A 114,030-nucleotide genomic window follows, 5' to 3' on the forward strand; every position below is an offset into this window, starting at 1 on the left:
GCTCCGTGTCACTCTAGGGATGGCATGGGTCCCTCGCGAATGTGAGCGGGCTCTCAGCTCGCGACTTTGTGCGACCCCTACAAGCCAGATGCCCTCTGAGCAGTCAGATCGCCTGCATGCCGTCACGGTTCTGTTCAGGGGTACCAGGAAAACGGGCCGGAGACTGTACGGAGTCGACGGCCCGGTTTTCTTGTTCGACTTCGTATGGTCGCTACATGACCGTTTTGGATGAGGCCGCACCCTCAGGCGAACCCACGGACGCACGCGGGCGCGTGGCCGAACTGCACGCGATTCGTGCGGCGGCGCTGCGAGGACCCAGCGAGAAGGCGACCGAGGCGCAGCACGCCAAGGGCAAGCTGACCGCCCGGGAGCGCATCGAGCTGCTTCTCGACCCCGGGTCCTTCCAGGAGGTCGAGCAGCTGCGCCGGCACCGGGCGACCGGGTTCGGCCTGGAGGCCAAGAAGCCGTACACCGACGGAGTCGTCACCGGCTGGGGCACGGTGGAGGGCCGTACGGTCTTCGTCTACGCGCACGACTTCCGTATCTTCGGCGGCGCGCTGGGCGAGGCGCACGCCACGAAGATCCACAAGATCATGGACATGGCCATCGCGGCCGGTGCGCCGCTGGTCTCCCTCAACGACGGTGCGGGCGCCCGCATCCAGGAGGGTGTGAGCGCGCTCGCCGGCTACGGCGGCATCTTCCAGCGCAACACGAAGGCGTCCGGCGTCATCCCGCAGATCAGCGTGATGCTCGGCCCGTGCGCGGGCGGCGCCGCCTACAGCCCCGCGCTGACGGACTTCGTGTTCATGGTCCGTGAGACCTCGCAGATGTTCATCACCGGCCCCGACGTCGTCAAGGCGGTCACCGGCGAGGAGATCACCCAGAACGGGCTCGGCGGCGCCGACGTCCACGCGGAGACCTCCGGTGTCTGTCACTTCGCCTACGACGACGAGGAGACCTGCATCGCCGAGGTGCGTTACCTCCTGTCGATGCTCCCGCAGAACAACCGCGAGAACCCGCCGCACGCGACCTCGCAGGACCCCGCGGACCGCCGCTCGGACGTCCTCCTGGACCTGGTCCCGGCGGATGGCAACCGCCCCTACGACATGACGAAGGTCATCGAGGAACTCGTCGACGACGGCGACTACCTGGAGGTCCACGAGCGCTGGGCCCGCAACATCATCTGCGCGCTGGCCCGTCTGGACGGCCAGGTGGTGGGCATCGTCGCCAACCAGCCGCAGTCCCTCGCGGGCGTGCTGGACATCGAGGCGTCCGAAAAAGCTGCGCGCTTTGTCCAGATGTGTGACGCTTTTAATATTCCGATCGTCACCCTCCTGGACGTTCCCGGATTCCTGCCCGGGGTTGACCAGGAGCACGGCGGGATCATCCGGCACGGCGCCAAGCTGTTGTACGCGTACTGCAACGCGACGGTGCCGCGGATCTCGCTCATCCTGCGCAAGGCGTACGGAGGTGCCTACATCGTCATGGACAGCCAGTCCATCGGGGCCGACCTCACCTACGCCTGGCCCACCAACGAGATCGCCGTGATGGGTGCGGAAGGTGCGGCCAACGTCATCTTCCGCCGGCAGATCGCCGAGGCCGCCGACCCCGAGGCCATGCGCGTACGCATGGTCAAGGAGTACAAGGCCGAACTCATGCACCCCTACTACGCGGCCGAGCGGGGCCTGGTCGACGACGTCATCGACCCGGCGGAGACCCGCGAGGTGCTGATCCGCTCCCTGGCCATGCTGCAGTCGAAGCACGCGGACCTGCCCTCCCGCAAGCACGGCAACCCCCCGCAGTAACCCTGCGGATCCTCCGCGGTACCGCCGCGGAAACCTCTCTCACGGAGACTGAAACCTATGGACACCCCTGACATCCGCGTCGAGAAGGGCCACGCCGAGCCCGAGGAAGTCGCCGCCATCACGGCCATCCTCCTGGCCCGCGCCGCCGCCCAGCCGGACACCACCCCCACCCACCGTGGCCGTGCGAAGGCAGGCTGGCGCCGCCTGGAGCGCGAGCCCGGCTTCCGCGCCCCGCACAGCTGGCACGGCTAGCCCGAGGCACCTCAGCAACGGGGAAGGGCCCGCTCTGTGAAGAGCGGGCCCTTCCCTTTGTCTTTCTGTCCTTGTCCCGGAGCGAAGGAAGGGGCGCCCTCTCCACCGAGTGGAGAGGGCGCCCCTTCCGTTGCTCCGCCGCGCGGAGGCGCTACCGCAGACGTGCCATCAGGGCGTGCTCGACCAGCGTGATCAGCGCCGACTTCGCGTCGGCGCGGTGCCGGGCGTCCGTCGTGATGATCGGCGTGTCGGGGCCGATCTGAAGGGCTTCCCGGACCTCGTCCGGGTTGTAGGGCTGGTTGCCGTCGAAGCCGTTGAGGGCGATGACGAACGGCAGACCGCTGTTCTCGAAGTAGTCGACCGCGGGGAAGCAGTCGGCGAGACGGCGGGTGTCGACCAGGACGATCGCGCCGATGGCGCCGCGGACCAGGTCGTCCCACATGAACCAGAAGCGGTCCTGACCGGGAGTACCGAACAGGTACAGGATCAGGTCCTGGTCCAGGGTGATGCGGCCGAAGTCCATGGCGACGGTGGTCGTCGTCTTGTCTCCGGTGTGCGTGAGGTCGTCGATGCCCGCGGACGCGGACGTCATGACGGCCTCGGTACGCAGCGGGTTGATCTCCGAGACGGCCCCGACGAACGTGGTCTTGCCCACGCCGAAGCCGCCCGCCACCACGATCTTCGCGGACGTGGTGGAGCGGGAAGGCCCTCCGCTAGAGCTTGCGAAGTCCACTGAGCACCCTTTCGAGCAAAGTCACGTCTGGCTGGCCGCCGGCGTTCTCGTCGCCGCCGGGCTGATGGATGGCGACCAGGCCCGCCTCCGCCAAGTCGGCGACGAGAATCCTGGCCACACCGAGAGGGATCGTCAGCAGCGCCGAGATTTCGGCCACCGACTTGATCTCGCGGCAGAGGTTGCAGATCCGCTGATGTTCGGGCAACTGGCCCTGCATCTGGTGCGGTTGTGCGGTGGTGTGCACCAGTGCCTCGATGGCGAGCTGGTAGCGGGGCCTGGTGCGGCCGCCCGTCATCGCGTACGGACGCACCAGAGGGTTGTTCGACGATCCCGCGGGCGCCGCCTCGGGGGTGCGTCGCTGAGGCTGCACAGGCTGAATACGCGGTGCCGGCGGCTGGTCGTACGGCGAGGGGCCGGGGCCCTGCGGTGCGTACGGCTGCTGGCGTCGGTGACTTGGCGCGGAGGGGAAGTTGTATCGGTTCGGGTTCTGTGAACCGTCACCCTGGCCCTGCCCCTGGCCGGGGCCGTACGACCAGTTGCCCGAAGACGAACCGCCTGGGGGTGTTGCCACTTTCTCCTCCTCCGACTGTGCCGGGCACCCATCACTGTGGGACCGCGTCCCGAAACCTTACGGCCCCGGGACGCCAAAACGCACGGTCTGTCTGTTAGTTGAGAAGGCTCCCTTGGAGCTCCGCTCGAAGATCCGGGGTCAGAACCGTACCGGCACGGTCCACCAGAAGGGCCATCTCGTACCCGATGAGACCGATGTCCGCTTCGGGATGTGCAAGGACCGCGAGCGAGGAACCATCAGAAATGGACATGAGGAAGAGGAATCCTCGCTCCATCTCCACAACTGTCTGGTTCACGCTGCCGCCCTCGAAGATGCGGGACGCGCCCGCGGTCAACGAGGTCAGCCCGGACGCGACGGCCGCGAGCTGGTCGGCGCGGTCACGGGGAAAGCCTTCGGACATCGCCAGAAGGAGTCCGTCGGCGGAGACCACCACCGTGTGGGACACCCCGGGGGTGTTGTCCACGAAGTTGGTGATCAACCAGTTGAGGTTCTGCGCCGCCTGGCTCATCGGGCTCACACTAACGCTCCTGGTTGTAGGTGCTGTCAGGACCGAAGCCCTGGCCGTTCGTGTCACTACCTGCATTGCGTCCCTGCTGGACGCCGCGGCGCAGGTTGCTCAGCCTGCCCCGGATGTCCTCGGGAGCGCGGGAGACCTGGGGGCCGCCCTGTGGGGTCGTTTCCGCGGTTCCCTCGACCAGATTGGCCTTGGGCACCCGCCGGGGAAGGCCGGACGAGGTGACCCCGCCCGCCTTGGGCTTCTTGAGCTGCTCGGCGCGCTGCCAGCGGTTGTCGTTGGACGTACGCCAGTCGCCGTCGCCGTTGCTCGCGGTGGCCGCAGGCGGTGCCTGAACCCCCTGGGTGCCCTGGTCCACGGGCCGCTGGCCGTTGGTGCCGCTCGCGGCGGATCCGCGGCGCGGCAGCCCGGCGTCGGTCAGCGCATGGGGGGCGGAGGTGGTCGGTCCCGGACGGCTGAAGCCTACGCGGTCCTGCTCACTCACGTCAGCGGCCTGCGAAGATTCCGCTTCGGGAGCGTACTCGGACGGGTAGCCGTTGCGGTACGAGTCCTGCTGCGGCCAGTCGTCCTGGTAGGACGGCTCGTCGAAGGTCGAGAAGGTGTCCGAAGCGGAACTCCGGGCTCCCGTGTGCTCCTCCTGGACCGGCTCCGCATACGCGGGTTCCGGGTAGCCGCCGTTCGACGGGAAGTACGTCTCGTCGTACGTCCCCTGCTGCGGTTCCTCGTACCCCGTCTGCTGGTCGTACGAGGCCTGCTGCTCCTCGTAGGCACCCTGCCCGTTGCCGTAGGCGGCCTGAGCGTCGTCGTACGCGGGCTGGGGAGCCTCGAAACCCTCCGGGTACCTCGGCGGCTCGATGGCCTCCGGCTGGCCCTGCGCCTGGGCCTCCAGGGCCGCACGGCGCTCCTCACGCATCAGCGAGCGCCCCACGGGGTCCAGCTCGCGGATGTCGTCGGGGACCTCCGTGTAGCGGCTGTCGTCGAAACCGAGTTCGGCGGCGGTGCGCATCGGCTGGGCCTGGGACTGGAAGGCCTGCTCCGGCTGGAAGCCCTGCGGCTCCGGGATGATCTGCGAGACCGTGAACTCGTCGCGCTGGAGCTGCTGTTCGCCGCCGCCACCACCGTGGGTGATCGCGTCGGGGAGCATGACGAGCGAGGTCGTACCGGCCTGCTCGCCGGAGGGGCGCAGCTGGACGCGGATGCCGTGCCGGTCGGACAGGCGGCCGACCACGAACAGGCCCATGCGCTGCGAGATCGCGGCGTCCACGGTCGGCGGGTTGGCCAGCTTGTGGTTGATGTCCGCGAAGTCCTCGGCGGTGAGGCCGATGCCCTTGTCGTGGATCTCGACCATGATGCGGCCGTCGGGCAGCCGGGTCGCGGTGACGCGGACCTTGGTCTGCGGGGAGGAGAACGTGGTGGCGTTCTCCAGGAGCTCGGCGAGCAGGTGCACGAGGTCGGTCACGGCACGGCCGTGGATCTCGGCCTCCGGGACGCCGGAGAGCTCGATGCGCTCGTACTGCTCCACCTCGGAGGAGGCGGCGCGCAGGACGTCCACGAGGGGCACCGGCTGGTCCCAGCGGCGGCCGGGCTCCTCGCCCGCGAGGACGAGGAGGTTCTCGCCGTTGCGGCGCATACGGGTCGCGAGGTGGTCCAGGCGGAAGAGGTTCTCCAGCTGGTCCGGGTCGGCCTCGTTGTTCTCCAGGTCGGTGATGAGGGTCAGCTGGCCCTCGATCAGGGACTGGTTGCGGCGCGACAGGTTGGTGAAGATCGCGTTGATGTTGCCCCGCAGGAGGGCCTGCTCGGCGGCGAGCCGGACGGCCTCGCGGTGGACCTGGTCGAAGGCGCGGGCGACTTCGCCGATCTCGTCCGTGGTGGTGATCGGGATCGGTTGGACGCGGGTGTCCACGCGGCCCGGGTCGGTGCGCGAGAGCTGGTCGACCAGCATCGGCAGACGCTGCTCGGCGACCCCGAAGGCCGCGTTGCGCAGCTGGCGCATCGCACGGCTCATCTGGCGGGCCATGAGCCCGGCCAGGATGAAGGCGGCGAGCAGGGCGATCACGACGATGGCGCCGTTGAGGTAGGCCCGGCGCTGGGCGTCGGAGGCGATGCTTCCGGCGTCGTTGACGGCCCGGTCGATGAGTTCCTTCTCGACCTGGCTGTAGCCCTGGAACTTGAGGGTGGCGGCGGCCATCCACGTCTCGGGAGTGATGCCCTGAGCGGCGAGCTGGGTGGGCGTGGCGCCGCTGGCGATCGCCTGGATCATCTTGTCCATGGCGGGCGGCGCCACGAAGGTCCCGCCCGCGGCCTCGGTCCTGCTCTTGGCCGTGGCCAGCTGGCTCTTGCCCTCGGCGGTCTTCTGCTCCATCACCGTGGTGAGCCGGGCGGCGTCCGCCTCGGTACCACCGGAGACGTACTCCTGAAGAGCGATGTTCTCCAGGTACGCGTACGAGGTGAAGGAGGTGACCTGCAGCGCGTGGTTCTTCGTGTCGGTGCTGGGCTTGACCAGCAGGTGGGTGCCGATCGAGCGCTGCAGCGACTCGGCGCCCTTGGCGAGCGCGATGGCGTACACCGAACGGCCGTAGCTCGTGATGTTGCCCGTGCCGAGGCCGAGTTCGTTCGAGAACTCCATCAGCAGGTGCTCGACGGTGACGTAGCCCTCTTCGGTCTGCACCGGCTCCATGGACTTGGTGAAGGCGGTCTTGCGGATCTGGTCCAGCTGGGGCTCGGCCTTCACCACCAGGCTCAGCCGGCGCTCAAGACCCTGCTTGGCCGGCATGCCGATGACTTCCTTGTGGAAGGCGTCGGCCATCTGGTCGGTGGTCGCGCGGACCTGCTTGACCGTGGCGTTGTTCCGGTTGCCCTTGAGCAGTGGCTCGGCGGACACGTCGCGCTCGTTGAGCAGAGCCTCGGCGTAGTCGCTGGCGGCCGCCACGATCTTCGCGACCTTCTCGGCGTCGCGGGCCTCCTGCCAGGTGTCGATCGAGTTCTTCACCTGGAAGCCGCCCATGATGAGGCCGACGATCACGGGTATGAGCAGGATCGCGTTCAGCCTGGTGGGTACGCGCCAGTTACGGGGGGACAGACGACCGCCGCTCGGCGCGGGCGCCGGAGTGGGCTCCGGGACGGGCGCCTGTGCGGGCGCCGCGCCGCGCGGCGGCGGGGTGAAGTTGCCCCGTGCCGACGGCTCGGGACCGTTCTTGCTTCGCCTCACTCGACCAACAACCTCTCGGCGTCGGCACCTACGTTGTGCCGCGGTGTCTCCAGCGCCCTTGACTACTGGGCAGTTCAGCGCATTCCAGCACGTCAGGCAGCGCCCTTCCAAACACTCGGAACCGCTGGTTCCGGGTGACGTATCCCCTAGATAAAACGGTCATAAAGAGCGAGCCCCGTCAAAAGACGGGGCTTTTGTGAGCGCAGCGACACCGACTGACCGCGATGCGTGTCGGTGTCCACCGAATTCCATGTCGAAACGTTATGAACACTGTGGCCGACCGTGTCAAACGACACAGCCGGCTCCAATGTCCCTACGACAACTGTCTTATGAAGCTGTCGACTTGAGTGCTACCGCAGACGTGCCATGAGCGCGTGCTCGACCAGCGTGATGAGTGCGCTCTTCGCATCCGCACGGTGCCGGGCGTCCGTCGTGATGATCGGGGCGTCCGGTCCGATCTGGAGCGCCTCGCGCACCTCTTCGGGGTTGTACGGCTGATGTCCGTCGAAGCCGTTGAGGGCGATGACGAACGGCAGGCCGCTGTTCTCGAAGTAGTCGACCGCGGGGAAGCAGTCGGCGAGACGGCGGGTGTCGACCAGGACGACGGCACCGATGGCGCCGCGGACCAGGTCGTCCCACATGAACCAGAAGCGGTCCTGACCCGGCGTACCGAAGAGGTACAGGATCAGGTCCTGGTCCAGGGTGATGCGGCCGAAGTCCATGGCGACGGTGGTCGTCGTCTTGTCTCCGGTGTGGGTCAGGTCGTCGATGCCGGCGGACGCGGACGTCATGACGGCCTCGGTGCGCAGCGGGTTGATCTCCGAGACGGCGCCGACGAACGTGGTCTTGCCCACGCCGAATCCGCCCGCCACCACGATCTTCGCGGAGGTGGTCGTCCGACCTCCGTCAGAGCTTGCGAAGTCCACTGAGCACCCTTTCGAGCAAAGTCACGTCCGGCGCGCCGCCGTTGTTCTCATCGCCGCCAGGCTGGTGAATGGCGACGAGTCCGGCCTCCGCGAGGTCCGCGACGAGGATCCTGGCCACGCCCAACGGCATGGACAGGAGGGCCGACACCTCGGCCACCGACTTGACCTCACGGCAGAGGTGGCAGATCCGCTGGTGCTCGGGGAGCAGCCCCATCAACTGCGCGGGGTCGGCCGTAGTGCTGATCAGTGCCTCGATGGCGAGTTGGTACCGCGGCCGGGTCCGGCCGCCGGTCATCGCGTACGGACGTACCAGCGGCTGGTCGCCCTCATCCCCGTACGGCTGTGCGTACGGATCATGAGAGGCGGTGGGCGGGGTCATGAATCCTCCGGGCGGGACAGCAAGTCGGTCATTCGTGCCGTCTGTTGGGGCCGGTGGGGGGATTGTGGCGGCCGGACGGTGATTTCGTGCAGTCTCTAGAACCAGGGCCCTTTAGTGGAGCAGACTTCCCTGGAGTTCAGCGCGCAGGTCCGGCGTGAGTACGGCACCCGCCCGGTCGACGAGCAGCGCCATCTCGTAACCGACAAGGCCGATGTCGCACTCCGGGTGGGAGAGGACCGCCAGGGACGAGCCGTCCGAGACGGACATGAGGAAGAGAAAGCCGCGCTCCATTTCGACGACCGTCTGGGCCACCGTGCCGCCCTCGAAGATCCGGGAGGCCCCGGCGGTCAGCGAGGTCAGGCCGGAGGCGACGGCCGCAAGCTGGTCGGCGCGGTCGCGTGGGAATCCTTCGGACATGGCCAGAAGGAGCCCGTCGGCGGACACGACGACGGTGTGGGACACCCCGGGGGTGTTGTCCACAAAGTTGGTGATCAACCAGTTCAGGTTCTGTGCCGCCTGGCTCATCGGGCTCAACTAACGCTCCTGCTGGTGAGTGGGGCTGGGGAAGCTGCCGGTCTGGCCGGTACCGGCCTGTCGACCCTGCTGAATGCCCCTACGGAGATTGGTCAGCCGGCCGCGTACGTCATCAGGCGCACGGGAGACCTGCGGACCGGTTTGGTGCTGTTGCTGCTGTGCCGTGCCCGCGACGAGGTTGGCTCGCGGGACGCGGCGCGGCAGGCCTGAGGTGGTGACCCCGCCCGCCGACGGTTGACGGACGCGTTCTGCCTGCCGGACGAGGTCGTCGTTCGGCGAGGTGCGCCAGTTGGCGGAGGCCGGTGCGGCGGCCGGCCGTTGCGGTGGTGCTGTGGGGGTCTGGGGCGGCTGCTGCGAGCCGTTGGTGTGGACGCCGTTGTTCTGGGCCCCGTTGTTCTGGGCGCCGTTGTGAGCTCCGTTGGGGGAGCCGTTCTGAGAGCCGTTCGCCTGACCGTGGAACCAGTTGGTCTCCAGCGTGTCGTACAGCGGCGTACGTCCGTCACCCGGCCCCGTCGCCGGCGGCAGCGCCTCGGGCTCCTGCGGACGCGTGGGCCGCTGCTGCGGGGGCGCGGGGCGCTCGAACTGGCCGGTGGACGAGGGGTCCTGGCGGTTGCCGTAGCCCGGCGTCGCGAACTGGCCCGTCGACGAGGGGTCCTGGCCGTTGCCGTAACCCGGCCGGGTGAACTGGCCGGTGGACGACGGGTCCTGGGAACCGCCGTAACCGGGCGTCGCGAACTGGCCCGTGGACGACGGGTCCTGGGAGGCGCCGTAGCCCGGGGTCGCGTACTGGCCCGTGGTGGACGGGTTCGGGGCGGCCGGAGCCGTGCCCGAGGAGCCGTACACGTCGGGACGGACGAACTGACCGTTGTTCTGCCCGTTGTTCTGCGGCGTGTTCATGCCGGGGCGCGGGGCGTCGAAGTCGGGACGGGGGAACCCCGAGGTGGCTGCGGGACCCTGGCGGTCGTCGATCCGCGGCATCTCCGAGGTCGCGGCCGGGTCCTGCCGGTCGTCGATCCGGGGCATGCGCGAAGTGGAGTCGGGTTCCTCGTGACCGCGCGGGGTGTCGAGGGACGCGCGCGGCACCGGCGGCTGTGCGTTGTCGTCGCTCCAGCTCGGCCGCGACTGCTGCGGGCTGCCACCGGGCAGCTCGGCACGCGGACCACCGCGTCCGGGCAGCTGCGGCCTGCGACGGCCGCCGCCCTTGTTGCCCGCGGGCTGCTGCGGAGGAGTGGCCGCGGGGCCGCTGTTGTCACCGAAGTCGAAGCCCTGGCGGGGCGCGGGTCCGTCGCCGAAGCCCTGGGGGGCACCGGTTCCGGCGGCCTGCAGGCCCTGCGGGCCCTGTCCGAAGGCACCCGCACCGGCCGGGGCCGGCCGGCCCTGGTTGCCGGGACCCTGCGGTCCACGCGCCGCACCCGGGGCACCCGGGCGACCGCCCTGGTTGCTGCCGGGGAGCGCGGCCCGCGGACCCTGACCGGCGCCGACCTGTCCGCGCTGCGGCGGGGCACCGAGCAGACCGCCACCACCGGCGGGGGCACCCGCCCCGAGGGACGGACCGCCGCCCTGGCCGCCGCGGCGGGCCGCCGCGACACCGGCCGAGGCCTGTGCGGCGGCCGGACCACCGGAACCGCCCGGACCCGGCTTGCCCGGAGCCTTCTTGCCGCCCTGGGCGACATCGACGGGGAGCATGACGAGCGCGGTGGTGCCACCGGAGTCGGACGGACGCAGCTGGATGCGGATGCCGTGCCGCTGCGACAGACGACCGACCACGAACAGACCCATGCGGCGCGAGACGGAGACGTCCACGGTGGGCGGCGAGGCGAGCCGCTCGTTGATCGCGGCCAGGTCCTCGGGGGAGAGGCCGATACCGGTGTCGTGGATCTCGATCAGCACGCGGCCGTCGGGCAGCGCGTGACCGGTGACCTTGACCTTGGTCTGCGGGGAGGAGAACGAGGTGGCGTTCTCGAGGAGCTCGGCGAGCAGGTGCACGAGGTCGTTGACGACCCGGCCGGCGACCTGCGTCGTCGGGACCGAGGACAGCTCGATGCGCTCGTACTGCTCCACCTCGGAGGCGGCGGCGCGGAGCACGTCGACCAGCGGGACCGGGCGGGTCCAGCGGCGGCCGGGCTCTTCACCGGCGAGAACGAGGAGGTTCTCACCGTTACGGCGCATGCGGGTCGCGAGGTGGTCGAGCTTGAAGAGGGAGGACAGCTGGTCCGGGTCGGCCTCGCGGGACTCCAGCTCGGAGATGAGCGAGAGCTGACGCTGGATGAGGCCCTGGGAGCGGCGCGAGAGGTTGGTGAACATCGCGTTGACGTTGCCTCGCAGGAGGGCCTGCTCGGCGGCCAGTCGTACGGCCTCGCGGTGCACGTCGTCGAAGGCCGCGGCCACCTGGCCGATCTCGTCCCGGGAGTGCACACCGACGGACTCGACGGAGGTGTCGACGTCCTGCGGGTCGGACTCGGAGAGCTGCTTGACCAGCTCGGGCAGGCGGTCCTGGGCGACCTTGGTCGCGGTGTCCTGGAGCCGGCGCAGCGAGCGGATCATGGAGCGGGCCACGACGAAGGCGCCGACCAGCGAGACGCCGAGGACCAGCAGGATCAGCGCACCGGAGATGATCGCTTCCTGCTGGGAGGCGTTCTTCAGCTCACGGGCCTTCTGCTCCATCTGGTTGAGCAGCGTCAGCTCGATCTTCGACATCTGCTCGATCTTGGCCGTGTCGTCGTCGACCCAGTCCTTGTACGAGCGCTGGTCCTGGGTCCTCAGACCGCCCGTCGAGCCGAGCACGCGGTTGGCGTACGCGTCGGCCGACTGGATGGTCGGGTTGCCCTGGTCGATCGGCTTGGTGAGGTCTTCCGCTCCGGAGCCGTAGATGCTCGCGAAGCTGGTGCGCTCGGAGGCCTCGCTGTCCTGCGCGGAGTTCGCGTACAGCCGGTCGTTCTCGGAGAGGGTGCCGAAGGTGGTGTTGTTCGCGGGCAGCGCGGCGGCGATGACGGCGCGCTGGACGGAGGCGTACTCCTTGGCGGAGGAGAAGGCCGACAGGGCGCGGGTGCGCGAGATCATCTCCGGGTTGCTGGTCGCCTCGGCCATGTCCTGGGAGAGGCCGATCAGCTGGGTGATGAGGCGGTGGTACCCGTCGACCGTCTGCGAGGAGTTCTTGGCGTCGCTGTAGGCGCCGTTGCGGATGGTGCTCAGCTTGTTCAGCTCGCCGGCGATGGCCACGAGGCTGTCACGGACACCGGTGAGCTGTCCGTTCGCGCTGGCGGTGTCGATCTCCTGCGTGCCCTGGATGAACTGCTGCTTGGCGACGTCCGTCGCGTCGCGGACGCCCTTGACCGTGATGTCGTTGGGCTTCGCGCCGTGCGCGAGCGGGCCGGCCGACTGGTCGCGCTCCTTCTGGAGGGCGGCGGCGAGCTCGGTCGCCTGCTGGGTCATGTCGGTCAGCAGCTTCATGTTGTCGAGCTGCTGGATGTCGTCCATCGACTGGTTGATGCGCAGGGCACCCAGCGTGGTCGCGGCGACCACGGGGAGCGCGAGCAGCGACACCAGACGCGTGGAGATGCGCCAGTTGCGCAGAGCTATTCGGGGGCCGGGGCCGGGGGGACCCTGCGGCTTCGCGGGTGGTTGGTCGGGAGTCGTCGCGCCGGGGCGCGCGGAGCGCTCACCGCCGCCGAGCTCTGATTGTCCCGGGTTCTGGGCGTGCTGGGGCGAGGAACCGCGGTCGGTCCCGCCGTGCGGCTCCGGCTCCGCCGAAGCGCTGCCATCCCTCTTGAAACGTCCCTGCACTAGCGTCGCAACCTCTGGACCAGGCGCCCCTCCGCGAAAACGGCGGGACGGTGTCGGCGTCGTTCAGGGGCGCAGATACGCCCCCAGGTGTGGTCGTGAGTGACCGGCGCTGCTCCCCCTTCCCGCCGCCACCCGGCGCTGAGTCGCGCCCTCTGTGCGCCGGTTGGATCCCGCGGCGGTCCGTGGAATTCCAGCACAGTGCAGGATCTCCAACAAGGCCCATGTACCAGGCTGTGACCACCGTGACACCTTGTGAGGGATGCGTTACGAGACGTAGAAAGTGATCTCGTACATAAGGGGCGTATACCCACGAGCCATGGGTGCGCGAGGGGTGTCCCAGTCGCGATGATCAGGAGCGGAATATTGGGTTCAGTGGGGCAATGTCCGTTTCGTCGCGGCGAGTTGGCGGCCTGAATTGACCGCTTTGCCTGCTAGTAAGTGAGCAAACTCACATGGCGATCATGCGGTCTTCGCGGCTCCGACCGGGAATTGCATGTTTAGCCTGACGCTTTACAGGGATGGCAAATCCGACAACCCGCGCCGACCAGGCGGTCCTTGACCTCCCGCGGCGCCCACCACCACGAGGTCTAGGACAACAGTGAAGACGACGATGATGTTCCGCAACATAGCCAACCCGCGACGCACCACGCTGGCGCACCTCGAGGACGCCGACGCGCTGCAGACGCCGGAGCAGCCGGAGCACTCGGTCGACCTCCCCGCCCAGACCGCCAACCCCCGCCGCACCATCCTGATGGAAGCCCCGGTCACGGCCGCCGCCGAGTAGTACGCACACGGAGCGCCGCCGACTCACCGTGCCGGGGGTCGGCCGCCGCACATGGCCGAGGGTCGCGCGACGAAGGTGGCTGATGGGCCGCCCGGCGCCGACGGCCGGCGGACGGCACGCATGGTCGACGGTCGCCCCGCGCACCTGGTCGGCGGCCGACCGCCCCATACGGCCGATGGCCGGCGGGGCATGTGGATGATGGCCCCCCGGCGCCGGTGCCCGACGACGGCCACACGCGGCGGACAGCCAACCGGCACACATGGCGGACAGCCGCCCGGCACACGGCGGACAGCCGCCCGGCGCACGGCGGACAGCCGCCCGGCACACGGCGGACAGCCGCCCGGCGCACACGGCTTGCGGCCCACCGGCGGATATACGCGAGGCTCGCCCCCTTCCCCGCGTTAGCCTGGAGCGTCAGACTCCAGCCAGCTCAGTGAGGGGCGCAAGGATCCCGTGCGCATCGCCAGGTTCTCCATCGACGGCAACGTCGCTTTCGGCGCGGTCGAGGGCGACAAGCCGGACGAGCTCGTCCTCGACATCATCAAGGGCATTCCGTTCGCGGACTTCGAGCTCTCCGGTACGAAGGTCCCGCTGAGCAAGGTGCGGCTGCTGCCGCCGGTGCTCCCCAACAAGGTCGTGGCCTTCGGCCGCAACTACGCGGAGCACGCGAAGGAACTCGGCAACGAGGTGCCCGACGCCCCGTTCGCCTTCTTCAAGCCGTCGACCTCGGTGATCGGCCCCGGCGACGAGATCCAGTACCCCTCCTTCTCCAGCGAGCTGCACCACGAGGCCGAGCTCGCCGTGGTCATCGGCCGCATGTGCCGCGAGGTCCCGCGCGAGCGCGTCAAGGACGTCATCCTCGGTTACACCTGCGCCAACGACGTCACCGCGCGCGACGTCCAGAAGCGCGAGAAGCAGTGGGCCCGGGCCAAGGGCTTCGACAACTCCTGCCCGCTCGGTCCCTGGGTGGAGACGGACCTCGACCTCGCCGCGATCGCCGAGGGCATCACGATCCAGTGCACGGTCAACGGCGCGCAGCGCCAGCTCGGCCGCACCAGCGAGATGATCCACTCTGTCGAGGACCTGATCGTCAACATCACCGAGGCCATGACGCTGCTCCCCGGCGACGTGATCCTCACCGGCACCCCGGCTGGGGTCGGCCCCCTGAACGTCGGCGACGAGGTCGCCGTCACCATCGAAGGCATCGGCACTCTCACCAACAAGGTGATCAAGCGTGGCTAACGCGAACTCCCCCAAGTCCTCGACTCCGCTCGGACAGGGGGTGCCCCCACGCGTACGTTTCTGTCCGTCCCCGACCGGCAACCCCCACGTGGGCCTGGTCCGCACCGCCCTGTTCAACTGGGCGTTCGCCCGGCACAACGAAGGCACCCTGGTCTTCCGCATCGAGGACACCGACGCGGCCCGCGACTCCGAGGAGTCGTACAACCAGCTGCTCGACTCGATGCGCTGGCTGGGCTTCGACTGGGACGAGGGCCCCGAGATCGGCGGCCCGCACGCGCCGTACCGCCAGTCGCAGCGCATGGACATCTACAAGGATGTCGCCCAGAAGCTGCTGGACGCCGGCCACGCGTACCACTGCTACTGCTCCACCGAGGAGCTGGACGCCCGCCGCGAGGCCGCCCGCGCCGCCGGCAAGCCCTCCGGCTACGACGGCCACTGCCGCGACCTCACCGACGAGCAGAAGGCCGCCTACGTGGCCGAGGGCCGCACGCCCATCGTCCGCTTCCGGATGCCCGACGAGGCGATCACCTTCACGGACCTGGTCCGCGGCGAGATCACCTACCTCCCGGAGAACGTTCCGGACTACGGCATCGTCCGGGCGAACGGCGCACCGCTCTACACGCTGGTCAACCCGGTCGACGACGCCCTGATGGAGATCACCCACGTCCTGCGCGGTGAGGATCTGCTCTCCTCCACCCCGCGGCAGATCGCCCTCTACAAGGCGCTGATCGAGCTGGGCGTGGCCAAGGAGACCCCCGCCTTCGGTCACCTGCCGTACGTCATGGGCGAGGGCAACAAGAAGCTCTCCAAGCGCGACCCGGAGTCCTCGCTCAACCTCTACAGGGAGCGCGGTTTCCTCCCCGAGGGCCTGCTGAACTACCTCTCCCTGCTCGGCTGGTCGCTCTCGGCGGACCGCGACATCTTCTCCATCGACGAGATGGTCGCCGCCTTCGACGTCACGGACGTGAACCCGAACCCGGCCCGCTTCGACCTGAAGAAGTGCGAGGCGATCAACGCCGACCACATCCGCCTGCTCGACGTGAAGGACTTCACCGAGCGCTGCGCCCCCTGGCTGCGAGCCCCGTTCGCCCCCTGGGCGCCGGAGGACTTCGACGAGGCGAAGTGGCAGGCGATCGCCCCGCACGCCCAGTCGCGGATGAAGGTCCTCTCCGAGATCACGGACAACGTCGACTTCCTGTTCCTGCCGGAGCCGGCCGTCGACGAGGCCTCCTGGACGAAGGCCATGAAGGAGGGCAGCGACGCCCTGCTCCGCACGGCCCGCGAGAAGCTGGACGCCGCCGACTGGTCCTCCCCGGAGTCCCTCAAGGAGGCCGTCCTGGCCGCCGGTGAGGAGCACGGCCTCAAGCTCGGCAAGGCCCAGGCACCGGTCCGCGTCGCCGTCACCGGCCGCACCGTAGGCCTGCCGCTCTTCGAGTCCCTGGAGATCCTGGGCAAGGAGAAGACCCTGGCCCGCGTCGACGCCGCACTGGAGCGGCTCACCGCGTAGGCACATGGTGTACGCACAGGGGGGCGGTGTCCGGTTCGGACGCCGCCCCCCTGGTGTGTGCCGACCCGTCACCCGGAGTTCACCACTTCCGTCAACTCCCGCTCTGGCGGAGCAGTTGTATGTCCCCGTGCTCATGACGCGTCTGTGCACCATGTTTCAGGGGAGGGGAACGTGACCCGTTCACGAAGACTTGCCGCAGTGGCCCTCAGCGGGGCCGTGGCCCTGTCGTGCGCCGTGCTCACCACGCCCGCGCACGCCACGCCGAGCGTCGACACACCCGTGACCACCGTGCAACTGAGCAGCACGCTGCCGACCGAGATCGACTACACCTGGGCGGGATCCTCCGGGTTCCGCTACCGGCTGCCCGAGAGCTCGGGAACGCTCCAGTGGGCCGACTACCCGGGTGTCACGCCGCCCGCACACGCGGGCCCGGACGACCTGACCACCGGCACCGACGTCATCACCAGCGTCTCCGGCGCCACCGTGACCCAGCAGCACCGCTCCACCGGCGTGACCGCCACGGTCACCGTCCCGTCCGGCCAGACGTACCGGGCCGCCTCCGGCTGGAGCGTGCTCACCCAGGACGCCGCGGGCGCGCCGCACGTGCTGCGTGCCGCCGCCGACGGAACCACCACCGATCTTCCGGTGACCGGGCTCCCCGACGGTGCCCAGCTCACCGGCACCTTCGTCACCGGCGGCTCGGTGCGCCGCCTCGCCGTCGTCTACACCCTCGACGGCGCCACCGACGCGGGACTCGTGGACCTCGCGGACGGGAACTTCCGTACGTACCTCACCGGCGTCGGCAACGTGCCTCGGATCGTCTTCAACGACCGCTGGGTGGTCAACGGCACCAAGGCGATCCGCGTGGACTCCGCCCCCGGCACCGCCCCCAGCACCATCACGGCGTCCTTCCTGGGCGAGGCGCAGGCCGTGGTCGGCGACCAACTTCTTACTGGCAACGCGATGTTCCTGCCCGGCGGCGCCACCCCCGAACTCACGGCCGTCTCGCTCACCGACAACACGTCCCACACACTGCTCGCCAACTCCAAGGGCTCCTTCCTGGCGACCCCGGACGGCGGCGCCCTTGCCACGGCGGGACCGTCGAGCGTCGACTGGCACGTGTACCGGGTCACCCCCGACGCGGACGGCTCCGCCACCACTGGGAAGGTGCTCGACCTGCCCGCCGCGCAGGCCGCGCTGGACGGCATGACGCTCGCCGGGGGCGAGCTGCTGATGTACGGCAACACGACGCACACCGGCGGCATCTACGGCTTCTACGGCATCCCGCTGGACACCGTCGGCAGGCCCACCGGCCTGCAGTCCCGTCACGGCCCGACGCTCCAGGGCTCGACCTGCCCGGGCGGCGACGCCGCGTGCCCGCAGCTCGAAGCACTGGGCGACGGCCGGGTGGCCTACCTCTGGACCGACGCCCAGGGCGAGGAGCATGTCCTGGCCGTCGGGCTCGACGCGACGACCATCGCCGACGAGCCCACCGGCGACGCGGGCGGCCGTATCGGCACCGGCACCGGGCGCTACGTCCTCTACAACGGCGGCACCCCCGGCAGCCAGCGGGTCGCCGACTTCCCGCGCGGCGCCACCGTCGGCGGGACCGCGCTCGACCGCACCCGCACCGCCGCCGCGGTCTGGGGCCAGCGCCTGTGGACCCCCGGCAGCACTCAGGGCACCGTCGTGGCGTACGACCTCAAGGCCAAGAAGAACGTCGCCACCGTCGACACCGGCGCCTCCTGCACGCCCAGCGAGATCCAGGCCGTCAACGCCTGGCTGTACTGGAGCTGCGGCTCGACCGGCCCCGCGGGCGTCTACGACCGTGCCGCGAACCGCGCCATCACCGTTCCGTCCGGGCAGGCCCGTCTCGCCGACGGCTATCTCGTCCGCGAGAACCGCACCACGCACGAGCTGCTGCTCACCGACTTCCACACCGGAACGGCGACCACCCGGACCGTGGCCGTGCTGCCCACCGCGGACCAGAACACCGGCGGCAGCACCGGCCGCTGGGCGGTCGACCGGTTCGGCGGCAACGTCGCCTACCTCACGGACAGGCGTCAGGTGGCGATCGTCACGGCGGGCGTGCCGACCTCGGCGCTCGCCCAGATGGAGGCACAGACCGATCCGCAGCCGGGCGGCCCCACCACCGCGAACCCCTGGCGCCCCGTGTGGCAGCTGAACAAGCCCTCGACATGGCGGCTGACCCTGAGCAACGCCTCCGGCACCGTCGTACGCACCCTTGCCGGCGCCTCCACCGCCGCCGCGGTCCGCCCCGCCTGGGACGCCCGTACGGACTCCGGCACGTCCGTTCCGACCGGCACCTACACCTGGAAGCTGACCGCCGAGCCGCGCGACGGCCAGGGGCCGGCCCTCGTCCTGACCGGTACGACCACCGCCGGCTGAGGGACAGCCGCCCGCGCCCGGGATACGGTCGGTGCATGAGCATCGAGGCGGTGGTCTGGGACATCGACGACACGATCTTCGATTACACGGCCGCGGACCGGGCGGGCATGCGGAACCATCTGGCGGCCGAGGGCCTGCCCGGCGGCGCGTCCGTCGAGCAGGCCCTCGCGCGCTGGCGCGAGGTCACCGACGCGCAGTGGGCGCGGTTCTCGGCGGGTGAGACGGACTGGCAGGGCCAGCGCAGGGAACGCGTCAGGGTGTTCCTGGAGGAGCCGCTGAGCGACACCGAGGCCGACGCCTGGTTCGACCGTTACATCACACACTACGAGTCCGCCTGGAGCCTTTTCCCGGACGTCCTGCCCGTCCTGGACAGCCTCGTCGCCAGCCACCGGCACGCGGTCCTGTCCAACTCCAGCCTCCTCGTGCAGGACCGCAAGCTGCGGGTCCTCGGTGTGCACGACCGCTTCGAGGCGATCCTGTGCGCCGCCGAGCTCGGCGTCTCCAAGCCCGCCGCGGCCGCCTTCCACGCGGCCTGCGAAGCCCTGGAACTGCCGCCGCACCGGGTCGCCTACGTCGGTGACCACCCGGAGATCGACGGACGGGGCGCCGCCGAGGCCGGCCTGCTCTCCGTCTGGATCGACCGGGACGGTACTCACACCGCCGCAGGCGGTCCGCCCACGGGTCCGCACCGGATCGCCTCGCTGGCCGAACTCCCCGCGATCCTCGGCGCCGATACCCGTTTTGGAGCGCCGTCCACCTTCAGGTAATGTTCTTCCTGCGCCACCGAGAGCGGGCCGAAAGGTCGGGACTCGGAGGCGCTAGCTAAAACAAGATCCCCCCAAGGGATTGAGTTTCAGTGGCCTATGGTGTAATTGGCAGCACGACGGTTTCTGGTTCCGTTAGTCTAGGTTCGAGTCCTGGTAGGCCAGCTCGCAGAGCTCATCTGCAAACGCGGAGATCAACTCCGCAACGCCCCCGTTGTGTAGCGGCCTAGCACGCTGCCCTCTCACGGCAGTAGCGCCGGTTCGAATCCGGTCGGGGGTACAGATCCTTCCCAGGGGGACAGTCCGGGTCGCACCCGCTGTCTCTCATGCAGGATCGCTAGGGCCCCCGTTGTGTAGCGGCCTAGCACGCTGCCCTCTCACGGCAGTAGCGCCGGTTCGAATCCGGTCGGGGGTACTGGTCTAAACCATTTAATGGTCTAAACCACCATGGGCTATGGTGTAATTGGCAACACTCCGGTTTCTGGTACCGTCATTCTAGGTTCGAGTCCTGGTAGCCCAGCTCGGATCTGCGGAAACGCAAGATCCAAGGCCCCCGTTGTGTAGCGGCCTAGCACGCCGCCCTCTCAAGGCGGTAGCGCCGGTTCGAATCCGGTCGGGGGTACAGAGTCCTACGGGCCTCCACTTCGGTGGGGGCCCGTAGGCGTTTCCGGGCCGCCCCGCGCTCCGAGGTACGGGCCCGACGCGCCCGGCCCGTACGACCGCTCACTCGATGCCGTACCGCCGCGCCGACTCCTGCTCCTGCGCCAGCCGGTGCAGCGCTCGCAGCACCGGCTCGAAGAGCACGGCCGAGGCGACCGCGGTCTCCACCCGCTCCGCGTCGGACGTGTGCGTCTCCAGGTAGTCCAGGTCCCGCATCGCCACCTGGTGCATCAACTCCGCGTACGGCGCGAGGAGTTCGGCGTCCCAGGAATAACCGAGCCGGATCAGCGTGGCCACCGCCGCCACCAGCGAACGGTGCACGGGGGAGAGGGGCGCGAGCTCTCGCGCGGTCTCCCAGCCCAGGTCCGCCAGCAGTTGGTCCACCTCGCGGCGCGCGGACCGGACGGCCGGGTCCTGATCGTCCGGTTCGGGCTCCTGCGGCAGCGCCCACAGGGCCGCGCCCAGCCGGATCGTCCGGCCCAGGGACTCGTCGTCGACGTGTCCGAGGATCTCCCGGGCCGTGGCCACCGGCACCCGGCCCACCTGGATCAGCGCCCGCACCAGCCGCAGCCGGCGCAGATGGCTCTCGTCGTAGTCCGCCGTCGTCGTGTTGACCTGGCGCCCGGGAGCCAACAGCCCTTCCCGCAGGTAGTACTTGATCGTCGCGGTGGACACCCCGCTCCGCTCGCTCAACTCCGACAGCCGCATCTCTTGCGCCCTTCCTTGGGTGGCGCCACTATCCAAGCATGGCGCCATCGGATAGCGCCGCTCGCCAACGGAGGGGGACGAGATGTCCGGTACCCGGGTGACCGCAGGCCGTACCACCGCAGCAGCCCAGGGGGACGTGGTCGTCCTGCTGATCGGCATGCGCGTCAACCACTTCTGGGCGGTGCACCAGTGGGTACCTGTGGTCTTCGCCATGCTGCGCATGGTGCGGGACCTGGAGAAGGACGGCAGCCGAGGTCTGCTCGGCCGCGTTCTGCTGACGGCGTCACCACGGACGTACTACGTCGTCCAGTACTGGGAGTCCAAGGAGAAGCTGTACGCGTACGCGTCGGCGCCCGACATGTTCCATCACAAGGTGTGGGCGATCATCAACCGCAAGGAACGGGCGGGGAAGGTGCGGCAGCACGTGGGGATCTGGCACGAGACGTATGTGGTGCCGGAAGGGTCGTACGAGTCGATCTACGCGGACATGCCGCCCTTCGGGCTCGCGGCCGCGTACGGGGCGTTGCCCGTGGAGAAGCGTGGGCGGCGGGCGGCGGACCGGTTCGCTCATCGGTCGCCCAAGGCGGGAGCGGAGGCCGGGGGAGTGGCGGGTTGACCGGATGGTGCGGGCCGGCTGCGGCTGATTGCGCAGTGCCCGGTGCCCCTGGGGCGGGGCGGGGGGGTGTTCGGGGGATGAGCCTGCCGCGGCGTTGAGGCCGGCTCGTCCCCCGGTGTCGTACTGGACCGCTGTCGTACGGGAGGTGTCGCTCAGCCGCCCGTGCGGCGGAGGGCCTCGGAGAGGCGGGCGGCGGCGTCGATGACCGCCTGGGCGTGCATACGGCCAGGGTGCCTGGTCAGGCGCTCGATCGGACCGGAGACCGAGACGGCGGCGACCACCCGGTTCGAGGGTCCGCGCACCGGCGCGGAGACCGACGCGACACCCGGCTCGCGCTCGCCGATCGACTGGGCCCAGCCCCGGCGCCGTACGCCCGAGAGCGCCGTGGCGGTGAAGCGGGCGCCCTGGAGACCGCGGTGCAGACGCTCCGGCTCCTCCCAGGCCATCAGGATCTGCGCCGAGGAACCGGCCTTCATCGTGAGCGTCGAGCCGACCGGGACCGTGTCCCGAAGGCCGGACAGGCGCTCGGCCGCGGCGACGCAGATGCGCATGTCGCCCTGGCGGCGGTAGAGCTGGGCGCTCTCGCCCGTGACGTCGCGCAGGTGCGTGAGCACCGGGCCGGCCGTCGCGAGGAGACGGTCCTCGCCCGCGGCCGCGGCCAGCTCGGCGAGGCGGGGGCCGAGAATGAAACGGCCCTGCATGTCACGCGCCACCATGCGGTGGTGTTCAAGTGCCACGGCGAGGCGATGTGCCGTGGGTCGTGCCAGTCCGGTCGCCGCGACCAGTCCCGCGAGGGTGGCCGGACCGGACTCCAGAGCGCTCAGGACAAGGGCTGCCTTGTCCAGAACGCCGACGCCGCTACTGTTGTCCATGCAACGATACTCGCGTCTCACTCTGTGAAACGCAAGTTCAATTTTCGGTGGAACGCGCCACCCTTGTAGACACAGCGGCCCGCGGACCAACGGGCCCGGTGGAGGGCGTCCGGACGAGGGGTGCGGACGCCGCCGCCCCGGAAATCTCTAGTTGGGCCGGCGCCACACAGGCCGGCCGGAGGGAAAGCGATGGGTAGGACACTCGCGGAGAAGGTCTGGGACGACCATGTCGTCCGGCGCGCCGAGGGCGAGCCCGACCTCCTCTTCATCGATCTGCACCTGCTGCACGAGGTGACCAGCCCGCAGGCCTTCGACGGCCTCCGCCAGGCGGGGCGTCCCGTGCGCCGTCTCGACCTCACCATCGCCACCGAGGATCACAACACCCCGACCCTCGACATCGACAAGCCCATCGCGGACCCGGTCTCCCGGGCCCAGCTGGAGACCCTGCGCAAGAACTGCGCCGAGTTCGGTGTACGGCTGCACTCGCTGGGTGACGTAGAGCAGGGCGTCGTCCACGTGGTGGGACCGCAGCTGGGTCTGACCCAGCCCGGCACGACCGTGGTCTGTGGCGACTCCCACACCTCCACGCACGGCGCCTTCGGCGCGCTGGCGTTCGGCATCGGCACCTCGCAGGTCGAGCACGTGCTGGCCACCCAGACGCTGCCGCTGGCCCGCCCCAGGACCATGGCCATCACGGTCGACGGCGAGCTGCCCGACGGCGTCACCGCCAAGGACCTGATCCTGGCGATCATCGCCAAGATCGGTACGGGTGGCGGCCAGGGCTACATCCTGGAATACCGCGGCTCCGCCATCGAGAAGCTCTCGATGGAAGCCCGGATGACCATCTGCAACATGTCGATCGAGGCCGGCGCCCGCGCGGGCATGATCGCCCCCGACGAGACCACCTTCGAGTACCTCAAGGGCCGTGCGCACGCCCCCGAGGGCGAGGAGTGGGACGCCGCGGTCGCGTACTGGAAGACCCTGAAGACGGACGAGGACGCGGTCTTCGACGCCGAGGTGGTCATCGACGGCCCGTCGCTGGCGCCGTTCGTCACCTGGGGCACCAACCCCGGCCAGGGAGCGCCGCTTTCGGCGTCCGTCCCCGACCCGGCTTCGTACGAAGACGCTTCGGAGCGCATGGCCGCCGAAAAGGCCCTGGAGTACATGGGGTTGACCGCGGGACAGCCGCTGCGCGACATCAAGGTCGACACCGTCTTCGTAGGTTCCTGCACCAACGGCCGCATCGAGGACCTGCGCGCGGCAGCCGCGATCGTCGGGGGCCGCAAAGTCGCCGACGGCGTACGGATGCTGGTGGTCCCCGGCTCCGCGCGGGTCGGTCTGCAGGCCGTCTCCGAGGGCCTGGACGTGGTCTTCAAGGAGGCCGGCGCCGAGTGGCGGCACGCGGGCTGCTCGATGTGCCTGGGCATGAACCCCGACCAGCTGGCCCCCGGTGAGCGCTCCGCGTCCACCTCGAACCGCAACTTCGAGGGCAGGCAGGGCAAGGGCGGCCGTACGCACCTGGTGTCGCCGCAGGTCGCCGCCGCCACCGCCGTACTCGGCCACCTGGCCTCCCCGGCCGATCTCGCCGACTCGTCTGCCGCCCGCACGCCCGCTGGAGTCTGAGAAGTCATGGAAGCATTCACCACGCACACCGGCCGGGCCGTTCCGCTGCGCCGCAGCAACGTCGACACCGACCAGATCATCCCTGCCCACTGGCTCAAGAAGGTGACCAGGGACGGTTTCGAGGACGGGCTGTTCGAGGCCTGGCGCAAGGACTCGTCCTTCATCCTCAACCAGCCCGAGCGCAAGGGCGCCACGGTCCTGGTCGCGGGCCCCGACTTCGGCACCGGCTCCTCCCGCGAGCACGCCGTCTGGGCGCTGCAGAACTACGGCTTCAAGGCCGTCATCTCGTCCCGTTTCGCGGACATCTTCCGGGGCAACTCGCTCAAGAACGGCCTGCTCACGGTGGTTCTGGAGCAGAAGATCGTGGACGCGCTGCAGGAGCTGACGGAGAAGGACCCCGAGGCCGAGATCACGGTCGACCTGGAGGCCCGCGAGGTGCGCGCCGAGGGCATCACCGCCGCCTTCGAGCTCGACGAGAACGCCCGCTGGCGGCTGCTGAACGGGCTGGACGACATCTCCATCACCCTCCAGAACGAGGGCGACATCGCGGAGTACGAGGCCAAGCGGCCGTCGTACAAGCCGAAGACGCTCCAGGTCTGACGCCCGGGCCGCTTCGCGGCTGAGACAGGGCTGATTTCAGCCACCGCAACACCCCTCTGTACCCCCAATCGTGGACGGTTGGGGGTACAGCTGTGTCTGCCCCCGGACGCCTCCGGATCGCCCCTTCAGAGGGCTTCAACTCCCCTAGTTACAAGGGAGATTGCCTGGGTAGGCGCCACTTGGGGACGCGGTGCTCCGGGGCGCTCAGGACCCTCTCCAGGGGCGGCAGTTACCCCCTGCGCAGGCGACAACTCGCCCCAGATGGCACAATCTGTGCATGGAACACGACGGCCAACTCGAGCTCTATGCGGCAGTCGCGGCCCAACTGAAGGAAGCGCACACAAGAGTGCGCGCACTGCAAGTCCCGGAGGGCGTACGGATGGCGCTGACCCGGAAGCTGCTGGTCATTACGGCCGTGGCCAAGCACGATCTCGCCGACGCGACAAGGCGGCTGGAGCGGTTCACCACCGACCTCGACGAGGGTCGATTCCTCGAAGGGGATCGCTGAGGAACTCCGCGACAGCCCGAGTTCGTTGCGGCACAAGGGTGATTAGCCCGTTTCGTGTTTGATTTGCGGTATATATCTGCCTAACGTGCGAAAAAGCTTGAACGCATTCGTTCGGGCAATGTCTCCGAAGGGGAAGACGTGAACAAGGCGCAGCTCGTAGAAGCGATTGCCGACAAGGTCGGCGGGCGTCAGCAGGCCGCCGACGCGGTCGACGCCGTACTGGACGCGATCGTCCGTGCAGTTGTCGGCGGGGACCGGGTCTCGGTCACCGGCTTCGGTTCCTTCGAGAAGGTCGACCGTCCGGCTCGTTACGCCCGTAACCCGCAGACCGGTGAGCGTGTTCGGGTCAAGAAGACCTCTGTGCCGCGCTTCCGCGCCGGTCAGGGCTTCAAGGACCTGGTGAGCGGCTCGAAGAAGCTCCCGCGTGGTGGCGAGGTCGCGGTCAAGAAGGCGCCCAAGGGCAGCCTGACCGGCGGCGCCGCGGCGACCGTGAAGAAGGCCGCGGCCAAGAAGGCCACGACCGCCAAGAGGGCGACGGCCGCGAAGAAGACCACCGCCGCCGTGAAGAAGACGGCCGCGAAGAAGACCACGACCGCGGCGAAGAAGACCACCGCGACCGCCAAGAAGACGACCGCCAAGAAGACCACGGCGACCGCCAAGAAGACCGCGGCGAAGAAGACCACCGCCAAGAAGGCGACGGCCAAGAAGGCCCCGGCGAAGAAGGCGACCGCCAAGAAGGCCCCCGCCAAGAAGTCGACGGCTCGCAAGACCACCGCCAAGAAGGCCACCGCCCGCTAGAAGCAGGGGCGCAGGGCAACCCACGCGCCGGGCCGGACTCCCACGGGGAGCCCGGCCCGCGGCGTGTCCGGGACCTGGCGCGAAGGCCTGGTCAGAAGGTCTGGAGCGTCACCAGGGTGATCCGGCGGGCCGCGCCGTCGCCCTCGGTCTCGATGCGCACGCGCTGTCCCGGGCGCAGCAGCCTGAGGCCGCCGGCGTCGAACGCCGCGCCGTCGAAGGGCACCGGCGTGCCGTCGTCGAGCAGCACCTGTCCGCTACGGGTGTCGGGGTCGTACGTGTACGCGGTCGCCTGCATGCCGAAAGCCTATCCAGCGCCGGTGCGCGCCGCCGGTGGGCCCGGCGGACCGGGCTTCGGTGAACGCCGGTTCACGCGGCCGGGGGGCGTTCAGGCGCCCGGTTGGCCCGGGATCAGGAGTTTCGCCGCCAGTGTGGCCGTGCGCGGGCCCACTCCCAGGGCGAGCGCCGCGCGCAGATCGTCGCCGGTGTCCACGTCCTGGCGTACGGAATCCACCGCGGTGAGGAGGAGTTCCGCGGCTCCCGAGGCGCGATGACGGGCTCGGGAATCGGTGCCGAAGGCGGGACGCAATTCCCGGCCGGGAGATGCGGCCAGCAGAGTGGTGCCGATTGCGGCCGCATCGGAGAGAAAAGCACGCGGGAATTCGGCGGCGGCATCGAGTACCCGGGCCAATTCCAGGGGACGCAACGCGGGCAGATCGGCGTTCAGGGCGGCCACGGCGCATTCGGGACTCCGGGTGCGTACGGCCGCCGTCCCGTGCGCCAGCGCGGCGTTCAGACCGCCGCCCGGCTCGTCCGGCACGATCCACGCACCCAGCGCGGCCAGCTCCCGCCCGGCCAGCGCGTCGTCCGTGACGACCGCCACATCATCGACCGCCGCGCAGGCCAGCGCAGCCGCCACGGTGTCCTGTGCGAAGGCGAGGGCGAGTCCGGGGCGCACCGCGTCGGCGGCGGTGTCCGAGAGCCTGCTCTTGGCCCGCGCCAAGGCTTTGACGGGGATGACCAAGGTCCACTGCACGAGCGCTCCGTTCCTCCCTTGTCGCGCCCATTGTGACCCGGCACCCCTGGCGGTCCGGACGTCGGGGCGTACGGTGTTCTCGACAGACAGGCGGCCTGGGGCGACACTTGTGCGGCCCCCCAGGCCCTAAGAGGAAGGTGTCCGCGTGCCCCGCCGCAGAATCGGCTTCTGGTACCGCTTCGCAGCGGTCCTCTGCAAACCACCACTGGTGGTTCTGATCAAGCGGGACTGGCGCGGAATGGAGAACATTCCGGCTGAGGGCGGATTTATCACCGCGGTGAACCACAATTCGCATGTGGACCCGTTGGCGTATGCCCACTATCAGTACAACACCGGGCGTGTTCCGCGTTTCCTGGCCAAGGCCGGGCTTTTCAGGAAGGGATTCGTGGGGGCCGCGATGCGCGGCACCGGACAGATCCCCGTGTACCGCGAGAGCACCGACGCGCTGAGCGCGTTCCGGGCCGCGATCGACGCCGTGGAGCGCGGCGAGTGCGTCGCGTTCTACCCCGAGGGCACCCTCACCCGCGACCCCGACGGCTGGCCGATGACCGGCAAGACCGGTGCCGCCCGGGTCGCCCTGCAGACCAAGTGCCCGGTGATTCCGGTCGCCCAGTGGGGTGCCAACGAACTGCTGCCGCCGTACGCCAAGAAGCCCAACCTCCTTCCGCGCAAGACCCACCACGTTCTCGCGGGCCCTCCGGTGGACCTGTCGCGTTTCTACGACAAGGAGATGAGCCCGGACCTCCTGAAGGAGGCCACCGAGGTCATCATGGCCGCCATCACCGCGCAGCTGGAGGAGCTCCGCGGCGAGAAGGCCCCTGAGACGCCCTACGACCCGCGCCAGGTACGGATCGAACAGCGCAGGCGTACCAGGGCCCAGGAGCAGGCTCAGGAGCGGGCACAGGCCCAGCAGCAGGCGCAGGCACAGCAGGAAGAGGGGCAGAGCACGTGAGCAAGCCGGTCAAGGCGGCCGTCTTCGGGACCGGATCGTGGGGTACGGCCTTCGGCATGGTGCTCGCCGACGCGGGGTGCGAGGTCACCCTGTGGGCGCGGCGCGCCGAGCTCGCCGAGGCGGTCAACTCCACGCGTACGAACCCGGACTACCTGCCGGGAGTCGAACTCCCCGAGAACCTGCGGGCGACGACCGACGCCGCCGAGGCCGCGCGTGACGCCGACTTCACCGTGCTCGCCGTGCCCTCGCAGACCCTGCGCGGGAATCTCGCCGAGTGGACGCCGCTGCTGGCGCCCGACACGGTCCTGGTCTCCCTCATGAAGGGCGTCGAACTCGGTTCCGCGATGCGGATGAGCGAGGTGATCGAGGATGTCGCCAAGGTCGGCGCCGACCGTATCGCCGTGGTCACCGGACCGAACCTGGCCCGTGAGATCGCCGCCCGGATGCCGGCCGCCGCCGTGGTCGCCTGCACCTCCGAAGCGGTCGCCCAGCGCCTCCAGGCCGCCAGTCACAACCCGTACTTCCGCCCGTACACCAACACCGACGTGGTGGGCTGCGAGCTGGGCGGCGCGGTGAAGAACGTGATCGGTCTCGCCGTCGGCATCGCGGACGGCATGGGCCTGGGCGACAACGCCAAGGGCTCGCTGATCACGCGCGGACTCGCCGAGACCACCCGGCTCGGCGTCGTCATGGGCGCCGACCCGCTGACCTTCTCCGGACTCGCGGGCCTCGGCGACCTGGTGGCCACCTGCTCCTCGCCGCTGTCGCGCAACCACACCTTCGGCACCAACCTCGGCAGGGGCATGACCCTCCAGGAGACCATCGCGGTCACCAAGCAGACCGCCGAGGGCGTCAAGTCCTGTGAGTCGGTGCTGGATCTGGCCCGCAGGCACGGCGTCGACATGCCCATCACCGAGACGGTCGTCGGCATCGTCCACGAGGGCAAGTCGCCGGTCGTCGCGGTCAAGGAGCTCATGGGGCGCAGCGCCAAGGCCGAGCGCCACTGAGGAGCCACGCCGCGGCGTGCGGGAATCTACGCTCCGCAACGGCTCGTACGACGCTGAGCGACCACCCGTGCGACGTCGGACAACGGCCGCGGTGGGGCGCTGACTCAGCGCCGTACCAACGGGTACTCTCAACGCGATATGAGCACCGAGAACCTCTCCCAGAGCCCTGAGCAGCCGCCTCGCAAGCCGCGCGTGGCCGTCGTCTTCGGCGGCCGCAGCTCCGAACACGGGATCTCCGTGGTCACGGCCGGCGCCGTCCTGCGCGCCATCGACCGGACGAAGTACGACGTCCTGCCGATCGGCATCACCCGGGACGGCCGTTGGGCGCTCACCGCCGACGAACCGGACCGGATGGCCATCGTCGACCGGCGCCAGCCGGACGTGGAGCAGCTCGCCGAGTCGAACGAGGGCGGCGTGATCCTCCCCGTCGACCCGGCCAACCGCGAAGTCGTCTACAGCGAGCCCGGATCGGTCCCCAAGGCCCTGGGCGAGGTCGACGTCGTCTTCCCCGTGCTGCACGGCCCCTACGGCGAGGACGGCACCCTCCAGGGCCTCCTGGAGCTCTCCGGAGTCCCGTACGTCGGTGCGGGTGTGCTCGCCTCGGCCGTCGGCCAGGACAAGGAGTACATGAAGCGGGTGTTCACCTCCTTCGGGCTGGCCGTCGGCCCGTACGTGGTGATCCGGCCCCGTGAGTGGGAGCGCGACGAGTCCGCCGCCCGCAAGAAGATCGTCGACTTCGCGGGCGAGCACGGCTGGCCGCTGTTCATCAAGCCCGCGCGCGCGGGCTCCTCGATCGGCATCACCAAGGTCGACTCCCTCGAAGGCATCGACGAGGCGATCGAGGAGGCCCAGCGCCACGACCCGAAGATCATTGTGGAGGCGCTGCTGCGCGGCCGCGAGATCGAGTGCGGGGTGCTGGAGTTCGAGGACGGTCCGCGCGCCAGCGTGCCCGCCGAGATCCCGCCCGTGCAGTCGCACGCGTACTACGACTTCGAGGCGAAGTACATCGACTCGACGCCCGGTCTCGTGCCCGCCCCGCTGACCCCCGAGCAGACCGCCGAGGTCCAGCGGCTCGCGGTCGACGCGTTCGAGGCCGCCTCCTGCGAGGGCCTGGTGCGCGCGGACTTCTTCCTCACCGAGGACGGCGAGTTCGTGATCAACGAGATCAACACCATGCCGGGCTTCACGCCCATCTCCATGTACCCGAAGATGTGGGAGGCGAGCGGCGTGGCCTACCCGGAGCTGGTGGACCGCCTGATCGGGGCGGCACTGCGCCGCCCGACGGGGCTTCGGTAGACCTGGGGCACCGGGGCTCCGCTCCAAGGCACACGCCCCCGCGCGCACGTGTGTACGTCAGTCGGCGATCCCTTCGGGGATCGCCTTCTTGATGGGCGCGGCCAGGTCGACGAGCGCGTTCGACCCGTCCCGTTGGACCCACTTCTTGGGCACGCTGACCTCGACGTACGCGCGCCGCAGGCTCGTGGTGAAGCGGTACGACCCGTCGTCCTGCTTCTCCATGAGCCAGCCGACGCCGTTCACCTCGCCGCTGAGCGCGTTCTGGTCGCTCATCTTCGCGGGTCGTTCGACACCGCAGCGCAGTATGATCGCCGGGCTTCCCCAGCCCGCGGTCAGCGCGGACCGGGGCTCGGGATCGTTCCGGTCGAGGCCGTCGATCTTCTTCGGCAGCACCTTGTCCAGGTTCTGGCACAGCCCGGTGACCTTCGCCCCCGGGCTGGGAACCGCGGCCGATCCGCCGTCGTCTGCTGAGGAGCAGCCTGTGGCGGCGATCAACAGGGCGAGAACGGGCAGCCCGAAGTGAGCGGTGTGCCGGTGACGGGAGAAGTTCACCGGCCAAGGGTAGACGGGGGCTAGAGGTGCACCACCGGACAGGTCAGCGTACGGGTGATGCCGTCCACTTGCTGGACTTTCGCGACCACCATGCGGCCGAGTTCGTCGACCGTGTCGGCCTGGGCGCGCACGATCACGTCGTACGGTCCTGTCACGTCCTCGGCCTGGATCACCCCCGGGATCTTGCTGATCGTCTCGGCGACGGTCGACGCTTTGCCGACCTCCGTCTGGATCAGGATGTACGCCTGTACCACGGAACCTCCAGGGCGGCCACGAGGATCATGTGGGGAAAAGGAACGCCACGGTATCGCGTCGCCGCTCGCCACGGGGAGACCCGCGGTGGCTGGGGCTTGCGCGCCGGGGTGCACGGACTGCACAAGTTGACGGTCAACTCGACCGTACCGAGTACAGAGACGGCTCGCGACCGGGCACGGGTAGCGGCAGAGGGAGCAGTACGATCATGAAGGGCACCGTGGGCGAGTTGGGGGAGTTCGGGCTCATCAAGGAGCTCACCTCGCGTCTCACCACCACCCCGGCGGTCCGGGTCGGCCCCGGCGACGACGCCGCGGTGGTGGCCGCGCCCGACCGCAGGGTGGTGGCGAGCACCGACATCCTCCTGGAGGGGCGGCACTTCCGCCGCGACTGGTCCACGGCGTACGACGTCGGGCGCAAGGCGGCCGCGCAGAACCTCGCGGACATCGCCGCGATGGGTGCCGTACCGACCGCGCTGCTGCTCGGTCTGGTCGTCCCGGCCGAACTCCCGGCCACCTGGCCCTCCGAGATGATGGACGGGCTGCGCGACGAGTGCCAGGTCGCGGGCGCGTCCGTGGTCGGCGGCGATGTCGTGCGCGGCGACACCATCATGATCTCGATCACCGCGCTCGGCGATCTGCGCAACCACGAGCCGGTCACCCGGGGCGGTGCCCAGCCCGGTGACGTGATCGCCGTGACCGGCTGGCTGGGCTGGTCCGCGGCCGGGCACGCGGTGCTCTCCCGCGGCTTCCGCTCACCGCGCGCCTTCGTCGAGGCCCACCGTCGCCCCGAGCCGCCGTACCACGCGGGCCCCGCCGCCGCCGGGCTCGGCGCGACGGCGATGTGCGACGTGAGTGACGGGCTGATCGCCGACCTGGGCCACATCGCCGAGGCGAGCAAGGTGCGCATCGACATCCGTTCGGGCGCGATCGACATCCCCTCCCAGATGAACGACATCGGCCAGGCCGTCGGCGTCGATCCCATCCAGTGGGTGCTGACCGGCGGGGAGGACCACGCGATCGTGGCGGCCTTCCCACCGGACGTGAAGCTGCCCGCGCGCTGGAAGGTGATCGGCGAGGTCCTCAACCCCTCGGCGCTGCCCCAGGTCACGGTGGACGGCGCGCCCTGGACCAGCAAGGGCGGCTGGGACCACTTCGGGGACATCGAGTCGTAGCCGCCCACCCCGTCAGGCGGGGTATGTGCGGAGTTTGATGCCGGTGGCCGCCTTCTCGGTGAGCTTCTTGAAGAAGCCCGCCAGGAGGCGGGAGCTCAGCAGCCGGTACGCGCGGTCCCGGCTGCGGATCCGCCGCTCGGTCGGCGGCGCGAAGAACGGTCCCGCGTTGCCCGAGATCTTCTGGCAGCCCTTGGCGAAGTCCCGGACGCGGGTCTCGTACTCGGCGAAGGCGGTGCGGTGGTCGCCGCCCGCGAGGGCCAGCTCGCCGGCCAGGACGTACGCCCCCACGATCGCCACTCCGGTGCCCATGCCGCCCATCGTGGCCCCGTATCCGGCGTCCCCGAGCAGCACCACGCGCCCTTGGGTGAGCCGTTCGACATGGATCTGGGCGATCGCGTCGAAGTACAGGTCGTCGGCCCGCTCCAGGGCCTTGAGGACCCCCGGGGTCTCCCAGCCCATCCCCGCGAACCGTTCCGCCAGGATCCGCTTCTGCGCGGCCACGTCACGGCGGTCGAACTCCAGCTTCTCGGACCGGAAGACGAGCAGCGCGCCCGCCCGGTCCGGGTCGCCGTCGTAGTTGCCGACGACCACCGCCCGTCCCGGTTCGCTGTACAGCCGCCCGGTGCGGTCGAGCCCCAGGTCGTTGGGGACGCCGAAGGCCGCCACGTAGTGGTCGAGGAAGCGCAGGTGGCGGGACTCCTCTCCGAAGACGAGCCGACGGGTGAGGGAGTGCAGTCCGTCGGCGCCCACGACGAGGTCGAAACGGCGCGGGGCGCCGCGCTCGAAGGTCACGTCGACGCCTTCCGGGGTCTCGGTGATCCGCCGGGCCGCAGGTCAGGTGCCTTCTCGACGACGGTGACGCGGGCGCCGTACCGGATCAGGTTGAGAGCGAGGGCGGGACCCGCGACGCTGGCTCCGGAGACGAGGACGTGGAGGTGGGCGAGTTTCCCGGCCGGGCCCTCCGCTGGGCTCTCCGCCATGTTCTGTGTCGGCTGTGCCGGGTTCTGTGCCGGGTTCTGTGCCGGGTTCTGTGTCGGGTTCGTTGTCATGGGCAGGAGCTTCGCGGGAGGCGCTGACCGTGCTCCTACCGTTCGCTGACCGTGCGCCGGGCCGCTGGTCGGCGCCTTTGCCTAGTCGGCGGTGAGCGCCGCCGCCCCGAGCACTCGTCCCCGCTCAAAGGCCCTTTCGTACGCTTCGGGGGACAGCTTTTCGCAGATGTCCCGCTCATTGCGTACGGCTTCGGGGTCGCCCCGCAGTGCCGCCCCGCGCAGGCCGACGGCGGCGCCCAGCAGGACAGCGGCGCGCTCCGGGGAGTCGGCGAGGACCGCCAACGCCTCCGCGGACTCGGCGAGTTCCAGTACCCCGGGACTCTCGACGGCGAGGCCGGCCGCCTGGCGGGTCCAGTCACGCGCCTCGTCGAGGCGCCCCTCCGTGGCCGCGGAGCGGCCGAGACCGATGAGGATGCGCACGGTCTCGCCGATGCTGAACCAGTTGGCGGCGCAGGCCTCCAGGGCGCTCTCGTAGCGCACGCGCGCGTGGCCGATGTCTCCCGCGAGCCGGGCGGCGTCGCCCAGGCCCCGCAGGGCACCCGCCACCTTGTCGGTGAGGCCCACGGTGCGGGCCAGCGTCAGGGCCTGGCTGAAGTGCTCCCTCGCCTCCACCAGTTCCCCCTGGTGCAGCAGCACGGTCGCACGGGTGCGCAGGAGGTCCGAGGTCTCCTCGGGAGCGGCCAACTCCCTGACGTACGAGAGCCCTTCGTCGAGCAGTTCGAGAGCACGCCGGTGATCCCCGTGCCAGTCGGCGAACATGCCCAGCGGGTCGAGGCAGTTCGCCATGCCCCAGCGGTCTCCGGTCGCGCGAAAACCCGCCAGAGACCGTGCGAACGACTCCTCGGACGCCGTCGGACGCCCGGCGAACTGTTCCTGGAAGCCGAGGCCGACATCAAGAAGAGCCCGCCCCCACGCGTCGCCCCCGACCTGCACGCGCACCCGGTCGTTCGCGGCGGGGCGCGGCCCACCCGCCACCGACCACAGCACCACGGTGAACGGCAGCCGCAGGGGTCGGCTCAGCCCGGCCAGTACGTCCTCGACACGGGCCAGGCGCAGCTGGTCGGCCGGATCGCCGCTCTCACCCGAGAGCGCGTTGATCTCGCACAGGACGTACTCCTCCGCGAGACCCGCGGGCGGCTCGGCGCCCACGGCCGCGAGCAGCTCCCGGGCCGTGGCCGCCTGCTCTCCGTAGAGACCGCGCAACCGCCAGAACCAGGAGAGCTCGGCCATCAGCCGCAGGGCCTTCTCCCGGTCGGCGCGCACGAGATGACGCAAGGCCGCGTCCAGGTTGCCGTGCTCGGCGGTCAGCCGGTCCAGCCAGAGCAACTGGCCATCGCCGCGCAGGAGCGGCTCCGCCCGTTCGGCCAGCCGCAGGAAGTACGCGGCGTGGGCGTCCCGCAGCCGCTGCCGCTCGCCCGCGCGGACCAGGTGCTCGGCGCCGAACGCGCGGATGGTCTGCAGCATCCGGTAGCGACCCTCGCTGACCTCCAGGAACGACTTCTCCGCAAGCGAGGCCAGCAGGTCCTCCGGAAAAGGCGTCCCGCACACCGCCTCGACCGTCGCGCCCCCGGAGAACACGGTCAGCCGTCGCGCCAGCTCCCGTTCCTCCTCGTCCAGCAGTTCCCAGCTCCACTCCACGACGGCACGAAGGGTGCGGTGCCGGGGTGCCTTGGTGCGGTCACCCCGGGACAGCAGCCGGAAGCGGTCGTCCCCGACGTGCTCGGTGAGACGGTCGGCCAGTTCGTCCGGGGTCAGCGTCCGCAGCCGCGCCGCCGCAAGCTCGATCGCCAGCGGCAGCCCGTCCAGGGCGGCGCAGATGTCCGGCACGCGCGCGTGCCCCGCGAAACCGGGACGCACAGCGGCCGCCCGGTCCAGGAACAGTCGCGCGGCCGGCTCCGCCGACAGCGGTGGCACCGGGCACAGCACCTCACCGGTGATCCCCAGCGACTCACGGCTCGTGGCGAGGATCCGCACACCCGGGCAGGCTCCGAGGAGCAGCCCCGTGATCCGTGCCACGTCCTCGATCAGATGTTCGCAGTTGTCCAGGACGAGCAGCAGCTCGCGGTTCTCCAGGGCGGCGAAGAGGCGGTCGGTGGTGTCCCCCGAGGGGGTGCGGAGACCTTCGCGCAGACCGAGGGCGGTGAGCAGGGCGTAGGGGAGCTGGGAGGGGTCGGTGAGAGAGGCGAGCTCGACGAGGCAAACGGGTGCGTAATCGTTTACGTAATCGTTTACGTAATCGTTTACGCGAGCGTTTGCGCTGGCGCGCGCGTCCGCGTTCGCATGGGCGAGCTCGATCGCCAGGCGGGTCTTGCCCGCTCCGCCCGGCCCGGTGAGTGTGATCAGGCGCTCCTGGGTGAGCAGAGCGCCGATGCGCGCGAGTTCGTCGTCGCGCCCGATGAAGCGGGTCAGCTGGGCGGGCAGCCGACGATGGGCGGGGCCCGCGCCCTGGAGCAGTTCCAGGTGGAGGGCGGACAGGTGGGGCGAGGGGTCGGCGCCCAGTTCCTCGGCGAGGGTGCGTCGCGCCTCCTCGTACACCGTCAGTGCCTCGGCGGCCCGGCCGCTCGCGTGCAGGGCCCGCATCAGCTGTCCGTGCAGCCGCTCGCTGAGGGGATGCGCGGCGCGTAGTTCCCGCAGCTCCGGGACGAGCGCCGGGCCGCCGCCGAGCGCGAGGTCCGCGTCGATCCGGTCCTGTAAGGCACCGAGCCTCAGCTCTTCGAGGCGGGTCACCTGGGCGTGTGCGCCGGGGAGGTCGGCCAGGGCCGGGCCGCGCCACAGAGTGAGCGCCTCCCGGAGCAAGGCTGCGGCTCGGGAGTGGTCGCCCTCGGCGAGGGCCGCGGTTCCGTCGCGGGAGAGCCGCTCGAAGCGGTGGGCGTCGACGGCGTCGGGGGAGACGGCGATGCGGTAACCGGTGGGGTCGGCGTCGATCCCGGTGCCGGGGCCGAGGCGCCTGCGCAGCCGGGAGACCTGGGACTGGAGGGCGTTGGCGGCCCCGGCCGGCGGATCGGCGCCGTACACACCGTCGGTCAGCCGCTCCGTGGAGACGGTCCGGCCCGCGTTCAGGAGGAGCAGGGTGAGCAGCGCGCGGGGGCGGGGGCCGCCGGGGTCCAGGGGGCTGCCGTCCGTGGTGCGGATCTCGAGGGGGCCCAGGATGCCGAAGCGCATTCGGCAGATTCTGGCAGGTCCGCTAGCCGGGGGCTACGCGCGCGTGGGACACCGACCATGAAGACAACAAAAAACCGGCCCACCGTGAGGTGGACCGGTTTTTAAGCGAACCAGCAGTGGCCGCGCGCTGGCGTTGCGTCAGCGCGAGACCTTGCCGGCCTTGATGCACGAGGTGCAAGCGTTCACGCGCTTCGGCGTCCCGCCCACCACGGTACGGACGCGCTGGATGTTGGGGTTCCAGCGACGGGACGTACGGCGGTGCGAGTGCGAGATGTTGTTGCCGAAGCCCGGCCCCTTGCCGCAGACGTCGCAGTTGGCAGCCACGGGTCACTCCAAAGACTTCAGATGCTCTTACGGTTGATCCCGGCATGCCGGAATCGAGATCTAGGATCTGAGTGGCGGTGCCAGGGGGAAGACCCGATCGAATCGGGCAACTGGAGCAGCATACAACGACTGCGTCCGGAGAACGAAACTACCATGGCTGCCCCGGGGCTCACCCCGGCCCTCCTTGGGGTCCCCTACCGCCAGTAACCCATTCTGGGACTACGCTGCGTGCCACGTCCAGATGCTCAAGGAGGCGCAGGTGCCGCAGGTGCCGCAGACATTGGATGCTCTCGCGGTGCGCACCTGGTGCGGCCTCGCGCTGGAGGCGCTGGGGCGGGCGCGCGAGGAGATCGACGCCATCAATGTCTACCCCGTCGCGGACGGGGACACCGGGACGAATCTGTATCTGACGGTGGAGTCGGCGACAGCGGCGGTGGAGGCGGTTTTCGAGGGCTACGAGACGGTGGCGGGGGTCGGTCCCACGGGGTCCGCTGCCTCCGGCGCCGTTTCCACGGCGGTGACGGGGGCCGGTCTGCCCACTCTCGCCGACGCCGTGCGGGCGATGGCGCACGGGGCGCTGATCGGGGCCCGCGGGAACTCCGGGACCATCCTCGCGCAGCTGCTGCGCGGCATGGCGCAGGTACTTGCCGCCGACGGTGAGGCCGGTGGTGAGACCGACCGTGCGACCGGTGGTGAGGCCGACGGTGCGACCGGTGGTGAGAGCGCTCACACCGACGGACAGGCCCTCCGGCTGGCCCTGCGACAGGCCGCCGACTCCGCACGCGAAGCCGTCGCGCACCCCGTGGAGGGCACGGTCCTCACGGTCGCCACGGCCGCCGCCGAGGCGGCCACCGGCACGGAGGGCGACTGCGGCACGGTCGCGTGCGCGGCGTACGAGGGAGCACGGGCGGCCCTCATGGCGACCCCCGGCCAGCTGGCCGTGCTGGAGCGCGCGGGTGTGGTCGACGCGGGTGGGCGGGGGCTGCTGGCGGTGCTGGCGGCACTGGCGGAGACGTTCACGGGGGAGTCCCCGGGCGCCGGACGGGTGGCGGGCGAGGTCCACACGCGCGTGAATGGCGTGGACGGGGGAGTGGACCGTGTGGATGGCGTGGGCCCTGTGGATGTGAACGTGTGCGTGGACGGCGGGCCTGGGGAAGAAGGCCCGGCCTTCGAGGTGACCTACCTCTTGGAGGCGCAGGACACGGACGTGGCGCGGCTGCGGGCCCGGCTCGACCGCCTCGGCAACTCGCTCGTCGTGGTCGGCGGGGACGGGCTGTGGAACGTCCATGTGCACGCGGACGACGCCGGTGCCGCCGTGGAGGCGGGGGTCGAGGCCGGGCGGCCGTACCGGATCCGGATCACGCACTTCGGGCTGGGCGACGCCCACACGGCGGGCGCGGCCGGGCGGCCGCCCCGGGAACGGGCGCAGCGGGCCGTGGTGGCGGTCGTGCCCGGCGAAGGGCTGGCCGGGCTGTACGCCGAGGCCGGGGCGACCACCGTGCTCGCGCGGCCCGGGGAACCGCCCGCGAGCGGGGAACTCGTCGAGGCCGTACGCCGGGCCCACGCGCGCGAGGTGGTGCTGCTGCCCAATGACGCCGACCTGCGTCACACCGCGGCGGCCGCCGCCGAGCAGGCGCGTACGGAGGGCGTCCGGGTCGCGCTGATCCCGACCCGCTCCGCGGTCCAGGGCATCGCCGCGCTCGCCGTCCACGAGCCCGAACGCCGCTTCGACGAGGACGTCGTCGCCATGACCTCGGCGGCGGGCGCCACGCGTTACGCCGAGGTCGCCGTCGCCGAGCGTCAGTCCTGGACCATGGCCGGCATCTGTCAGGCGGGCGACGTCCTCGGGCTCATCGACGGCGATGTCGCGGTGATCGGCTCCGACATCACCGCCACCGCCGAGACTGTCCTCGACCGCATGCTCGCCGCCGGCGGGGAGATGGTCACCCTCGTCCTGGGCGACGAGGCTCCCGGCTCCATCGCCGCCCACCTCGAAGCACGGGTCCGGGAGTCGTACTTGGCCGTGGACACGGTGGCGTACCGGGGCGGTCGACAGGGCGCGTTGCTGCTGATCGGGGTGGAGTAGCCGAACGGCCTCGTCCTCAAACGCCGGACGGGGCTGGAGGCTTTGAGGGGCGCGGGGAACTGCGCGACCAACCCCCACCCACCCGCAGACAGAAAACCACCCCGGGGTCTGGGGCGGAGCCCCCTCACGCCTTCTCCGTCACGCCCAGCATGTTCTCCGCCTCGGCCCGACGCGCCTGGGCGGCCTCCCCGTCCACACCCACGTACGCGGAAAGCACCGCACGCGCGCGTGCGGCCGCCGCCGCGGGCCGGAGCAGATCGGCCTCCAGCCACCCCGCCGCGAGTTCGGCCCCGGTGCGCGCGTCGAGGGCATCGTCTCCGAGGGACGCGAAGACGGAGACGGCCCGCGTGTACTGGGCGAGAGCCTCCTCCGCGTCCTCCGGAACGGAACGGGCGATCAGGTCACCGAACTGCCGATGGGTGTGAGCGAGTTCGGCGACAAGGCGATGACGGGCCTCCGCGGTATCGGAGTTCTCCGTGGCGTCGGTGACTGCCACGGCCTCCGAGACCTCCACAGCCTCCGCCCCGACGGAGGACGACACCGCCCGAAGCCCCTCCTCGCACTCCCGCACCGCCGTCGCCATCGACTCCCGCGCCCCGTCCAGCCCCGAGTCCGTACGCAACGCGACCCACGCACGGGCCCGCAGCGACCGGATCAGACCGTGGACGTTGCCGAGGCCACGCCACAGGTCACCGGCACGCGCGTACGCCTGCTCGGCCTGCGCGGGCAGTTCGGCGTGGCCGAGCGCCTCGGCGGCGAGATGGGCGAGCATCGCGTGGTCACGCTGCTCGGGCCAGTGCCGGGCGATGTCCGCGGCCCGCAACCAGTGCTCGGCCGCCGCACGGTGCTCGCCGAGCTCGGTGAGACAGTCGCCGAGCCACCACCGCGTCTGCACGATCGCACCGTCGCCGTGCATGTCGGTGGTCAGGTCGGGCAGCGCCGACTCCAGGATCTCCGCGGCCTCGGCCCACCGCCCCTCACGGAGCAGGAACCCGCCGAGCTGGTGCCGGGCCCAGGCGCCGAGTGTGGGCCCCTCGCCCGCCTCGTCGGCCCAGTGCGCGGCCTCCAGGGCGTGTTCCGAAGCGGGCCCGGACTGCCCGGTGGCGCCCAGGACCTCGGCGAGCTGCAGGTGCAACTGCGCGTGCCCCATCGGCTCCAGGCGAGGCCCTCCGTGCTCCAGCGCCGCGCGTGCGGCCCGCTCGGCCTCCTCCGCGTCGCCCAGGTGCCGGGCGATCCCGGCGAGCCGGGACTCGTACTCGACGGCGAACCACGGCAGCCCCGCCGCCACGAACGCCGCCGCGGCCTGCCCGAGCAGCTCCGCGGCGGCCTCGGCGTCCCCGGCGTGCGCCGCGAGCTCCCCGAGCATCGCCCGCGCCTCCGCGGCCCGCGAGGCCATCCGCACGTCCGAGAGGTGCGGCTCGGCCAGCGCCAGCAGTTCCCGCACGGCCGCCTCGGCGGCAGCCACGACCTCGTCCACGGCGGTCCCGGAACCGGCGGTCCCGGAAGCGGCCGTCCCGGAAGCCGTCCCCTCGGAGGCCGCCGCCCCCGACTCGCCCTCGCCCGCGTCCGCGTCCTCCTGCACCAACAGCATCAATATCCGCGCCCGTCCCACCAGCACGGACGCCGCCTGGGACACCCCCGTCCCGCCGTCCGCGAGGAGGGCGAGCACCCCCTCGTACAGCTCCGAGACGGTCGCGAGCGCTTCCTCGGGCCCGCCGGTGAGGGCGAGGACGTACGCGGCACGGGCACGGGCCGCGAGCGCCTCGCCGGGGTCGCCCGCCTCGGCGTAGAGCCCGGCCGCCTCATGGAAGAGCTCGATGCCCTCGGGACCGCGTTCCATCGCCGCGTGGTCGGCGATCTCCGCGCGGTCGCGGACGTCCAGTTCCGGGCCCTCGGCGGCCCGTGAGACCGCCGCCCAGGCCTCGACGGCGTCCGGGCTCCGGGTCGCGGACAGCCGCCGGGCCTCGGTGAGCAGCGCCGAGAGGGAGGACGGGTCCGAGCCGGCGTCCGACTCCACGACGGCGGCCGACGATCGGGCCGAAGCCGAAGCCGAAGCCGAAGCCGCACCCCCCGTGGAACCCGAAGGCGAGAAATGTCGCGCGGACCGGGACCGCACCCCGAGCGGCAAGCGCTCGACCAACGGCGGCTGATCCATCCGCCCGCGAGCCCGCTCACTGACGTACGACGTGCCGTTGCGCCCGTCGAAGAGCGCCGCCAGGGAAAGGGCCTGCCCGCGCGCGTGGACAGCGAGCCCGCTCGCGGTCCACTCCCGGCCGGCCGGTCCCGGCACCGGCTGGTCGCCGAGACCGAGCCCGGTCAGGCGGTCCATGAGGAGGGCGGTCACGGCCATGAAGTCGAGCTTGCTGCGCGGGTCCCCGGAGTCGGTGAAGTAGGCGGGCCGCTCCGCGAGCAGCTCCAGGGCGCGCGCCTCGTTGCCGGACAGCGCGCAGAATTCCACGTGGTCCGCGTACGCGCCGCGCATGCTCTCCATGGGGCGCACCAGCCGGAAGCCCCGCAGGTGATGGGCACGGGCCTCGTCCAGGCGGCCCAGACGCAGCAGGGGGACCAGGGAGGACGCGAGGACGGTGTGCGGCTCGTGGGCGCACGTGTACTCGCCGTCCAGAACCGGGCGCCACAGTTCCAGTGCCTCCTCGCCGGCGTCGCGCTCCGCCCGCCACCACCCCTGGCTGTGGAGTTCGCACGCGTGGCAGTCGGCCATGGTGTCCCGGTCGGCGGCCAGCCAGGCGGTGTACGCCCGCTCGGCGCGCCCCAGGTCGCCCAGATGCGCGGCAACGCTGAACTCGGCCCCGCGCACGGCCCGTTCGGAGTGTCCGGCCAGCCGGTAGCGGTGCTCCATCTCGCCGAGCCACTTCTCTATGGAGGCGAGCGGGATGTGCGGCTGGTCGAGCATGCCGGCCGACATCCACTTGAAGACCCAGTGCAGGGAGTGGGTCTCGTACTCGTCGAAGTCCTCGGGGCGCTCGTCCCACATGCGCAGCAGACGCGCGAAGGGGACGAACATCTTGTCCTTCTCGGAGCTGTAGTTGTAGACCTTCAGCTGGTGTCCGAGCGCCTCGATCACGGCGAGCGGGATGTTCAGCTTCTCGGCCTCGACGAGCAGTTGCTCCGCGCGCGCGTTGCGTGCGGGACCCTCCGGCTGCTCCTGGTTGTCCGCCATCGCCTGGCGCAGGGTGTCGAAGTCCATGCCCATGGCCTGGCTCATCGGGGGTCGTCCTTCCCGGGCTCGGTGTGGGTGGCCCACTCCAGGAGGCCGATGAACGCGCGGTTGAGGAGCGCGGAGTCGGCGGGCCGCAGGGGGCGCTGCGCCATGAGGAGGGCCTGTCCGTAGAGGGACTCCGTGGCGGTGCCTATCAGCTCCGGGTCGCGCAGTGAACTGATCCTTCGGATCAATGGGTTGAGGTGGTTGAGGACCAGACGGGCGCGGGGCGCGCTGCCGCGCAGCGAGCCGAGAATGCCCGCCCACAGGTCGTCGGCCTGCTCCTCGGCCTCCGCGCGGGCCTGCTCGTGGCGGGCCGCCCGGTCGTCCAGGTGCAGGGCGGGCACGGAGAGCGGGTGGAAGGCGCGCAGCACCACGTCGCAGCCCAGCGGGTCGAGCTTGGCCCGGGCGGCCATCAGGAAGCCCGAGAGGGCCAGTTCCTCGGCCGGGTCGACGGCGTCCAGGTGCGCCGTCACGGTGTCGGCGTCCAACTCCGAGACGACCGTCCCCGGACGCACCGACGGCAGCGCCTCCACCAGCTCGCTGTCGTACGTGTAGCCGCCGTTGATCACCCCGATGCCCTGTGCGGAGGCGATGGGCGCGACCTGCCGGTACTCCTCCACGGTCCGCGTGAAGTGCACCACCGGGTGGCGCAGCGCGAACTCCTCCAGGGACAGCCGTCCGTCGGTCGTCTCGAAGGGCAGCCACGGCAGCATCGTGCGCAGCATCTCGGTGTCGTGCCGCGCCAGGGACTTCACGCCCAGGTGGTGGACCGACAAGAAGGCCGCCAGACGCTCCGGGTCGCCCGCCGCGAGCCCCGTCAGCCACGACCGGATGCGCTCGCCCAGGGCCTCGCGTACGGCCGCCAGGGTCTCGTCCTCGTACAGCGACTCGCGCGAGGCGGTGGGCCGCAGGCTGTCCGTGTCCAGGACGCAGCGCACGAAGAACGCCCAGTCGGGCAACAGCTGTTCGGCGCGCTCGGTGAGCAGCATGCCCTTCAGGTGCACCCGGTGGCTCGCGCGCTGGGCGGGGCTGACCGCCGACGGCAGGACGTACGCCACGCCGCGGACTCCGGCGAGCGGCACGTTCAGGTCGATCGTGTCCAGCGGTGTGAAGCCGAACAGGTCGTGGCAGTGACGGGCCAGGGCCACCCTGCGGGTGGCGGGGCTCGGATGGGTGCGGTCCCAGGGCGCAGGAAGCTCCGCGATCGCCTCGTCGCCGACGCGTACGTCGTACGGCAGCAGCGAGCCGAAGTCCCGGGCCAGGGAGCGGACCCGCTCCTCGGTGAGCCATTCGCCCGCTCCGGCGCGCGCCACCAGGTGCACGGTGGTACCCGGTTCGGGACGGGCCTCGTGCGGCAGCGTGCGCACGGTGTACGAGCCGTCGTCGGTCGCCGTCCACTCCACGGGCGCCGCGTCGGGCGTACGCGCACTGCGGCTGACGACGCGGATGCGTTCGGCGACCACGAAACACGCCAGCAACCCGATGCCGAACTGCCCCAGGAAGTCGGAGCGCGCCGCCTGCAGGCCGTCCTCCCGCTTGGAACTGCGGCCGATCGTGGCCAGGAGGCTGTGCACGTCGGACTCGGTGAGCCCGACGCCGGAGTCCTCCACCCGCAGGGTGCCGCCCTCGGCGTACAGGCGCACGGCGGCCGGGGCCTGCGGCTGCTCCGCCCGCCGGGCGGTGATCGCGTCCACGGCGTTCTGCAGCAGTTCGCGCAGGTAGACCTTGGGACTGGAGTAGAGGTGATGGGAGAGCAGGTCCACCAGACCACGCAGGTCGACCTGGAAGGTGTGAGGTGACTGGGATGCCTGTGATGACTGTGAGGTCTGGGAGTCCATCGTCGCTGCGCCGAGGGTGGGGGGACGTGCGACGGCGCGGGGTCGGGCGGTCCCGGGGGACGGTGACCGCGAAGAGGGCCGGAGCGCGTCATCCTAGGCCCGGAACGAGCCGTCTGACCAGCGGATTTCCGGGACGTATACGGCAATGTCAGTGGTGTGGTGTGCAATGGATCTCGTGCCCGCGCTCGATGAACCACTGAAGAAGGTGCTCGGTCCCCCCACCGCGAAGGTGATGGCCGAGCACCTCGGCCTGCACACCGTCGGCGACCTGCTGCACCACTACCCGCGCAGATACGAGGAGCGCGGGCAGCTCACCCACCTCGCCGACCTGCCCATGGACGAGCACGTCACGGTGGTCGCCCAGGTCGCGGACGCGCGCCTGCTCACCTTCGCCTCCGCCAGGGCGCCCCGCGGCAAGGGCCAGCGCCTCGAAGTGACCATCACCGACGGCAGCGGCCGCCTCCAGCTGGTCTTCTTCGGCAACGGGGTGCACAAACCCCACAAGGACCTGCTGCCCGGCACCCGCGCGATGTTCTCGGGCAAGGTCTCCGTCTTCAACCACCGCCTCCAGCTGGCCCATCCGGCGTACGAGCCGCTGCGCGCCGACAGCGACGACGCCGCCGAGACCGTCGACTCCTGGGCGGGCGCGCTCATCCCGATCTACCCGGCCACCGCCAAGCTGGAGTCCTGGAAGATCGCCAAGTCCGTGCAGACGGTGCTGCTCAGCGCCCAGGAGGCCGTCGACCCGCTGCCGGACTCCCTCCGGGACGGCCGCGGCCTGGTCCCCCTCCCCGAGGCCCTTCTGAAGATCCACCGCCCGCACACCAAGGCGGACATCCACGATGCCCGCGCCCGTCTCAAGTGGGACGAGGCCTTCGTCCTCCAGGTCGCCCTGGCCCGCCGCCGCCACGCCGACGCCCAGCTCCCCGCCGTGGCCCGTCTCCCCAAGCCGGACGGGCTGCTGACCGCCTTCGACGCCAAGCTGCCCTTCACCCTCACCGAAGGCCAGCAGAAGGTCTCCAAGGAGATCTTCGACGACCTCGCCACCGAGCACCCGATGCACCGGCTGCTCCAGGGAGAGGTCGGTTCCGGGAAGGCTCAACCTCTCGATTCCCTGGTGCTGACCCCGAGCGGATACCGGCCCATGGGTGAGATGACTGTTGGCGACATCGTCGTTGTGCCTTCGGGTGAACTTGCGCCAGTGGACGGAGTCTTCCCGCAAGGCGAGCGCGACGTGTGGCGAATCGTGCTGTCCGACGGCAGCTCTGTCGAGTGCGACGACGAGCACCTGTGGATCGTTGGTACCAGCTGTGCCTGGGACCGAGGACAGCCGCCCGAAGTGATGTCGACACGGCAGATCAGACTGGATACGTATAAGGCGAACGGATCTTCAAAATGGTACATTCCGCCGGCTACTCCGGTCGACCTCTGGAGTGACGCCGAGCCGCCGCTGGATCCCTATCTTTTCGGTCTTCTTCTTGGCGACGGCTCATTCCGGCACAATCTGCGGCTGTCAACGGCGGACGATGAAATCAGGGAGGCAGTCGATGCCGCGCTAGCCCCTGATTGCACGCTCGTGCCCGTGCCCGGTTCCAGGTACGACTACACCGTTCATCTGGCATCGCCCAAGGGCGGAGGGCGAAGGAATCCGGTGATCAGTACCCTTCGCTCACTCGGGCTCTGGGGCGTCACATCGCACGACAAGTTCGTCCCCTCGGAGTTCAAGAACACGACGATCAAGAATCGGTTGTCTCTTCTGCAGGGCCTCATGGACACCGATGGGACTGTCAAGCCCAGCGGCCTCGACGCGTCATTCTGCTCTGCTTCCAGGCAATTGGCCGAAGATGTCGCCTGGCTGGTGCGGTCCCTCGGCGGCCGGGCGCGGGTAGTGCCAAGGATGGCGGCTTACACCGTCTCGGTCGCGCTGCCTGACGAGTACGTGCCCTTCAGGCTGTCACGCAAGGCGGCGTTTATGCGACCGCGACCGAAATACAACACCTTCCGGCGAGGAATCCGGACCGTGGAATATGTCGGCAGGAAGCCGGTGCAGTGCATCAGCGTGGCTCATCCTGATCACGCATATGTGACAGACCACTTCACAGTGACGCACAACACGATGGTCGCCCTGCGCGCCATGCTCGCCGTCGTCGACGCGGGCGGGCAGGCCGTGATGCTCGCGCCGACCGAGGTGCTCGCCCAGCAGCACCACCGGTCGATCACCGAGATGATGGGCGAGCTGGCCGAGGGCGGCATGCTCGGCGGCTCCGAGCACTCGACCAAGGTCGTGCTGCTCACCGGTTCCATGGGGGCGGCGGGGCGGCGGCAGGCGCTGCTCGACCTGGTCACGGGTGAGGCCGGGATCGTGATCGGCACCCACGCGCTGATCGAGGACAAGGTGCAGTTCCACGACCTGGGCCTGGTCGTGGTGGACGAGCAGCACCGCTTCGGTGTCGAGCAGCGCGACGCCCTGCGCGGCAAGGGCAAGCAGCCGCCGCACCTCCTGGTGATGACCGCCACGCCCATTCCGCGCACGGTCGCGATGACCGTCTTCGGCGACCTGGAGACCTCGGTCCTCGACCAGCTCCCCGCCGGGCGTTCGCCGATCGCCAGCCATGTCGTCCCCGCCGCCGACAAGCCGCACTTCCTCACGCGCGCGTGGGAGCGCGTGCGCGAAGAAGTGGAGAACGGCCATCAGGCGTACGTGGTCTGCCCGCGCATCGGCGACGACGTCGACGAACCCGCCGACGCGAAGAAGGCCAAGAAGAAGTCCCCCGAGGACGAGGCCGAGAAGCGCCCGCCCCTCGCCGTCCTCGACATCGCCGACCAGCTCGCCGGGGGACCCCTCCAAGGACTCAAGGTCGAGGTCCTGCACGGCCGTATGCAGCCCGACGACAAGGACGCCGTGATGCGTCGCTTCGCCGCGGGCGAGACGGACGTCCTGGTCGCCACGACAGTGATCGAGGTCGGGGTGAACGTACCGAACGCCACGGCCATGGTGATCATGGATGCCGACCGGTTCGGCGTGTCCCAGCTCCACCAGCTGCGCGGCCGTGTCGGTCGTGGTTCCGCCGCCGGACTCTGCCTCCTGGTCACCGAGATGCCGGAGGCGAGCCCCGCCCGCCAGCGGCTGACGGCGGTGGCGTCCACGCTCGACGGCTTCGAGCTCTCCCGCATCGACCTCGAACAACGCCGTGAGGGCGACGTGCTGGGCCAGGCCCAGTCCGGCGTCCGTTCCTCACTGCGCATGCTTGCCGTCATCGAGGACGAGGAGATCATCGCCGAGGCCCGCGAGGAGGCCGCCGCGGTCGTCGCCGCCGACCCCGAGCTCACCGCCCTCCCCGGCCTGCGCACGGCCCTGGAGGCCCTCCTCGACGAGGAGCGCGAGCAGTTCCTGGACAAGGGCTGAGAGACTGGCCCCGACACACTTCCAGCGCAAAGGACCCTCATGACCCGCGTGATCGCCGGCCGGGCCGGCGGACGCCGTCTGGCCGTCCCGCCGGGCACCGGCACCCGCCCCACCTCCGACCGGGCGCGCGAGGGCCTCTTCTCCACCTGGCAGTCCCTGCTCGGCGGCCCGCTGGAGGGCGAGCGGGTCCTCGACCTGTACGCGGGCTCGGGCGCCGTCGGCCTGGAGGCGCTCAGCCGCGGCGCCGGGCACGCCCTCCTCGTCGAGGCCGACGCCCGCGCGGCCCGGATCATCCGCGAGAACGTGAAAACGCTGGGCCTGCCCGGCGCCGAGGTCAGATCGGGCAAAGCGGAGCAGATCGTCCAGGGATCGGCGCCGACGGATGCGTACGACCTGGTCTTCCTCGACCCGCCGTACGCCGTGTCCGACGACGATCTTCGCGAGATTCTGCTCACACTCCGGGCGCAGGGCTGGCTCGCGGCCGAAGCGCTCGTCACCGTGGAGCGCAGCACCAGGGGCGGCGAATTCAGCTGGCCGGACGGTTTCGACGCGATCCGGGCCCGTCGTTACGGCGAGGGGACGTTTTGGTACGGTCGCGCCGCCTCTACGTGCGAAGACGCACGATGACCGGACCGGAGAGCGAGGGACCACAGTTGCGCCGCGCCGTCTGTCCGGGGTCATTCGACCCCATCACCAATGGACACCTCGACATCATCGCCCGCGCTTCCAGGCTCTACGACGTCGTGCACGTCGTGGTGATGATCAATCAATCGAAGCAGGGCCTGTTCACCGTCGACGAGCGGATCGAGCTGATCCGCGAGGTCACCGCCGAGTACGGCAACATCCAGGTCGAGGCCTACCACGGTCTCCTCGTCGACTTCTGCAAGCAGCGCGACATCCCCGCCATCGTGAAGGGTCTGCGGGCGGTCAGCGACTTCGACTACGAGCTCCAGATGGCCCAGATGAACAACGGCCTTTCGGGTGTCGAGACGCTGTTCATCCCGACCAGCCCCACCTACAGTTTCCTGTCCTCCTCGCTCGTGAAGGAGGTCGCCCAGTGGGGCGGCGACATCTCCCACCTGGTGCCGGAGGTCGTCCTGGAGGCACTCACGGGACGGCTCGGAAAGAGCTGAGTGCCTGACAGTGCGTCACCAGGTGTCGGGCGGGGCGGGAGTGGTCGTACAGTCGACCCGTCCGTCTCCATCACAGCTGTAGAGAGTGGCGAGCACACGGTGGACGTGCAGAAGAAGCTCGATGAGATCGTCGCGGCGGTCGGCAGCGCCCGTTCGATGCCCATGTCGGCCTCGTGCGTGGTCAACCGCGCCGAGCTGCTCTCGATGCTCGAAGAGGTGCGCCAGGCGCTGCCCGGCTCCCTGGCGCAGGCCGAGGAGTTGATCGGCGGCCGAGAGCAGATGGTCGAGCAGGCCCGCCAGGAGGCCGAGCGGATCATCGAGTCGGCGCACGCCCAGCGCGGCTCTCTGATCTCCGACACCGAGGTCGCCCGCCGCTCCCAGAACGAGGCGGACCGCATCCTCGCCGAGGCCCGCCAGGAGGCCGAGGAGGTCCGCGCGGAGGCCGACGACTACGTCGACTCCAAGCTCGCCAACTTCGAGGTCGTCCTCACCAAGACCCTCGGCTCCGTCGGCCGTGGCCGCGAGAAGCTCCTCGGCACCGGCCCCGGCACCGACGAGCAGGGCTACGAGGACGAGGACGCTCCCGAGCGCAGCCACGACCCGGAGACCCTGCGCCGGGACGCCGACACGTACGTGGACGTCAAGCTCGGCGCCTTCGAGGCGGTCCTCGCCAAGACCCTGGAGGCCGTCGGCAAGGGCCGCCAGAAGCTGCACGGCCGTATCGCCAGCGACGACCTGGGCGAGCTGGGCACCTTCGCGGAGGACGGGACGCCCGGCCACCACACCAGCGACTCCGACTACCTGGCCGGCCTCGCCGAGCTCTCGGAGGCCCCCGAGCGGCCCGCGCAGACCCCCGAGGTGCCGGCCCAGCCGAACTACGGACAGCAGCAGGACGCCTACGCGTACCAGCAGCAGCCCGACCCCTACGGCTATCAGCAGCAGTACGCCCAGCAGGACGCGTACGGCTACCAGCAGGCCGACCCGTACGCCGCCTATCCGCAGCAGCAGGGCTACGACCGGCAGACGGCGTACGACCAGAGCGGGCAGCAGGCCTATCCGCAGCAGCAGCCGGGGGCCCTGGACCCGATGGCGAACGCCCTGGACGAGACCAGCCTCTTCGACACCACCATGATCAGCGCCGAGCAGCTGCGGGCGTACGAACAGGGCCGCTGAACCCGGACGGGCACCGGGCGGACACTGACCGGGTATACCGGCTGGGCACCGGATTGGGCCGAGAGCGAAAGGTCCAGTATCCTGGCTCTTCGGTCGCGTGTACGCCCGCGATCAAAGCTGCCCACGGAACTCCAGGGGTGGCATCCCCCTTGAGCTTCGAAGATCGAAAGCAGGAATGGCTCTGAACACCCACCTCGACCACCGCAACCCTCTCGTGTTCGACACACACGAGCTGGGGCGGCGTCCTGGTGCGCTGCAGCGCTTGACCCGCACGATCGACGCTCCCAAGGATCTCGGGATCCAGGGAGTCATCGGAGTGCCGGAAGGCGCCCCGATGGAGCTCGAACTCCGGCTCGAGTCGGTCATGGAAGGTGTGCTTGTCACAGGCACCGCCCGTGCACGGGCCGAGGGGGAGTGCGTAAGGTGTCTGGAGCCGCTCGAGCTGGAGCTCGCCGCGGACTTCCAGGAGATGTTCTCGTACCCTGACGCCGACGACCGGGGCCGTGTCAAAGCGGAGCCGGCCGACGACGCCGAGGAAGACGAGGACAGGCTCTTCATCGAGGACGGACTGTTCGACCTCGAACCCGTGCTGCGTGATGCGGTGGTGCTCGCACTGCCGATGCAGCCGGTGTGCCAGGACGACTGCCTGGGCCTGTGCTCCCAATGTGGAGTCCGGCTCGCGGACGACCCGGACCACCACCACGACGCCGTCGACATCCGTTGGGCGGCACTGCAGGGACTCGCTGGTTCATCCGGAGACGGCGAGAAGGACGAGTTGAGCGGCGGCGCGCTTCCATCAGCGCACGTCGACGAGAAGCAGGAGAAGTAGCCGTGGCTGTTCCGAAGCGGAAGATGTCGCGCAGCAACACGCGCCACCGCCGGTCGCAGTGGAAGGCTGCGGTCCCCACCCTGGTTGCGTGCGAGCGCTGCCACGAGCCCAAGCTGCAGCACATCGCGTGCCCGGCTTGCGGCACTTACAACAAGCGCCAGGTCCTCGAGGTCTGAGCGGCTGGTGAGAGGTCTGATGTCTGACGCCAAGGCGGACCCAAACGCCAAGAAAAAGGCGGACAACACAGCCTCGTCCCACACGCTTCTGGAAGGGCGGCTCGGGTACAAGCTCGAGTCCGCCCTTCTGGTGCGTGCGCTGACCCACCGTTCCTACGCGTACGAGAACGGCGGTCTGCCGACCAACGAGCGTCTGGAGTTCCTCGGGGACTCCGTGCTCGGCCTCGTGGTCACGGACACGCTGTACCGCACCCACCCCGACCTGCCCGAAGGCCAGCTGGCCAAGTTGCGGGCCGCGGTGGTCAACTCGCGTGCGCTGGCGGAAGTGGGCCGCGGCCTCGAACTCGGCCTCTTCATCCGGCTCGGCCGGGGCGAGGAAGGCACGGGAGGCCGGGACAAGGCATCCATCCTCGCCGACACCCTTGAAGCGGTGATCGGCGCGGTCTATCTCGACCAGGGTCTGGACGCGGCGGGCGAACTCGTCCACCGGCTCTTCGACCCACTGATCGAGAAGTCCTCGAATCTGGGAGCGGGCCTGGACTGGAAGACCAGTCTCCAGGAACTCACCGCGACCGAGGGGCTCGGCGTTCCCGAGTACCTGGTCTCGGAGACCGGCCCGGACCACGAGAAGACCTTTACTGCTGCCGCCCGCGTCGGAGGCGTCTCGTACGGCACCGGCACCGGCCGCAGCAAGAAGGAAGCGGAGCAGCAGGCCGCGGAGTCCGCGTGGCGTGCCATCCGCGCCGCCGCGGACGAACGCGCGAAGTCGGTCCAGGCCGCCGAGGAAGCGGCTCAGGCCGCCGAGCAGGCTGCCAAGGTCGCCGAGGGGACCAGCGACGCCCCCTCGGCTCCGACGAGCGACTCGGCCACGGCCTGATTCCTTCGTAGCACCTTCGAAAGCACCTTCGTAAGCATCAGGCCCCTGCCGTAGCGTCCGCGCCGCGACAGGGGCCTGATGCGTCTCGTGTCCGCGCGTCCTGGGCCCCCGTCCGGGTGACGCGAGCACGAGGTAACCTTCGGGCGTCGTTCCCGTGCCCGCCCCTCCGGAGGAGTCCCGTGCCCGAGTTGCCCGAGGTCGAAGTCGTGCGGCGCGGCCTGGCGCGGTGGGTCAGCGGGCGGACCGTGACCTCGGTCGAGGTACGGCACCCGCGTGCCGTACGGCGGCATCTCGCCGGACCCGAGGGGTTCGCGAAGACGCTCACGGGCCACCGCGTAGGACCGGCCATGCGCCGCGGCAAGTACCTCTGGCTGCCCCTCGACGACTCCCCGTTCTCCGTCCTCGCGCACCTCGGCATGAGCGGTCAGCTCCTGGTGCAGCCGGAGGACACCCCGGACGAGAAACACCTGCGCATCCGCATCCGCTTCGACGACACCCGGACGCCCGCCCCCGCCGGGGCGGAGGGCACCGAGCTGCGCTTCGTCGACCAGCGCACCTTCGGCGGGCTCTCCCTCCACGAGAACACCCCGGACGGCCTGCCCGACGTCATCGCGCACATCGCCCGCGACCCGCTGGACCCCCTCTTCGACGACGCGGCCTTCCACACGGCCCTGCGCGTCCGGCGTACGACGATCAAGCGCGCCCTGCTCGACCAGTCGCTGATCAGCGGGGTCGGCAACATCTACGCGGACGAGGCGCTCTGGCGCGCCAAACTGCACTACGAACGCCCCGTGGCCGGCTTCACCCGACCGCGCACCGCCGAACTCCTCGGACATATCCGCGACGTCATGAACGAGGCCCTCGCCGTCGGCGGCACCAGCTTCGACAGCCTGTACGTCAACGTCAACGGCGAGTCCGGCTACTTCGACCGCTCGCTCGACGCGTACGGCCGCGAGGGCGAGCCCTGCCGCCGGTGCGGGACGCCGATGCGACGGCGTGCCTGGATGAACCGGTCCAGCTACTTCTGCCCGCGCTGCCAGCGCCCGCCGCGCGTCAGTCCGTAGCCGCGCGGGTCTCGTCGTAGCGCTCGCGGGCCTCCAGGACATCGTCCATGCGGCCCTCGACGAAGTGGATGAGGGCCAGCAGGCGCGTGGAGACCTCGTGACCGAGCGGGGTGAGGGTGTAGTCGACGCGCGGGGGGTTCGTGGGCTGTGCCTCGCGGTGCACCAGGCCGTCGCGCTCCAGCGCGTGCAGTGTCTGGGAGAGCATCTTCTCGCTGACACCGTCGACCCTGCGCCGCAGCTCGTTGAAGCGGAACGTGCCCTCGTGCAGCGCTCCGAGCGTGAGCGATCCCCAGCGTCCGGTGACGTGCTCCAGTGTGCCCCGGGACGGGCAGCTGCGTGCGAACACGTTGTACGGCAGGTCCTGACACTCACCGCGCTCGGCGGTCTGCACGCTGGGTTCCATACGCTCACCATACTCCGACGCAGCGCTAACCATCAGGTTGCACTAACTAGAAGTTAGTGCTTTCCTTTGGTTCGTTGTCACCACCTGGAGGAGTCCCCATCGTGAGCACCCCGAGTACCCCCCTCGTTTCCATCGCCTACCACTCCGGCTACGGCCACACCGCCGTCCTCGCCGAGGCCGTTCGCTCCGGTGCCGTCGAAGCCGGTGCCCAGGCGCACCTGATCAACGTCGACGAGATCACCGACGCTCAGTGGGAACTGCTCGACGCCTCGGACGCGATCGTCTTCGGCTCGCCCACCTATATGGGCACCGCTTCCGGCGCCTTCCACGTCTTCGCCGAGGCGTCCTCGAAGCGATGGTTCGGACAGGACTGGCGCGACAAGCTCGCCGCCGGATTCACCAACTCCGGCTCCAAGAGCGGCGACAAGCTGCACACCCTGCAGTTCTTCCAGATCCTGGCCGCCCAGCACGGCATGAACTGGGTCAACCTCGGTCTGCACCCGGGCTGGAACAGCTCCACGGCCTCCGAGCACGACCTCAACCGCCTCGGCGTCTTCGCCGGCGCCGCCGCCCAGACCAATGTCGACGAGGGTCCGGAGACGGTTCACAAGGCCGATATCGCCACGGCGGAGCACCTGGGGCGCCGGGTCGCGGAGGCGGCGCGGGTGGTCGCGCTGGGACGCGCGGCGGTGGCCGGGGTGGCCGCGTAAACGCTTGCGCAATCGTTTACGCAAACGCTCGCGTAAACGCTTACGCGGGGCTGTGCAAACGGTCTGCGAGGGCTTGCGGGTGAGCCCGCGTCAACGTTCGCGTAAAGGCTTGCGTAAGCGTTTGCGTAAACGCTTACGCGCCGCGCTCGCACCACGTTCCTGCGCACACGCGACGAAGCCACTCACGCCGGCACGCACCCACGGCGGCACGCACCCACGGCGGCACGTGCCCACGCCTGCGCGCGCCACGCACCCGCGTGCCCCACGCCCGCACGACAAAGCCGCGCCCCATCGTTCAGTGAGGGGCGCGGCTTCGTCGTGTCGTGAGGGGGGCCGTCGGCTAGTAGCCGAAGTCCTGCGTCCACCAGGGACCGCCGGTGCCGAGGTGCACACCCACGCCCAGGGTCTTGAAGTCGCAGTTGAGAATGTTGGCGCGGTGGCCGGGGCTGTTCATCCAGGCGTCCATGACGGCGGCGGCGTCGGCCTGTCCGCGGGCTATGTTCTCGCCGCCGAGGCTGGTGATCCCGGCCTTGGCCGCCCGGTCCCAGGGGCTGAGCCCGCTCGGGTCGGTGTGGTCGAAGAAGTCGCGCGCGGCCATGTCCGCGCTGAAGGCCTGGGCGAGGTCGGACAGGGCGCTGTTCGCCACCACCGGACTGCAGCCGACCTTGGCCCGCTCGTCGTTGACCAGCTTGAGCACCTCGGTCTCGGCCGCCGTCTGGGCGGAGACGTCGACCGGGGCGGTGGTCTTGGGCGCCTTCGTCTTCGAGGCCTGGCCGGGCGGAGTCGCGGGCTTGTTCGCGTTGGCGGACTTGCCCGGCTTGGTTTTGGTGGGCTCCGGGGCGGGCGCCGTCGTCGGCGCGGCCGGCGAGGTCGCGGGAGCGGTCGACGCCGACGCCGATGCCGAGGGCGACGCGGCGCGGTCGGCGTCACGGCTCGTCGACGTGCCCTCGCGGCCGTCCGCGCTCGCGCTGCCCGACGTACCGCCCTGCTGGGTCTCCTGGCTGGACGGGGACCCCACGGCCTGCACGCTGTCGGAGTTGTTGCTGCCGCCACCGAGCGAGTAGTTCTCGGTGCCGGGCAGCACGCCGGAGGCGACGGCCACGGTGCCCAGTGCCACGGCCGCGGAGACGCCGAGCAGACCCGTGCGAACCGGCGTCGCGGTCTTACGCTTGCGGTGCGAGCGGGCAGCGGCGGTCGGCGGGAGGTCGGCGACGGCGGCGTAGCCGTAGAGGTTCTCCGGGCCGTAACTTTCCGTAACGGGTCCGTGATTCTCAGTAACCCCGGTGGTGCGGCCCGTGGCGGCGCGGCCGACGGCGGAGCGTCCGTGGCGTCCCATCTCCTGGCCTTCCTCGTTCTTGGTCAGCGTCCCTCACTCGAAAGAGTGAGTTTCATATGAGACTCATTGGGTCGGGACGGTACCGCATGGCGGGAGGGGAGGAAGTGCTGCGAGAGACTTTGTCCGGTTAGCGTGCACCCATGAACGAGGTTGTACGGCTGGTCGTTTGGGTACGCGGACGTGTCCAAGGTGTGGGTTTCCGCTGGTTCACGAGGGCCAAGGCGCTGGAGATCGGCGGCCTGAGTGGCTTTGCTCTCAATTTGGACGACGGACGGGTCCAGGTGGTCGCGGAAGGAACCCGGGCCGGATGCCAGGGTCTGCTCGACTGGCTCCAGGGGGACGACACACCCGGGCGGGTGGACGGAGTCACTGAGATCTGGGACACGCCCCGGGGGATCTACGACGGCTTCGCGATCCGGTGACGGCGACGTGCGCAACGGCCCTGGCGGAAGCGGTATGGCATGCCACCGGCACCTGCCAGAAGCAGAAATGACCTGGTGGTTGCCAAGAACGGCTCCGCGTGGCAGGCTCCGCAGAGAAGGATGATCTCCACGCCCCCCGGGTCTCGCAGGAGTCGCAGCGCAGCCGTCCGAAGGGCCGCGCGACAGCGGGTTGCCCGCCAATACGGGGCGTGATCGTGTTGACCGTCAAACTTTTTGGTGAGACGCTGAAAGCCCCGCGCACCTTAGCTGTTTGGCATGTGGAACCGCAGCAAAAATTTAGTAAGTGTCAAGCATCGCGGGTGCGATCCCTCACGACCCACACCGCTTCGGTCGGTCACTCAGTGTGGAGGACCATCCATCATGGCAAAGGCGCTTCTCGGTTACGTCGGCGGTTCCGACCCGCGACTCATCGCCGAGATGCGACGGCTCCAGCAGCGTGTACAGGACCTCGAATCCGAGCTCGTACGGATTCAGGCCGAGAACGACGCGCTCGCGGCTGCCGCTTCTCACGACTCGCTTCTCGAGAGCATCGACGTACCCCAGGCGGAGCCTGCGCTCACCTGATCACTGCACCGCACTACGACAGCAGTGGTTGGGCTGCCCGTGTCAACCGCTAAGTTGTCAGCTGTCAGAATTGCAAGGGACGCCTCTTCGGCGTCCCTTCTTCTTTCCCCCGCGTGCCCTCCCCGCTCTCTTTAACGTCTGGTGTGCCCTGCACGTTCATGGGTGAAACCGTGGGTTCATGGAGTGAGACCGGCCCGAAAGGTAGAGTCCGGCGGCGTGCACCTCAAGGCCCTGACCCTGCGCGGGTTCAAGTCGTTCGCCTCGGCGACCACGCTGCGGTTCGAGCCGGGCATCACCTGTGTCGTGGGCCCCAATGGTTCGGGCAAGTCCAATGTCGTGGACGCCCTGAGCTGGGTCATGGGTGAGCAGGGGGCCAAGTCGCTGCGCGGCGGCAAGATGGAGGACGTCATCTTCGCGGGCACCACCGGGCGGCCGCCGCTCGGCCGGGCCGAGGTGTCCCTGACCATCGACAACTCCGACGGGGCGCTTCCCATCGAGTACGCCGAGGTCACCATCACGCGGATCATGTTCCGCAACGGCGGCAGCGAGTACCAGATCAACGGTGACACCTGCCGTCTCCTCGACATCCAGGAACTGCTGTCCGACTCCGGCATCGGCCGCGAGATGCACGTCATCGTCGGTCAGGGCCAGCTCGACTCCGTCCTGCACGCCGACCCGATGGGCCGCCGCGCGTTCATCGAGGAGGCGGCGGGCGTCCTCAAGCACCGCAAGCGCAAGGAGAAGGCGCTGCGGAAACTGGACGCGATGCAGGCGAACCTGGCCCGCGTCCAGGACCTCACCGACGAACTGCGCCGCCAGCTCAAGCCACTAGGCCGGCAGGCCGCCGTCGCCCGTCGCGCCGCCGTCATCCAGGCCGACCTGCGCGACGCCCGCCTGCGCCTCCTCGCCGACGATCTCGTACGGCTGCGGCAGGCGCTCCAGTCCGAGATCGCCGACGAGGCCGCGCTCAAGCAACGCAAGGAGAGCGCCGAGGCCGAACTGAAGAAGGCGCTCCAGCGGGAGGCGCTCCTGGAGGACGAGGTCCGGCAGCTCACGCCCCGGCTCCAGCGCGCCCAGCAGACCTGGTACGAGCTCTCGCAGCTCGCCGAGCGGGTGCGCGGCACGATCTCGCTGGCCGACGCGCGGGTGAAGAGCGCCACTTCGGCGCCCGCCGAGGAACGGCGCGGACGCGACCCCGAGGACATGGAGCGCGAGGCGGCGCGGATCCGTGAGCAGGAGGCCGAACTCGAAGCGGCCCTGGAGGCGGCCGAGCACGCCTTGGAGGACACGGTCGCGCACCGGGCCGAACTGGAGCGCGAGCTCGCCGTCGAGGAGCGCCGCCTCAAGGACGTGGCCCGCGCCATCGCCGACCGCCGTGAGGGCCTGGCCCGCCTCAACGGCCAGGTCAACGCCGCCCGTTCGCGGGCCGCCTCCGCCCAGGCCGAGATCGACCGGCTCGCCGTCGCCCGGGACGAGGCCCAGGAGCGGGCGTTCGCCGCGCAGGAGGAGTACGAGCAGCTGAAGGCCGAGGTCGACGGCCTGGACGCGGGCGACGCGGAACTGACGGAGCGGCACGAGGCGGCCAAACGGGCGCTGTCCGAGGCGGAGGCCGCGCTGAGCGCAGCCCGTGAGGCGGCCACAGCGGCCGAACGCAGGCGCGCCGCCACCCAGGCCCGCCACGAGGCCCTCGCCCTCGGTCTGCGCCGCAAGGACGGCACGGGGGCGCTCCTGGGGGCCAGGGACCGCCTCACGGGCCTCCTCGGCCCCGCGGCCGAGCTGCTGTCCCTCACCCCCGGCCACGAGGTCGCGCTCGCCGCCGCCTTCGGCGCCGCGGCGGACGCCATCGCGGTCACCACTCCCGCCTCGGCCGCCGAAGCCATCCGCCTGCTGCGCAAGCAGGACGCCGGCCGCGCGGCCCTGCTGCTGGCCGGGGCTCCGGAGGAGGCGGGGGCACCCGAGGCCAAGGGAATCGACGGCACCGGGCAGCACCGGGCGGCGGGTGACATCGCTTCCGGTGGGGTGCCCATCGGCGGTTACCGCGACGGACGTGACACATCCGGCGGCGCGAGCCCCTCCGCGGCCTCTCCGGGCGACGTAGCTGCGAGGGACGCCTCGGGGGCTCCGCCCGAGAACGGCGCCTCCGGTGACGCAGCGCCGCGGACGGCCCCCACCGGGCCGCCGTACGCCGCCGACCTCGTCCGTGGTCCCGCCGAGCTCATGCCCGCCGTACGGCGGCTGCTGCACGGGATCGTCGTGGTCGGCACCCTCGAGGACGCCGAGGATCTGGTCATCGCGCGGCCGGAGTTGACCGCGGTCACCGCGGAGGGGGACCTGCTCGGAGCGCACTTCGCGCACGGTGGGTCCGCCGGGGCGCCCAGCCTCCTCGAAGTGCAGGCGTCCGTCGACGAGGCGGCTGCCGAGCTCGAGGAGCTCGCCGTGCGGTGCGAGGAACTCGGCGCGGCGCAGCACCGGGCCGCCGAGGAGCGGGGGGAGCGGGCCGCGCTCGTCGAGGAGCTGGGGGAGCGGCGACGGGCCGCCGAGCGCGAGAAGTCGTCCGTGGCACAGCAGTTGGGACGGCTGGCCGGGCAGGCGCGCGGCGCGGCCGGGGAGGCCGAGCGGAGCACCGCCGCCGCGGCGCGGGCGCAGGAGGCGCTCGACCGGGCGGTGGAGGAGGCCGAGGAGCTGGCGGAGCGGCTCGCCGTGGCGGAGGAGATGCCCGTCGAGGAGGAGCCCGACACGGCCGTACGGGATCGGCTCGCCGCGGACGGCGCCAACGCGCGGCAGACCGAGATGGAGGCCCGGCTCCAGGTGCGCACGCACGAGGAGCGGGTGAAGGGGCTGGCGGGACGGGCCGACGGGCTCGACCGGGCCGCGCGGGCGGAACGTGAGGCACGCGCGCGTGCGGAGCAGCGGCGGGCCCGGCTGCGGCACGAGGCGGCGGTCGCCGAGGCCGTCGCTTCCGGAGCGCGGCAACTCCTGGCGCACGTCGAGGTGTCACTGCGCCGTGCCGAGGAGGAGCGCACCGCCGCCGACACGGCCAAGGCCCGCCGTGAGCAGGATCTTGTCGCCGCGCGCAACGAAGGCCGTGATCTCAAGGGGGAGCTCGACAAACTCACGGATTCGGTTCACCGCGGCGAGGTACTCGGTGCCGAGAAGCGGCTGCGGATAGAGCAGCTGGAGACGAAGGCGCTGGAGGAGCTCGGTGTCGAACCGGCGGGGTTGGTCGCGGACTACGGTCCGGGCCAGCTCGTGCCGCCCTCGCTCCCCGCCGAGGGCGAGGAACTGCCCGAGGACCCGGAGCACCCGCGCAACCAGCCCCGGCCCTTCCACCGTGCCGAGCAGGAGCGACGGCTCAAGTCGGCCGAGCGGGCCTACGCGCAGCTGGGGAAGGTCAATCCGCTGGCGTTGGAGGAGTTCGCCGCGCTGGAGGAGCGTCACAAGTTCCTCAGCGAGCAGCTGGAGGACCTCAAGAAGACGCGGGCCGATCTGCTGCAGGTGGTGAAGGAGGTCGACGAGCGCGTCGAACAGGTCTTCACGGAGGCGTACCGGGACACCGCTCGTGAGTTCGAGGGCGTCTTCAGCAGGCTGTTCCCGGGAGGGGACGGGCGACTGATCCTGACCGACCCCGACAACATGCTCACCACGGGCGTGGACGTCGAGGCACGGCCCCCCGGCAAGAAGGTGAAGCGGCTGTCCCTGCTGTCCGGTGGGGAGAGGTCTCTCACCGCCGTCGCGCTCCTTGTGTCGATCTTCAAGGCGCGGCCCAGCCCGTTCTATGTGATGGACGAGGTGGAGGCGGCACTCGACGACACCAACCTGCAGCGGCTGATCCGGATCATGCAGGAGCTGCAGGAGGCCTCGCAGCTGATCGTGATCACGCACCAGAAGCGGACGATGGAGGTCGCCGACGCGCTGTACGGCGTCTCCATGCAGGGCGACGGTGTGTCGAAGGTCATCAGCCAGCGGCTCCGCTAGATGCGTGTAGCGCACACTGGTCTTGACCTGGGCTTCTCGTTGGATTCAAGTAGTGAACGCGTGATGACCTCTCGGGCGCGAAAAATTCACAGCTAGCGAACTGTTGACTTCGATACTTGAAGGCATAGTCTCTGCAACGTTGCTTTTACCTTCAGGTGGTGGGGGCTGCGAAGTTGTGCGCCACTGGTACCACCACCGAAGGGCTTGCCCCCACACCCCCGGCAGCGAGGCCGGGTGGCCCGAGGAGTTACACGTGACCAGCACCGCGCAGGCGCCCCAACCAGGAGCCAGGACGGCTCACCCCGAACATCTCGGGCATGTCATCTTCATCGCGGCGGCGGCCGCAATGGGCGGCTTCCTGTTCGGTTACGACAGTGCCGTGATCAACGGTGCCGTCGAGGCGATCCGAAGCCGTTACGACATCGGCTCGGCGACCCTGGCTCAGGTCATCGCCATCGCGCTGACCGGCTGCGCCATCGGCGCGGCGACCGCGGGCCGCATAGCCGACCGCATCGGCCGCATCCGATGCATGCAGATCTCCGCCGTCCTCTTCACGGTCAGCGCCGTCGGTTCCGCGCTGCCGTTCGCGCTGTGGGACCTCGCCTTCTGGCGCATCATCGGCGGATTCGCCATCGGTATGGCCTCCGTCATCGGCCCCGCCTACATCGCCGAGGTCTCCCCGGCCGCGTACCGCGGACGCCTTGGCTCCTTCCAGCAGGCCGCGATCGTCATCGGCATCGCCATCTCGCAGCTGGTCAACTGGGGCATCCTGAACGCCGCCGGCGGCGACCAGCGCGGCAAGCTGATGGGCGTCGAGGCCTGGCAGGTCATGCTCGGTGTCATGGTCGTCCCGGCCGTCCTCTACGGTCTGCTCTCCTTCGCGATCCCCGAGTCGCCGCGCTTCCTGATCTCCGTGGGCAAGGAAGACCGCGCCCGTGAGGTGCTCAAGGAGGTCGAGGGCGACAAGATCGATCTGACGGCCCGCGTCGCCGAGATCGAGCACGCCATGAAGAGCGAGCACAAGTCGACCTTCAAGGACCTGCTCGGCGGCAGCTTCTTCTTCAAGCCGATCGTCTGGGTCGGCATCGGCCTCTCGGTCTTCCAGCAGTTCGTCGGCATCAACGTCGCGTTCTACTACTCCTCGACGCTGTGGCAGTCGGTCGGCGTCGACCCCTCGGAGTCGTTCTTCTACTCGTTCACGACGTCGATCATCAACATCATCGGCACCGTGATCGCGATGATCTTCGTGGACCGGATCGGCCGCAAGCCGCTGGCCCTCATCGGTTCCGTCGGTATGGTCATCGGTCTCGGACTCGAGGCCTGGGCCTTCTCGTACAACCTCGTGGACGGCAAGCTGCCGGCGACACAGGGCTGGGTCGCCCTCATCGCCGCGCATGTCTTCGTCCTCTTCTTCGCCCTGTCCTGGGGCGTCGTGGTCTGGGTCTTCCTCGGCGAGATGTTCCCGAACCGGATCCGCGCCGCCGCCCTCGGCGTCGCCGCCTCCGCGCAGTGGATCGCCAACTGGGCCATCACCGCGAGCTTCCCGTCGCTGGCCGACTGGAACCTCTCCGCGACCTACGTGATCTACACGATCTTCGCCGCGCTCTCCATCCCCTTCGTGCTCAAGTACGTGAAGGAGACCAAGGGCAAGACGCTGGAGGAAATGGGCTGAGCCTCCTGAAGAGGCCCCGAGACTCGAGGAGAAGGGCCAAGTCCCCGCTGCCCCTCTCCTCGTACCCGTAAGACGTACTGCCCCGGCTCAATCACCGAGCCGGGGCAGTACGTCTTCGCAGAACAGGTGCAGGCTGCGCCAGCCCTCGTCGATCGGCATCCCGCCGGACAGCGGGTGCAGCACGTGGTTGTCGAGACCCTGGGCCACGCACTGGTCGGGGGTCAGGATCCGGTACACGCCCTCCGCGCGCAGTTCCTCGACCGTCGTGGCAGCCGACTTCACCGCCGAGCGGATGTCACCGGACTGCCAGGAGGCGTACGTCCGTGCCTCGTGCAGGAAGTGCCCGCCGTACTCGGCCCACGCCCGGTCCGGGTCCTCGGCGATGTGCAGCAGCGGGGTCTCGGCGGCGGGCATCATGGTCCAGCCCTCGGTGCCGTACTCGACGAGCCGCTCCTTGTAGTACGCCTCCAGCTCGGGGAGGTGCGCGCTGGGAAAGAAGGGGAGCCCGAGCCGGGCGGCGCGCCGGGCCGCCGCCCTGGACGAGCCGCCGACCAGCAGCAGCGGGTGCGGGTCGGAGAACGGGCGCGGTGTGACCCGTACCGTACGGTCCCGGTAGGTGAACTCCTCGCCGGTCCACGCCTTCAGCACCGTCTCCAGGAGCTCGTCCTGGAGCGCACCGCGCCGCTTCCAGTCGACGTCGAAGAGGGCGTACTCCTCGGGCCGGTAGCCGATGCCCGCGACGGTGACGAGGCGGCCGCCGCTGAGCAGGTCGAGCACGGCGATGTCCTCGGCGAGGCGCAGTGGATCGTGCAGCGGGCCGATGACCGCGGAGACGGTGACCGCGAGGTGCCGGGTTGCTCCGAAGACCGCGCCCGCGAAGGCGAACGGCGAGGGCAGCCAGTTGTTGGCCACTCCGTGGTGTTCCTCGGTCTGCACGGTGGTGATGCCGCGGTCGTCGGCGTAGGCGGCCATCTCGATGGCCGCCTTGTAGCGGGCGCTCAGCGACGCCGGGGTGGCGGCGGGGTCGACGAGGTTGAAGCGCACGACGGTTACGGGCATGGAAGCCCCCCTTCGGTATGGAGGGGGACGGTAGCTGACGGTGCGTCAGACAGCCATAGTCGCGGACCCTTTCGCGGACCGCGCCACAGGCGCCACCGCGGGCTTCGGCAGCACGGCGTACAGCAGGAAGGAGACCGCGACGGCCGCCACCCAGCCGAGGCCGTACTCGCCGACGGGGTTGTTCGACGCCAGCGGTCCCGTGAACCAGTCGGACGTGCTGAACAGCAGGCCCGAGCCGAGCCCGAGCGCCCACGCGGCGACCGCGGCCGGGCTGAAGCCGCCCCGGTACCAGTAGGCGCTGGTGCGCGTGGTGTCGAGCAGGGCCCCGGCGTCGTACTCCGCGCGGCGCAGCATGTCCGCGCCGAAGACACCGACCCAGGCCGAGAACGCGACCGCGAGCAGCGAAAGGAACGCGATGAACGAGCCCATGAAGGAGGTCGCCACCAGCATCAGGACGCCGCCGAGGACCAGTGAGATCACGGCGTTGACCGCGACCGCCCGGTGCCGCGACACCTTGATGCCGAGGGTCTGCGCGGTGAAGCCCGCCGAGTACATCGACATCGCGTTGATCAGCAGCATGCCGACCAGAGCGATGAGCAGGTAGGGCACCGCGATCCACAGCGGCAGGATCGTGCCGACGAAGGAGACCGGGTCGGCGGCCGAGGCCAGGTCCGGCGTCGAGACCGCCATCACCGCGCCCATCAGGATCAGGGGGAGTACGACGACGCAGGCGCCGGCCACCGAATTGCGCACGATCGCCCCCGGCGAGGCCGTACGCGGCAGATAGCGCGTGAAGTCCGGCGCCGACGGCGCCCAGCTGATGCCGCCCGCCGCGATCAGTCCGACCCCCGTGATCATCAGGGGTGTCGGGCCGGCGTGCTGTCCGAAGACCCTGCCCCAGTCCGTGTCCGCGACCAGGTGGCCGAGGACGAGCACGGAGAAGCCGCCGAAGAGCCACGTCGCCCATGTGCTGCTCGTCCGGACGGCGCTGATGCCGAGGCCCGAGATCGCGAACGTCCCGACCACGAAGGCCAGCAGCGTCGCGACGATCAGGAACGTGTTGCTCCTGATGCCGAAGAGCACGTTCAGGATGGTCAGCAGGGCGTAGGAGCCCGTCACCGCGTTGATCGTCTCCCAGCCCCAGCGGGCGATCCAGATCAGCGCACCCGGCAGGAGATTTCCGCGCTGGCCGAAGACCGCGCGGGACAGGGTCAGGCCGGGAGCGCCGCCCCGCTTGCCCGCGATGCCGACCAGACCCACCAGGCCGTACGACACGACCGGCGCCGCGAGGCCGACGGCCAGCGCCTGCCAGAAATTGAGTCCGTAGGAGACGGCCAGCGCCGCGCCCATGGTCAGCAGCAGGACGGTGATGTTGGCGGCGATCCAGGTGGGAAGGAGTTCGCGGGTCTTCGCGTGCCGCTCGGCGTCGGGGACGGGCTCGATGCCCCGGGTTTCCAGAACGTGGTGCGCGGATGTGTCGAGGGCGCCATCGGAGCGATCGGTGGTCCTCATGGCAATTAAGCATACTTTGTGTAGTTTTTTACGCTTCTGCGAGGCGTGCCTGCGGTCGACGAGGCGCGTGTTCCCGGGGGAAGCCACAGAATCCCTCCGATGACACGGAGAGCCCCTCCCGGCAGGGGGATGACTGATACTGGGGAGCGTTATGGAAACCGTCATCCTTGCTGTAGTCATCGCCGTGGTCGTGATCGGCGCACTCGGCGGGCTCGTCATCGGCAGTCGCCGCAAGAAGTCGCTGCCCCCGGCGCCCCCCACCACGCCCGACATCACCGCCCCTCCGGCCGAGCCGCACATCGGCGACGAGGCCGAGATCCCGCACGACGAAGAGCGCCGGACGATAGAGGAGGTGGATCTCCCGGACGGCTCGGCCGCTCCGGTCGTCGTCGAGGAACCCGAACCCGTTGTCGAAGTTCCGGCGATCGAGATCCCGGAGCCGACCGCGGGGCGCCTGGTGCGGCTGCGCGCCCGCCTCTCGCGCTCGCAGAACGCGCTCGGCAAGGGGCTGCTCACGCTCCTCTCGCGCGAGCACCTCGACGAGGACACCTGGGAGGAGATCGAGGACACGCTGCTGACCGCCGACGTCGGCGTGCAGCCCACCCAGGAGCTGGTCGAGCGGCTGCGCGAGCGCGTGAAGGTGCTCGGCACGCGCACGCCCGACGAGCTGCGCACCCTGCTGCGCGAGGAGCTGCTGCAGCTTCTCGTCCCCGAGTTCGACCGTACGGTCAAGACCGACTCGAACCTCGACACCCCGGGCATCGTGATGGTCGTCGGTGTCAACGGCACCGGGAAGACCACCACCACCGGCAAGCTCGCCCGCGTCCTCGTCGCCGACGGCAAGAACGTGGTGCTCGGCGCCGCCGACACCTTCCGTGCCGCCGCCGCCGACCAGCTGCAGACCTGGGGCGAGCGCGTGGGTGCCCGTACCGTGCGGGGCCCCGAGGGTGGTGATCCCGCCTCGATCGCCTTCGACGCGGTCAAGGAGGGCATCGAGGAGGGCGCCGACGTCGTCCTCATCGACACGGCCGGACGACTTCACACCAAGACCGGGCTCATGGACGAGCTCGGCAAGGTCAAGCGTGTCGTCGAGAAGCACGCCCCGCTCGACGAGGTGCTGCTGGTCCTCGACGCCACGACCGGCCAGAACGGTCTGGTGCAGGCCCGCGTCTTCGCCGAGGTCGTCGACATCACCGGCATCGTGCTGACCAAGCTCGACGGCACCGCGAAGGGCGGCATCGTGATCGCGGTCCAGCGTGAGCTGGGGGTGCCGGTCAAGCTGGTGGGTCTGGGTGAGGGCGCGGACGATCTGGCGCCGTTCGAGCCGGAGGCGTTCGTTGACGCCCTTATCGGAGAGTGACCCCCACCTTCCGCAGTTGGTAGGTGGTTCTGGAAGCGTCCGCCCCCGAGGTGCAGTCCGGGGGGCGGGCGCTTTGCTGTGCAGGCCGGTGCCGGTGCCGTTACGCGCGCGACCGGTGCGCCGCGTACGCCAGCGTCCCCAGCAGCAACCGCGCCTGCGGCGGTTTCGTCGCCGAGTCCAGGGCGGGGGAGCGCAACCAGCGGACCGGACCGAGGCCGGCGCGGTCGGAGGGCGGGGCGGTGACGTACGTACCGGGGCCGAGGCCGTGCAGGTCGAGGGAGGCGTCGTCCCAGCCCATCCGGTAGAGCAGCTCGGGGAGCTCGGCCGCGGCGCCGGGGGCGACGAAGAAGTGGGCGCGGCCGTCCGGGGTCGCGGTGACCGGCCCGGTGGGCAGGCCCATCCGCTCCAGGCGGACGAGCGCGCGGCGCCCGGCGGCCTCGGCGACCTCGATGACGTCGAACGCGCGGCCGACCGGCAGCATCACCGCGGCACCCGGGAACTCGCCCCAGATCTCGGAGACCTCGTCGAGCGTGGCGCCCGCTTCGAGCACCGGCGCGAAGTCCAGCGGATGCGCCCCCGGCGTGCGGCAGCCGGCCTTGCCGCAGGAGCACACGCCCGCGGCGGCCCGGGCGCCGGGGACCACGTCCCAGCCCCACAGCCCGGTGAACTCGGCCACCGCGGTGCACTCCGACGAGCGGCCGCGGCGACGGGTGCCGGGCCGGCTTTCGCGCATTCCCCGACTGCTGCCGATCGTGAAGCCCATGCCCCCTCCAACGGGTCCAACGCGTCGACGGTTACGCCATGAACGCGGAACATCACTCAGTGTGTTCCCGTCCCCGGATGTCGCGTGGTTGGCGACGCGATCCCGGCAGCGCCCGGAAGCGTCCCGGGTGGTGTACCCGGCGGCGTGCGCCCCCGAATGCATCGTTTCGCCACTTCTGGCTGTCCTATGTCAAGTGAATCGCGTACAGGCGATCAGGAGTTCATTCGAAGGGGTGGCGAATGGTGGCGTTTCCGGGATCGCCATGGCTGGACGCGTGATCGTAGGATTACTTTGAGTGCACGGGTCCTGGGGACGTATGCACTCGTGGGTATGCCGGAGGCAAGTCGGCTTCCCGTTCGAAGGGTGAGAACTGCCGGACGTGCGGCCGTATTTACCGGCATTCTGATAGGGCTTGGCGCACGCAGCGTACAAGTGGTCTCAGGGATGGGGGCGTTCCAGTGGGCGGCAACGGCGGAAGCGGTACGAACGCTGACAAGCGCCCGAATGAGCTGTTGGGCTCGTGGTTCGTGCGCAGTGGCTGGTCGAAGGGCGAGCTGGCGCGGCAAGTGAACCGAAGGGCCCGCCAGTTGGGGGCCAATCACATCTCCACGGACACCTCACGGGTGCGCCGCTGGCTGGACGGCGAGAATCCGCGCGAGCCGATTCCGCGGATCCTGTCCGAGCTGTTCTCCGAGCGGTTCGGCTGTGTGGTCGCCGTCGAGGACCTCGGCCTGCGCGCCGCCCACCAGTCACCGTCCGTGTCGGGTGTCGACCTGCCCTGGACCGGCCCGCAGACCGTGGCGCTGATCAGCGAGTACTCGCGCAGTGACCTGATGCTGGCGCGGCGTGGCTTCCTCGGCAGCTCGCTGGCCCTCGCCGCGGGCCCCGCCCTCATCGAGCCCATGCAGCGCTGGCTGGTGCCCTCGCCCGCCGCGCCCCAGGAGGAGCCCGAGTCCCCGGCCGCCGCGCGCCGCCCCGGCCGGCTCTCCCAGCCCGAGCTGGACCTGCTGGAGTCCACCACGGTGATGTTCCGCCAGTGGGACGCCCAGTGCGGCGGCGGTCTGCGCCGCAAGGCCGTCGTCGGCCAGCTGCACGAGGTGACCGACCTGCTCCAGGAGCCGCAGCCCGGGGCGACCAGCAAACGCCTGTTCATGGTCGCCGCCGAGCTGGCCGAGCTGGCGGGCTGGATGAGCTATGACGTGGGGCTGCAACCCACCGCGCAGAAGTACTTCGTGCTCGCCCTGCACGCCGCCAAGGAGGCGGGCGACAAGCCGCTGGGCTCGTACATCCTCTCCAGCATGAGCCGCCAGATGATCCACCTCGGCCGGCCCGACGACGCGCTCGAACTCATCCATCTGGCGCAGTACGGAAGCCGTGACTGCGCGAGCCCGCGTACCCAGGCCATGCTGTATGCGATGGAGGCCCGCGCCTACGCGAACATGGGCCAGCCCGGAAAGTGCAAGCGGGCCGTCCGGATGGCCGAGGACAGCTTCGAGGACGTTCACGAGTGGGACGACCCGGACCCCGACTGGATCCGCTTCTTCTCGCTGGCCGAGCTGCACGGCGAGAACTCGCACTCCTACCGCGACCTGGCCTACGTCGCGGGCCGCAGCCCCACGTACGCCTCGCTCGCCGAGCCCCTGATGCAGCAGGCCGTCGACCTCTTCGCCAAGGACGGCGAGCACCAGCGTTCGTACGCGCTCAATCTCATCGGTATGGCCACCGTGCACCTGCTGCGGCGCGAGCCCGAGCAGAGTGCGGTATTGGCCAAGCACGCGATGGCGATCGCCAAGAAGGTGCGCTCCGAGCGCGTCAACACTCGTATCCGAAAGACGGTCGACACGGCCGTCCGCGACTTCGGTGACCTCGCCGAGGTCGTGGACCTCACCGAGCAGCTCGCCGTCGACCTTCCCGAGACCGCGGAAGCGGTCTGAGCCCGGGCCGCGGAAGCGGTCCGATCCCAGTACCCCGGCCACGGCCGGTCGTCCCGAACCGCCCGACTCGGCTCCCCCATGCCAGGTCATCGGACGACCAGCCGTGGCCGGTTCGTTTGCCTTCTGGGAAGGTTGCGCCACGATAACGATCGCTCCGCCCGGTATCAGCCAGTTCATGGAGGCGTAACACACGGGGTGCCTTCGTCACTGCGGCGAAACATCGAGGGGCGTCTACGGAAACCGCGCTGCGTCAATCTCATGGCGCATAACCGGCCCACCCCTCATGACCGCTCAGGCTTCGCCCGCACGGGGCCGTACCAACGACGAGGAGACGCCGATGGCACCAGCCATCACGCTAGCCGCAGAAGCTCCCAAGCTCTCGGCCGCCAACACCGGGTTCATGCTCATCGCTTCCGCCCTGGTGCTGATCATGACCCCCGGCCTCGCCTTCTTCTACGGAGGCATGGTCCGTGTCAAGAGCACCCTGAACATGCTGATGATGAGCTTCATCAGCATGGGGATCATCACGATCCTGTGGGTGCTGTACGGCTTCTCGCTCGCCTTCGGCACGGACAGGGGTTCGTTCATCGGCTGGACCTCGGACTGGGTCGGCCTGAGCAACATCGGCCTGACGGAGCTGTGGCCGGGCTACACCATCCCGATCTTCGTCTTCATGGTCTTCCAGCTGATGTTCGCCATCATCACGCCCGCGCTGATAAGCGGTGCGCTTGCGGACCGGGTGAAGTTCACGGCGTGGGCGCTGTTCATCACGCTGTGGGCCACGGTCGTCTACTTCCCGGTCGCGCACTGGGTCTGGGGCACCGGCGGCTGGGCGTTCGACCTCGGCGTGATCGACTTCGCCGGTGGTACGGCGGTCCACATCAACGCGGGTGCCGCGGCGCTCGGCGTGATCCTGGTCATCGGCAAGCGCGTCGGCTTCAAGAAGGACCCGATGCGTCCGCACAGCCTCCCGCTGGTGATGCTCGGCTCCGGTCTGCTGTGGTTCGGCTGGTTCGGATTCAACGCCGGTTCGTGGCTCGGCAACGACGACGGCGTCGGCGCGCTGATGTTCGTCAACACGCAGATCGCCACCGCGGCCGCCATGCTGGCCTGGCTCATCTACGAGAAGATCCGCCACGGCGCGTTCACCACATTGGGCGCCGCCTCCGGCGCGGTCGCCGGTCTGGTCGCCATCACCCCGTCGGGTGGCGCGGTCTCCCCGCTCGGCGCGATCGCCGTCGGTGCCATCGCCGGTGTCGTGTGCGCCATGGCCGTCGGCCTCAAGTACAAGTTCGGCTACGACGACTCCCTCGACGTGGTCGGCGTGCACCTCGTCGGCGGTGTCATCGGCTCGCTGCTGATCGGCTTCTTCGCCAGCGGCAAGGGCCAGTCCACCGTCGAGGGTCTCTTCTACGGCGGCGGTCTCACCCAGTTCTGGAAGCAGTGCGCCGGTGTCTTCGCGGTCCTCGGCTACTCCCTGGTCGTCTCCGCGATCCTCGCCTTCATCATCGACAAGACGATGGGCATGCGGGTCACCGAGGACGAGGAGATCGCCGGCATCGACCAGGCCGAGCACGCCGAGACCGCATACGACTTCAGTGGAGCGGGCGGCGGCATCGTCGGCGGCTCGGTTGCCGCCCTCGCGGGTACGCAGAGCAAGAAGGTGGACGCATGAAGCTCATCACCGCCGTCGTGAAGCCCCACCGGCTCGACGAGATCAAGGAGGCCCTCCAGGCCTTCGGGGTGCACGGTCTCACGGTCACGGAGGCCAGCGGCTACGGTCGGCAGCGGGGACACACCGAGGTCTACCGTGGTGCCGAGTACACCGTCGACCTGGTCCCCAAGATCCGCATCGAGGTGCTGGCCGAGGACGACGACGCCGAACAGCTGATCGATGTCGTGGTGAAGGCGGCCCGCACCGGCAAGATCGGTGACGGCAAGGTGTGGTCCATCCCGGTCGAGACGGCCGTCCGGGTCCGGACCGGCGAGCGCGGCCCGGACGCGCTCTAAACAGAAGATCAGAACAGGAGCCACTGGGTGACGAGTGCGGAGATGCGTACCGAAGCAGAGGACTCGGGACCCAGCGGCTACGCGGCGGCCCGGCTGCGCCTCCTCCAGGAGGGGGCGCAGTCCGGGCCGCCGCGCCGTGCCGCCCTCGCCGAACTCACGGACGAATGGCTGACCGGCCTGTTCGGCGCGGGTGCCGAGGGACTGCGCGGCGTCTCGCTCGTCGCCGTCGGCGGCTACGGCCGTGGAGAACTCTCGCCACGCAGCGATCTCGACCTGCTGCTCCTGCACGACGGCGCCGACGCCGGCACGGTCGCCGCGCTCGCCGACCGCATCTGGTACCCGATCTGGGACCTGGGCCTGGCCCTCGACCACTCGGTGCGTACGCCCGGGGAGGCACGCAAGACCGCGGGCGCGGACCTGAAGGTGCAGCTCGGCCTGCTGGACGCCCGCCACATCGCGGGCGACCTCGGCCTCACCGCCGGATTGCGTACGGCCGTCCTCGCCGACTGGCGCAACCAGGCGCCGAAACGCCTCCCCGAACTCCAGGAGCTGTGCGCCGAGCGCGCCGAGCGCCAGGGCGAGCTGCAGTACCTCCTGGAACCGGACCTGAAGGAGGCTCGCGGCGGCCTGCGCGACGCCACCGCCCTGCGTGCCGTCGCCGCCTCCTGGCTCGCGGACGCGCCCCGTGAGGGCCTCGCGGACGCCCGCCGCAGGCTCCTGGACGTCCGCGACGCCCTCCACCTCACCACCGGCCGCGCCACCGACCGCCTCGCGCTCCAGGAGCAGGACCAGGTCGCCGCCGAACTCGGACTCCTGGACGCCGACACCCTGCTGCGCCAGGTGTACGAGGCCGCGCGCGTCGTGTCGTACGCCAGTGACGTCACCTGGCGCGAAGTGGGACGCGTGCTCAAGTCGCGCGCTGTGCGGCCACGGCTGCGCGCCATGCTCGGCGGCGGTGCCAAGCCCGCCGTGGAGCGCTCACCGCTCGCCGAGGGCGTGGTCGAGATGGACGGCGAGGTGGTACTCGCCCGCGCCGCGCGCCCCGAGCGCGACCCCGTACTCCCGCTGCGTGCCGCGGCCGCCGCCGCACAGGCCGGGCTCCCGCTCTCCCTGCACGCCGTACGGCGCATGGCCGCCGTCGCACGCCCACTGCCCACGCCCTGGCCCGCCGAGGCCCGGGAACAGCTCGTCACGCTGCTCGGCTCGGGCCGCCCGACCATCGAGGTCTGGGAGGCACTGGAGGCCGAGGGCCTGATCACCCGGCTCCTGCCCGACTGGGAGCGGGTGCGCTGCCGCCCGCAGCGCAACGCCGTCCACATCTGGACCGTCGACCGCCACCTCATCGAGACGGCCGTCCGCGCCTCGGAACTCGCCCGCCGCGTGGGCCGTCCCGACCTCCTCCTCGTCTCCGCCCTGCTGCACGACATCGGCAAGGGCTGGCCCGGCGACCACTCCGTGGCCGGCGAGATCATCGCCCGGGACGTGGCCGCCCGCATCGGTTTCGACCGCGCCGACGTGGCGGTGCTCGCCACCCTCGTACGCCACCACCTGCTGCTCATCGACACCGCGACCCGACGCGACCTGGAGGACCCGGCGACCGTCCGCTCGGTCGCCGAGGCCGTCGGATCGCAGGGCACCCTCGAACTGCTGCACGCCCTCACCGAGGCGGACGCGCTGGCCACCGGGCCGGCGGCCTGGTCCTCCTGGCGCGGATCCCTCGTCGCCGACCTGGTCAAACGGGTCGCCGCCGTGCTCGCCGGAGGCGCCCCCGAGGAGCCCGAGGCCGCCGCGCCCACGGCCGAGCAGGAGCGGCTCGCCATCGAGGCGTTCCGCACCGGCGGCCCCGTACTGGCACTGCGCGCGCAGACCGAACCGCCCACCGAGGAGGAGCCCACCGGCGATCCCGAGCCCCTGGGCGTGGAACTGCTCATCGCCGTGCCCGACCAGCCCGGAGTGCTCCCCGCGGTCGCCGGCGTCCTCGCGATGCACCGCCTGACCGTGCGCACGGCCGAGCTGCGCGCCCTGGACCTGCCCGACGGCGTCGAGGGCTCGGTGCTGCTGCTCAACTGGCGGGTCGCCGCCGAGTACGGCTCCCTGCCGCAGGCCGCCCGGCTGCGTGCCGACCTCGTGCGCGCCCTGGACGGCTCCCTGGACATCGCGGCCCGGCTCGCCGAGCGCGACGCCGCCTATCCGCGCCGCCGGGGCACGATCGCGCCGCCGCCCCGGGTGACGGTCGCCTCCGCCGCCTCCCGCCACGCGACGGTCATCGAGGTCCGCGCCCACGATGCCCCCGGCCTGCTGCACCGCATCGGGCGGGCCCTGGAGGACGCGAGCGTATGGGTGCGCAGCATGCATGTCTCCACCCTCGGCGCCAACGCCGTGGACGCCTTCTACGTGACCGGACCCAAGGGCGCGCCCCTGCCGGCGGAGGAGGCGGTTTCGGTGGCGCGTGGGCTGGAGGAGATGCTGCGGGGATGACCCCGTGGCAGATGCGCGGGAGTGACCTCGCAGTCCTGTCTCCGTCCATCGAACGTGGTCCCCTGTCGGGTATTCACACCGGGCAGGGGACACCAACCCTTTTCGGGCAGATACCCTGGAGGGCAACCCAAACCGCCCCCGACTCCGAGGACCGACGCCACCGTGTTCGATACCCTCTCAGACCGCCTGAGCGCGACTTTCAAAAACCTCCGCGGGAAAGGCCGGCTCTCCGAGGCGGACATCGACGCCACGGCCCGCGAGATCCGTATCGCGCTCCTCGAAGCCGATGTGGCCCTGCCGGTCGTGCGGACCTTCATCAAGAACGTCAAGGAGCGCGCCCTCGGCTCCGAGGTCTCCAAGGCGCTGAACCCGGCCCAGCAGGTCCTGAAGATCGTGAACGACGAGCTCGTCACGATCCTCGGCGGCGAGACCCGCCGCCTGCGGTTCGCCAAGAACCCGCCCACGGTGATCATGCTCGCGGGTCTTCAGGGTGCCGGTAAGACCACGCTCGCCGGCAAGCTCGGCAAGCACCTCAAGGACCAGGGTCACTCCCCGCTCCTCGTGGCCGCCGACCTCCAGCGCCCGAACGCCGTGAACCAGCTCAGCGTCGTCGCCGAGCGCGCCGGTGTGGCCGTCTTCGCCCCCGAGCCGGGCAACGGCGTGGGCGACCCGGTCAAGGTCGCCAAGGACTCCATGGAGTTCGCGAAGACCAAGGTCCACGACATCGTGATCGTGGACACCGCCGGTCGCCTCGGCATCGACCAGGAGATGATGCAGCAGGCCGCGGACATCCGCGACGTCGTCTCGCCGGACGAGATCCTCTTCGTCGTCGACGCGATGATCGGCCAGGACGCGGTCAACACCGCCGAGGCCTTCCGCGACGGCGTCGGTTTCGACGGCGTCGTCCTGTCGAAGCTCGACGGCGACGCCCGCGGTGGTGCCGCGCTCTCCATCGCCTCGGTCACCGGCAAGCCGATCATGTTCGCGTCGAACGGCGAGAAGCTCGACGACTTCGACGCCTTCCACCCGGACCGGATGGCCTCTCGCATCCTCGACATGGGTGACCTGCTCACCCTGATCGAGCAGGCGGAGAAGACGTTCAGCCAAGAAGAGGCCGAGAAGATGGCCTCCAAGCTGGCGTCCAAGAAGGGCCAGGACTTCACCCTGGACGACTTCCTGGCTCAGATGGAGCAGGTCAGGAAGATGGGCAGCATCAGCAAGTTGCTCGGCATGCTCCCGGGCATGGGCCAGATCAAGGACCAGATCAACAACCTCGACGAGCGCGATGTCGACCGCACGGCCGCCATCATCAAGTCGATGACGCCGGGCGAGCGCCAGGAGCCGACGATCATCAACGGCTCACGCCGCGCCCGTATCGCCAAGGGCTCGGGTGTCGAGGTCAGTGCGGTCAAGAACCTGGTCGAGCGCTTCTTCGAGGCCCGCAAGATGATGTCCCGCATGGCCCAGGGCGGCGGCATGCCCGGAATGCCCGGGATCCCGGGCATGGGTGGCGGCCCCGGCCGGGCCAAGAAGAAGCAGAAGGTGGCCAAGGGCAAGCAGCGCTCCGGCAACCCGATGAAGCGCAAGCAGCAGGAGGAGGAGGCCGCGGCCCGCCGTGAGGCCGGCGCCCAGCCGGGCGGCGCCTTCGGTCTGCCGGCCGGGCAGCAGGCTGAGGACTTCGAGCTGCCGGACGAGTTCAAGAAGTTCATGGGCTGACGGTTCGTTTCCGTACGGGTTTTCCGTACGGGTCTCCGTGCGGGGTTCCCGTACAGGTTCTTCCGTACGGGGGTCGTTCTCGTACGTCACTGGGGGCACCCCTCGTCGGAGGGGTGCCCCCAGTGGCATTTTCTGCACGTGCTGGCGAGTATTTCGTGTCGTAACGTCCTGATATGAGCAACCCTGTGCCGCCGCGCAAGGACCCCGACCAGCCGTGGCGTACCGAGGGAACGCCACCGGACTCGACCGGTCCGCCCTCCGGGAGAAGGAAGATGCCCGGCGGCTGGATCGGCCTCGCCGTCGCCGTCCTGGTCGTGTTCGTGATCGCCCTCCTGGTGCTGTCCTTCTTCAACGAGGGCACCGAGCCGACGATCTCCTACACGGAGTTCAGCAAGCAGGTCGGCAATGACAACATCACCAAGATCTACTCCAAGGGCGACGCGATCCAGGGCCAGCTCAAGACCGCCCAGGCCAATCCGGACGGCGGGGGGAAGTACACCAAGTTCAAGACCCAGCGCCCGTCCTTCGCGGACGACAAGCTCTGGCAGAACCTGGAGACGCACCACGTCACGGTGACCGCCTCACCGGTGGTCCAGCAGCGCAGCTTCCTCTCCAACCTGCTGATCTCCCTGGCCCCGATCGTGCTCCTGGTACTGCTGTGGATGTTCTTCGCCCGGCGGCTGCGGACGGGCCTCGGCGGCCCGGGCGGCATGCTCGGCCGCAAGGCACCCCCGAAACCGGTCGAACTGCAGCCGGGCGCCCAGCGCACGACCTTCTCCGACGTGGCCGGAATCGACGAGGTCGAGGGCGAACTGAGCGACGTCGTCGACTTCCTCACGAATCCGGACGCGTACCGCAGGATGGGCGCGAAGATGCCGCGAGGTGTCCTCCTCGCGGGTGCGCCCGGCACCGGAAAGACCCTGCTCGCACGGGCCGTGGCGGGGGAGGCGGGCGTCCCGTTCTTCTCGGCCTCGGCATCCGAGTTCATCGAGATGATCGTGGGTGTGGGCGCGTCCCGGGTCCGCGAACTCTTCGCCGAGGCCCGAAAAGTGGCCCCTTCGATCATCTTCATCGACGAGATCGACACCATCGGACGGTCCCGGGCCGGCGGCTCGGCGATGGGCGGCCACGACGAGCGCGAACAGACCCTGAACCAGATCCTCACCGAGATGGACGGCTTCTCGGGCTCCGAGGGCGTCGTCGTCATCGCGGCGACGAATCGCGCGGACATCCTGGACGCGGCGCTGACCCGGCCCGGCCGCTTCGACCGGGTCGTCAACGTCTCGCCCCCCGACCGCCGTGGCCGTGAGGCGATCCTGCGGATCCACACCCGCGAGATCCCGCTGTCCCCGGAGGTGGACCTGGCCCGGGTGGCCCGTACGACGCCGGGCATGACCGGTGCGGATCTGGCCAACCTCGCCAACGAGGCGGCGCTGCTCGCCGTCAAGCGCAAGAAGGACCAGGTGACACCGTCGGACCTCTCCGAGGCGCTGGAGAAGGTCCAGCTGGGTGCGGAACGCTCCCTGGTGATGCCCTACGAGGAACGCCGCAGGACCGCCTACCACGAGAGCGGCCACGCCCTCCTCGGCATGCTGCAGCCGGGCGCCGACCCGGTCCGCAAGATCACCATCGTCCCGCGCGGGCGCGCGCTGGGCGTCACGCTCTCGACGCCGGACGCGGACCGGTACGCGTACACCGAGGAGTACCTGCGTGGTCGCATCATCGGCGCCCTGGGGGGCATGGCAGCCGAACACGTCGTCTACGGAGTCGTCACGACCGGCTCCGAGAACGACCTCGAACAGGTCACCAACGTCGTTCGCGGCATGGTCGCCCGCTGGGGCATGAGCGAACGGGTCGGCCGCCTGTCCGCCCTCCCGAACGACGCCCAGCAGGCCTACGGCCTCGCCGCCGCGCCGGCCACCCTCGACTCCATCGACCACGAGATGCGGCGCATCGTCGACGAGTGCTACGAGGAGGCGTGTCAGAAGCTCCGCGACCACCGGGACCAACTGGACGCCCTCGCGGAGGCCCTCCTCGCGAACGAGACGCTGGAGGAGGCACAGGCATACCGGATCGCGGGCGTGACACGCGTGAAGAAGGAGGAGGTGTGAGCCGGTTCCCCGCGCCCCTCTTCAGGGGCGCGGGGAACCGCGCGTGTCTTGACGGGGGTCTTCTGGCGGAGCCCCCAGGGATGGGGCGGGCAGGGGAGGCGGGGCGTGGACCCGGCGACCTCAGCCCGTGCGTGCGATCAGGTATCTGAAGACGTTCGGCATCCACACCGTGCCGTCCCCGCGCTGATACGGATGCAGCGCCTCCGTCAGCTCCTTGCCGACCTGCACCACATCCGTCGCGCCGACCGCCGCGTCGAACAGCCCGGTCGACAACAGCCCCCGCACCGCGCTCTCCACGTCCGCGTACCCGAAGGGACACGCCACCCGCCCGGACCCGTCCGGCCGGAGCCCGGCCCGCTGGGCCACCTCCTCCAGGTCGTCCCGGCGAGGAGCCTGCCCGCACCCCTCGCCCGGCAGCACCGCGGACGTGGCACACCGCTCCGGCGGCCCCCATCCGACCAGCACCACGGCCGCCCCCCGCTCGGCGAGCGGAGTCGCCGCCGACAGCAGCTCCCCGAGTTCCTCGGCGTCCCCCGGCGCGCACCCGATCGGCTCGAACGCGGTCACCAGCGTGTACGCGGCCGCCGTCGCGTCGACGAGGTCCGAGGGGGACCCCTCCACGATCCGGGCGTCGGCACGCGCGCGTGTGCCCCACCCGTCCGGCAGCAACCGCTCCCGCGCGAGCGTCACCCGTTCGGGCGAAGAGGAGTCGACGCCGGTCACCGCCGCTCCCCGGGAGGCCGCCATCAGAAGGGCCAGCCCCGTACCGCAGCGCAGGCCGAGGACCCGCGTCCCGGCGCCCACTTCGAGCCGCTCGTAGACGGCTTCGTAGAGCGGCACCAGCATCCGCTCCTGGATCTCGGCCCAGTCACGCGCGCGTGCACACGGATCCACCCGGGGCGGCGCAGCCGCGTGAGGTAGGTGATGCCGCACGAGCGTAGGTGTCATCGAAAGCGCCCCAATCCGCCGAGAGTTGCCGCTGCGCCCCGTTTCCCTTGCCCCCGTGCAGTGCGCTCGCTCTTCCCCCGTATGTCAGGTAACTCCGCACTCGTCGCGCCGTCCAGGGGTTGTGGCGCGCTGCTTGCGCGCTGTCCGCGCGCGGCACAAGAATTCACATGTCGGCAACGTGTGCCCGTACCATCGCGCCATGGCAAAGGCACCCGTTCTCACGCCCCGGGCGGACGACTTCCCGCGCTGGTACCAGGATCTGATCGCCAAGGCCGAACTGGCCGACAACGGACCGGTGCGCGGCTCCATGGTCATCCGACCGTACGGGTACGGGCTGTGGGAGCGGATGCAGGCGGAGATGGACGCCCGCATCAAGGAGACGGGAACCCAGAACGCGTACTTCCCGTTGCTGATCCCGCAGTCGTACCTCACCAAGGAGGCCGACCACGTCGAGGGCTTCGCACCGGAGCTCGCGGTGGTCACGCACGGCGGCGGCAAGGAACTCGAGGAGCCCGCGGTCGTCCGGCCCACCTCCGAGATGATCATCAACGACTACTTCTCGAAATGGGTGCAGAGCTACCGCGACCTGCCGCTCCTGATCAACCAGTGGGCGAACGTGGTCCGTTGGGAGCTGCGGCCGCGCCTCTTCCTGCGTACGTCCGAATTCCTCTGGCAGGAGGGCCACACCGCGCACGCCACGTACGAGGACGCCCGCGACTTCGCCGCGCACATCCACCGCCAGGTGTACGAGGACTTCATGCTGAACGTCCTCGGCATGGATGTCGTCCCCGGCCGCAAGACCGCCAAGGAGCGCTTCGCGGGTGCCATCAACACCCTCACGCTCGAAGGCATGATGGGCGACGGCAAGGCCCTCCAGATGGCCACCAGCCACGAGCTGGGCCAGAACTTCGCCAAGGCCTTCAACACCCAGTACCTGTCGAAGGAAGGCAAGCAGGAGCTGGTCTGGCAGACCTCCTGGGGCTCGACGACCCGCATGATCGGCGCCCTGGTGATGATGCACGGCGACGACAACGGACTGCGTGTCCCGCCGCGGCTCGCCCAGATCCAGGCCGTCGTCCTCGCGATCAAGGGCGACGATGCGGTTCTGGCCAAGGTCCGCGAAATCGGCGACCGGTTGAAGGCGGCGGGTGTACGCGTCCACGTGGACGACCGCACCGACGTCCCGTTCGGGCGGCGCGCCGTCGACTGGGAGCTCAAGGGAGTCCCCGTCCGCGTCGAGGTCGGTCCCCGTGACCTGGAGAACGGCACCGCGATGCTGGCCCGCCGTATCCCCGGCGGCAAGGAGCCGGTCGCCATCGACGCTCTGGTGGAACTGCTCCCCACCGTCCTCGAAGAGGACCAGGCGCTGCTTCTGAAGCAGTCGCGTGAGCGCAGGGAGTCGCGCACCGCGGAGGTGTCGACGATCCAGGAGGCCGTCGAGACGGCGGCAGCCGGCGGCTGGGCGCGCATTCCGTGGGCCGACCTCGGAGAAGAGGGCGAGGCCGAGCTCGCCGAGCACTCCGTGACCGTACGCTGTCTGGTCGCCGAGGACGGGTCGGTGCCCGACACCGACGACGCACCCGGTAACGTCGCGGTCGTCGCGCGCGCTTACTGAGTAGGCCCGCAGGGAGGCCGAAACGCCTCTTGCGCATCTGATGACCACAGGGGCCCCGGCGCGCGGATACCGCCTACGCGCCGGGGCGTACGCGTTACTACGTACCGGCTTGGTGTGAGCTGTGAGGCTTCTCCGCAGATCAGCGCACCCGCCCTCGTCCGGACGCATCAGTGGCAACTGACGGGTACGTGCAAATTATTTGGGATGGCCCGGAATAGGAACACAGAGACCCCCAGGCTCGTTGTCATTACGTGAGCACGACACCACCTGTTCTCGCCGCAGAGCTGGCAGGGGCGTGGGCCGACATTCAGCGGCACCACCCCGAACTGCCCGATCTTGCCGCGCCAGAGTCCCTGATCGGAGAGTCGTCGTCCGCCTGCGGGCACGAACTCTCCTTCGAACGACTGCTGCATGAGGCAGTCCATGGCATCGCCGCCGCCCGCGGAGTCCGCGACACTTCGCGCGCCGGCCGGTACCACAACCGCAGATTCCTCGCCATCGCCGAAGAGCTGGGCCTCGACCACCCGGAGGAGCCGCACCCCAGTAGTGGCTTCTCCCTGGTCACGCTCAACCCCGAGGCGAAGCGGCGCTACCGCCCGACGATCGAGCGGCTGCAACGCGCCCTGAAGGCACACACCGCCGCGACCGCCGCGGACACGGCCCGCTCGTTCCGGGGCCCGGCCGCCCGGCACGGCTCCTCCGGGGGAGGTGTCCGCGTCAAGGCGGTGTGCGACTGCGGCCGCAACGTACGGGTGGTTCCGTCCGTACTGGCGCAGGCACCGATCGTGTGCGGAGGATGCGGGAAGCCGTTCCGCATCCCCGAGGTCGTGGGCGCCGCGGCGAGCTGAGCGGACGGCTGCTCGTGGCAGCCGTACTCAGTCGCAGTCAGCCCCGCGCGGCGGCACCCGGTCCGAGCCGGGCGCGCTGCCGGCCTCGGCGATGACCCCCGGTGCCGGGCATCCGGCGCCGGGGGTCACCGCACGCTGCCCCGTGAAGGCGACCCGCCAGGGTGTGGCACAATGGCTAGCTGTACTCGACAGCCGCACAGGACCCCTCTCTCCTCCGGCTGACGCGTCCATCGGGCACTCGGGTACCGCAACCCCACGCGGCCATCTCGCCGTGCCCAACCACGTCAAGACCAGGAGACACCACTTCCGTGGCAGTCAAGATCAAGCTGAAGCGTCTGGGCAAGATCCGTTCGCCTCACTACCGCATCGTCGTCGCCGACTCCCGTACCCGCCGTGATGGTCGGGCCATCGAGGAGATCGGTCTGTACCACCCGGTGCAGAACCCCTCGCGCATCGAGGTCGACTCGGACCGCGCGCAGTACTGGCTGGGTGTCGGCGCGCAGCCGACCGAGCCCGTTCTCGCCATCCTGAAGCTGACCGGCGACTGGCAGAAGTTCAAGGGCGAGCCCGCCCCTGCGCCGCTGCTCGTGGCCGAGCCGAAGGCGACGCGCCCGTCGTTCGACGCCCTGGGCGGCGACGACGAGGGCAAGGGTGAGGCCATCACCCAGAAGAAGAAGGCTGAGAAGAAGGACGAGGCCCCGGCCGCGTCTTCTTCGTCTGAGTCGACCGAGGCCTGAGCATGCTCGAGGAGGCTCTCGAGCACCTCGTGAAGGGCATTGTCGACAACCCCGACGATGTGCAGGTCGCCTCGCGCGACCTGCGCCGTGGGCGCGTTCTCGAGGTCCGGGTGCACCCCGACGACCTCGGCAAGGTGATCGGCCGCAACGGCCGTACTGCCCGCGCTCTGCGGACCGTCGTGGGTGCCATCGGCGGCCGAGGTGTCCGCGTCGACCTCGTCGACGTGGACCACGTCCGCTGACGTAACAGGCAGCACCGGCTCGGGCCGGGGAGGGCTTTCGAGCCGTCCCCGGCCCGTAGTCGTCCCCGAACCCATGCCGTAGGCACATGGACAGGAGATCAAGCACAGTGCAGCTGGTAGTCGCTCGCGTCGGCCGCGCCCACGGCATCAAGGGCGAGGTCACCGTGGAGGTCCGTACGGACGAGCCGGAACTCAGGCTCGGGCCCGGCGCCGTCCTGCTCACCGATCCGGCCTCCGCCGGACCGCTGACCATCGAGACCGGCCGGGTGCACAGCGGCCGTCTGCTGCTGCGCTTCGCGGGCGTACGCGACCGGAACGCCGCCGAGGCGCTGCGCAACACCCTCCTGATCGCCGAGGTGGACCCGGACCAGCAGCCCGAGGACCCGGACGAGTACTACGACCACCAGCTGATGGACCTGGACGTGGTCACCAAGGACGGGACGGAGGTCGGACGGATCACGGAGATCTCCCATCTGCCCTCGCAGGACCTGTTCGTGGTCGAGCGGCCCGACGGGAGTGAGGTCATGATCCCGTTCGTCGAGGAGATCGTCACCGAGATCGACCTGGAGGAGCAGCGGGCCGTCATCGACCCGCCGCCGGGCCTGATCGACGACCAGGCGGAAATCGTCTCCTCCAGGGACACGGAAAACGCCTCCGCCAAGGACGACGAGGACTCCTCGGGGGCCGACGCCTGATGCGGCTCGACGTCGTCACGATCTTCCCCGAGTACCTGGAACCCCTCAACGTCTCGCTCGTCGGCAAGGCACGCGCGCGTGGGCAGCTGAATGTGCACGTGCACGACCTTCGGGAGTGGACGTACGACCGCCACAACACGGTCGACGACACCCCGTACGGCGGCGGCCCCGGCATGGTCATGAAGACCGGGCCCTGGGGCGACGCCCTGGACTCCGTCCTGGCCGACGGCTACGAGACCGGCTCCCACGGGCCCGTCCTGGTCGTGCCCACGCCGAGCGGACGCCCCTTCACCCAGGAACTCGCCGTCGAGCTCTCCGAGCGCCCCTGGCTGGTCTTCACGCCCGCCCGCTACGAGGGCATCGACCGCAGGGTCATCGACGAATACGCGACCCGGATGCCCGTCTACGAGGTGTCCATCGGCGACTACGTACTCGCCGGCGGAGAGGCGGCCGTCCTCGTCGTCACGGAGGCCGTGGCGCGGCTGCTGCCGGGTGTGCTCGGCAACGCCGAGTCCCACCGGGACGACTCGTTCGCCCCCGGCGCCATGGCCAACCTCCTGGAGGGGCCGGTCTACACCAAGCCCCCGGCGTGGCGCGGCCGCGAGATCCCCGACGTGCTGGTCAGTGGTCACCACGGGAAGATCGCCCGCTGGCGCCGCGACGAGGCCCTGCGCCGTACGGCGGCGAACAGGCCCGACCTCATCGAGCGCTGCGACCCTTCCGTCTTCGACAAGAAGGACCGCGAAATGCTCTCGATCCTGGGCTGGCAGCCAGAACCCGACGGTCGATTTTGGCGCAGACCAGAGGCCGTGGAAGAATAGGCCGCTGTTGTCTGCGTAGACCGGGCGCCCCTGCCACAGGGGGACACGACGCCCGTCCCGACGCGGCGGCACCCTCTTGGAAAACTAGCTCCCGTTGATGACCTGTGGCATCAGCGAAGAAAGCAGACGAAATGTCTCACCTGCTCGACTCCGTCGACAGCGCGTCGCTGCGCAGCGACATCCCGGCCTTCCGCCCGGGTGACACCGTCAACGTCCACGTCCGCGTCATCGAGGGCAACCGCTCCCGTGTGCAGCAGTTCAAGGGCGTAGTCATCCGCCGCCAGGGCGCCGGTGTCCGCGAGACCTTCACGGTCCGCAAGGTCTCCTTCTCGGTCGGCGTCGAGCGTACCTTCCCGGTGCACACCCCGATCGTCGAGAAGATCGAGCTCGTCACCCGTGGTGACGTGCGTCGCGCGAAGCTGTACTACCTGCGTGACCTGCGCGGCAAGGCCGCGAAGATCAAGGAGAAGCGCGACAACTGAGCTCGCGAAGGGGTTCACATGGACGCCGGATAACATCTGGCTCCGATGGACACCGAAGCACAGCACACGGAGCGCGACCGCTCCTCCCGCCCCACCGAATCCGAGGACATCTCGGACGTCGAGGGGCCGGAGGGACGGTCGCGTTTCGCGTTGGTGGACCGGGCCGCCGACTGGCTCCCAGGTGGGCGGATCACTCTGACCGTGCTGGTCTGTCTGCTGTTCCTGGTGCTGTTCAGCAACTTCGTGATGCAGCCGTTCGACATTCCCAGCAGCTCGATGGAGCGCGGATTGAGGATCGGAGACCGCGTTCTCGTAAATAAGTTGGCGTACCGTTTCGGTGCTGAGCCGCGGCGGGGCGATGTCGTCGTGTTCGACGGCACCGGGTATTTCGGGAACGCCGACTACGTCAAACGCGTCGTCGGTGTGGGGGGAGACCACGTGGTCTGCTGCGACAAGGAGGGGAGGCTCGAGGTGAACGGCCGGTCGGTCGACGAGTCGACGTTTCTGTACCCGGGGGACAGCCCGTCCGACGTCTCCTTCGACGTCGTGGTGCCCACCGGCAGCCTGTTCCTCCTCGGAGACCACCGCAGCGACTCCAGCGACTCCCGCGACCATCTGGGGTCTCCCGGCGGCGGCATGATCCCCGTCGGTGATGTGATCGGCAGAGCCGACTGGATCGCCTGGCCCGCGGGCCACTGGACCCGGCTGCAGCGTGCCGCCGCCTACGCGGGTGTGCCCACCGCGGACGGTGTCCATGGGTAACCGCGGCAGGCCACGTGGAGTCTCCGACCACGCCGCCGACAACCTGCTGCCCACCGGTACCCGGCGCGCCGCCGGTGGCGCCGTCAGGCCCGGCCGTGCCGAGCGCCGCAAGCTCCAGCGCAAGGTCAAGCGGCGCCGGCGGCGCTCCGCGATCAAGGAGATACCCCTCCTCGTGGGTGTCGCGGTGCTCATAGCCCTGGTCCTCAAGACCTTCCTCGTCCAGGCCTTCGTGATCCCGTCGGGCTCCATGGAGAACACGATCCAGATCGGCGACCGTGTGCTCGTCGACAAGTTCACGCCATGGTTCGGCTCCAAGCCCCAGCGCGGCGACGTCGTCGTCTTCAAGGACCCCGGTAACTGGCTGGACGGGGAGAAGACCACCAAGAAGAACGACCCTGTCGTCGTCAAGCAGGTCAAGGAGGGCCTGACGGCCATCGGTCTGCTGCCCTCCGACAACGACAAGGACCTCATCAAGCGGGTCGTCGCGGTCGGCGGCGACACCGTGAAGTGCTGCGACACCCAAGGGCGCGTGACCGTCAACGGCATGCCGCTCAACGAGCAGACGTACATCCAGGCCGGGAACAAGCCGTCGGAATTCCCCTTCGAAGAGACCGTGCCCAAGGGCCGTCTGTGGGTGATGGGCGACCATCGGGCCAACTCGGCCGATTCCCGCTACCACCGCACCGAGAAGTACGGCGGTACCGTCTCCGAGAGTTCGGTCGTCGGCAGAGCCATGGTCATCGCCTGGCCCTTCGGGCACTGGACCCGTCTGAAGGAACCGGACACGTTCGCGTCCGTACCGAGCGGGTCGGCAACCGCCCTCGGCCCGTCGCATAGGGTGGCGTCCGCGGATCTCAATCGATTGATCCTGCTCCCGAGCCCTGCGGAACTCCCGCTCGTTATGGGAGTGGTGGGCCTGCGCCGGATCCGGCGCAGGCGGCGGCACGGAGTGAGGAGTGGATGTGGGGGATTTGGCGGTCGGCGCACGATCCGGACACGATGGCCCCGAGGAGCAGCCGGAGCGACCCGACGGATCGGTCACCCCGGCCACGAACGACGTCGCGGGCTCCGGGAGTGACTCCGGGGACGGCGGCGGCGGTACGAAGGAGCAGGGCGAGCAGGAACCGAAGCCCAAGAAGCCACGTTCCTTCTGGAAGGAACTCCCGCTCCTCATCGGTATCGCGCTCGTTCTCGCGCTGCTGATCAAGACCTTCCTGGTCCAGGCGTTCTCGATTCCCTCGGACTCGATGCAGAACACCCTCCAGCAGGGCGACCGGGTCCTGGTCGACAAGCTCACCCCGTGGTTCGGTTCGGAGCCCTCGCGCGGCGAGGTCGTCGTCTTCCACGACCCCGACAACTGGCTGGAGGGCGAGCCCACGCCCAACCCGAACGCCGTGCAGACGTTCCTCAGCAAGATCGGCCTGATGCCGTCCGCCAACGAGAAGGACCTCATCAAGCGGGTCATCGGCGTCGCCGGTGACACGATCGAGTGCAAGGGCACCGGCCCGCTGACGGTCAACGGCAAGGCACTGAACGAGGACGCGTACGTCTACGCCGGGAACACCCCGTGCAGCGTCGACGACCAGGGTGGCCAGTTCAAGGTGACGGTACCCAAGGGCAAAATCTGGGTCATGGGTGACCACCGGCAGAACTCGCTGGACTCGCGTTATCACCAGCAGGACGATCACCAGGGCTTCGTGCCGGTGGGCAATGTCGTCGGCCGCGCCATCGTGATCGCCTGGCCGCCCACCCGCTGGGACACGCTGCCGATTCCCGACACCTTCGACCAGAACCTCAGCGCGGCCGCCCCGGGCGCGCTCGGGCTCGCCGGCGCGGTGCCGCTGGTGCTGTGGCGCAGGCGTCGCCTTACCGCCGGAAACCCGAGGGTTTCTGGTCGGGGTACCGCCGGGTAGGGTGCCGTCCCAGATCGCCGATCTTCCACGGCCCGCGGGTGGGGCCGTGGGATCGATTCTCCGAGTTGGGGAGCACTGGGATGAGCAAGACGACAGGTCGTACGGACGAGGGCCGCGGGCGGCTCGGCAGCGTGCTGTCGGGGTTGGCCGTGGCCCTCGGCTGTGTGCTCTTTCTCGGCGGTTTCGCCTGGGGTGCGATCGAATACCAGCCGTACACCGTGCCGACCGAGTCGATGGTGCCGACCATCAAGGCGGGCGACCGCATTCTGGCCCAGCGCATCGACGGCGGTGACATCAAGCGCGGCGACGTCATCGTCTTCAAGCAGAAGAGCTGGGGCGACATGCTCCTCGTCAAGCGGGTCGTCGCGGTCGGCGGTGACACGGTCGCGTGCTGCACGAACGGCAAGCTGACCGTCAACGGCAAGCAGATCGACGAGCCGTATCTCGCCAAGGGCCAGGCCGCGGAGTCGACCCAGATCCCGACCGTCGAGGTACCCAAGGACCGGCTCTTCCTGCTCGGCGACGAGCGCAGCGGCTCACTGGACTCCACGGCCCACCTCACCGAGGCCTTCAACGGCACCGTCGCGTGCAGCGCGGTGAAGGGCCGGGTGGACGCCATCGCCTGGCCGATGGACGGCATGCTGGCGCGCCCCACGGGCTTCGAGACGCTGGGCGGGATCTCCTCGCCCGGGCCGCTGCGGTTGGTCCTGACCGCCATCGTGGTCGGCGCGGTGCTGGTGCTGGGCGGAGCGGCGTACGGGCCGATCGCCACGCGGCTGAGCCGGCGCGGCCGGGCGCGTACGGAGCTCGCCGGTGCCGCCTGAGGCGCCGTACGGGGGTTCGGTCGAGGACTCCAGCGGCGGCGGGCCCCGGAAGGTGGCGCGGGTCGTGCTGCTCGACGAGCAGGACCGCATTCTGCTGCTGCACGGTCACGAGCCGGACGATCCGGCGGACGACTGGTGGTTCACGCCCGGTGGGGGCCTCGAGGGCGACGAGACGCGCGAGGAGGCCGCGCTGCGGGAACTCGTGGAGGAGACCGGCATCACCGAGGTCGAACTGGGCCCGGTGCTGTGGCAGCGCAGCTGTTCCTTCCCGTTCGCGGGGCGGCGCTGGGACCAGGACGAGTGGTACTTCCTGGCCCGTACGAGCCAGAAGGGAACCGTCGCCGCCGGGCTGACGGAGCTGGAACGGCGCAGTGTCGCCGGAGCGCGCTGGTGGACGTGCCGGGAACTGACCGAGGCACATGAGACGGTGTATCCGACCAGACTCGCCGGGCTGCTGCGCAGGCTGCTCGACGAGGGTCCTCCGGCCAGGCCCGAGATCCTCGACACCGAAATCGTCTAGAGGCTCGCGGGGCTGGCGCACAATAGGGGGACGCACGGCTGAAGGGGAACATGCCATGAGCGCCGAGGACCTCGAGAAGTACGAGACCGAGATGGAGCTCAAGCTCTATCGGGAGTACCGCGACGTCGTCGGTCTGTTCAAATATGTGATCGAGACCGAACGGCGCTTTTACCTCACCAACGACTACGAGATGCAGGTGCACTCGGTCCAGGGTGAGGTGTTCTTCGAGGTGTCCATGGCGGATGCCTGGGTGTGGGACATGTACCGACCTGCTCGTTTCGTGAAGCAGGTGCGTGTCCTCACGTTCAAGGACGTGAATATCGAGGAGCTGAACAAGAGCGATCTGGAACTGCCGGGCGGTTGATGACAACCCAAGAACCCTCGTGTGGGTGATGGAGTTGTCCACAGTCGGCCGTTTGTCCACCAAGATCCAATAGCCGGTCGAAGTGGCCTCAGTGTTGGCGCCGGAGGTGGTGCCGACATGAACACACCCGAGGCACGCAACGCACTGGGCAAGTACGGCGAGGATCTGGCCGCACGGCGGCTGACCGAGACCGGGATGACGGTCCTGGCGCGCAACTGGCGCGGCGGCAGGACCGGCGAGATCGACATCGTGGCCCGGGACGGAGACGCGCTCGTCGTCTGCGAGGTCAAGACGCGCAAGGCGGGGGCCTTCGAGCACCCGATGGCGGCCGTCACGCCGGCCAAGGCACAGCGCCTGCGCGGCTTGGCCGAACGCTGGCTCCAGGAACACGGCGGGGCACCACCCGGCGGCGTCCGCATCGATCTGATCGGCGTCGTCCTCCCCGATCGCGGCGCCCCCGTGGTCGAGCACGCGCGGGGGGTGGCCTGATGGGATTCGCGCGTACCTGTGCGGTGGCCCTCGTGGGCGTCGAGGGCGTGGTCGTCGAGGTCCAGGCGGACCTGGAGCCGGGCGTCGCGGCCTTCACCCTGGTCGGCCTGCCCGACAAGAGCCTGACCGAGAGCAAGGACCGGGTCCGGGCGGCGGTGGTGAACTCCGGCTCGGCGTGGCCCCAGAAGAAGCTCACGGTCGGTCTGAGCCCGGCATCCGTACCCAAGGGCGGCAGCGGTTTCGACCTGGCCGTCGCCTGCGCGGTGCTGGGAGCCGCCGAGCGCATCGATCCCAAGGTGCTCTCCGACATCGTGATGATCGGCGAGCTGGGCCTCGACGGACGCGTACGGCCCGTGCGGGGCGTGCTGCCGGCGGTCCTGGCCGCGGCGGACGCCGGGTACGAGCAGGTGGTGGTGCCCGAGTGCGCGGCGGCCGAGGCCTCGCTCGTACCGGGGATCTCGGTGCTCGGGGTGCGCAGTCTGCGCCAGCTGATCGCGGTGCTCACGGACGAGCCGGTGCCCGAGGAGGATCCGGACGAGCAGGGGCGACCGGATCCGCTGATGGCGGGACTGCGGATGCCGGGCACGGGCGCCGCCACCGGCATGCACGGCATGGGCGCGGCCGAGCACGACCACGGTCACGACCTCGCCGACGTCGTGGGCCAGCACTCGGCACGGACCGCCGTGGAGGTCGCGGCGGCGGGCGGCCACCACCTCTTCCTGGAAGGTCCCCCGGGAGCGGGCAAGACGATGCTCGCCGAGCGGTTGCCGGCCATTCTGCCGCGGCTCACCAAGGGCGAATCCCTGGAGGTCACCGCCGTCCACTCGGTCGCCGGACTGCTGCCACCGGGCAAACCTCTGGTCGACATCGCTCCCTACTGCGCCCCGCACCACTCGGCGACCATGCAGGCCCTCGTCGGCGGCGGCCAGGGGATCGCACGGCCGGGCGCGGTGTCCCTGGCTCACCGCGGGGTGCTTTTTCTGGATGAAACGCCCGAATTCGGGAGCCAGGTCCTCGACGCGCTGCGCCAGCCCCTGGAGGCGGGTCACGTGGTGATCGCGCGCAGTGCGGGGGTGGTGCGGTTTCCGGCGCGGTTCCTGATGGTGCTGGCGGCGAACCCCTGTCCCTGCGGCCGCTTCTCGCAGCGCGACGACCTGTGCGAGTGCCCGCCCTCCATGATCCGTCGCTACCAGGCCAGGCTCTCCGGGCCGCTGCTCGATCGCGTCGACCTGCGGGTCGAGGTGGACCGCGTCACCCGGTCCGAGCTGACCGAGCGCGGTGCGCGGGGCGAGTCCACCGAGACGGTCGCCGACCGGGTGCGGGCGGCCAGGGAGCGGGCCGCCGCGCGGCTGGCGGGCACGCCCTGGCGGACGAACAGCGAAGTCCCGGGCCGAGAGCTGCGCAGCCGCTGGTACGCGTCCCTGGGCGCGATGGCCGAGGCGGAGCGGAGCCTTGAGCGAGGTGCCCTGACCGCCCGCGGCCTCGACCGGGTGCTGCGCGTCGCCTGGACCGTCGCGGACCTGGTGGGACACGACCGGCCCGGCGCGACGGACGTCGCCCTCGCCCTGCAACTGCGCACCGGGGTCCCCCGTGGGGTACCGATGGCGATCGGCGCGCTGTCGTGAGCCAGGAGGACGAGAGGCTCCAGCGGGCCTTCCTCGCGCGGGTGATCGAACCGGGCGACGAGGTCTGCGGACGCTGGCTGCGGGCGGTCGGTGCCGCGGAGGCGGTCCGGCGGCTCGTCGCGGGCGGCGAGCAACCACGGGGAGTGACGGACAAGCGCTGGGCGGGACTGCGGGCCCGGGCGGAGCGGGCGGACCCGGAGCGGGACCTCGCGGTGGCGCGGGAGGCCGGGACCCGGTTCGTGTGTCCGGGGGACCCCGAGTGGCCGGCGCAACTCGACGACCTCGGCGACACACGCCCCACCGGTCTGTGGGTACGGGGGCGGCCCAGCCTGCGGATATGGGCGCTGCGCTCGGTCGCCGTGGTCGGAGCCCGGGCCTGTACCGAGTACGGCGCCCATATGGCGGTCACGCTCGCTGCCGGGCTCGCCGAGCGGGGCTGGGTGGTGGTGTCGGGCGGTGCCTACGGGGTGGACGGCGCCGCGCACCGGGGCGCCCTCGGGGCGGGCGGCGCCACCGTCGCCGTGCTGGCCTGCGGAGTCGACCGGCCCTATCCGCGCGGGCATACCGAATTGATCACCAGGATCGCCGAACAGGGCCTGGTCGTGGGGGAGTTGCCGCCGGGCGACCACCCCACGCCGAGCAGATTCATCCTCAGAAACCGGGTCATCGCCGCGCTCACCCGGGGGACCGTGGTCGTCGAGGCCCCGTACCGCAGTGGCGCGCTGGTCACGGCGCGGGCGGCGCAGCGGCTGGGGCGGTTCGCGATGGGGGTGCCGGGCCCCGTCACCAGCGGGCTGTCGGCCGGGGTGCACGAGCTGCTGCGCGGGGAAGGGGTCCTGGTCACCGACGCCGCGGACGTCGCCGAACTGGTGGGCGACATCGGTGAGCTGGCCCCGGACCGGCGCGGGCCCGTGCTGCCGCGTGACCTGCTGGATCCGGGTGCCGGACGTGTGCTGGCCGCGCTGCCGGCGCGCGGTCTGGCGGGAGCGGAGGACATCGCCCGGGGTGCGGGGACCACCACGGACGACGCGGTCGGGAGGCTGTACGAACTCCGATCACTTGGTTTCGTCGAACGACACGGCGACGGCTGGAAGTTGACACGCCAGGCAATGATCTCGGTCCGCGGTGATCGTCGCGGGTGTTGACCGAGCGTGTTCGGCCGTCCGGGCGAACGCCGACAGCCTTGGCAATTCCCGCAGTTGATGTCTCTCGGTGATCACGGAGGGCGACGAACGTGCCCCCGAGGGACGCACAGCGGAACGTATCTGCGCACGGTTGATCCGCTCCCCTTCGCTCACTGCGACGCTCCAGTCACGCTACGCTCACGTGGATTCCGACGCAGGACAGGCAACTCGACATCAGCGCGACAGCTCACTCAGGTACCCCAGTTCACGGCAGAACGGCACAAGGCGACGAATGCCCCAGCACACCTCCGGGTCCGATCGGGCGGCGATCCCCCCAGCCGCCCGCGACGGCGGTAGCGTGCGCCCGCCCGCTCCCTCGACGCTCGACGAGTTGTGGCGGTCGTACAAGGCGACGGGGGACGAGCGGCTGCGTGAGCAGTTGATCCTGCACTACTCGCCGCTGGTGAAGTACGTCGCCGGGCGGGTGAGCGTGGGTCTGCCGGCCAATGTGGAGCAGGCCGACTTCGTCTCGTCGGGGGTGTTCGGGCTGATCGACGCGATCGAGAAGTTCGACATCGAGCGGGAGATCAAGTTCGAGACGTACGCGATCACGCGTATCCGGGGCGCGATGATCGACGAGTTGCGGGCGCTGGACTGGATCCCCCGGTCGGTGCGGCAGAAGGCCCGCAATGTGGAGCGTGCGTACGCGACGCTCGAGGCTCGGCTGCGGCGCACGCCGTCGGAGGGTGAGGTGGCCTCCGAGATGGGGATCGGGGTGGAGGAACTCCACGCGGTCTTCAGCCAGTTGTCGCTGGCCAACGTGGTGGCGCTGGAGGAGCTGCTGCACGTCGGCGGTGAGGGCGGTGGCCGGCTGAGTCTGATGGACACGCTGGAGGACACCGCGGCGGACAATCCGGTGGAGGTCGCCGAGGACCGGGAGCTGCGGAGGTTTCTGGCACGGGCGATCAACACGTTGCCGGAGCGGGAGAAGACCGTGGTCACGCTCTACTACTACGAGGGCCTGACGCTCGCGGAGATCGGGAACGTGCTGGGAGTGACGGAGAGCCGGGTGAGCCAGATCCACACCAAGTCGGTGCTGCAGTTGCGCGCCAAGCTGGCGAGTTTCGGGCGCTGACCTCGAGCGGGGTGAGCTGCTGAATCGTCCCTGCCTGGTCGCTCCCCCTCGCTGGCGCGATCCTGCCGGGTGGTGGGAGTGACTGCCGTCCGGGGCGGTCCGTCCGTAAAGTGGAGGGCGTGCCAAGGATTCGAGCGGCCTCCGTGGCCGAGCACCGGTCGATGCAGCGAGCCGCCCTGCTGGACGCGGCCCGGTCCCTGCTGTCCGAGGGCGGGACGGAGGCGCTGACCTTCCCGGCCCTCGCCGAGCGCACGGGGCTCGCGCGGTCCTCCGTGTACGAGTACTTCCGGTCCCGGGCGGCCGTGGTCGAAGAGCTGTGCGAGGTGGACTTTCCCGTCTGGGCCGCGGAGGTCTCGGCGGCGATGGGCGCGGCGGACGAGCCCGAGGGCAAGGTCGAGGCCTACGTTCGGCAGCAGTTGGCTCTGGTCGGGGACCGGCGGCACCGGGCTGTCGTGGCCATCTCCGCGAGTGAGCTCGATGCCGGGGCCCGGGAGAAGATCCGCGCGGCGCACGGCGGGCTGGTGGCGATGATCGTCGACGCGCTGCGGCAGATGGGCCACGCCGAGCCCCGGCTGGCCGCGATGCTCCTTCAGGGCGTGGTCGACGCGGCGGTCCGGAGGATCGAGCTGGGGGCCGCGGAGGAGCCCGGCGTGATCACGGACGCCGCGGTGGGGATGGCACTACGGGGCGTACGCGGCTGAGCCCGTGCGCACCGGGTGCCCGGCGCCGGGCGACGGGCCACAGGGCACGGGGCAGACGGCGCGGGGAGGCCCGGCCTGGCCCGGCTTTGTGCGAAGGCGCCGCTCCCCGTTGCGGATGGAGATGCCTCTCCTGTCGCGGATGGATACGGGCTGTGTCCGCCCAAGGCGGGCAGTCAGGCCTGAACCACCGGCCGCGGCCAGTGCTTCTCCCGTTTCTCACCGCCGCGCGCTCGTCACCGGGAGCAGGCGGGACGGGTCCCTGTGCAGGAGCCAGGGTGGGAGCAGGGACAGGGGGTTCAAGTAGGTTCTGTCCCTTCGCAGGCCCCAGTGCAGGCACGGCGTACCGCAGTGGGCGTCGCCCGCTTCGAGCGTGCCGAGTACCTCGCCCGCGGCCACCTCGTCGCCCTGGTGCACCGTCGCCCGTACCGAGGTGAAGGTGGTGCGCAGGGGCGGAGTACCCGTGTCCGTCAGTTCGACGGCGACCACGCCACGCCCCGCGACCCGCCCCGCGAAGGAGACGCGGCCGGCCGCGACGGAGCGGACCGGGGCGCCCGGGGGAGCCGCGAGGTCCACCCCGCGATGGCCGCGGGCGTAGGGCGTCGCCGGCGGGTCCCAACCCCGCAGGACCGAGGGGCGCAGACCCACCGGCCAGAGGCGGGCGAGCGGCACAACCGTCGTGTCGGGAGCCGGTGGACCGGCGGGAGACGGCGGCGCCGGACCGTTCGCCCGGGCCAGGGCTGAGGGGGTCAGCGCACCCAGCACGGTCACCGTCATTCCCAACAGCAACCCCAGCCACGTGCGCACACATCGTTTCGCTCGCATGCGAGAACGGTCCCGCATCTGACGGATCATGGCCGGGATCTGTGGACCACCGGCCGGTTGTGGACAGCGGCGTCACCCTGCACCTTCCGGGTCCCGTACACTTCTCGTGGCGATCCGGGTCACCGGGTCGACTTCGCACGCCCCGACACCCGGCCATCAAAAGCCGGTGTCAGCGCCCCTCGGTCCCTCGTGGCAAGGCGCATCGCGGGCGTCAGGCGCGAGTGCCGTCCGGCACGCGCGGCACAACCGAGAACACCAAGGAGAACGGCCATGGCCGTCGTCACGATGCGGGAGCTGCTGGAAAGCGGCGTCCACTTCGGTCACCAGACCCGTCGCTGGAACCCGAAGATGAAGCGCTTCATCTTCACGGAGCGCAACGGCATCTACATCATCGACCTGCTCCAGTCGCTGTCGTACATCGACCGCGCCTACGAGTTCGTCAAGGAGACCGTCGCCCACGGCGGCACGGTCATGTTCGTCGGCACGAAGAAGCAGGCGCAGGAGGCCATCGCCGAGCAGGCCACCCGCGTCGGCATGCCCTACGTCAACCAGCGCTGGCTGGGCGGCATGCTCACCAACTTCTCCACCGTCTACAAGCGTCTGCAGCGCCTCAAGGAGCTCGAGCAGATCGACTTCGAGGACGTCGCCGCTTCCGGTCTGACCAAGAAGGAGCTTCTCGTGCTCTCGCGCGAGAAGGCCAAGCTGGAGAAGACCCTTGGTGGTATCCGCGAGATGCAGAAGGTGCCCAGCGCCGTCTGGATCGTGGACACCAAGAAGGAGCACATCGCGGTCGGTGAGGCCCGGAAGCTCAACATCCCGGTCGTCGCCATCCTCGACACCAACTGCGACCCCGACGAGGTCGACTACAAGATCCCGGGCAACGACGACGCGATCCGCTCCGTCACCCTGCTCACCCGCGTGATCGCCGACGCCGTCGCCGAGGGCCTCATCTCCCGCTCCGGTGCCGGCAAGGCCGAGGGTGACAAGGCCGCGGGCGAGCCGCTCGCCGCCTGGGAGCGCGACCTGCTCGAGGGCGAGAAGAAGGCCGACGACGCCGAGGTCCAGACCTCCGCCGAGACGGAGAAGGTCGCCGACGCCGAGCAGGCCGAGGTTGTCGCCGAGGCCGAGGCCGTTGTCGAGGCCCCGGCTGCCGAGGCCCCGGCCGCGGACGCCGAGCAGGCCTGACCCCTCACCCCTTCGGGTCACGAACGGCGGGGGCACACCGAGCCCCCGCCGTTCGGCCCGTAGATCTTCAGACTTCGAGAGAGATTCCAGGAATCATGGCGAACTACACCGCCGCCGACGTCAAGAAGCTCCGTGAGCTCACCGGCGCCGGCATGATGGACTGCAAGAAGGCGCTGGACGAGGCCGACGGCAACGTCGACAAGGCCGTCGAAGAGCTGCGCATCAAGGGCCAGAAGGGCGTCGCCAAGCGCGAAGGCCGCTCCGCCGAGAACGGCGCCGTGGTCTCCATCATCGCTGACGACAACACCTCCGGTGTCCTGGTCGAGCTGAAGTGCGAGACGGACTTCGTCGCCAAGGGTGAGAAGTTCCAGGCCGTCGCCAACGAGATCGCCCAGCACGTCGTCAAGACGTCGCCGGCCGACCTCGAGGCGCTGCTCGGCTCCGAGATCGTGCCCGGCAAGACGGTTCAGGCGTTCGTCGACGAGGCCAACGCCAACCTGGGCGAGAAGATCGTCCTGGACCGCTTCGCCCAGTTCTCCGGTGCCTACGTGACCGCGTACATGCACCGCACCATGCCCGACCTGCCCCCGCAGATCGGTGTCCTGGTCGAGCTGGACAAGGCCGATGCCGACCTCGCCAAGGGTGTCGCGCAGCACATCGCCGCCTTCGCGCCGAAGTACCTCTCCAAGGAGGACGTCCCGGCCGAGGTCGTCGAGTCCGAGCGCCGCGTCGCCGAGGAGACCACCCGCGCCGAGGGCAAGCCCGAGGCCGCCCTTCCGAAGATCGTCGAGGGTCGCGTCAACGGCTTCTTCAAGGAGGCCACCCTCCTCGGTCAGCCGTACGCGCTCGACAACAAGAAGTCCGTCCAGAAGGTCCTGGACGAGGCCGGTGTCACCCTGAAGCGCTTCGTGCGCATCAAGGTCGGCATCTGAGTCCGTACCGCGATCGACGCGCGACCCCTATAGGGTCGGCAGCAGTCGTCCGCGTACGCCGGCACGCGCGTGCGTGACGGACGACAGCAGATCTGACGAGGAGGCCATTGCCGCGTATGGGAGACAACACCCCACCGGCAATGGCCTTCTTCGTATGTGCACCATGAGGAGATCTCCATGACCACCACCCAGGCCGACAAGGGCGAGAAGACCGACGACGGCAAAGGCGCGGGCCGCTTTCTGCTGAAGCTTTCCGGTGAGGCGTTCGCCGGAGGCGGCGGACTGGGCGTCGACCCCGACGTGGTGCACAAGATCGCCCGCGAGATCGCGGCCGTCGTGCGCGGCGGCGCCCAGATCGCCGTCGTCATCGGCGGCGGCAACTTCTTCCGCGGCGCCGAGCTCCAGCAGCGCGGCATGGACCGGGCCCGGTCCGACTACATGGGCATGCTCGGCACGGTCATGAACTGCCTCGCCCTCCAGGACTTCCTGGAGAAGGAGGGCATCGACAGCCGCGTGCAGACCGCCATCACCATGGGCCAGGTCGCCGAGCCGTACATCCCGCTGCGCGCCGTACGGCACCTGGAGAAGGGCCGTGTGGTCATCTTCGGCGCCGGTATGGGCATGCCGTACTTCTCCACCGACACCACCGCCGCCCAGCGCGCCCTGGAGATCGACGCCGAGGCCCTGCTGATGGGTAAGAACGGCGTGGACGGGGTCTACGACTCCGACCCCAAGACCAACCCCGAGGCCGTCAAGTTCGACTCGCTCGGCTACGGCGAGGTCATCACGCGCGACCTCAAGGTCGCCGACATGACCGCCATCACGCTGTGCCGCGACAACAAGCTGCCGATCCTGGTCTTCGAGCTCCTGGCGGAGGGCAATATCGCTCGGGCCGTCAAGGGTGAGAAGATCGGCACACTCGTGGGTGACCAAAGCGGCCGGGCCTGACCGGGACCGACCTCGGCCGGGGACAAGCCCGGGCCGGGGATGGACCCTGACCGGGGGATGGACAATGTCCTGCCGGTCCGGAACCGTGCAGGAATAAGACGCGACGCAGCCGGCCGCCACCCCGACGAGGAGCAGCTGCCGGGCCTACTCAAGACACGCAGGAGCAAGTGGTGATCGAAGAGACCCTCCTCGAGGCCGAGGAGAAGATGGAGAAGGCCGTCGTGGTCGCCAAGGAGGACTTCGCCGCGATCCGCACCGGCCGTGCGCACCCGGCGATGTTCAACAAGATCGTGGCCGACTACTACGGCGCGCTGACGCCGATCAACCAGCTGGCCTCGTTCTCGGTGCCGGAGCCGCGCATGGCCGTGGTGACCCCGTTCGACAAGAGCGCGATGCGCAACATCGAGCAGGCGATCCGCGACTCCGACCTGGGCGTCAACCCGAGCAACGACGGCAACATCATCCGAGTGGTGTTCCCCGAGCTGACCGAAGAGCGCCGCAAGGACTACATCAAGGTCGCCAAGACCAAGGGCGAGGACGCCAAGGTGTCCATCCGCTCGGTCCGCCGCAAGGCCAAGGACGCCATCGACAAGCTGATCAAGGACGGCGAGGTCGGCGAGGACGAGGGCCGTCGCGCGGAGAAGGAGCTCGACGACACCACCGCGAAGTACGTCGCCCAGGTGGACGAGCTCCTGAAGCACAAGGAAGCGGAGCTGCTCGAGGTCTGATGAACGACTCTTCCTGGGGGGCGCCGCCACAAGCCGGGTACTGGGGGCCGTCCGAGCAGGGGCCTGTCCAGGGGGCAGCCCCGGCGGGTCCCGCATACGATGCGCATAACGCGCAGCAGACTCGCCCCATGCCCATCGTGCCCGGCGTACCCGCACACGGCGGAGACCAGGATGACGACCGGGGGGCCGCTCGGCTGAGTGGCCCCCTGTTCCGCGACGACACCCCGTCGGCGGGATCCCTCGGGACCCCGTCGCAGAAGCCGCAGGAGCCCATGCCCAGCCCCGTCCCACAACCCGTCCCCGCACCGCAGAAGAAGAGTGCGGGACGCGATCTGGGTGCCGCGATAGGGGTCGGCGTCGGGCTCGGTGCGGTGATCGTCGCGTCGTTGTTCGTCGTCAAGGCCGTGTTCGTCGGGGTCATAGCGGTCGCCGTGGTGGTGGGCCTGTGGGAGCTCACGTCACGGCTCGAGGAGCGCAAGGGCATCAAGGCGCCGCTCGTCCCGCTCGCGGTGGGCGGTGCGGCGATGGTCGTCTCCGGCTACGTCCGGGGCGCCGAGGGCGCATGGGTGGCGATGGCGCTCACCGCGCTGGCGGTCCTGGTCTGGCGGATGACGGAACCGCCCGAGGGCTATCTCAAGGACGTCACGGCGGGCGTCTTCGCGGCCTTCTACGTGCCGTTCCTGGCGACGTTCGTGGCCATGATGCTGACCGCCGACGACGGTCCGCGCCGCGTCCTGACGTTCCTGCTGCTGACGGTCGTCAGCGACACGGGCGCGTACGCGATCGGCTGGCGCTTCGGCAAGAACAAGCTGGCGCCGCGCATCAGCCCCGGCAAGACCCGTGAGGGCCTCTTCGGAGCAGTCACCTTCGCGATGGTCGGGGGCGCGCTGTGCATGCAGTACCTGATCGAGGACGGCACGTGGTGGCAGGGGCTGATCCTGGGCTTCGCGGTCGCGGCCACCGCCACGCTCGGCGACCTCGGCGAGTCCATGATCAAGCGGGACCTGGGCATCAAGGACATGGGCACCTTGTTGCCGGGCCACGGCGGCATCATGGACCGGCTGGACTCGCTCCTGCCGACGGCGCCGGTCGTCTGGCTGCTGCTGGTGCTCTTCGTGGGATCCGGCTGACCTGCGCGCATGTCAATGAGGGGCTCGTCGTCCACGGTGACGGCGGGCCCCTTTTCGTCGGGTGGCCGACGGCCAGGGGTCAGTGGTGACCCAGTCCACCGCTGCCGAACGAGCCGCTGCCGCCGTCGTGCCAGCGCTCTCGCTTCTGCGACGGGCTCGTACGGGTCGACATGTGGGTCAGCTCGTACGGGGTGAGAGCGTGCTGGCCCTTGGCCACCTTGGGTACCTCGGCGGGCTCCCGGACCTCCCGCATCTCGCGGACCGGGCCCCCCTGCGGCACTTGCGGCTGTTCCTCTGCGCGGGGCAGACGCGGTGCGCGGGTCCGCATACGGCAGCTCAGCCAGAAGCTGCCGCCCAGGAGTGTGATGAGTGCCACGGCGATCAAGAACAGCGCCAGGCTGATCAGTCCGCTGGGCTCCGCCAAATACATCGATGCAGTACTCATATAAGGCAAATACCCTCAAATTGCCCAACGAACCAGCCGCCCCGGCAACCACCCCGGCAACTGCCCCGACAGCCACCCCGACCACGCCGGACACCTGGCCGGACGCGTGATCGGGCGCGCGTCGGTCTCCCGCAGCATGGGTCTGTGAACATCGCGAACGACGCGGACAACCCACTCCGGCTGCCTAAGGCAAAGTGCTTGGTCAGCCAGAGAGCTATCGGGTGGACGCGAGCAGACTGTAAAGCTGCCGAGCTCTCAGCCCACCCGGATGTCAGCGCTCGCATCAGCGGAGACGCACGTCGAGGTCGCGAGGGCCAGACCGGGACGCGGTCACGGGCGGGCCCGGCGGGAGCCGCACGCCGCGGGGGCGACCTGGACGCTGTACCGCCTCCCGCCCGAGGATGTGGAGTTCTTCCAGGGCGATACGGCCCGCGGGCACGTACGTCTGGCCTACCGTCGCAAGAACGACTCGGAGGGGTGGTCGCGGCAACTGCTGTGGCCCTGACGGGGCAACCCCGAAGGTGGGTCGGAGGTCTGAATCGGCATGCGCATGTACCGGACCGGCGCCTTTCTCGGCGCACTGCTCGTCGCTCTGCTCACCGTCACCGCGTGCTCGCCCCGGGCGGGGAACGGGGGGAAGGCCCCGGACCGGCCCACGCCGTGGACCATGCCGACGGGGCCGGGCGGTTACGGCGGGCGACTCCTGGGCGCACGCTGGCGGGTCGACTGGGTCACGGTCGACGGGCGCGACATCGACGCACCGCCGGACGCCGGCGCGTGGGTCGAGTTCGGCTACGACAACACGGCCGTGGGCGACTACGGATGCACGCCGTTCAAGTCGTCGGCCACGGTCACCGCCACGACGCTCACCGTCGGTACGGAAACGTCGGGGGCGACGCCGGACGACGCGTGTCCGGCGAAGGAGCGCGCCTTCGAGCAGCGGATGCGGAAGATCTTCACCGGCGGCCCCCTGGCGGTGGCCGAGCGGGTCGACGAATTCTCGATGACCCTGAAGAACCAGAGGGGCGACTATGTCGCGCTGCAAATGCTGTGGCCTCAGGGGCTCTTCGGAGCGCCGTGGCGAATCGAATATCTGAACGTCGCCGACACCCCAGTCGACATGACGGCCGGCAAAGAGGTCTACTTCGTCTTCCACCAGGACGGCACGGTCACTGGAAAGGGAGGCTGCAACGGCTTCAAGGGCCGGGCCGCCTTCGCAGGCGAGCACGTCACGCTGTACCCGCTCACCCGCACCACGCACCGGACCTGCTCACGGAAGATCATGTCCCAGGAGGACGGCCTGCTCGACCAGGACCCGCGCACGTTCTCGGTCGTTGCCTCGCGCGGCATTACCTTCGTAGACCGCACCCCCGGCCTCGACGGCCTCGCCTACAACTTCATCCGGGTGAGGTGACCGGCACACCGCCGCGCCCAGGGGTCTAGATTCACAGTCGGCCCGGCTCGCCGGCCTGGCGGTCCGCACCCGACCCTGAGGGAGCCTCTGGGGCATCCATGGGGAACCAGGGCTTTTCGCGGCCGAAGACCCTGCTCACGTTCTGACTGCCGCGCGGTCTGTAAATCTGCCTACGGTTTGGCGGTGCGGTGTCGGCGATCGTTGCTTCGCCTGTTGCCGTGCGTCCCCTGGCCGTGCCTTAGGCGCGCCGGGGTAGGGGATGGCCGGCTCAGTCGAGGATCCCGAGTTCGCTGTCCGGCCGGCAATGAGAGCAGGCGTCGACTCCTCCGGTGATGGCCCGCAGGGCCTGGTCGCGCGGGATGCCGCGCACGCGCTTGCCGGCCATGTGGCAGCCGCCGACGTGAACCGCTACGGGGGGCCTGTCGCTGCCTATGCCCACTTCGAGCAGCCAGTCGGGTATCGGCGGCTGTACCTGCCGGTCGTGTCGCCGCTCGGCCTCCCGCTGTTCGATGTCGGCGATGCGTCGCTGTACCCGCGTAAGAGAGAGGATCAGCCACGTTTCCAACGTACGAAGCCTCGGTAGGTCCGGCGGCAGATCATCGTTCACATGTTCGATTCTATGGCTGCGGCCCTTGGTGGGCACCTGGCACCCTGAGGGCCCCTTCTTCCGGGCGGGCGCGCGAGTGGGAGACGGGGCGCTCACCTGCGCGGACGTGTGCCAGAAGGCGTGTGCGCCGGGCCGTCCCTGGGCCGTCCGAGGAGGGCCCAGGATGACCAGAGACGACCAATGACGACCACCCCGCACGGCTCGCGGCCCAGGTCACGCGATTCGATCTGCGACACTGGTGTGGCCATGCCTAAGCCCGGAGAACTCACATTCGTCGCCCCCCGCGGAGCCAAGAAGCCGCCGCGGCACCTCGCCGACCTCACGCCCGCCGAGCGCAAAGAGGCGGTTGCCGCGATCGGTGAGAAGCCGTTTCGCGCCAAGCAGCTCTCGCAGCACTACTTCGCGCGGTTCGCGCACGACCCCGCGGAGTGGACGGACATCCCGGCCGCCGCGCGCGGCAAGCTCCAGGAGGCGCTGCTTCCCGAGCTGATGACGGTCGTGCGGCATCTGTCGACCGACCAGGACACCACCCGCAAGACTCTGTGGCGCCTGTTCGACGGCACGCTCGTCGAGTCCGTGCTGATGCGCTACCCGGACCGGGTGACCATGTGCATCAGCTCGCAGGCGGGCTGCGGGATGAACTGCCCGTTCTGCGCCACCGGACAGGCCGGGCTGGACCGGAACCTGTCCACGGGCGAGATCGTGCACCAGATCGTGGACGGGATGCGGGCCCTCAGGGACGGCGAGATCCCGGGCGGCCCGGCGCGGCTGAGCAACATCGTCTTCATGGGCATGGGCGAGCCGCTCGCCAACTACAAGCGAGTGGTGGGCGCCATCCGCGCGCTCACCGACCCCGAGCCGGACGGGCTCGGGCTCTCGCAGCGCGGGATCACCGTGTCGACGGTCGGGCTGGTGCCCGCCATCCACCGGTTCTCCGACGAGGGCTTCAAGTGCCGCCTCGCCATCTCGCTGCACGCCCCGGACGACGAGCTGCGCGACACCCTCGTCCCCGTCAACACGCGGTGGAAGGTGCGCGAGGTGCTGGACGCCGGCTGGGAGTACGCGGCCAAGTCCGGGCGCCGGCTGTCCATCGAGTACGCCCTCATCCGGGACATCAACGACCAGGCATGGCGTGGTGACCGGCTCGGGCGGCTGCTCAGGGGCAAGCCCGTACACGTCAACCTCATCCCGCTGAACCCGACACCGGGTTCGAAGTGGACCGCCTCGCGGCCCGAGGACGAGAAGGCCTTCGTCGAGGCGATCGCGGCTCACGGGGTGCCGGTGACCGTCCGGGACACCCGGGGCCAGGAGATCGACGGAGCCTGTGGTCAGCTCGCCGCCACCGAGCGGTAACCTGGCGAGGTCCCATCACATCTTCATATTCCGACAGGGGAGCGCCACAGCGCTGAGAGTGCGGTAGCCGGAGCATCGGTGGGCCGCAGACCCTCTGAACCTTGCCCAGGTCATTCTGGGTAGGAAGTTCGGGCATCACTCAAGCTGTTGCGCCCTGCCCGGGAACCTTCCGAGGATCCCGGGCAGGGCCGCGTCTCTTCCTGGTCATCCCAGGAGGAATTCAGTGATCACCAAGAGGACGACCACGGCCGCCGTCATCGGGCTGGGCCTCGTCACGCTGTCCGCGTGCGGGTCCTCCGACAGCGGCGGTGCCGGGGACTCCAAGACCATCACGCTCGTCAGCCACGACTCGTGGGCCGTGTCGAAGAGCGTGCTGGAGGACTTCGAGAAGCAGTCCGGGTACAAGGTCAGGGTCCTCAAGGACGGTGACGCCGGGCAGGCCGTCAACAAGGCCATCCTCACCAAGGACAACCCGCAGGGCGACGTCTTCTTCGGCGTCGACAACACCCTGCTGTCCCGCGCGCTCGACAACGGGCTGTTCCAGTCGTACGAGGCCAAGGGCTCCGACCAGATCGTCCAGCAGTACCGGATCGACCAGGACAGGCACCGGGTCACGCCCATCGACTCCGGTGACATCTGCGTCAACTACGACAAGGCCTACTTCAGCAAGCACAAGCTGGCCCCGCCCGCCTCCTTCGACGACCTGATCAAGCCCGCGTACAAGAACCTCCTCGTCACCGAGAACGCGGGCACGTCCTCGCCCGGCCTCGGCTTCCTGCTCGGGACCGCCGCGAAGTACGGGGACGACGGCTGGCAGGACTACTGGAAGAAGCTCAAGGCCAACGGCGTGAAGGTGGTCGACGGCTGGGAGCAGGCCTACAACGACGAGTTCTCCGGGTCCGCGGGCGGCAAGAAGGCCAAGGCCGACCGGCCGCTGGTCGTCTCGTACGCCTCCTCCCCGCCCGCCGAGGTGATCTACGCCGACCCGAAGCCGAAGACCGCGCCGACCGGGGTCGCGAGCGGCACCTGCTTCCGCCAGGTCGAGTACGCGGGGCTGCTGAGCAACGCGAAGAACACCAAGGGTGGCAAGGCGCTTCTCGACTTCCTCATCAGCGTCGAATTCCAGGACGACATGCCGCTGAACATGTTCGTGTACCCGGTCCGCGAGACCGCCCAGGTGCCCGAGGAGTTCGTGAAGTTCGGCCCGCAGGCCAAGAACCCCGAGACCCTGGCCCCCGCCAAGATCGCCGACAACCGTGACCAGTGGGTCAAGTCGTGGACCTCGCTCGTACTGAAGTAGCGCCTCGAAGGAGCCGCAAGGAGAGCGCGACGCGGATCGGGCTGATGGCCCTGCCCGTCGCGTTCTTCGCCGTCTTCTTCGCCTATCCCGTCACAGCGATCGTCGCCCGGGGCCTCAGGATCGACGGGGCCTGGCGGTTCGGACGGATCGGTGAGGTGCTCGCGCAGTCCGACATCCGGCACGTCCTGTGGTTCACCACCTGGCAGGCGCTCGCCTCGACGGCGCTGACGCTGCTGATCGCGCTCCCCGGCGCGTATGTCTTCGCGCGCTTCGATTTCAGGGGCAAGCAGGTGCTGCGGGCGGTGGTGACCGTCCCGTTCGTACTGCCGACGGTCGTGGTCGGTACGGCGTTCCTGGCCCTGGTGGGCCGGGGCGGACTCCTCGACCAGCTGTGGGGTGTACGGCTGGACACCACCGTCTGGGCGATTCTGCTCGCGCACGTCTTCTTCAACTACGCGGTGGTCGTACGGACCGTCGGCGGGCTCTGGTCGCAGCTCGACCCGCGTCAGGAGGAGGCCGCGCGGATGCTGGGTGCCTCCCGGTTCGCGGCCTGGCGCAAGGTGACGCTGCCCGCGCTGAGCCCGGCCGTGGCCGCCGCCGCGCTGATGGTCTTCCTGTTCACCTTCACCTCGTTCGGTGTGGTGCAGATCCTCGGCGGGCCGACCTTCTCCACCCTCGAGGTCGAGATCTACCGGCAGACCTCGGAGATCTTCGACCTCGCGACCGCGGCGGTGCTGACGATCGTCCAGTTCGTGGCGGTCGGCGCGATCCTCGCCGTGCACGCCTGGACCGTACGCCGCCGGGAGACCGCCCTGCGCCTGGTGGCTCCGGAGGTGACCGTGCGCAGGCCGCGCGGGGCCGGCCAGTGGGCGCTGCTGGGCGGGGTCCTGGCGAGCATCCTCGTTCTTCTCGTCCTGCCGCTCGGGGTACTGGTCCAGCGGTCCCTGGACGCACCCGGCGGCTACGGATTCGCGTACTACAAGGCGTTGACCTCGGCCGACAGCGGCATCTTCCTGGTGGCGCCGATCGCGGCGATCGGCAACTCGCTGGAGTACGCGCTGGCCGCCACCGCCATCGCCGTCGTGATCGGCGGTCTCGCGGCCGCCGCCCTTACCCGGCGTACCGGGCGTCTCGTACGGGGTTTCGACGCGCTGCTGATGCTGCCGCTCGGCGTGTCCGCCGTGACCGTCGGCTTCGGCTTCCTGATCGCGCTCGACGAGCCGCCGCTGGATCTGCGCTCCTCCTGGATCCTGGTGCCGCTCGCGCAGGCCCTGGTGGGTGTCCCCTTCGTCGTACGCACCATGCTGCCGGTGCTGCGGGCGGTGGACGGCCGTCTCCGGGAGGCCGCCGCCGTCCTCGGAGCCTCGCCCTGGCGGGTGTGGCGGGAGGTCGATCTGCCGTTGGTGCGGCGGGCGCTGCTGATCGCGGCGGGGTTCGCCTTCGCCGTGTCGCTGGGCGAGTTCGGGGCGACGGTTTTCATCGCGCGACCCGACAACCCGACCCTGCCGGTCGCCGTGGCCCGGCTGCTCGGGCGCGCGGGTGACCTCAACTACGGCCAGGCGATGGCCCTTTCGACGATCTTGATGGTGGTGTGCGCGGTGGCCCTGCTGCTGTTGGAACGCATCCGCACCGACCGGACGGGGGAGTTCTGATGGCGCGACTCGCGAAGCAAGCGACGCAGGAGGCGCAGGGGGTGCAGGGGGTGCAGGGGGTGCAGGAGGCGCAGGGGGTGACGACGGAGAGTCCCCGGACCCGGACCCAGGCCCCTGACCGGACCCAGGACCGGACCCGGGCCCAGACGCGCGAGGCCCTGCTGCGGGTTGAGGCCGCGACCGTACGTTTCGGCGGTCGGCCGGTGCTCGACGCCGTCGGCCTCGACGTCGCCGAGCACGAGATCGTGTGTGTGCTCGGACCGAGCGGCAGCGGCAAGTCCACGCTGCTGCGGGCGGTGGCCGGACTGCAGTCGCTCGACACGGGCCGCGTGCTCCTGGCCGGACGCGACCAGGCAGGCGTGCCCGCGCACAAGCGGGGTGTCGGGCTGATGTTCCAGGACCATCAGCTCTTCCCGCAGCGGGACGTGGGCGGCAATGTCGCCTTCGGGCTGCGGATGCATGGCGCGTCGAAGGAGCAACAGGGCGCACGAGTCGAGGAGTTGCTGGAGCTGGTGGGGCTGCCCGGAGCCCGCGCACGCGCCGTCGCCGCGCTCTCCGGCGGTGAGCAGCAGCGGGTCGCGCTGGCCCGTGCGCTCGCCCCGCGCCCCCGGCTGCTGATGCTCGACGAGCCGCTCGGTCAGCTGGACCGTTCGCTGCGGGAACGGCTGGTCGTCGAACTCCGCCAGCTCTTCGGCGAGTTGGGCACGACGGTGCTCGCCGTCACCCACGACCAGGGCGAGGCCTTCGCGCTCGCCGACCGGGTCGTGGTGATGCGCGAGGGACGGATCGCCCAGTCCGGTACGCCACTTGAGGTCTGGCAGCACCCGGCGGACGAGTTCGTGGCCCGTTTCCTCGGCTTCGACAACGTGGTCGCGGCGACGGTGCGCGATCGGCTCGCGGACACCCCGTGGGGGACGGTCCCGGTGCCGGAGGGCACCGCGCAGGGCCCTGGCACGCTTCTCGTACGGCCCGCCGGGGTGCGGCTGGTCGACCCCGCGGACGGGCTGCGCTGCACCGTGGCCGCACGCACCTTCCGGGGCACCCACGTCGCCGTACAGCTGAAGCCGGAAGGCGCGCCGCCCATTGAAGCGGCGTGCGCGCTGCGGGAGGCGCCCGCGCCCGGTGACGAGGTCGGCGTGGCGTTCGAGGCCGCCGAAATCGTGGTGCTCGGGGAGCCGTCGGCGCCCTAGGGTGCGGATCATGACGCTACTCGCACATGACCGCTACTGCGACGCGATCGAGCTGGAGGTGCGGCGGCTGAGAGACGTGGTGACGTCCGGGGCCGACCTGTCCGCGACCGTGCCGACCTGCCCGGACTGGTCGCTGGAGCGGCTCGTGCGGCACACGGGCGGGGCGCTGCGCTGGGTCGAGCTCATCGTCCGCACGAAGGCGCAGGAGAATGTCCACGACGAGCAGGTGCCGCTCCTGGAGGGACCCGCCGCCGAGGGAGACCCCGCCGCGCTGGACGCCTGGCTCGCCGAGACCGGCGAGATGCTCGTCGCCGCGCTGCGCGAGGCGGGGCCCGACACCAAGGTGTGGGCCTGGGCCGGGGACCTCAGCTCCGCCTTCTGGGCCCGCCGGATGACGCACGAGCTGGTGATCCACCGTGCCGACGCGACGCTGGCGGCCGGGCTGCCGTACGAGGTGGCGCCCGATGTGGCCGCGGACGCGATCGACGAGTGGCTGGGGATCATCGAGTTCGTGCAGCGGACGCGGCCGCACGATGCCGCCGCGGCCGAACTGCGCGGCCCGGGCCGCAGCATCCACCTGCACGCCACCGACACCCCGCCCGAACTCGACGCCGAGTGGGTCATCGAGCTCACCGAGGAGGGTGTCGTCTGGCGCCGGGACCACGAGAAGGCGACCGTCGCGCTGCGCGGCCCGCTCACCGACATCCTGCTCGCCTTCTACCGCCGACTGCCGTTGGACGACGGGCGGTTGGAGGTGCTGGGAGAGCGGGAGCTGCTGGACTTCTGGCTGGAGCGGGCGACCTTCGGCTAGCCGGCGTACCCGGAAAGGCGTGTGGCCCGCCCCCTTCGAGAGGGACGGGCCACACGTTTCACACAGACGTACGGTGTGCGGTTCAGCTCGACTTCGAGGCGCCGCGGCGACGCATGCCGAAGAACACCGCTCCGCCGCCGACCACCACGAGGGCACCGGCGATACCGGCGATCATCGGGGTGTTGGAGTTCGCACCGGTCTCGGCGAGGTTGGAGCTACCGGCCGCGGGGGACGGGGCGTTGTCGCCCGGCGTTGCGGGCGCGGCGCTGCTCTCCGACTCCGACGGGTTCGCGGAAGGCGTCCCGGAGGAGGCGGGTGAGGACGGGGTCTGCGACGGCTTCGGAGTCTCCGAGGCCGACGGCGACGGCGACTCGGTCGCGCAGGCCGTGGACGGAGCGGTCACGTTGCCCTTGATGTCCTCGTCGACCAGGTTTCCGGCCTTGACGTGGACGCGGTACGTGGCGTTCGGCTTCCAGTCCTCGGCGAAGGTGATGGTGACACCCGCGCGCGAGCCCTTGACCTCCTGCTGGCCGACCTTCTGCACGTCGGCACCGTTGTTCTCGAGGAACACGGAGATGACCGCCGGAGTGCCGGAGGCATCCACGTCCGTGACGGAGATGATGCCCTTGGTGCCGTCGCACTTGGCTTCGGCGGAGAACTCACTGATGTTGCAGGCAAGGGCGTTGCCCGCGACGCCGAGCGCGAGCGCGGCCGTGGCGGAGGCAACACCGAGGATTCGCACGGAACGTGCGGTACGGCGAGATATGGACACGATTGCCCTTCACAGAATGCGCAACTGCGGGGGGTTTAAGGGGGGTTCTGCTGTGTCAACAGGGCCCCTCGGGCCCCACAGGTTTATAAGCGCCACCTAAGGGCTGTCAATGCATATGCCCAGCCGTGTCACCGGCTTTGCCTTGTCATTAACCGCCGAGGCGTTTGAGCGCGTCCGGTGCCTCCTCGATCCGGTCCACCAGGGCGATCCGGGACGCCATCGACCGTTCGTGGGCGAGGGATTGGAGAAGGGGCCAAGTGGGGTGTTTCTCGGTCCAATGCGCACGGTTCACGAGAACCATGGGGGTGGGCTCACCGCGCGACTCGTAGTAGTTCGGCGTCGCGTTGTCGAAGATCTCCTGTACGGTCCCGGCGGCGCCCGGCAGGAAGACGACCCCCGCGTTCGAGCGGGCCAACAACCCGTCCTCCCGGGTCGCGTTGGCGAAGTACTTGGCTATGTGGGCGGCGAAGGCGTTCGGCGGCTCGTGGCCGTAGAACCAGGTCGGGATGCCGACGGAGGGGCCGCCGTCCGGCCAGCGCTCGCGCACGGCGAAGGCGGCGCGCGCCCAGTCGCCGATGGAGGGGGTGAACGACGGTGCCTCGGCGAGGAGCCGGAGCGCCTCGGTGAGCATCTCGTCGTCGAACGGGGCGGCGTACGCGCCGAGGTTCGCCGCCTCCATCGCGCCGGGGCCGCCGCCGGTGGCGACCATGAGCCCGGCACGCGCCAGTTCGCGCCCCAGGCGCGCGGCGCCCTCGTACGCCTCCGTGCCGCGTGCCATCGCGTGACCGCCCATCACGCCCACGACTCGGGTGCCGACGAGGAGTTCGTCGAGCGCGTCCGACACCGAGTCGTCGTGGATCGCGCGCAGCATCGAAGCGAAGACGTCGCCGTCGGCCTTGGTCTGCTGGAACCAGGCGTAGGCGAGGGCATCCGGGGTCGCCTCGTAGCCCTCGTCGAGTGAAGCGAAGAGCTCGTCCGGGGAGTAGAGCAGCCCGCGGTAGGGGTCGAAGGGCAGCCCGGGTATGGGCGGGAAGACGAGCGCGCCGGTGGCCCGTACCCGTGCCGCCGCCGCGGGGTCCATCGGGCAGCCGAGGAAGACGGCGCCCGCGCTGTCCACGCCGAGCAGGGCGTCCGTACGGTCCGTCAGATCCACGGCCTGGACGCGGAACCGGGCGAGCGAGCCGTGCTCCGAGACGACCTTGTCGAACTCGGCGAGGGACTCGATCTCGCGGTCATGGGTGGCGTGAAGGGGAGTTGGCTGCACGCGGCCATGCTAGGGGTGGGTTCTTCGGCGGCGGGCGGCGGTCTCCCCTGTGAGGGGGACACGCGCGTGGGTGTCCCCCCCCCGGGGGGCTCAGCTCTGGACCGCGGCCGGGTCCATCCACATGACCTCCCACGTGTGGCCGTCCAGGTCGTCGAAGGTACGGCCGTACATGAAGCCGTGGTCCTGGGCCTCCCGGGTCCCCGTGCCGCCCGCCGCGAGGGCCTTGTCGCAGAGTTCGTCGACCTTCTCGCGGCTCTCGGCGCTCAGACACAGCAGCACCTCGCTGGTCCTCGTCGGGTCCGCGATCTCCTTCTTCGTGAAGTCCGCGTAGCGCTGCTTGCTCAGCAGCATCGCGACGATCGTGTCGCTGATGACGACACAGGCGCAGTCGTCCGTCGTGAACTGCGGATTGATCGTGTAGCCGAGCTCGGTGAAGAACTTCTTCGAGCTGTCGACGTCGTTCACGGCGAGGTTCACGAAGATCATCTGCTGGTACATGAGGGGTCTCTCCCGGTGCGGGTGAAGTGATGCGGTGCCGTTCGCAGAGGTAGACCGCCACTCCGCACGGAACTCATCGCCCGGCGGGAAAGAAGCAGGAAAGAGAGGCAGGAAACAAGCGCGTACGCGTGCTCAGCGCGCCAGTGGCAGCGCGGCCAGCTCCGCGACCGCCCAGGTCAGCGGCCCGAACGCGGCGAGCAGCGCGCCCGCGCGGAGCAGCGCGGCGCCCCGCAGCACTGTGGTCGGTGCCCCCAGGCACAGCAGCGCCGCCGTGGTGCCGGCGCGCGCGTGCTTGGCCTCGACCGCCGCGGTCAGCAGGGTCGCGAGGGTGCACCCGGCCACGAGCAGCGCCCCGAGTGTGCTCAGCGGACCGAACGAGGGCCGCGCCCCGGAGTACACCGTCGCCATGGCGTACGCGCCGGACGCGACCGCGCACACCACGCCGAGCGGGCGCCCGATGCGCCGGGCCTCCTCCTGAAGGACACGCCCGGCGAGCAGCCGCACCACACCGGGGCGTACGGCCTGGAGGAGCTGCCCGCACAGATGCGTGATCGCGGGGGCGGCGAGGATCAGCCCGAGGGCGGTCAGGGTCCAGCCACCGAGCACCCCGGCGGGGCCGCCGGCGAACCGGCCCGGCAGCGCCAGACCGGGTGCCGGTCCCGAACGGCTCGCGTACGTCTCCACGGCAAGGCCCGCCGCGAGGACGGCCGTGCCCCAGGGCAGTCCGCCGGGGGCGGGCAGCGGGGGGGCGGGCTGGTCCGGGTCCAGCGGGTGCCCCGGCTGGTCGGCGTGCGGGCCGGCCCCGGTGCGCGTACGGGACGCCTTGCGGGGCGAGGTGCCGTCGGCCCCCGTCCGTCGCGTGCGGGACGGCCCGGCACCCCGTGGCCGTAGCGCCACCGCGCTCGCGACGGAGGCGGCCAGCGGGACCAGGAGCAGCAGGGTCACGGCCGCGGGCAGCGGCAGCGGGTAGTCGGAGGCGAGGAAGGTCGTCGCGTCGCCGTCGAAGGACAGGCCGGGCAGGTCGCCGCGCAGGTGCAGGAAGACGAGCAGCGCGAGCGTCGAGCCGAGCGTGGTGGACAGGGCGGTGGTGACCGCCGAGATCGCCATCAGCCGGCCGGGGCCGAGTCCGATCGCCGACAGCCCGGGGCGTGGCCGGGTCCCCGGGTCCGTACGGGCGACCGCGACCGCGAAGTGCACGGTGGCGGCGGCGGGCGCCAGGCACCACAGGAGCCGGAGCGCCGCGCCGCCCGAGGGGTCCGGGTGCGCCATCGCGTACCCCAGCGTGCACAGCAGCAGGAAGCCGGTGCCCGCCGAGGCGGCGGCGACCAGCAGTCTGCGCAGCTGGACGAGGGGGTGTGCCCCGCGGGCTAGACGGAGAGCGAGCACGCGGCCCGGCCTTCCGTTTCCGCGACCGGGGGCAGGTGGACGGTGTTCACGCGCCGTCCGTCGAGCAGCGACACCGTGCGGTCGGCGAGGGCCGCGGTGTCCGTGTCGTGGGTGGCAAGGACGACCGTGATGCCGTGCGAGCGGGCCGCCGCGGTGAGCGTGCGCAGGACGTGCGCGCGGTCGGCGCGGTGCAGGGGTGCGGTCGGTTCGTCGGCGAAGAGCACCTTGGGGGCGGGGACGAGCGCACGGGCGATGGCGACGCGCTGGCGTTCGGCCTGGAGCAGGGCGTGCGGGCGCTTGCGGGCGCAGTGGCCGATGTCGAGGCGTTCCAGCCACTCGAGGGCGGCGGTCTTGGCCGCCCGGCGGCCGCAGCCACGCAGCATCAGGGGCAGCGCCGCGTTCTCCCAGGCGTTCAGCTCAGGTACGAGGACGGGCGCGGGGTCGATCCAGCCGAAGCGGTCGCGGCGCAGCCGTTCGCGGGTGACGGGGCCCATGGTGTGCACCGGGGCGCTGTTGAACCAGACCTCGCCCTGCTGGGGCAGCAGCTGCCCCGACAAGCAGCGGAGCAGGGTCGTCTTGCCGCTGCCGCGCGGGCCGCCGACGGCGAGGATCTCGCCCTCGCGGATGCCGAGCGAGACACCGCTGAGCGCGGGCGAGCCGTTGTGCTTGACGTGCAGGGCACGTGCCCAGAGCACGTCGTTGTCCGGCGGGGCCACCATCGCGTACACCTCGGTTCAGATCTGATTTGCGCTGCCAATCCCCCGGACGAGGGAACGAAGGCAGGGCCGATCGGTCACTGGGCACGCTAGGGAGTCGGGGGCGGGAGGCCGGACAGCACGCGGCCCCGGGGCGCCCATTCTCACTCGAACGGGCGGCACCGGGGCCGTTGTTGATCATCCAGGAGGGAGATCGGAGGAAGATCGGAGCGAGGAAGCTCAGAGCTTCGTCCACGCCTCCGTCAGCACCTGACGGACGATGCCCTCGATCTCGTCGAAGGTCGACTGGTCGGAGATCAGCGGCGGCGACAGCTGGATGACCGGGTCACCGCGGTCGTCGGCGCGGCAGTAGAGGCCGTACTCGAAGAGCTTCTTGGAGACGAAGCCGTAGAGCACGCGCTCCGACTCCTCGTCCGTGAAGGTCTCCTTGGTGGCCTTGTCCTTCACCAGCTCGATGCCGTAGAAGAAGCCGTTGCCGCGGACGTCGCCGACGATCGGCAGGTCGTGCAGCTTCTGGAGGGTCTGCAGGAAGTTGGCCTCGTTGTCGAGCACGTGCTGGTTGAGGCCCTCGCGCTCGAAGATGTCGAGGTTGGTGAGCGCCACGGCCGCGGAGACCGGGTGGCCGCCGAAGGTGTAGCCGTGCAGGAAGGTGTTGTCGCCCTTGTAGAACGGCTCGGCGATGCGGTCCGAGACGATGGCGGCACCGATGGGGGAGTAGCCCGAGGTCATGCCCTTGGCGCAGGTGATGATGTCCGGGATGTAGTCGAACTTGTCACAGGCGAACATCGTGCCGAGGCGGCCGAAGGCGCAGATGACCTCGTCGGAGACGAGCAGCACGTCGTACTTGTCGCAGATCTCGCGCACGCGCTGGAAGTAGCCGGGCGGCGGCGGGAAGCAGCCGCCGGCGTTCTGCACCGGCTCCAGGAAGACCGCCGCGACGGTCTCCGGGCCCTCGAAGAGGATCTCCTGCTCGATCTGGTCGGCGGCCCAGCGGCCGAAGGCCTCCGGGTCGTCGCCGTGGATCGGGGCGCGGTAGATGTTCGTGTTCGGCACCTTGTGCGCGCCCGGGACGAGCGGCTCGAAGGGGGCCTTCAGAGCCGGCAGGCCCGTGATGGACAGGGCGCCCTGCGGGGTGCCGTGGTAGGCGACCGCGCGCGAGATGACCTTGTACTTCGTGTGGTTGCCGGTGAGCTTGTGGTACTGCTTGGCGAGCTTCCACGCGGTCTCGACGGCCTCGCCGCCGCCGGTGGTGAAGAAGACCTTGTTCAGGTCGCCCGGAGCGTAGTGCGCGAGGCGCTCGGCCAGCTCGACGGCCTTGGGGTGGGCGTAGGACCACACCGGGAAGAACGCCAGCTCCTGCGCCTGCTTGAACGCCGTCTCCGCCAGCTCGGTGCGGCCGTGGCCCGCCTGGACCACGAACAGGCCCGCGAGACCGTCGAGGTAGCGCTTGCCCTTGTCGTCGTAGATGTAGGTGCCCTCACCACGGACGATGGTGGGAACGGGCGCGTTCTCGTACGAGGACATGCGGGTGAAGTGCATCCACAAGTGGTCGTACGCGGTCTTGCTCAGGTCCTGTGTGCTCACGGCTATCGGGTTCCCCACATGTAGGTCTGCTTCTTGAGCTTCAGATAGACGAAGCTCTCGGTGGAGCGCACCCCGGGCAGGGCCCGGATGCGTTTGTTGATGACGTCCAGCAGGTGGTCGTCGTCCTCGCAGACGATCTCGGCGAGGATGTCGAACGAGCCCGCGGTCATCACCACGTACTCGACTTCCGACATGGCAGTCAGCGCGTCGGCCACCGGATCGAGGTCGCCCTCGACATTGACGCCGACCATCGCCTGCCTGCGGAAGCCCACGGTGAGCGGGTCCGTGACGGCGACGATCTGCATCACGCCCTGGTCGAGCAGCTTCTGGACGCGCTGGCGCACGGCCGCCTCGGACAGGCCCACGGCCTTGCCTATCGCGGCGTACGGACGGCGTCCGTCCTGCTGGAGCTGCTCGATGATGGCGAGGGATACGGAGTCCAGCTGGGGACTGCCGTTCCTGGACTCGCGGGTGGAGTCCCTGGGGTCTGCGCTTCGACTGGCCACGAGCTCACTGTGCACGAGGTCTCGACGGTTCCGCAAGGCTGTAGCGATGAAATTCGTTGTTTACGAGGACGTAGCTTGCGGATTTCGCAGTCAAGGGGTGACCGGGGGTGTTGAAAACGTGGGCCCACGGATTAGGGTGGGTGTCTCAGCGATTGGACACCTGAACTTGGAGGGCCGGCAGTGAGCACCGAGCTGCGTCGTCTGCGCAATTACATCGACGGTGAGTTCCGGGACGCCGCCGACGGGCGGACCACCGAGGTCGTCAATCCCGCGACCGGCGAGGCGTACGCGACCGCGCCGCTGTCCGGTCAGGCCGATGTGGACGCCGCCATGGCGGCCGCCGCCGCGGCCTTCCCGGCCTGGCGCGACCAGACCCCGGCCGAGCGCCAGAAGGCCCTCCTGAAGATCGCGGACGCGTTCGAGGAGCGGGCCGAGGAACTGATCGCCGCCGAGGTCGAGAACACCGGCAAGCCGATCGGATTGACCCGGTCCGAGGA

At 70.1% G+C, this 114,030-nt stretch carries 102 protein-coding genes, 5 tRNA genes and 1 pseudogene (1 of these 108 cut by a window edge); 73 read left to right on the forward strand and 35 right to left on the reverse strand.

The features are described from left to right. Positions 1 to 215: 215 nt before the first annotated feature. Both ACZ69M_RS28200 and ACZ69M_RS28205 read left to right on the forward strand, forming a co-directional pair. Positions 216 to 1,805: an acyl-CoA carboxylase subunit beta gene (locus ACZ69M_RS28200; protein ID WP_099920491.1), complete on the forward strand. Its 1,590-nt coding sequence runs from the start codon at positions 216 to 218 to the stop codon at positions 1,803 to 1,805. Between the two features lie 57 nt (positions 1,806 to 1,862). Beyond that, positions 1,863 to 2,057, forward strand: a complete 195-nt coding sequence (locus tag ACZ69M_RS28205; RefSeq protein ID WP_067370986.1) for an acyl-CoA carboxylase subunit epsilon — start codon at positions 1,863 to 1,865, stop codon at positions 2,055 to 2,057. Between the two features lie 151 nt (positions 2,058 to 2,208). On the opposite strand, the gene ACZ69M_RS28210 is transcribed toward ACZ69M_RS28205, so the two are convergent. The 8 genes from ACZ69M_RS28210 to ACZ69M_RS28245 form a co-directional block, all read right to left on the reverse strand. After that, positions 2,209 to 2,790, reverse strand: coding sequence for a GTP-binding protein (locus ACZ69M_RS28210; protein ID WP_026248371.1), 582 nt, complete (start codon positions 2,788 to 2,790; stop codon positions 2,209 to 2,211). After that, positions 2,771 to 3,361, reverse strand: a complete 591-nt coding sequence (locus tag ACZ69M_RS28215; protein WP_054235413.1) for a DUF742 domain-containing protein — start codon at positions 3,359 to 3,361, stop codon at positions 2,771 to 2,773. Before ACZ69M_RS28215 ends, ACZ69M_RS28210 begins: the two co-directional genes overlap by 20 nt. A gap of 94 nt (positions 3,362 to 3,455) precedes the next feature. Next, entirely contained in the window at positions 3,456 to 3,869 is a 414-nt protein-coding gene (locus tag ACZ69M_RS28220; RefSeq protein WP_030948713.1) for a roadblock/LC7 domain-containing protein, read from the reverse strand. Between the two features lie 10 nt (positions 3,870 to 3,879). Continuing rightward, a complete protein-coding gene (locus ACZ69M_RS28225; RefSeq protein WP_470054115.1) occupies positions 3,880 to 7,083 on the reverse strand; it encodes a sensor histidine kinase in 3,204 nt (1,067 codons plus the stop codon). Positions 7,084 to 7,433: 350 nt separating this feature from the next. Further along, positions 7,434 to 8,009 (reverse strand): GTP-binding protein, encoded by a 576-nt coding sequence (locus ACZ69M_RS28230; RefSeq protein ID WP_054235412.1) that lies wholly within the window; start codon positions 8,007 to 8,009, stop codon positions 7,434 to 7,436. Beyond that, complete coding sequence (locus ACZ69M_RS28235; RefSeq protein ID WP_054235411.1) at positions 7,990 to 8,388, reverse strand: DUF742 domain-containing protein; 399 nt, start codon at positions 8,386 to 8,388, stop codon at positions 7,990 to 7,992. Before ACZ69M_RS28235 ends, ACZ69M_RS28230 begins: the two co-directional genes overlap by 20 nt. Positions 8,389 to 8,499: 111 nt before the next feature. Further along, a complete protein-coding gene (locus tag ACZ69M_RS28240; RefSeq protein WP_010984127.1) occupies positions 8,500 to 8,913 on the reverse strand; it encodes a roadblock/LC7 domain-containing protein in 414 nt (137 codons plus the stop codon). 9 nt (positions 8,914 to 8,922) lie between these two features. After that, the gene (locus tag ACZ69M_RS28245) at positions 8,923 to 12,705 is read right to left on the reverse strand and encodes a sensor histidine kinase (protein ID WP_470054118.1); all 3,783 of its coding nucleotides are present in this window, start codon (positions 12,703 to 12,705) and stop codon (positions 8,923 to 8,925) included. Positions 12,706 to 13,303: 598 nt separating this feature from the next. Here ACZ69M_RS28245 and ACZ69M_RS28250 point away from each other — a divergent pair. The 10 genes from ACZ69M_RS28250 to ACZ69M_RS28295 all read left to right on the forward strand — a co-directional run bounded on the left by ACZ69M_RS28250 (position 13,304) and on the right by ACZ69M_RS28295 (position 20,033). After that, on the forward strand, positions 13,304 to 13,489 hold the full coding sequence (locus tag ACZ69M_RS28250) for a hypothetical protein (protein ID WP_352047765.1): 186 nt from the start codon (positions 13,304 to 13,306) through the stop codon (positions 13,487 to 13,489). Between the two features lie 453 nt (positions 13,490 to 13,942). Beyond that, positions 13,943 to 14,731, forward strand: a complete 789-nt coding sequence (locus ACZ69M_RS28255; protein ID WP_067370995.1) for a fumarylacetoacetate hydrolase family protein — start codon at positions 13,943 to 13,945, stop codon at positions 14,729 to 14,731. Then, entirely contained in the window at positions 14,724 to 16,238 is a 1,515-nt protein-coding gene (gene gltX / locus ACZ69M_RS28260; protein ID WP_470054121.1) for a glutamate--tRNA ligase, read from the forward strand. Before ACZ69M_RS28255 ends, gltX begins: the two co-directional genes overlap by 8 nt. A gap of 171 nt (positions 16,239 to 16,409) precedes the next feature. Beyond that, positions 16,410 to 18,647, forward strand: coding sequence for a FlgD immunoglobulin-like domain containing protein (locus tag ACZ69M_RS28265; protein ID WP_470054123.1), 2,238 nt, complete (start codon positions 16,410 to 16,412; stop codon positions 18,645 to 18,647). A gap of 35 nt (positions 18,648 to 18,682) precedes the next feature. Continuing rightward, positions 18,683 to 19,414 carry an HAD family hydrolase gene (locus ACZ69M_RS28270; RefSeq protein WP_470054125.1) on the forward strand — a complete coding sequence of 244 codons (732 nt, stop codon included), beginning with the start codon at positions 18,683 to 18,685 and terminating at the stop codon, positions 19,412 to 19,414. Between the two features lie 90 nt (positions 19,415 to 19,504). Then, positions 19,505 to 19,576, forward strand: a tRNA-Gln gene (locus ACZ69M_RS28275). Between the two features lie 42 nt (positions 19,577 to 19,618). Beyond that, positions 19,619 to 19,691 (forward strand) — tRNA-Glu (locus tag ACZ69M_RS28280). Positions 19,692 to 19,753: 62 nt separating this feature from the next. Further along, positions 19,754 to 19,826, forward strand: a tRNA-Glu gene (locus tag ACZ69M_RS28285). A 33-nt stretch (positions 19,827 to 19,859) separates the two neighbouring features. Continuing rightward, positions 19,860 to 19,931, forward strand: a tRNA-Gln gene (locus ACZ69M_RS28290). Positions 19,932 to 19,960: 29 nt separating this feature from the next. After that, positions 19,961 to 20,033, forward strand: a tRNA-Glu gene (locus ACZ69M_RS28295). Positions 20,034 to 20,134: 101 nt separating this feature from the next. Here ACZ69M_RS28295 and ACZ69M_RS28300 read toward each other — a convergent pair. Next, entirely contained in the window at positions 20,135 to 20,779 is a 645-nt protein-coding gene (locus ACZ69M_RS28300; protein ID WP_067371004.1) for a MerR family transcriptional regulator, read from the reverse strand. A gap of 82 nt (positions 20,780 to 20,861) precedes the next feature. Between ACZ69M_RS28300 and ACZ69M_RS28305 the strand changes: the two genes are divergently transcribed. Further along, a complete protein-coding gene (locus ACZ69M_RS28305) occupies positions 20,862 to 21,395 on the forward strand; it encodes a DUF4188 domain-containing protein (protein ID WP_470054127.1) in 534 nt (177 codons plus the stop codon). 152 nt (positions 21,396 to 21,547) lie between these two features. Here ACZ69M_RS28305 and ndgR read toward each other — a convergent pair whose 3' ends face one another. Next, positions 21,548 to 22,267 carry an IclR family transcriptional regulator NdgR gene (gene ndgR / locus ACZ69M_RS28310; RefSeq protein WP_352047772.1) on the reverse strand — a complete coding sequence of 240 codons (720 nt, stop codon included), beginning with the start codon at positions 22,265 to 22,267 and terminating at the stop codon, positions 21,548 to 21,550. Between the two features lie 189 nt (positions 22,268 to 22,456). Between ndgR and leuC the strand changes: the two genes are divergently transcribed. The 4 genes from leuC (at position 22,457) to ACZ69M_RS28330 (ending at position 25,796) form a co-directional block, all read left to right on the forward strand. Continuing rightward, a complete protein-coding gene (gene leuC, locus ACZ69M_RS28315; RefSeq protein ID WP_470054130.1) occupies positions 22,457 to 23,890 on the forward strand; it encodes a 3-isopropylmalate dehydratase large subunit in 1,434 nt (477 codons plus the stop codon). A 6-nt stretch (positions 23,891 to 23,896) separates the two neighbouring features. After that, positions 23,897 to 24,490, forward strand: coding sequence for a 3-isopropylmalate dehydratase small subunit (leuD, locus tag ACZ69M_RS28320; RefSeq protein ID WP_075031174.1), 594 nt, complete (start codon positions 23,897 to 23,899; stop codon positions 24,488 to 24,490). A 277-nt stretch (positions 24,491 to 24,767) separates the two neighbouring features. Then, positions 24,768 to 24,998: an SCO5555 family protein gene (locus ACZ69M_RS28325; RefSeq protein WP_054235400.1), complete on the forward strand. Its 231-nt coding sequence runs from the start codon at positions 24,768 to 24,770 to the stop codon at positions 24,996 to 24,998. A gap of 138 nt (positions 24,999 to 25,136) precedes the next feature. Continuing rightward, positions 25,137 to 25,796: an HU family DNA-binding protein gene (locus tag ACZ69M_RS28330; protein WP_054235399.1), complete on the forward strand. Its 660-nt coding sequence runs from the start codon at positions 25,137 to 25,139 to the stop codon at positions 25,794 to 25,796. A 91-nt stretch (positions 25,797 to 25,887) separates the two neighbouring features. Here the strand turns inward: ACZ69M_RS28330 and ACZ69M_RS28335 are convergent, their stop codons facing one another. Both ACZ69M_RS28335 and cofC read right to left on the reverse strand, forming a co-directional pair. Further along, complete coding sequence (locus ACZ69M_RS28335; protein WP_099943501.1) at positions 25,888 to 26,091, reverse strand: hypothetical protein; 204 nt, start codon at positions 26,089 to 26,091, stop codon at positions 25,888 to 25,890. Between the two features lie 90 nt (positions 26,092 to 26,181). Further along, positions 26,182 to 26,829, reverse strand: a complete 648-nt coding sequence (gene cofC / locus ACZ69M_RS28340; RefSeq protein WP_470054133.1) for a 2-phospho-L-lactate guanylyltransferase — start codon at positions 26,827 to 26,829, stop codon at positions 26,182 to 26,184. Positions 26,830 to 26,974: 145 nt separating this feature from the next. On the opposite strand from cofC, the gene ACZ69M_RS28345 reads away from it, so the two are divergent. The 3 genes from ACZ69M_RS28345 to ACZ69M_RS28355 all read left to right on the forward strand — a co-directional run bounded on the left by ACZ69M_RS28345 (position 26,975) and on the right by ACZ69M_RS28355 (position 30,084). Continuing rightward, complete coding sequence (locus ACZ69M_RS28345; protein ID WP_470054135.1) at positions 26,975 to 27,781, forward strand: lysophospholipid acyltransferase family protein; 807 nt, start codon at positions 26,975 to 26,977, stop codon at positions 27,779 to 27,781. Next, on the forward strand, positions 27,778 to 28,788 hold the full coding sequence (locus ACZ69M_RS28350; RefSeq protein ID WP_470054137.1) for an NAD(P)H-dependent glycerol-3-phosphate dehydrogenase: 1,011 nt from the start codon (positions 27,778 to 27,780) through the stop codon (positions 28,786 to 28,788). The genes ACZ69M_RS28345 and ACZ69M_RS28350 overlap by 4 nt, the downstream gene beginning before the upstream one ends. A gap of 138 nt (positions 28,789 to 28,926) precedes the next feature. Beyond that, positions 28,927 to 30,084: a D-alanine--D-alanine ligase family protein gene (locus ACZ69M_RS28355; protein WP_470054138.1), complete on the forward strand. Its 1,158-nt coding sequence runs from the start codon at positions 28,927 to 28,929 to the stop codon at positions 30,082 to 30,084. Positions 30,085 to 30,141: 57 nt separating this feature from the next. Here ACZ69M_RS28355 and ACZ69M_RS28360 read toward each other — a convergent pair whose 3' ends face one another. Both ACZ69M_RS28360 and ACZ69M_RS28365 read right to left on the reverse strand, forming a co-directional pair. Beyond that, on the reverse strand, positions 30,142 to 30,636 hold the full coding sequence (locus tag ACZ69M_RS28360; protein ID WP_470054140.1) for a DUF3515 domain-containing protein: 495 nt from the start codon (positions 30,634 to 30,636) through the stop codon (positions 30,142 to 30,144). A 20-nt stretch (positions 30,637 to 30,656) separates the two neighbouring features. Continuing rightward, positions 30,657 to 30,890 (reverse strand): Lrp/AsnC family transcriptional regulator, encoded by a 234-nt coding sequence (locus tag ACZ69M_RS28365; RefSeq protein ID WP_028802415.1) that lies wholly within the window; start codon positions 30,888 to 30,890, stop codon positions 30,657 to 30,659. A 206-nt stretch (positions 30,891 to 31,096) separates the two neighbouring features. Here ACZ69M_RS28365 and ACZ69M_RS28370 point away from each other — a divergent pair, with 206 nt between their 5' ends. Next, positions 31,097 to 32,062, forward strand: coding sequence for a thiamine-phosphate kinase (locus ACZ69M_RS28370; RefSeq protein ID WP_054235392.1), 966 nt, complete (start codon positions 31,097 to 31,099; stop codon positions 32,060 to 32,062). A gap of 12 nt (positions 32,063 to 32,074) precedes the next feature. Here the strand turns inward: ACZ69M_RS28370 and ACZ69M_RS28375 are convergent. The 3 genes and pseudogenes from ACZ69M_RS28375 to rpmB all read right to left on the reverse strand — a co-directional run bounded on the left by ACZ69M_RS28375 (position 32,075) and on the right by rpmB (position 36,597). Beyond that, a pseudogene (locus ACZ69M_RS28375) lies at positions 32,075 to 33,042 on the reverse strand (Rossmann-fold NAD(P)-binding domain-containing protein). A gap of 150 nt (positions 33,043 to 33,192) precedes the next feature. Beyond that, the gene (locus ACZ69M_RS28380) at positions 33,193 to 36,273 is read right to left on the reverse strand and encodes an AfsR/SARP family transcriptional regulator (protein ID WP_470054142.1); all 3,081 of its coding nucleotides are present in this window, start codon (positions 36,271 to 36,273) and stop codon (positions 33,193 to 33,195) included. A gap of 138 nt (positions 36,274 to 36,411) precedes the next feature. Beyond that, positions 36,412 to 36,597 (reverse strand): 50S ribosomal protein L28, encoded by a 186-nt coding sequence (rpmB, locus tag ACZ69M_RS28385; protein ID WP_003993230.1) that lies wholly within the window; start codon positions 36,595 to 36,597, stop codon positions 36,412 to 36,414. A gap of 259 nt (positions 36,598 to 36,856) precedes the next feature. Between rpmB and ACZ69M_RS28390 the strand changes: the two genes are divergently transcribed. Continuing rightward, positions 36,857 to 38,683: a DAK2 domain-containing protein gene (locus tag ACZ69M_RS28390; protein ID WP_470054144.1), complete on the forward strand. Its 1,827-nt coding sequence runs from the start codon at positions 36,857 to 36,859 to the stop codon at positions 38,681 to 38,683. A 124-nt stretch (positions 38,684 to 38,807) separates the two neighbouring features. Here the strand turns inward: ACZ69M_RS28390 and ACZ69M_RS28395 are convergent, their stop codons facing one another. Together ACZ69M_RS28395 and ACZ69M_RS28400 are read right to left on the reverse strand one after the other, a co-directional pair. Then, a complete protein-coding gene (locus ACZ69M_RS28395) occupies positions 38,808 to 41,906 on the reverse strand; it encodes a tetratricopeptide repeat protein (protein ID WP_470054145.1) in 3,099 nt (1,032 codons plus the stop codon). Further along, the gene (locus ACZ69M_RS28400; protein ID WP_470054147.1) at positions 41,903 to 43,741 is read right to left on the reverse strand and encodes an HSP90 family protein; all 1,839 of its coding nucleotides are present in this window, start codon (positions 43,739 to 43,741) and stop codon (positions 41,903 to 41,905) included. The genes ACZ69M_RS28395 and ACZ69M_RS28400 overlap by 4 nt, the downstream gene beginning before the upstream one ends. 166 nt (positions 43,742 to 43,907) lie before the next feature. Between ACZ69M_RS28400 and ACZ69M_RS28405 the strand changes: the two genes are divergently transcribed. The 8 genes from ACZ69M_RS28405 (at position 43,908) to mutM (ending at position 52,399) form a co-directional block, all read left to right on the forward strand. After that, positions 43,908 to 47,147, forward strand: a complete 3,240-nt coding sequence (locus ACZ69M_RS28405) for a helicase-related protein (protein ID WP_470054149.1) — start codon at positions 43,908 to 43,910, stop codon at positions 47,145 to 47,147. Between the two features lie 39 nt (positions 47,148 to 47,186). Beyond that, positions 47,187 to 47,774, forward strand: a complete 588-nt coding sequence (gene rsmD / locus ACZ69M_RS28410) for a 16S rRNA (guanine(966)-N(2))-methyltransferase RsmD (protein WP_470054151.1) — start codon at positions 47,187 to 47,189, stop codon at positions 47,772 to 47,774. Beyond that, positions 47,771 to 48,280: a pantetheine-phosphate adenylyltransferase gene (gene coaD / locus ACZ69M_RS28415; protein WP_403693568.1), complete on the forward strand. Its 510-nt coding sequence runs from the start codon at positions 47,771 to 47,773 to the stop codon at positions 48,278 to 48,280. Before rsmD ends, coaD begins: the two co-directional genes overlap by 4 nt. A gap of 99 nt (positions 48,281 to 48,379) precedes the next feature. Further along, positions 48,380 to 49,453 (forward strand): ATP synthase F0 subunit B, encoded by a 1,074-nt coding sequence (locus tag ACZ69M_RS28420; protein WP_470054153.1) that lies wholly within the window; start codon positions 48,380 to 48,382, stop codon positions 49,451 to 49,453. Positions 49,454 to 49,628: 175 nt separating this feature from the next. Further along, complete coding sequence (locus ACZ69M_RS28425) at positions 49,629 to 50,282, forward strand: YceD family protein (protein WP_470054407.1); 654 nt, start codon at positions 49,629 to 49,631, stop codon at positions 50,280 to 50,282. A gap of 2 nt (positions 50,283 to 50,284) precedes the next feature. Next, a complete protein-coding gene (gene rpmF, locus ACZ69M_RS28430) occupies positions 50,285 to 50,458 on the forward strand; it encodes a 50S ribosomal protein L32 (RefSeq protein WP_006139588.1) in 174 nt (57 codons plus the stop codon). Between the two features lie 19 nt (positions 50,459 to 50,477). Next, entirely contained in the window at positions 50,478 to 51,335 is an 858-nt protein-coding gene (gene rnc, locus ACZ69M_RS28435) for a ribonuclease III (protein ID WP_470054155.1), read from the forward strand. A 179-nt stretch (positions 51,336 to 51,514) separates the two neighbouring features. Continuing rightward, complete coding sequence (gene mutM, locus ACZ69M_RS28440; protein WP_470054156.1) at positions 51,515 to 52,399, forward strand: bifunctional DNA-formamidopyrimidine glycosylase/DNA-(apurinic or apyrimidinic site) lyase; 885 nt, start codon at positions 51,515 to 51,517, stop codon at positions 52,397 to 52,399. Here the strand turns inward: mutM and ACZ69M_RS28445 are convergent. Further along, positions 52,389 to 52,802: a winged helix-turn-helix transcriptional regulator gene (locus ACZ69M_RS28445; RefSeq protein WP_470054158.1), complete on the reverse strand. Its 414-nt coding sequence runs from the start codon at positions 52,800 to 52,802 to the stop codon at positions 52,389 to 52,391. The two genes, mutM and ACZ69M_RS28445, sit on opposite strands and share 11 nt — an antisense overlap. A 101-nt stretch (positions 52,803 to 52,903) precedes the next feature. Between ACZ69M_RS28445 and ACZ69M_RS28450 the strand changes: the two genes are divergently transcribed. Further along, a complete protein-coding gene (locus ACZ69M_RS28450) occupies positions 52,904 to 53,512 on the forward strand; it encodes a flavodoxin family protein (RefSeq protein WP_470054160.1) in 609 nt (202 codons plus the stop codon). 340 nt (positions 53,513 to 53,852) lie between these two features. Here ACZ69M_RS28450 and ACZ69M_RS28455 read toward each other — a convergent pair whose 3' ends face one another. Then, positions 53,853 to 54,848 carry a CAP domain-containing protein gene (locus tag ACZ69M_RS28455; RefSeq protein ID WP_470054162.1) on the reverse strand — a complete coding sequence of 332 codons (996 nt, stop codon included), beginning with the start codon at positions 54,846 to 54,848 and terminating at the stop codon, positions 53,853 to 53,855. A gap of 140 nt (positions 54,849 to 54,988) precedes the next feature. Between ACZ69M_RS28455 and ACZ69M_RS28460 the strand changes: the two genes are divergently transcribed. The 4 genes from ACZ69M_RS28460 (at position 54,989) to ACZ69M_RS28475 (ending at position 61,502) form a co-directional block, all read left to right on the forward strand. Further along, the gene (locus ACZ69M_RS28460; RefSeq protein WP_054235378.1) at positions 54,989 to 55,270 is read left to right on the forward strand and encodes an acylphosphatase; all 282 of its coding nucleotides are present in this window, start codon (positions 54,989 to 54,991) and stop codon (positions 55,268 to 55,270) included. Between the two features lie 381 nt (positions 55,271 to 55,651). Then, entirely contained in the window at positions 55,652 to 55,855 is a 204-nt protein-coding gene (locus tag ACZ69M_RS28465; RefSeq protein ID WP_028802434.1) for a hypothetical protein, read from the forward strand. 216 nt (positions 55,856 to 56,071) lie between these two features. Further along, the gene (locus tag ACZ69M_RS28470; protein ID WP_470054165.1) at positions 56,072 to 59,830 is read left to right on the forward strand and encodes an AAA family ATPase; all 3,759 of its coding nucleotides are present in this window, start codon (positions 56,072 to 56,074) and stop codon (positions 59,828 to 59,830) included. A 253-nt stretch (positions 59,831 to 60,083) separates the two neighbouring features. Further along, complete coding sequence (locus tag ACZ69M_RS28475) at positions 60,084 to 61,502, forward strand: sugar porter family MFS transporter (RefSeq protein ID WP_470054167.1); 1,419 nt, start codon at positions 60,084 to 60,086, stop codon at positions 61,500 to 61,502. A gap of 87 nt (positions 61,503 to 61,589) precedes the next feature. On the opposite strand, the gene ACZ69M_RS28480 is transcribed toward ACZ69M_RS28475, so the two are convergent. Together ACZ69M_RS28480 and ACZ69M_RS28485 are read right to left on the reverse strand one after the other, a co-directional pair. After that, positions 61,590 to 62,561: an LLM class flavin-dependent oxidoreductase gene (locus tag ACZ69M_RS28480; protein ID WP_075031213.1), complete on the reverse strand. Its 972-nt coding sequence runs from the start codon at positions 62,559 to 62,561 to the stop codon at positions 61,590 to 61,592. A gap of 45 nt (positions 62,562 to 62,606) precedes the next feature. Continuing rightward, positions 62,607 to 64,073 (reverse strand): cytosine permease, encoded by a 1,467-nt coding sequence (locus tag ACZ69M_RS28485; RefSeq protein WP_470054169.1) that lies wholly within the window; start codon positions 64,071 to 64,073, stop codon positions 62,607 to 62,609. A gap of 151 nt (positions 64,074 to 64,224) precedes the next feature. Here ACZ69M_RS28485 and ftsY point away from each other — a divergent pair, with 151 nt between their 5' ends. After that, positions 64,225 to 65,433: a signal recognition particle-docking protein FtsY gene (gene ftsY, locus ACZ69M_RS28490; protein ID WP_470054171.1), complete on the forward strand. Its 1,209-nt coding sequence runs from the start codon at positions 64,225 to 64,227 to the stop codon at positions 65,431 to 65,433. Between the two features lie 100 nt (positions 65,434 to 65,533). Here ftsY and ACZ69M_RS28495 read toward each other — a convergent pair whose 3' ends face one another. Then, on the reverse strand, positions 65,534 to 66,196 hold the full coding sequence (locus ACZ69M_RS28495) for a bifunctional DNA primase/polymerase (RefSeq protein ID WP_470054173.1): 663 nt from the start codon (positions 66,194 to 66,196) through the stop codon (positions 65,534 to 65,536). Between the two features lie 458 nt (positions 66,197 to 66,654). Between ACZ69M_RS28495 and nsdA the strand changes: the two genes are divergently transcribed. The 6 genes from nsdA to ftsH all read left to right on the forward strand — a co-directional run bounded on the left by nsdA (position 66,655) and on the right by ftsH (position 76,445). Beyond that, positions 66,655 to 68,130 carry a transcriptional repressor NsdA gene (gene nsdA / locus ACZ69M_RS28500; protein ID WP_470054175.1) on the forward strand — a complete coding sequence of 492 codons (1,476 nt, stop codon included), beginning with the start codon at positions 66,655 to 66,657 and terminating at the stop codon, positions 68,128 to 68,130. Between the two features lie 337 nt (positions 68,131 to 68,467). Further along, positions 68,468 to 69,805, forward strand: a complete 1,338-nt coding sequence (locus tag ACZ69M_RS28505; protein WP_470054177.1) for an ammonium transporter — start codon at positions 68,468 to 68,470, stop codon at positions 69,803 to 69,805. Further along, positions 69,802 to 70,140, forward strand: a complete 339-nt coding sequence (locus ACZ69M_RS28510) for a P-II family nitrogen regulator (protein ID WP_054235369.1) — start codon at positions 69,802 to 69,804, stop codon at positions 70,138 to 70,140. The genes ACZ69M_RS28505 and ACZ69M_RS28510 overlap by 4 nt, the downstream gene beginning before the upstream one ends. A gap of 42 nt (positions 70,141 to 70,182) precedes the next feature. Further along, positions 70,183 to 72,618, forward strand: coding sequence for a [protein-PII] uridylyltransferase (locus tag ACZ69M_RS28515; protein ID WP_470054180.1), 2,436 nt, complete (start codon positions 70,183 to 70,185; stop codon positions 72,616 to 72,618). 162 nt (positions 72,619 to 72,780) lie between these two features. Then, the gene (gene ffh / locus ACZ69M_RS28520; RefSeq protein WP_470054181.1) at positions 72,781 to 74,334 is read left to right on the forward strand and encodes a signal recognition particle protein; all 1,554 of its coding nucleotides are present in this window, start codon (positions 72,781 to 72,783) and stop codon (positions 74,332 to 74,334) included. Positions 74,335 to 74,507: 173 nt separating this feature from the next. After that, positions 74,508 to 76,445, forward strand: a complete 1,938-nt coding sequence (gene ftsH, locus ACZ69M_RS28525; protein ID WP_470054183.1) for an ATP-dependent zinc metalloprotease FtsH — start codon at positions 74,508 to 74,510, stop codon at positions 76,443 to 76,445. Positions 76,446 to 76,565: 120 nt separating this feature from the next. Here ftsH and ACZ69M_RS28530 read toward each other — a convergent pair whose 3' ends face one another. Next, positions 76,566 to 77,393: a class I SAM-dependent methyltransferase gene (locus ACZ69M_RS28530; RefSeq protein WP_470054185.1), complete on the reverse strand. Its 828-nt coding sequence runs from the start codon at positions 77,391 to 77,393 to the stop codon at positions 76,566 to 76,568. A 199-nt stretch (positions 77,394 to 77,592) separates the two neighbouring features. Here ACZ69M_RS28530 and proS point away from each other — a divergent pair, with 199 nt between their 5' ends. The 18 genes from proS to ACZ69M_RS28620 all read left to right on the forward strand — a co-directional run bounded on the left by proS (position 77,593) and on the right by ACZ69M_RS28620 (position 92,290). Further along, positions 77,593 to 79,008 (forward strand): proline--tRNA ligase, encoded by a 1,416-nt coding sequence (gene proS / locus ACZ69M_RS28535; protein ID WP_470054187.1) that lies wholly within the window; start codon positions 77,593 to 77,595, stop codon positions 79,006 to 79,008. A 251-nt stretch (positions 79,009 to 79,259) separates the two neighbouring features. After that, positions 79,260 to 79,856, forward strand: a complete 597-nt coding sequence (locus ACZ69M_RS28540; protein ID WP_054235363.1) for a hypothetical protein — start codon at positions 79,260 to 79,262, stop codon at positions 79,854 to 79,856. Positions 79,857 to 80,164: 308 nt separating this feature from the next. After that, on the forward strand, positions 80,165 to 80,593 hold the full coding sequence (rpsP, locus tag ACZ69M_RS28545) for a 30S ribosomal protein S16 (RefSeq protein WP_060901212.1): 429 nt from the start codon (positions 80,165 to 80,167) through the stop codon (positions 80,591 to 80,593). Positions 80,594 to 80,595: 2 nt separating this feature from the next. After that, complete coding sequence (locus ACZ69M_RS28550) at positions 80,596 to 80,835, forward strand: RNA-binding protein (RefSeq protein WP_005479813.1); 240 nt, start codon at positions 80,596 to 80,598, stop codon at positions 80,833 to 80,835. Between the two features lie 107 nt (positions 80,836 to 80,942). Further along, entirely contained in the window at positions 80,943 to 81,530 is a 588-nt protein-coding gene (rimM, locus tag ACZ69M_RS28555) for a ribosome maturation factor RimM (RefSeq protein WP_470054188.1), read from the forward strand. Then, positions 81,530 to 82,351 carry a tRNA (guanosine(37)-N1)-methyltransferase TrmD gene (gene trmD / locus ACZ69M_RS28560; RefSeq protein ID WP_403693535.1) on the forward strand — a complete coding sequence of 274 codons (822 nt, stop codon included), beginning with the start codon at positions 81,530 to 81,532 and terminating at the stop codon, positions 82,349 to 82,351. Before rimM ends, trmD begins: the two co-directional genes overlap by 1 nt. Before the next feature lie 131 nt (positions 82,352 to 82,482). Beyond that, positions 82,483 to 82,833 carry a 50S ribosomal protein L19 gene (rplS, locus tag ACZ69M_RS28565; RefSeq protein WP_054235359.1) on the forward strand — a complete coding sequence of 117 codons (351 nt, stop codon included), beginning with the start codon at positions 82,483 to 82,485 and terminating at the stop codon, positions 82,831 to 82,833. 45 nt (positions 82,834 to 82,878) lie between these two features. Next, complete coding sequence (lepB, locus tag ACZ69M_RS28570; RefSeq protein WP_470054190.1) at positions 82,879 to 83,595, forward strand: signal peptidase I; 717 nt, start codon at positions 82,879 to 82,881, stop codon at positions 83,593 to 83,595. Then, a complete protein-coding gene (gene lepB, locus ACZ69M_RS28575; RefSeq protein ID WP_470054192.1) occupies positions 83,588 to 84,673 on the forward strand; it encodes a signal peptidase I in 1,086 nt (361 codons plus the stop codon). Before lepB (ACZ69M_RS28570) ends, lepB (ACZ69M_RS28575) begins: the two co-directional genes overlap by 8 nt. Then, complete coding sequence (gene lepB, locus ACZ69M_RS28580; RefSeq protein WP_470054194.1) at positions 84,558 to 85,508, forward strand: signal peptidase I; 951 nt, start codon at positions 84,558 to 84,560, stop codon at positions 85,506 to 85,508. Before lepB (ACZ69M_RS28575) ends, lepB (ACZ69M_RS28580) begins: the two co-directional genes overlap by 116 nt. A gap of 80 nt (positions 85,509 to 85,588) precedes the next feature. Further along, complete coding sequence (lepB, locus tag ACZ69M_RS28585) at positions 85,589 to 86,332, forward strand: signal peptidase I (RefSeq protein WP_470054196.1); 744 nt, start codon at positions 85,589 to 85,591, stop codon at positions 86,330 to 86,332. Next, a complete protein-coding gene (locus tag ACZ69M_RS28590) occupies positions 86,322 to 86,852 on the forward strand; it encodes an NUDIX hydrolase (RefSeq protein ID WP_470054198.1) in 531 nt (176 codons plus the stop codon). The genes lepB (ACZ69M_RS28585) and ACZ69M_RS28590 overlap by 11 nt, the downstream gene beginning before the upstream one ends. Positions 86,853 to 86,907: 55 nt before the next feature. After that, the gene (locus tag ACZ69M_RS28595) at positions 86,908 to 87,216 is read left to right on the forward strand and encodes a DUF2469 domain-containing protein (protein WP_003965949.1); all 309 of its coding nucleotides are present in this window, start codon (positions 86,908 to 86,910) and stop codon (positions 87,214 to 87,216) included. A gap of 117 nt (positions 87,217 to 87,333) precedes the next feature. Further along, positions 87,334 to 87,705 carry a YraN family protein gene (locus ACZ69M_RS28600; RefSeq protein WP_095852379.1) on the forward strand — a complete coding sequence of 124 codons (372 nt, stop codon included), beginning with the start codon at positions 87,334 to 87,336 and terminating at the stop codon, positions 87,703 to 87,705. Next, complete coding sequence (locus ACZ69M_RS28605; protein ID WP_470054200.1) at positions 87,705 to 89,330, forward strand: YifB family Mg chelatase-like AAA ATPase; 1,626 nt, start codon at positions 87,705 to 87,707, stop codon at positions 89,328 to 89,330. Before ACZ69M_RS28600 ends, ACZ69M_RS28605 begins: the two co-directional genes overlap by 1 nt. Then, entirely contained in the window at positions 89,327 to 90,475 is a 1,149-nt protein-coding gene (dprA, locus tag ACZ69M_RS28610) for a DNA-processing protein DprA (protein ID WP_470054202.1), read from the forward strand. Before ACZ69M_RS28605 ends, dprA begins: the two co-directional genes overlap by 4 nt. A 271-nt stretch (positions 90,476 to 90,746) precedes the next feature. Next, a complete protein-coding gene (gene whiG / locus ACZ69M_RS28615; protein WP_067371119.1) occupies positions 90,747 to 91,589 on the forward strand; it encodes an RNA polymerase sigma factor WhiG in 843 nt (280 codons plus the stop codon). A 143-nt stretch (positions 91,590 to 91,732) separates the two neighbouring features. Then, positions 91,733 to 92,290 (forward strand): TetR/AcrR family transcriptional regulator, encoded by a 558-nt coding sequence (locus tag ACZ69M_RS28620; RefSeq protein ID WP_470054409.1) that lies wholly within the window; start codon positions 91,733 to 91,735, stop codon positions 92,288 to 92,290. A 216-nt stretch (positions 92,291 to 92,506) separates the two neighbouring features. Here the strand turns inward: ACZ69M_RS28620 and ACZ69M_RS28625 are convergent, their stop codons facing one another. Continuing rightward, entirely contained in the window at positions 92,507 to 93,112 is a 606-nt protein-coding gene (locus ACZ69M_RS28625) for a murein hydrolase activator EnvC family protein (protein ID WP_470054204.1), read from the reverse strand. Positions 93,113 to 93,382: 270 nt separating this feature from the next. Here ACZ69M_RS28625 and rpsB point away from each other — a divergent pair, with 270 nt between their 5' ends. The 5 genes from rpsB to ACZ69M_RS28650 all read left to right on the forward strand — a co-directional run bounded on the left by rpsB (position 93,383) and on the right by ACZ69M_RS28650 (position 98,035). Then, on the forward strand, positions 93,383 to 94,297 hold the full coding sequence (gene rpsB / locus ACZ69M_RS28630) for a 30S ribosomal protein S2 (RefSeq protein WP_470054206.1): 915 nt from the start codon (positions 93,383 to 93,385) through the stop codon (positions 94,295 to 94,297). A gap of 95 nt (positions 94,298 to 94,392) precedes the next feature. Then, entirely contained in the window at positions 94,393 to 95,229 is an 837-nt protein-coding gene (gene tsf, locus ACZ69M_RS28635) for a translation elongation factor Ts (RefSeq protein ID WP_352047819.1), read from the forward strand. A 177-nt stretch (positions 95,230 to 95,406) separates the two neighbouring features. Further along, complete coding sequence (gene pyrH, locus ACZ69M_RS28640) at positions 95,407 to 96,177, forward strand: UMP kinase (RefSeq protein WP_054235346.1); 771 nt, start codon at positions 95,407 to 95,409, stop codon at positions 96,175 to 96,177. Positions 96,178 to 96,347: 170 nt separating this feature from the next. Beyond that, entirely contained in the window at positions 96,348 to 96,905 is a 558-nt protein-coding gene (gene frr / locus ACZ69M_RS28645) for a ribosome recycling factor (RefSeq protein WP_054235439.1), read from the forward strand. Beyond that, entirely contained in the window at positions 96,905 to 98,035 is a 1,131-nt protein-coding gene (locus ACZ69M_RS28650; protein ID WP_470054209.1) for a phosphatidate cytidylyltransferase, read from the forward strand. Before frr ends, ACZ69M_RS28650 begins: the two co-directional genes overlap by 1 nt. A gap of 79 nt (positions 98,036 to 98,114) precedes the next feature. Here the strand turns inward: ACZ69M_RS28650 and ACZ69M_RS28655 are convergent, their stop codons facing one another. Then, a complete protein-coding gene (locus tag ACZ69M_RS28655) occupies positions 98,115 to 98,480 on the reverse strand; it encodes a DUF6479 family protein (RefSeq protein ID WP_470054211.1) in 366 nt (121 codons plus the stop codon). A gap of 268 nt (positions 98,481 to 98,748) precedes the next feature. On the opposite strand from ACZ69M_RS28655, the gene ACZ69M_RS28660 reads away from it, so the two are divergent. Together ACZ69M_RS28660 and ACZ69M_RS28665 are read left to right on the forward strand one after the other, a co-directional pair. After that, a complete protein-coding gene (locus tag ACZ69M_RS28660) occupies positions 98,749 to 98,985 on the forward strand; it encodes a pyridoxine 5'-phosphate oxidase C-terminal domain-containing protein (protein ID WP_470054213.1) in 237 nt (78 codons plus the stop codon). A 39-nt stretch (positions 98,986 to 99,024) separates the two neighbouring features. Continuing rightward, entirely contained in the window at positions 99,025 to 99,894 is an 870-nt protein-coding gene (locus tag ACZ69M_RS28665) for an META domain-containing protein (RefSeq protein ID WP_470054215.1), read from the forward strand. A gap of 268 nt (positions 99,895 to 100,162) precedes the next feature. On the opposite strand, the gene ACZ69M_RS28670 is transcribed toward ACZ69M_RS28665, so the two are convergent. Next, positions 100,163 to 100,501 (reverse strand): DUF6233 domain-containing protein, encoded by a 339-nt coding sequence (locus tag ACZ69M_RS28670; protein WP_470054217.1) that lies wholly within the window; start codon positions 100,499 to 100,501, stop codon positions 100,163 to 100,165. Between the two features lie 246 nt (positions 100,502 to 100,747). On the opposite strand from ACZ69M_RS28670, the gene rlmN reads away from it, so the two are divergent. The 5 genes from rlmN to ACZ69M_RS28695 all read left to right on the forward strand — a co-directional run bounded on the left by rlmN (position 100,748) and on the right by ACZ69M_RS28695 (position 106,807). Continuing rightward, the gene (gene rlmN, locus ACZ69M_RS28675; protein WP_470054219.1) at positions 100,748 to 101,854 is read left to right on the forward strand and encodes a dual-specificity RNA methyltransferase RlmN; all 1,107 of its coding nucleotides are present in this window, start codon (positions 100,748 to 100,750) and stop codon (positions 101,852 to 101,854) included. A 226-nt stretch (positions 101,855 to 102,080) separates the two neighbouring features. Then, positions 102,081 to 103,154: a thiamine ABC transporter substrate-binding protein gene (locus ACZ69M_RS28680; RefSeq protein WP_470054411.1), complete on the forward strand. Its 1,074-nt coding sequence runs from the start codon at positions 102,081 to 102,083 to the stop codon at positions 103,152 to 103,154. After that, positions 103,130 to 104,806: an ABC transporter permease gene (locus tag ACZ69M_RS28685; protein ID WP_470054221.1), complete on the forward strand. Its 1,677-nt coding sequence runs from the start codon at positions 103,130 to 103,132 to the stop codon at positions 104,804 to 104,806. The genes ACZ69M_RS28680 and ACZ69M_RS28685 overlap by 25 nt, the downstream gene beginning before the upstream one ends. Next, complete coding sequence (locus ACZ69M_RS28690; protein WP_470054223.1) at positions 104,806 to 105,996, forward strand: ABC transporter ATP-binding protein; 1,191 nt, start codon at positions 104,806 to 104,808, stop codon at positions 105,994 to 105,996. The genes ACZ69M_RS28685 and ACZ69M_RS28690 overlap by 1 nt, the downstream gene beginning before the upstream one ends. Positions 105,997 to 106,006: 10 nt before the next feature. Beyond that, positions 106,007 to 106,807 (forward strand): maleylpyruvate isomerase family mycothiol-dependent enzyme, encoded by an 801-nt coding sequence (locus ACZ69M_RS28695; RefSeq protein ID WP_470054225.1) that lies wholly within the window; start codon positions 106,007 to 106,009, stop codon positions 106,805 to 106,807. 82 nt (positions 106,808 to 106,889) lie between these two features. On the opposite strand, the gene ACZ69M_RS28700 is transcribed toward ACZ69M_RS28695, so the two are convergent. From ACZ69M_RS28700 to ACZ69M_RS28730, 7 genes are all read right to left on the reverse strand, one after another. Beyond that, a complete protein-coding gene (locus ACZ69M_RS28700) occupies positions 106,890 to 107,579 on the reverse strand; it encodes an LAETG motif-containing sortase-dependent surface protein (protein WP_470054227.1) in 690 nt (229 codons plus the stop codon). 148 nt (positions 107,580 to 107,727) lie between these two features. Further along, entirely contained in the window at positions 107,728 to 108,843 is a 1,116-nt protein-coding gene (locus ACZ69M_RS28705; RefSeq protein ID WP_470054229.1) for an LOG family protein, read from the reverse strand. 90 nt (positions 108,844 to 108,933) lie between these two features. Next, the gene (locus tag ACZ69M_RS28710; RefSeq protein WP_470054230.1) at positions 108,934 to 109,341 is read right to left on the reverse strand and encodes a VOC family protein; all 408 of its coding nucleotides are present in this window, start codon (positions 109,339 to 109,341) and stop codon (positions 108,934 to 108,936) included. 132 nt (positions 109,342 to 109,473) lie between these two features. Beyond that, positions 109,474 to 110,727, reverse strand: a complete 1,254-nt coding sequence (locus tag ACZ69M_RS28715) for a hypothetical protein (RefSeq protein WP_470054232.1) — start codon at positions 110,725 to 110,727, stop codon at positions 109,474 to 109,476. Beyond that, on the reverse strand, positions 110,709 to 111,446 hold the full coding sequence (locus tag ACZ69M_RS28720) for an ABC transporter ATP-binding protein (RefSeq protein ID WP_352047831.1): 738 nt from the start codon (positions 111,444 to 111,446) through the stop codon (positions 110,709 to 110,711). The genes ACZ69M_RS28715 and ACZ69M_RS28720 overlap by 19 nt, the downstream gene beginning before the upstream one ends. Before the next feature lie 216 nt (positions 111,447 to 111,662). Next, complete coding sequence (locus ACZ69M_RS28725) at positions 111,663 to 113,045, reverse strand: aspartate aminotransferase family protein (protein WP_352047832.1); 1,383 nt, start codon at positions 113,043 to 113,045, stop codon at positions 111,663 to 111,665. Beyond that, positions 113,030 to 113,548 carry an Lrp/AsnC family transcriptional regulator gene (locus ACZ69M_RS28730; RefSeq protein ID WP_054235338.1) on the reverse strand — a complete coding sequence of 173 codons (519 nt, stop codon included), beginning with the start codon at positions 113,546 to 113,548 and terminating at the stop codon, positions 113,030 to 113,032. The genes ACZ69M_RS28725 and ACZ69M_RS28730 overlap by 16 nt, the downstream gene beginning before the upstream one ends. A 165-nt stretch (positions 113,549 to 113,713) precedes the next feature. On the opposite strand from ACZ69M_RS28730, the gene ACZ69M_RS28735 reads away from it, so the two are divergent. After that, positions 113,714 to 114,030: the beginning of a gamma-aminobutyraldehyde dehydrogenase gene (locus ACZ69M_RS28735; protein WP_470054234.1), read on the forward strand. The gene runs 1,123 nt beyond the window's last position; only the first 317 of its 1,440 coding nucleotides appear in the window; its start codon is at positions 113,714 to 113,716; the stop codon falls past the right edge of the window.

Source organism: Streptomyces sp. NPDC107454, assembly GCF_055582885.1.

What these genes read in the sequence shown, in the direction of transcription:
- ACZ69M_RS28200 (WP_099920491.1), top strand. Translation starts at nt 216, where the DNA reads ATGACCGTTTTGGATGAGGCCGCACCCTCAGGCGAACCCACGGACGCA.
- ACZ69M_RS28205 (WP_067370986.1), top strand. Translation starts at nt 1,863, where the DNA reads ATGGACACCCCTGACATCCGCGTCGAGAAGGGCCACGCCGAGCCCGAG.
- ACZ69M_RS28220 (WP_030948713.1), bottom strand. Translation starts at nt 3,869, where the DNA reads ATGAGCCAGGCGGCGCAGAACCTCAACTGGTTGATCACCAACTTCGTG.
- ACZ69M_RS28235 (WP_054235411.1), bottom strand. Translation starts at nt 8,388, where the DNA reads ATGACCCCGCCCACCGCCTCTCATGATCCGTACGCACAGCCGTACGGG.
- ACZ69M_RS28240 (WP_010984127.1), bottom strand. Translation starts at nt 8,913, where the DNA reads ATGAGCCAGGCGGCACAGAACCTGAACTGGTTGATCACCAACTTTGTG.
- ACZ69M_RS28270 (WP_470054125.1), top strand. Translation starts at nt 18,683, where the DNA reads ATGAGCATCGAGGCGGTGGTCTGGGACATCGACGACACGATCTTCGAT.
- ACZ69M_RS28300 (WP_067371004.1), bottom strand. Translation starts at nt 20,779, where the DNA reads ATGCGGCTGTCGGAGTTGAGCGAGCGGAGCGGGGTGTCCACCGCGACG.
- ACZ69M_RS28305 (WP_470054127.1), top strand. Translation starts at nt 20,862, where the DNA reads ATGTCCGGTACCCGGGTGACCGCAGGCCGTACCACCGCAGCAGCCCAG.
- ndgR (WP_352047772.1), bottom strand. Translation starts at nt 22,267, where the DNA reads ATGGACAACAGTAGCGGCGTCGGCGTTCTGGACAAGGCAGCCCTTGTC.
- leuC (WP_470054130.1), top strand. Translation starts at nt 22,457, where the DNA reads ATGGGTAGGACACTCGCGGAGAAGGTCTGGGACGACCATGTCGTCCGG.
- leuD (WP_075031174.1), top strand. Translation starts at nt 23,897, where the DNA reads ATGGAAGCATTCACCACGCACACCGGCCGGGCCGTTCCGCTGCGCCGC.
- ACZ69M_RS28325 (WP_054235400.1), top strand. Translation starts at nt 24,768, where the DNA reads ATGGAACACGACGGCCAACTCGAGCTCTATGCGGCAGTCGCGGCCCAA.
- ACZ69M_RS28335 (WP_099943501.1), bottom strand. Translation starts at nt 26,091, where the DNA reads ATGCAGGCGACCGCGTACACGTACGACCCCGACACCCGTAGCGGACAG.
- ACZ69M_RS28355 (WP_470054138.1), top strand. Translation starts at nt 28,927, where the DNA reads ATGAGCACCGAGAACCTCTCCCAGAGCCCTGAGCAGCCGCCTCGCAAG.
- ACZ69M_RS28370 (WP_054235392.1), top strand. Translation starts at nt 31,097, where the DNA reads ATGAAGGGCACCGTGGGCGAGTTGGGGGAGTTCGGGCTCATCAAGGAG.
- ACZ69M_RS28380 (WP_470054142.1), bottom strand. Translation starts at nt 36,273, where the DNA reads ATGCGCTTCGGCATCCTGGGCCCCCTCGAGATCCGCACCACGGACGGC.
- ACZ69M_RS28395 (WP_470054145.1), bottom strand. Translation starts at nt 41,906, where the DNA reads ATGAGCCAGGCCATGGGCATGGACTTCGACACCCTGCGCCAGGCGATG.
- ACZ69M_RS28400 (WP_470054147.1), bottom strand. Translation starts at nt 43,741, where the DNA reads ATGGACTCCCAGACCTCACAGTCATCACAGGCATCCCAGTCACCTCAC.
- ACZ69M_RS28405 (WP_470054149.1), top strand. Translation starts at nt 43,908, where the DNA reads ATGGATCTCGTGCCCGCGCTCGATGAACCACTGAAGAAGGTGCTCGGT.
- rsmD (WP_470054151.1), top strand. Translation starts at nt 47,187, where the DNA reads ATGACCCGCGTGATCGCCGGCCGGGCCGGCGGACGCCGTCTGGCCGTC.
- coaD (WP_403693568.1), top strand. Translation starts at nt 47,771, where the DNA reads ATGACCGGACCGGAGAGCGAGGGACCACAGTTGCGCCGCGCCGTCTGT.
- ACZ69M_RS28425 (WP_470054407.1), top strand. Translation starts at nt 49,629, where the DNA reads ATGGCTCTGAACACCCACCTCGACCACCGCAACCCTCTCGTGTTCGAC.
- rnc (WP_470054155.1), top strand. Translation starts at nt 50,478, where the DNA reads ATGTCTGACGCCAAGGCGGACCCAAACGCCAAGAAAAAGGCGGACAAC.
- ACZ69M_RS28445 (WP_470054158.1), bottom strand. Translation starts at nt 52,802, where the DNA reads ATGGAACCCAGCGTGCAGACCGCCGAGCGCGGTGAGTGTCAGGACCTG.
- ACZ69M_RS28455 (WP_470054162.1), bottom strand. Translation starts at nt 54,848, where the DNA reads ATGGGACGCCACGGACGCTCCGCCGTCGGCCGCGCCGCCACGGGCCGC.
- ACZ69M_RS28460 (WP_054235378.1), top strand. Translation starts at nt 54,989, where the DNA reads ATGAACGAGGTTGTACGGCTGGTCGTTTGGGTACGCGGACGTGTCCAA.
- ACZ69M_RS28465 (WP_028802434.1), top strand. Translation starts at nt 55,652, where the DNA reads ATGGCAAAGGCGCTTCTCGGTTACGTCGGCGGTTCCGACCCGCGACTC.
- ACZ69M_RS28480 (WP_075031213.1), bottom strand. Translation starts at nt 62,561, where the DNA reads ATGCCCGTAACCGTCGTGCGCTTCAACCTCGTCGACCCCGCCGCCACC.
- ACZ69M_RS28485 (WP_470054169.1), bottom strand. Translation starts at nt 64,073, where the DNA reads ATGAGGACCACCGATCGCTCCGATGGCGCCCTCGACACATCCGCGCAC.
- ftsY (WP_470054171.1), top strand. Translation starts at nt 64,225, where the DNA reads ATGGAAACCGTCATCCTTGCTGTAGTCATCGCCGTGGTCGTGATCGGC.
- ACZ69M_RS28495 (WP_470054173.1), bottom strand. Translation starts at nt 66,196, where the DNA reads ATGGGCTTCACGATCGGCAGCAGTCGGGGAATGCGCGAAAGCCGGCCC.
- ACZ69M_RS28505 (WP_470054177.1), top strand. Translation starts at nt 68,468, where the DNA reads ATGGCACCAGCCATCACGCTAGCCGCAGAAGCTCCCAAGCTCTCGGCC.
- ACZ69M_RS28510 (WP_054235369.1), top strand. Translation starts at nt 69,802, where the DNA reads ATGAAGCTCATCACCGCCGTCGTGAAGCCCCACCGGCTCGACGAGATC.
- ACZ69M_RS28515 (WP_470054180.1), top strand. Translation starts at nt 70,183, where the DNA reads ATGCGTACCGAAGCAGAGGACTCGGGACCCAGCGGCTACGCGGCGGCC.
- ftsH (WP_470054183.1), top strand. Translation starts at nt 74,508, where the DNA reads ATGAGCAACCCTGTGCCGCCGCGCAAGGACCCCGACCAGCCGTGGCGT.
- ACZ69M_RS28530 (WP_470054185.1), bottom strand. Translation starts at nt 77,393, where the DNA reads ATGACACCTACGCTCGTGCGGCATCACCTACCTCACGCGGCTGCGCCG.
- proS (WP_470054187.1), top strand. Translation starts at nt 77,593, where the DNA reads ATGGCAAAGGCACCCGTTCTCACGCCCCGGGCGGACGACTTCCCGCGC.
- ACZ69M_RS28550 (WP_005479813.1), top strand. Translation starts at nt 80,596, where the DNA reads ATGCTCGAGGAGGCTCTCGAGCACCTCGTGAAGGGCATTGTCGACAAC.
- trmD (WP_403693535.1), top strand. Translation starts at nt 81,530, where the DNA reads ATGCGGCTCGACGTCGTCACGATCTTCCCCGAGTACCTGGAACCCCTC.
- rplS (WP_054235359.1), top strand. Translation starts at nt 82,483, where the DNA reads ATGTCTCACCTGCTCGACTCCGTCGACAGCGCGTCGCTGCGCAGCGAC.
- lepB (WP_470054190.1), top strand. Translation starts at nt 82,879, where the DNA reads ATGGACACCGAAGCACAGCACACGGAGCGCGACCGCTCCTCCCGCCCC.
- lepB (WP_470054192.1), top strand. Translation starts at nt 83,588, where the DNA reads ATGGGTAACCGCGGCAGGCCACGTGGAGTCTCCGACCACGCCGCCGAC.
- lepB (WP_470054196.1), top strand. Translation starts at nt 85,589, where the DNA reads ATGAGCAAGACGACAGGTCGTACGGACGAGGGCCGCGGGCGGCTCGGC.
- ACZ69M_RS28595 (WP_003965949.1), top strand. Translation starts at nt 86,908, where the DNA reads ATGAGCGCCGAGGACCTCGAGAAGTACGAGACCGAGATGGAGCTCAAG.
- ACZ69M_RS28600 (WP_095852379.1), top strand. Translation starts at nt 87,334, where the DNA reads ATGAACACACCCGAGGCACGCAACGCACTGGGCAAGTACGGCGAGGAT.
- ACZ69M_RS28605 (WP_470054200.1), top strand. Translation starts at nt 87,705, where the DNA reads ATGGGATTCGCGCGTACCTGTGCGGTGGCCCTCGTGGGCGTCGAGGGC.
- whiG (WP_067371119.1), top strand. Translation starts at nt 90,747, where the DNA reads ATGCCCCAGCACACCTCCGGGTCCGATCGGGCGGCGATCCCCCCAGCC.
- ACZ69M_RS28625 (WP_470054204.1), bottom strand. Translation starts at nt 93,112, where the DNA reads ATGCGAGCGAAACGATGTGTGCGCACGTGGCTGGGGTTGCTGTTGGGA.
- rpsB (WP_470054206.1), top strand. Translation starts at nt 93,383, where the DNA reads ATGGCCGTCGTCACGATGCGGGAGCTGCTGGAAAGCGGCGTCCACTTC.
- tsf (WP_352047819.1), top strand. Translation starts at nt 94,393, where the DNA reads ATGGCGAACTACACCGCCGCCGACGTCAAGAAGCTCCGTGAGCTCACC.
- pyrH (WP_054235346.1), top strand. Translation starts at nt 95,407, where the DNA reads ATGACCACCACCCAGGCCGACAAGGGCGAGAAGACCGACGACGGCAAA.
- ACZ69M_RS28650 (WP_470054209.1), top strand. Translation starts at nt 96,905, where the DNA reads ATGAACGACTCTTCCTGGGGGGCGCCGCCACAAGCCGGGTACTGGGGG.
- ACZ69M_RS28655 (WP_470054211.1), bottom strand. Translation starts at nt 98,480, where the DNA reads ATGAGTACTGCATCGATGTATTTGGCGGAGCCCAGCGGACTGATCAGC.
- ACZ69M_RS28660 (WP_470054213.1), top strand. Translation starts at nt 98,749, where the DNA reads ATGTCAGCGCTCGCATCAGCGGAGACGCACGTCGAGGTCGCGAGGGCC.
- ACZ69M_RS28665 (WP_470054215.1), top strand. Translation starts at nt 99,025, where the DNA reads ATGCGCATGTACCGGACCGGCGCCTTTCTCGGCGCACTGCTCGTCGCT.
- rlmN (WP_470054219.1), top strand. Translation starts at nt 100,748, where the DNA reads ATGCCTAAGCCCGGAGAACTCACATTCGTCGCCCCCCGCGGAGCCAAG.
- ACZ69M_RS28690 (WP_470054223.1), top strand. Translation starts at nt 104,806, where the DNA reads ATGGCGCGACTCGCGAAGCAAGCGACGCAGGAGGCGCAGGGGGTGCAG.
- ACZ69M_RS28695 (WP_470054225.1), top strand. Translation starts at nt 106,007, where the DNA reads ATGACGCTACTCGCACATGACCGCTACTGCGACGCGATCGAGCTGGAG.
- ACZ69M_RS28710 (WP_470054230.1), bottom strand. Translation starts at nt 109,341, where the DNA reads ATGTACCAGCAGATGATCTTCGTGAACCTCGCCGTGAACGACGTCGAC.
- ACZ69M_RS28720 (WP_352047831.1), bottom strand. Translation starts at nt 111,446, where the DNA reads ATGGTGGCCCCGCCGGACAACGACGTGCTCTGGGCACGTGCCCTGCAC.